Source organism: Streptomyces sp. NPDC088762 (genome assembly GCF_044750905.1).
GTDB lineage: Bacteria > Actinomycetota > Actinomycetes > Streptomycetales > Streptomycetaceae > Streptomyces.
On the sequence record NZ_JBIVKT010000017.1, the window covers coordinates 1 to 114494 of the forward strand.

The window sequence follows — 114494 nt, forward strand, 5'->3', positions numbered from 1 at the left end:
TTCTGGCGTTGATTTTTGGCACGCTGTTGAGTTCTCAAGGAACGGACGCTTCCTTCGTACTCACCCTCTCGGGCTTTCCTCCGGGCTTTCGTTCTTGCGTTTCCGACTCTATCAGAGTCTTTCCCGCTTGCTTTCCAGGTTCTTCGCTTTCGCGGTTTCCCTTTCCGGCGTTTCCGACTCTATCAGACTCTCATCCGCCCGTTTCCGGTTTGGATTTGAATTCCGATGGCCTTCGGGGGGCCTTTCCCTTTCGGGTGGATCAGACTTTATCAGGTCTCCCTGAGTGCTGATTCCCACCCGCCCGCGTGACAGGTACGGGCACACGTGTGTGCCCGTGAGTCGTGCGGGGTGGGAGACGTAAACGTACTGGAGCGGGGCCCCCGGATGCAAATCCGGTTGCCCCGCTCCGGTGAGGCGGCTACCGCGAGGGTCAGACCTCGACGACGACCGGGAGGATCATCGGGCGGCGGCGGTAGCTGTCCGAGACCCACTTGCCCATCGTGCGGCGGATGAGCTGCTGGATCTGGTGCGGCTCCGCCACGCCGTCGGAGGCCGCGCGCGCGATGGCCTCCTCGATCTTCGCGACCACCGGACCGAAGGCGGAGTCCTCGATGCCGGAGCCCCGGGCCTGGATGTTCGGGCCGCTGACGACCTTGCCCGTGGTGCTGTCCACCACGACGTAGACCGAGATGATGCCCTCGTCGCCGAGGATCCGGCGGTCCTTGAGCGAGGCCTCCGTGACGTCGCCGACCGAGAGGCCGTCCACGTACACGTAGCCGGCCTGGACCTTGCCGGAGATCCGGGCCTTGCCGTCGATCAGGTCGACGACGACGCCGTCCTCGGCGATGACGATGCGGTCCTTCGGGACGCCCGTCATGGCACCGAGCTCGGCGTTGGCCCGCAGGTGGCGCCATTCGCCGTGGACCGGCATCAGGTTCCGCGGCTTGCAGATGTTGTAGAAGTACAGCAGCTCGCCGGCGGAGGCGTGGCCGGAAACGTGCACCTTGGCGTTGCCCTTGTGCACGACGTTGGCGCCCCAGCGGGTCAGGCCGTTGATCACGCGGTAGACCGCGTTCTCGTTGCCCGGGATCAGGGACGACGCGAGGATCACGGTGTCGCCCGGGACGATCCGGATCTGGTGGTCGCGGTTGGCCATGCGCGACAGGGCCGCCATCGGCTCGCCCTGGGAACCCGTGCAGACGAGGACGACCTCGTGGGCCGGCAGGTCGTCGAGGGTCTTGACGTCCACGACGAGGCCCGGCGGGACCCTCAGGTAGCCGAGGTCGCGGGCGATGCCCATGTTGCGGACCATCGAGCGGCCGACGAAGGCGACCCGGCGGCCGTACTCGTGGGCGGCGTCGAGGATCTGCTGGATGCGGTGCACGTGGCTGGCGAAGCTGGCCACGATGATCCGGTGGTGGGCGTTCGCGAAGACGTTCCGGAGCACGTTGGAGATCTCGCGCTCCGGCGGGACGAAGCCCGGGACCTCGGCGTTCGTCGAGTCCGAGAGGAGGAGGTCGATGCCCTCCTCGCTCAGACGCGCGAAGGCGTGCAGGTCGGTGAGGCGCTTGTCCAGCGGAAGCTGGTCCATCTTGAAGTCGCCGGTGGCGACGACCATGCCCGCGCCCGTACGGATCGCGACCGCGAGGGCGTCCGGGATGGAGTGGTTGACCGCGATGAACTCGCAGTCGAAGGGGCCGAGGTTCTCGCGCTCGCCTTCCTTCACCTCGAGGGTGTAGGGGCGGATGCGGTGCTCCTGCAGCTTCGCCTCGATGAGGGCCAGCGTCAGCTTGGAGCCGATCAGCGGGATGTCCGGCTTCTCGCGCAGGAGGTAGGGGACGGCGCCGATGTGGTCTTCGTGGCCGTGCGTGAGGACGATGCCCTCGATGTCGTCGAGCCGGTCCCGGATGGACGTGAAGTCCGGGAGGATCAGGTCGATGCCCGGCTGCTCCTCCTCCGGGAAGAGGACGCCGCAGTCGACGATCAGCAGGCGGCCGTCGAACTCGAAGACGGTCATGTTGCGGCCGATCTCGCCGAGGCCACCCAGGGGGGTGACGCGCAGGCCACCCTTGGGCAGCTTGGGCGGCGGACCGAGTTCCGGATGCGGATGGCTCAAAAGTCTCTCCTATCCACGCACGCCACGTACCTCGTAAGGCACGTGGCGCGCATGTCATTCGTGCACTTGCTGTTGTTTGTGTCGGTTTTGCTTATTCATTTGTGAAGTCTGTTGTCAGAGCTGTACCCCGCCCGCGGCAAGATCGATCTTGAGCTGGGCCGTCTCTTCGGCGTTCAGCTCGATCAGCGGGAGCCGCAGCGGGCCGGCGGGCAGGCCCTGCAGGTTCAGGGCGGCCTTGGTGGTCATCACGCCCTGGGTGCGGAACATGCCGGTGAAGACGGGGAGCAGCTTGTGGTGGATCTCGGCGGCCTTCTGGACGTCCCCGCCCAGGTGCGCCTCCAGCATGGCGCGCAGGTCGGGGGTGACCACGTGGCCGACCACGGAGACGAAGCCGACCGCGCCGATCGACAGGAGCGGCAGGTTCAGCATGTCGTCGCCCGAGTACCAGGCCAGGCCGCTCCGGGCGATGGCCCAGCCGGCGCGGCCGAGGTCGCCCTTGGCGTCCTTGTTGGCCACGATACGGGGGTGCTCGGCCAGCCGGACGAGAGTTTCCGTCTCGATCGGGACACCGCTGCGGCCGGGGATGTCGTAGAGCATGACCGGCAGCCCGGTGGCATCGGCGATCGCCGTGAAGTGCCGGTAGAGGGCCTCCTGCGGCGGCTTGCTGTAGTACGGGGTCACGGCCAGCAGGCCGTGGGCGCCGGTGGCCTCGGCCTGGCGGGCCAGTTCGAGGGTGTGGCGGGTGTCGTTCGTGCCGATGCCGGCGACCACGTGGGCGCGGTCTCCGACGGCTTCGAGGACGGCTCGTACGAGGTCGTTTTTCTCCGCGTCGGTGGTGGTCGGGGACTCACCGGTGGTGCCGTTGATGATCAGGCCGTCGTTGCCTGCGTCCACCAAGTGGACGGCGAGCTGCTGCGCGCCGTCGAGGTCGAGAGTGCCATCCGCCGCAAAGGGCGTGATCATGGCGGTGAGGACCCGCCCGAAGGGGGTCTGCGGAGTCGAGATCGGAGCCATGGGTAACACGCTACTCGCTGCCATGCCCGCGGTGTCCCCTCGGGGGACGTCAACAGAGTGTTGGACGCCGGCACTGCCTGCTCGGGGGTTCAAGCAGTGCCGGGTCCGTTTGATCAGCCTAGATGAACTTTACGAAACGTCGCAATACGGACACTTCGGACTTGACTCAGCACATCTGTACGCTGCAGCCATTTCGGCCCTTACGGGGCAACGCGCCCGTTGGCGTTGTAGGCCGCGTACGTGAGCGGCATGAGCTTCGCCCAGTGCTGCTCCATCTTCTCGCCGACCATCTCGATCTCCCGCTGGGGGAAGGACGGCACGGCCGCCAGCTCGTGCTGCGTGCGCAGGCCGAGGAAGTGCATCAGCGAGCGCGCGTTGCAGGTGGCGTACATCGAGGAGAAAAGTCCGACGGGCAGGACCGAACGGGCAACCTCGCGGGCGACGCCCGCGGCGAGCATCTCCTGGTACGCCTCGTAGGACTGGCGGTACGAGTCCTCCATGACGCGGCCGGTCAGCTCCTGCTGGGCCCCGGTGCCCTCGACGAAGACGTACTTGCCCGGGCGGCCCTCCTGGACCAGCTTGCGCTCGGCGTCGGGGACGTAGAAGACGGGCTCGAGCTCCCTGTACCGGCCCGATTCCTCGTTGTAGGACCAGCCGACCCGGTGGCGCATGAACTCCCGGAACACGAAGATCGGGGCGCTGATGAAGAAGGTCATCGAGTTGTGCTCGAAAGGGCTGCCGTGGCGGTCGCGCATCAGGTAGTTGATCAGACCCTTCGAGCGCTCCGGGTCCTTCTGCAGCTCGTCCAGGGACTGTTCGCCGGCCGTGGAGACCCGCGCGGCCCACAGCACGTCGGAGTCGGCGGCGGAGTGCTTCACCAGCTCCACCGTCACATCGCTGCGGAAGCTGGGTTTCAGATCTGAAGCGGCGGTCTCGCTCACCGGGGGTCCTTCCAAACGTGCGTCCTGGGGCGCGCCCACTCTACGGCGCTCCCCACCGCTCCCGACGCAGGCTCCGGGGGCTGCCCGGCCCTGCGGACAGCTGACGCACAGCCATGAATTCTGGTGAATGTCCCGAAATCCGGCACGGATTGGGCGGCTCGAACGTCCTACTTGACGGCAACCACTGATCGTGAAGAGTGAGGAGCGTCCCTTCATGTTTCGCCGGCGCGAACCCGTCCCGTTCGCCTTCGTCGCCGAGGCCGACCGTTTCCGCAGCAACGTCACCCCGCCGCCGCGCGAGCGTCTGGGCAAGACGCAGATCGCCGCCCGTAGTCTGGTCGGGCTGACCGTGGTTGCGGGGCTCGCCGGCTCGCTGCTCTTCGGCATGCCCGCGCTGGAGCCCGGCAAGGCACCGTCGAAGTCGCAGCAGTCGGAGGCGTCCGAGGGGCGGTAGCCTCACGGTCACAGCCCAACCGAACGTGCATGTGAGTGAGGTCCAGCCGTGCCCCTGCCCTTCCTGACGGCCGACGGTGTGTCCGACGCGGGTGACGACGGCGAGGAGGCACTCGCCCACGCCGACCACGACCGCTGGCGGCGGCCCTACCGGCCGGGTCCCTGGCGGGTGGCGGGCGCCGCTCTGCTGCTCCTGCTGTCCGCCTTCATGCTGCTGGCCACGATGATCGTGGCCTTCGCGGGCGCCGCGGCCGGGGCCGCGGTCTGCCTGGTCGCCGCGCTCGCCGTCGTCGCGACGGCGGTGCAGTTGCTGCGAGCGGGTGTCTGGGTGAGCCGTACGGGGCTGCGCCGCGTGGGGTTCTTCCGGACCCGCTCGATCGCGTGGAGCGAGATCGCCGAGCTCCGTACGGTGCAGCAGCCGGTGCGCTGGCTCGGTCTGCCGCGGACCGTCCAGGGGCAGGCGCTGACCGTGGCCGGGCACGGGGGCGCGGAGCTGCCGGTGCTGCTGACCGACCACGATGCCGATTTCCTGTCGCGGGCCGAGGCCTTCGACCGGGCCGCCGACGAGGTCGGTGCCTGGGCCGACGAGTACCGGCCCGTGCCCGCCTGAGACGCACGGCGCGCACGGGAAGCCCGTACGGGTCTCAGACCTGTACGGGCTTCTCGTCGTGCAGCGCGATCGCGCGCTGCATGGCCTTGCGCGCCCGCGGGGTGTCGCGGGCGTCGTGGTAGGCGACCGCGAGCCGGAACCAGGCGCGCCAGTCTCCCGGCGCGTCCTCGGTCTCGGCCTTGCGGCGCGCGAAGGCCTCGTCGGCGGCGTCGCGGTCGATGCGGCCGCTCGCCGTCCGGACCTGCTCGTCCGCCGGCAGGCCGCCCTCCGCCTCCAGTTCACGGGCCAGCCGGTGGGCGGAGCGCGCGAAGCGCGTGTTCTGCCAGAGGAACCAGGCGCCGACGCACGGCAGCAGGAAGGCCACCGCGCCCATCCCCATGGGAGCCGGCTCGCCGGTCAGCAGGAGCAGCACCCCCTCCATCGCCACCACCCCGAAGACGAGGACCAGCACGGTGGCGAGGAAGAAGTACGTGATCTTTCCGCCCATGGCCGTCAGCCCAGGTCCAGGAAGTTTTCCAGGCCGAAGGTGAGGCCCGGGGTCTGCGTCACACGCCGTACGCCGAGCAGGATGCCCGGCATGAAGCTGCTGTGGTGCAGGGAGTCGTGACGGATGGTCAGGGTCTCGCCCTCGGCGCCGAGGAGCACTTCCTGATGGGCCAGCAGGCCGCGCAGCCGGACGGCGTGCACCGGGACGCCGTCGACGTTCGCGCCGCGCGCGCCGTCGAGGGCGGTGGCGGTCGCGTCGGGCTGCGGCGCGCAGCCGGCCTCGGCGCGGGCGGCCGCGATGAGCTGCGCCGTACGGGTCGCCGTGCCGGAGGGCGCGTCGACCTTGTTGGGGTGGTGCAGCTCGACGACCTCGACGGACTCGAAGTAGCGGGCGGCCTGCGCGGCGAACTTCATCGTCAGGACGGCGCCGATGGAGAAGTTCGGGGCGATGAGCACACCGGTCTCCGGGGATCCGGCGAGCCAGGTGTTCAGCCGGCCGAGGCGGTCCTCGGTCCAGCCGGTGGTGCCGACCACTCCGTGGATGCCGTGGCCGACGAGGAACTCCAGGTTCTCCATCACCGAGGCGGGGGTGGTCAGCTCGACCGCGACCTGGGCGCCGGCCTCGACCAGCGTCTCCAGCTTGTCGCCGCGGCCGAGGGCCGCCACCAGCTCCATGTCGTCGGCGGCTTCGACCGCCTTGACGGCCTCGGAGCCGATGCGGCCCTGGGCGCCGAGGACTGCCACGCGCAGCTTGCTCATGTTGCTTCCTTCATTCACGTACGGACTAGGCGACGACTTCGTCGAGGCGGGCGGCCTGCTTCTCCTTGAGCGGGCCGATCACCGCGAGCGAGGGCCGCTGGGCCAGTACATCCTGGGCGACCGAGCGGACGTCGTCCGGGGTGACGGAGGCGATCTTGGCCAGCATGTCGTCGACCGACATCTGGTCGCCCCAGCACAGCTCGCTCTTGCCGATGCGGTTCATGATCGCGCCGGTGTCCTCCAGTCCGAGGACGGTGGAGCCGGAGAGCTGGCCGACGGCCCGCCTGATCTCTTCGTCGCTCAGCCCCTCGGAGACGACCTTGTCGAGTTCGTCGCGGCAGATCCGCAGCACGTCGTGGACCTGGTTGGGGCGGCAGCCCGCGTAGACGCCGATGAGGCCGGTGTCGGCGAAGCCCGAGGTGTACGAGTACACGCTGTAGGCCAGGCCGCGCTTCTCGCGGACCTCCTGGAAGAGGCGGGAGGACATGCCGCCGCCCAGCGCCGTGTTCAGCACGCCCAGCGCCCAGCGGCGCTCGTCGGTGCGGGCGAGGCCCGGCATGCCGAGGACCACGTGGGCCTGCTCGGTCTTGCGGCCGACGAGGTCGACGCGGCCGGCGGTGCGGATGCGCTTGGTGCCGGAGCGCGGGCCGATCGGCTCGGCGTCGGTGCGGGTCAGCGCACCGGCCTTCTCGAAGGCGGCGCGGACCTGGCGTACGACCTTGTTGTGGTCGACGTTGCCGGCGGCGGCCACGACCAGGTGGGTGGGGTCGTAGTGCTTCTTGTAGAAGCGGCGGATCCGGTCGGCGGTGAGCGCGTTGATCGTGTCGACGGTGCCGAGGACGGGGCGGCCCAGGGGGGTGTCGCCGTACATGGTCTGCGCGAACAGGTCGTGGACCATGTCGCCCGGGTCGTCCTCGGTCATCGCGATCTCTTCGAGGATGACGCCGCGCTCTGCGTCGACGTCCTCCTGGCGGATCAGCGAGCCGGTGAGCATGTCGCAGACCACGTCTATGGCCAGCGGCAGGTCGGTGTCGAGCACCCGGGCGTAGTAGCAGGTGTACTCCTTCGCCGTGAAGGCGTTCATCTCGCCGCCGACCGCGTCTATGGCGGAGGAGATGTCGAGGGCGCTGCGCTTTTCGGTGCCCTTGAAGAGGAGGTGCTCGAGGTAGTGCGTGGCGCCGTTCAGCGTGGGCGTCTCGTCGCGGGAGCCGACGTGCGCCCAGATACCGAAGGTCGCGGAGCGGACCGAGGGCAGCGTCTCGGTGACCACGCGCAGGCCGCCGGGGAGGACGGTGCGCCGGACGGTGCCGATGCCGTTGCTGCCCTTGAGGAGGGTTTGGGTACGGGCGACGGCCCGCCCCTCCGAAGAGGGGCGGGCCGTCACACGGGAACTACGCGACATCACTTGTCGGAGTCGTCCTTGTCGGCCTCGTCGCCGGCGGCCTCGCCGTCGATCACGGGGATCAGGGAGAGCTTGCCGCGCTGGTCGATCTCGGCGATCTCGACCTGGACCTTGGTGCCGACCGCGAGCACGTCCTCGACGTTCTCCACGCGCTTGCCACCGGCGAGCTTGCGGATCTGCGAGATGTGCAGCAGGCCGTCCTTGCCGGGCATCAGGGAGACGAAGGCACCGAAGGTGGTGGTCTTGACGACCGTACCCAGGTAGCGCTCGCCGACCTCCGGCATGGTCGGGTTGGCGATCGAGTTGATCGTGGCGCGGGCGGCCTCGGCGGCCGGGCCGTCGGCGGCACCGATGTAGATGGTGCCGTCGTCCTCGATCGTGATCTCGGCGCCGGTGTCCTCCTGGATCTGGTTGATCATCTTGCCCTTGGGGCCGATGACCTCACCGATCTTGTCCACCGGGATCTTGACGGTGATGATCCGCGGGGCGAAGGGGGACATAGCGTCCGGCGTGTCGATCGCTTCCATCATCACGTCGAGGATGTGGAGGCGGGCGTCGCGGGCCTGCTTGAGGGCCGCGGCCAGGACGGAGGCCGGGATGCCGTCCAGCTTGGTGTCGAGCTGGAGGGCGGTGACGAACTCCTTGGTGCCGGCGACCTTGAAGTCCATGTCGCCGAAGGCGTCCTCCGCACCGAGGATGTCGGTGAGGGCGACGTAGTGCGTCTTGCCGTCGATCTCCTGGGAGATCAGGCCCATGGCGATGCCGGCGACGGGGGCCTTGAGGGGCACACCGGCGTTCAGCAGCGACATGGTGGAGGCGCAGACCGAGCCCATGGACGTCGAACCGTTGGAGCCGAGGGCCTCGGACACCTGGCGGATCGCGTACGGAAACTCCTCGCGGGTCGGGAGGACCGGCAGGATCGCGCGCTCGGCGAGCGCGCCGTGGCCGATCTCGCGGCGCTTCGGCGAACCGACGCGGCCGGTCTCGCCGACGGAGTACGGCGGGAAGTTGTAGTTGTGCATGTAGCGCTTGCGGGTCACCGGGGAGAGGGTGTCCAGCTGCTGCTCCATGCGGAGCATGTTGAGGGTGGTGACGCCCAGGATCTGGGTCTCGCCACGCTCGAACAGCGCCGAGCCGTGCACGCGCGGGATGGCCTCGACCTCGGCGGCGAGGGTGCGGATGTCCGTGATCCCGCGGCCGTCGATGCGGACCTTGTCCTTGATGACGCGCTCGCGCACCAGGGCCTTGGTCAGGCTGCGGTAGGCGGCGGAGATCTCCTTCTCGCGGCCTTCGAAGGCCGGGAGGAGCTTCTCGGCGGCGATCTCCTTGACGCGGTCCAGCTCGGCCTCGCGGTCCTGCTTGCCCGCGATGGTCAGCGCCTGGGCGAGGTCGCCCTTGACGGCGGCCGCGAGGGCCTCGTAGACGTCGTCCTGGTAGTCCAGGAAGACCGGGAACTCGCCCTCGGGCTTGGCGGCCTTGGCGGCCAGGTCGGCCTGGGCCTTGCACAGGACCTTGATGAACGGCTTCGCGGCGTCCAGACCGGCGGCGACGATCTCCTCGGTCGGCGCCTGGGCGCCGCCCTTGACGAGGGCGATGGTCTTCTCGGTGGCCTCGGCCTCGACCATCATGATCGCGACGTCGCCGTCCTCCAGGACGCGGCCCGCGACGACCATGTCGAAGACGGCGTCCTCGAGCTCGGTGTGCGTCGGGAAGGCGACCCACTGGCCCTTGATCAGCGCGACGCGGACGCCGCCGATCGGGCCGGAGAAGGGCAGGCCGGCCAGCTGGGTGGACGCGGACGCGGCGTTGATCGCGATGACGTCGTACAGGTGGTCCGGGTTGAGCGCCATGATCGTGGCGACGACCTGGATCTCGTTGCGCAGGCCCTTCTTGAAGGACGGGCGCAGCGGGCGGTCGATCAGGCGGCAGGTGAGGATCGCGTCCTCGGAGGGGCGGCCCTCGCGGCGGAAGAAGGAGCCGGGGATCTTGCCGGCCGCGTACTGGCGCTCCTCGACGTCCACCGTCAGGGGGAAGAAGTCGAGCTGGTCCTTGGGCTTCTTCGACGCGGTGGTCGCGGAAAGCACCATCGTGTCGTCGTCCAGGTAGGCAACGGCGGAGCCGGCGGCCTGGCGGGCCAGACGGCCCGTCTCGAAGCGGATGGTGCGGGTGCCGAAGGAACCGTTGTCAATGACGGCCTCGGCGTAGTGGGTCTCGTTCTCCACTAGCGTTTTCTCCATATTCGTCGTCTCCGTCCGCCGCCCGTGTGGCGGTGGACGGTTGCGGAGAAGCGCGCCTGGCCTGGGGCCGGTCTTCGATCGAAGCATCCGGTTCGTTGCCCGTCGGGGCATTCCGGGTGCCACTACCGAGGACCGGCGGCGTAGGGAGGGCGCTCCTCCTCTTCAGTTGTGCACGTCTTCGTACGTCCTGTGACGCCCCGCGTCTTCTCAGGCGTACACGTGCGTCCGTTCCAGATTACAAAGGGTCCGGTCCGTCCCGCACGTACGGCAAAGGGAGCGGCCCCCGGATGTGGGAACCGCTCCCTTCACGGCGTGTTACTTGGCGCCGGCCGCACCGCGGCGGATGCCCAGGCGCTCCACCAGCGTACGGAAGCGCTGGATGTCCTTCTTGGCCAGGTACTGCAGCAGGCGGCGACGCTGGCCGACCAGGATCAGCAGACCACGACGGGAGTGGTGGTCGTGCTTGTGGGTCTTGAGGTGCTCGGTCAGGTCAGAGATGCGCTTCGAGAGCATCGCGACCTGGACCTCGGGGGAGCCGGTGTCGCCCTCCTTGGCACCAAACTCTGCGATGATCTGCTTCTTCGTAGCGGCGTCGAGCGGCACGCGTACTCCTCGTATCAGGTCTTGACAGCCACCGAGTGCCCCAGGTCTGTGTCTCTGGGGAGCTTCCGTAACTCGGGAGGCGAGGTCCGCTGAGCGCAGCCCCCAGAGCGTTCCGGGGGCGCGTACACAAACGGCCGTCACCCAGGGTACCAGGCTGCCGCCGGCCCTTGTCTCAGCTGGTGAGAGCGCGGACCCGGGAGTACACGTCGAGCACGGCCAGGGTCAGCGGGACCAGGCTGAGCAGCACCGCGGCCTCGGTGAGGTCGAGCAGGCGCCCCCAGAAGGGTGACAGACCCTTGCGGGGAATGACCAGCGCAATTCCGGTGAGGAGGGCCGCGCCGGCGGCGACGGCGGCGGTCAGCCAGATCGTACGGAGGTCCAGGCCGCTGTGGTCGTGCTCCACGACCAGGGCTTCGAGCAGGTCGGTCGGCGGGTGCAGGGCCAGGCCGAGGATCAGCAGGGCGATGGCGGCGAGGCCGGCGGCGAGGGTGCAGACGACCTGGGAGGTGTAGCGGAAGAGCCGGGCGCGCAGCAGCATGGCGAGGCCGGTGGCGAGCGCCAGGAGGCGGCCCCAGGTGTTGTCGGAGAAGCCGAGGACGGCGGCGGATCCGACGGCGACCGCGGCGCAGCCGCCGACGAGGCCGAGGAGCATCTCGTGGCCGCGGCGGGCCTGGGCGGCGATCTGCTCGGCGTCGAGCGGGGAGCCCTGCTCGTACTGGTCGGAGCCGGACTGCTCGCCGTACGGCTCGGTCTCGTAGCGGTCCGGGGTCTCGTAGTCCTCGGTGGCGCTCTGCGGTGCGGCGTAGCCGATGGGCAGGCGGGCGAAGCGGGCGGAGAGGCCGGGGAGGAAGGCGACGAGGCCGATGGCGACGGGCGCGCAGACCGCGGCCGTGCCGGTGGCGGAGGCCTCGGTGGCGATGGCCGTGAAGGTGGCCAGGGTGCCGGTGGCGGCGACGAAGGTGGCCGCGACGAAGGGGGCGTCCCCGCTCGGGGTGAGGGCGACCAGGGCGACGGAGGCGACGAGGACGCAGACGCAGCCGAGGAGGAACTGGAGCCGGCCGGGCCCGTGGCCGGCGGCGGGGGCGATGATGCCGGAGCCGGCGATCAGCAGGTGCGGGAGGGCGCCGAGGCCCAGGGCCACGGCGGAGCCGCGGTCGCGGTAGACCCGGGCGCGCACTCCGGCGACGGCGGTGAGCAGGACGCCCGCGGCGCCGGCGATGATGCCGGGCAGTCCGTGCATGTCGTGGCGCAGCGGGTCGGCGTACCAGAGGACGAAGCCGAGCATGACGAGGAGCAGGGCGGCGCCGGCCAGGCCCGCGCCGCGCAGCATGTCGTCGCTCCAGCGGTGCCGGTCGCGGACGACGGCGGAGGCGACGGCGTCGGACACGTCGTCGAAGACGGCGGGCGGCAGGGACTCGGCGAAGGGCCGGAGGCTGAGCACCTCGCCGTCGAGGACCTGCTGGGCGGCGAGCGTGCGGGCGCCGTCGAGGACGGCGCCGGAGCGGCGTACGAGGTGGAAGCCGGTCGGGGCGCCGACGGGCTGGGTCTGGCCGGTGAGGCGCAGCAGCTCCGGGTAGACGTCGGCGACGGCGATGTCCTCGGGGAGGGCGACGTCGATCCGGCTGTCCGGGGCCACGACGGTGACCCTGCAGAAGCCCGTCGTTGCGGCCGTACTCACCTGTGTGACCCCCCTTGTTGGTGCCCGCGGCGGCGGACGATTCGCGGATGCGCATGCTGCGCGCGCCACCCTACCGGGCCAATGGCCGACTGTCGGCAAGTAGGATCACCGTCACGTGGAGGAGACCCCCCTCCGCACCCGGGACTTGGGGGCGCCGGTTGCGACGTCCCGTCCGTTTTCGAGGGATGGATGCTCCGGTGAGCCAGATCGTCGTCAAACGCCCGCCGCGGTCCCTGCCGCCCGAAGTGCCTTCGGACGAGCTGAGGCTGGAGGCTCCGCCGGAACTCCCGCGGGGGCAGCAGGAGGGCATGCTCATGCAGCTCCTGCCGATGCTCGGCATGGGCTCCTCCGTCGTCTTCTTCTTCATGACGCCGATGCCCATCATGCGCATCATGGGTGTGCTGATGCTGGCGTCCACGGTGGGGATGATCATCGCCCAGCTGGTCCGGCACCGCCGGGGTACGCAGGGGCAAATGGCCGATGTGCGCCGGGACTACCTCAAATACCTCGCGCAGACGCGTCGTCAGGTACGCCGGACCGCGCGGGCCCAGCGCGACGCGCAGCTGTATCTGCACCCGGCGCCGGAGCAGTTGTGGTCGGTGGTGGCCGAGGGTTCGCGGCTGTGGGAGCGGCGGGTCGGTGACGCGGACTTCGGCCAGGCGCGGCTCGGACTGGGCTCGCAGCGCCTGTCGACCGCCCTGGTGGCGCCGGACACCGCGCCGGTGGACGAGCTGGAGCCGCTCACGGCGGGCGCGATGCAGCGTTTCCTGAAGGTGCACTCCTCGCTGGACGGGCTGCCGGTGGCGGTGTCGATCAGGGCCTTCTACCACGTGACGGTGTCGGGCGAGCCGGAGTCGGCGCGCAGTACGGCGCGTGCGCTGGTGGCGCAGCTGGTGACGCTGCACTCCCCCGAGGACCTGATGGTGGCAGTGGTGGCCGCGCCGGGTGCGGTGCCCTCGTGGGACTGGACGAAGTGGCTGCCGCACACGCAGGTGCCGGGGCAGGTCGACGGGGCCGGTACGAAGCGGCTGTTCGGCGACGACCTCGCCGAACTGGAGGGGCTGCTGGGTTCCCGGCTGGAGGGGCGGCCGCGGTTCAGCCGCGAGGTGTCCCCGGTGCTGGACCAGCCGCACCTGGTGGTGGTGCTGGACGGCGGGAGGGTGCCGCCGGACTCGGTGTTCGCGGCGGCCGAGGGCCTGCAGGGCGTGACCATCGTCGAGGTGGTCGCGGGCGAGCTGGACGAGCCGCGCGGAGGGCTGGCGGTCGTGGTGCGTCCGGGCCGGCTGCGCCTGGAGTCGGGCGCGGGGATCGCGTACGAGGGCACCCCGGACACCCTGTCGCTGCCCGCGGCGGAGGCCCTCGCGCGGCAGCTGGCGCCGCTGCGCACGGGCGGCGGGGACGAGGACGAACCGCTGCTGGCGAACCTGGACTTCACGGACCTGCTGAACCTGGGCGACGCGGCCGCGGTGGACGTGGCGCGGACCTGGCGGCCGCGGTCGGCCGGTGAGCGGCTGCGCGTGCCCATCGGCGTCGGCGAGGACGGCTCGCCGGTGATGCTGGACCTGAAGGAGGCCGCGCAGGAGGGCATGGGCCCGCACGGCCTGTGCGTGGGCGCGACCGGTTCCGGCAAGTCGGAGCTGCTGCGCACGCTGGTGCTGGGCCTGGCCGTCACGCACACCTCGGAGACGCTGAACTTCGTACTCGCCGACTTCAAGGGCGGTGCGACCTTCACCGGCATGGGGCAGATGCCGCACGTGGCGGCCGTCATCACCAACCTGGCGGACGACCTCACGCTCGTGGACCGCATGGGCGACTCGATCCGCGGCGAGCTCCAGCGGCGGCAGGAGCTGCTGCGCTCGGCGGGCAACTACGCCAACATCCACGACTACGAGAAGGCGCGCGCGGCCGGTGCGCCGCTGGAGCCGCTGGCTTCGCTGGTGCTGGTCATCGACGAGTTCAGCGAGCTCCTCACCGCCAAGCCCGACTTCATCGACATGTTCATCCAGATCGGCCGCATCGGCCGTTCGCTGGGCGTGCACCTGCTGCTGGCCTCGCAGCGCCTGGAGGAGGGCAAGCTGCGCGGGCTGGACACCTACCTCTCGTACCGGATCGGTCTGCGGACCTTCTCGGCGGCGGAGTCGCGGACCGCGATCGGTGTGCCGGACGCCTACCACCTGCCGTCGGTGCCCGGTTCGGGCTACCTGAAGTTCGGTACGGACGAGATGACCCGCTTCAAGGCGGCGTACGTCTCCGGCACCTACCGCTCGGGCGGGCCGGACCTGTCGGTGGGGCTGTTCCCGGTGGAGCGGCGGCCCGCGCTGTTCACGGCGGCCCCGGTGCCGGTGGTGTACGCGGCCCCGGACCCGGCGTACCTGGCGGCGCAGTCCTCGCGGGAGGACGACGCGCTGGCCGACACGGTGCTGGACGTGATCGTCAGCCGGCTGGAGGGGCAGGGGGTGCCGGCGCACCAGGTGTGGCTGCCGCCGCTGGACCAGGCGCCGCCGCTGGACCAGTTGCTGCCGGCGCTGGCGCCGAGCGCGGAGCGCGGGCTGCACGCGGACGGGTACACGCGGCCCGGCGGGCTCGTCGTACCGCTCGGCCTCATCGACAAGCCGTTCGAGCAGCGGCGCGAGGTGCTCTACCGGGACTTCTCGGGGGCGGCGGGCCACATGATGGTGGTCGGCGGTCCGCAGTCGGGCAAGTCGACGCTGATGCGCACGCTGATCTCCTCGTTCGCGCTCACCCACACCCCGCGCGAGGTGCAGTTCTACGGGCTCGACTTCGGTGGCGGCAGCCTGTCGGCGGTGGCCGAGCTGCCGCACGTGGGCGGGATCGCCTCGCGGCTGGACCCGGAGCGGGTGCGGCGCACCGTCGCGGAGGTGGGGGGCATCCTCAACCGCCGCGAGGAGTTCTTCCGCGCGAACGGCATCGACTCCATCGGCACCTACCGGCGCCGGCGGGCCGCGGGCGACCTGCCCGGCGAGCCGTGGGGCGACGTGTTCCTGGTCATCGACGGCTGGGGGAACTTCCGCGGCGAGTACGAGGGCCTGGAGCAGGTCGTCACGGACATCGCGGCCCGCGGTCTGGGCTACGGCATCCACGTGGTGATCACCGCGGCGCGCTACATGGAGGTGCGCGCCGCGCTGAAGGACCAGATGCTGAACCGGCTGGAGCTGCGGCTCGGTGACGTCATGGACTCCGAGTTCGACCGGAAGGTCGCGGCGAACGTCCCTCCGGGGATGCCGGGCCGGGGTCAGGTGGCGGAGAAGCTGCACTTCCTGGGCGCGCTGCCGCGGATCGACGGCTCGCACGAGGCCGGGGACCTGTCGGAGGCCACGGCGGCCTTCGTGGAGGCCGTGAAGCAGAACTGGGCGGGGCCCGCGGCTCCGGGCGTACGGCTGCTGCCGCGGCTGCTGCACGCCGACCAGCTGCCCAAGGGCGGGGAGTACCCCGGCCGCGGGATCGCGATCGGCATCGACGAGACGGATCTGGAGCCGGTGTTCGTCGACTTCGAGTCCGACCCCTTCCTCCTCGTCTTCGGCGAGAGCGAGTCGGGCAAGACGAACCTGCTGCGGCTCATCGCCCAGCAGATCTCGGAGCGCTACTCCCCGGACCAGGCGCGCCTGGTCGTGGGCGACTACCGGCGGAGCCTGCTCGGGGCGCTGCCGGAGGCGCACCTGCTGGAGTACGCGCCGATGGCGAGCTCGCTGCAGATGCACATGGAGGCGCTGGGCGGGGTGTTCTCGCGCCGGCAGCCGCCGACCGACGTCACTCCGCAGCAGCTGCGCGACCGCAGCTGGTGGACGGGCCCGGACGTGTTCATCATCATCGACGACTTCGACCTGGTGGCCACGAGCCAGGGCAATCCGCTGGCGCCGCTGGTGGAGTTCCTGCCCTTCGCCCGGGACACCGGCGTGCGCTTCATCATCGCGCGGAACTCGGCCGGTGCCTCGCGCTCGATGTACGAGCCGTTCATGCAGCGGATCAAGGAGCTGGGCGCGCAGGGCATCGTCCTGTCCGGCGACCCGTCCGAGGGCGACCTGGTGGGCAACGTCCGGCCGCGCCCGATGCCCCCGGGCCGGGCGTACTTCGCCTCGCGCAGGCGGGGTACCTCGCTGGTACAGCTGGGGCGCATGCCAGGGATGTGAGGAAACCTGTTCCCCTCGGTGGCGCAGCACCGATAATCGCGGTGAAGACCGCGCCACCGAGGGAAGGGCCGCACATGGGCACCCAGCAGGAGAAGGACGAGCTGTACGCGCTCGACATCAGCGGCGTGGAGTGGGAAGGCCCGCCCGGGACCAGCCCGGACGAGGAGCGGGTCGAGATCGCCCGGCTGCCCGAGGGGGCGGTGGCGATGCGCTCCTCGCTGGACCGGGAGACCGTGCTGCGGTACACGGCGGCCGAGTGGGAGGCCTTCGTGCTGGGGGCGCGGGACGGCGAGTTCGATCTGGACCGCCACCGGCCCTGAGGCCCGTACGGCCTGTACAGCCCGTACCCGTCCCGTACCCGTACGACAGGACATGCACGATTACGCCGAAGGGGCGCGCCCGGTGCGGGCGCGCCCCTTCGGCGCGGAAAGACCTCCGCCCCCGTGAGCGTGCGACCACACGGACGGGACCGGGACCGGGCTCAGAAGGCCTCGGTGAACAGGCGCGAGGCCTTCTGGTCGGTGGCGCGGTAGTCGTCCTTGCCGCGCTCGATGAGCTGGGCGACCTGCTCGAGCGTGTTCTTCATGTGCTCGGCCTTGCCCTTGTACTTCGCCTGGAGCTGCACGTACGAGCCGTGCGCCTCACCGTCCCAGGTGTCCGTGACGACCTTCAGCGCCTGGTCCATGGAGGCCAGGTCGTCGACGATCTTCTTGGAGACGGCACGGATGCGGTTGGCCATCTGCTGGACGCTCTCGTACTGGACCTTGGTGTGGCCGTCAGTACCTGCCATGTTCTTCTCCTTCGCGCTGAGCGGGTTACCGGGAAACGGCGGGGGTCAGATGGAGTTGAGGCCGGAGCCGTTGCCGCCCGCGCTCGCCTGGACGGCCTTGAACGCCGAACGCACGTCGTCGTCCTGGGCGTTGCTCAGGTTCTTGGTCTGCGCCACCGCGTTGTGCAGGACTCCGAGGAGGCGGCGGATCTCGTCGTGGTCCTCGTTGACCACCGTCTGGGCGTTGATGAACCCCGAAGCACCCACACCGGTCCAGCCGGCGCTCACCGTGGCGAGGATGTCGGCCAGTTCGCGGGCCTGGGTGGTGACGGCATCGGCCGTTTCGGAGATCTTGTTCTTGGCCTGGACGATCGGATCGTCTGCAAGTCCGAAATTGTTGCTCATCCGAAGCTCCTCACTTCTCAATTCGCCGGCAGAACCGGCGGATTGCGTGGCGGAGCGGACATCCACCGGGCGCGGTTTTGAGCCACGCGCCCGGACATCCCCCTCCGCTTCACGCGAATCCCCCGATCACAGTCGTGAAGCCTGGTGTCACTCTAGCCAGTTCATCGTCACGGCCCAACACCGGTGCTCTGCTTCCGTTGATGAACTGTGACCGTTCACTGCAAACGGCGTCGTCTGTTCCGGGCGTCCCGGATGACGGTCGCGGCGCCCGCGATGACGGCGATGAGGACGGCTCCGATGCCGAGAGCGTACGTGCCGAAACGCTCCTCGCGCTCCTGGGCCGTCTCGGTGAGCTGCAGCGCGGCGGCTTCCGGGGCGACCGCCGGGGGCGGGCCGGGGTCCGGGACGGGGGCCTTCGGCGGCTCGTGGTCCTGGCTGAGCGCGCGCACCGGGTCCACGACGCCCCATCCGACGTAGTCGTCACGGCCCTTGACGGAGCGTTCGGCGGTGTTCTGGATCTGCCAGACGATCTGCTGGGGGGTCCAGTCCGGGTGTTTGGCGCGGAGCAGGGCGGCGACGCCGGCGACGTACGGCGCGGAGAAGCTGGTGCCGTTGTCGATGCACTGGCCGAAGCCGGGGACGGTGGAGACCATGTCGACGCCGGGCGCCGCCACCCCGATGAAGTCGCCGGGCTGGGAGAAGGCGGCCCGCTCGTTGTTGCGGTCCGAGGCGCCCACGGCGAGCACGCCCGGGAAGGCTGCGGGGTAGGTCTTGCGCTTCTCTCCGCTCATGCCGTCGTTGCCCGACGAGGCCACGACCACGATCTTGGCGTCGAGGGCCTTCTGGACTGACTTGCCGAGGTCGGAGTCGGCGGACAGCGGTACGTCCGTGTCCTGGGAGATGTTGATGACCTGGGCGCCCTTGGCCACGGCGTGGTCGATCGCCTCGCTCAGGGACTTGGCGTTGCCCTTGCCCTGGCCGTCGTTCTGCCGGATCGGGATGATCGTGGCCTCGGGGGCCAGCCCGACGAAGCCGGTGCCGGCCTGGGGCCGGGCCGCGACCAGTCCGGCGACCTTGGTGCCGTGGCCGACGGTGTCGTTGGTGCCGTCGCCGCCCTTGGGGTCGATGAAGTCCTTGCCGGCGCCGGTGTCGATGGCACCGCTGAGCTGCGGGTTCGCCCGGTCCACGCCGGTGTCGATGACCGCGACCCGGACGCTGTTGCCGGCCTTGTCCTTGCCCTTGGTGGTCGCCCAGAGCTCGTCGAGGAGGAGCCGCTGGAGCGCCCAGGGGCGGTCCTCGATCTGCTTCTTCATGGGGAAGGTGCACTCGCCGGCGCCGTCCAGGGGCAGGGTGTACGGGGCCTGCGGCGCGGCGCCGGCCGGCGCGGCCGGCAGCAGGACGGCGGGCGCGGCGAGGGTGAAGGCGGCGGCGAGCAGCGCGCGCCGCCGCTTCGGGAGCTGGGTCATCGGCGGTTTCCTCACGAACCCTGCGGCTGGCGGGCCGAGTTGGTGTCCAGGCGCGGCCCCTTGGAGAGGAAGTCCGACCACGCCTTGGGCACCATGGCCGGAGTGATCTTCCCGTAGCCGAGACGGATCTGGGCCTGGCTGGGCTCGGGAGCGCCGGGCGCGCCGCCCTTCGCCTGCTGGTCGGGGGCGCCGATCTTCGACTTCTCGGCGTCGCTGTCGCCGTTGGCCTGGACGGCGTACCGCAGGCCGGTGTCGGTGACCAGGAAGAGGGAGCCGCCGGCGGTGGTCTGCTTGCCCTGGACCTGGGTGTAGAGCAGGCCCGAGCCGGGGGTCACGTACGCGCTGGTGCCGCTGGCGGTGATGTCGACGGGGAAGCCGGTGCCGGCCCAGGTACTGAGGGTCTGGCCGCCCTGGGCGTCGACCGAGCGCAGGACGTTGCAGACGGTGTCGCGGTCGCCGGCTCCCCCGGCCTGGGTGCCGGCGGCCGGTGCGGTCTGGTTGATCCGGTCCGTCTTCCGCTGCGGCCACGTGCGGTCGCCGGAGAAGGGCGCGGGGTCGGGGTTGAGGGACTGGAGGTCGATCTCGCGGGCCTTGCCGTGCATGTTGAGGCCGTCGGTGGCGGGGGCGGAGATCAGCAGCCACGCGACGAAGTCGGAGACCGGCGCGACCTTTCCGGGCAGCACCACGTAGTGCTGGGTGCCGGAGCCGGTCTGGGCCTTGAGCACCATGCCGACCTTGTTGTCGGCGGTGACCAGCCCCTTGACGTTGGCGGGCTCACCGGCCTTGGCGGGCAGCTGCGGGAAGGCCAGGTCGTCCCCGGAGTTGAGGGTCGCCAGCCACTGCTCGGTGACCTGCTGCGGGGTGGCGCCGGTGCCGACGAGCGCGGTGGTCATCGTCCCGGCGGCCGGGGTGCCCTCGGGGAACTTGTACTTCGTGCCCGCCGCGTCGACGAGGTAGCGCTCCTTGCCCGGGCCGGTGCTCTGCACGTACAGCGACTGGGTGTCGGTGAGCCTGCGGGCGTCGTCCGTCAGGTGCGTGTCGCGGTCGGCGAGAACGAAGGTGGCGGTCTGCACGCCGCGGCCGTTGCCGCCGGGCTGCTGGCAGACGGCCCAGCGCTTGGCCTTGGCGGCGTCCTTGTCGGCGGGGAGCCGGTCGGGGGCGTACGGGATGCCGATGATGGGGCCGCGCGGCGGCTTGCCCTGGTCCAGGACCTTGTCCTCGACCTGGATCACCTTGAACTTCGAGGGATCGAGGAGGAGTCGGGCGGAGGCGAGGTTCAGCACCGGGTGCAACCGGGTCTGGTCCTTGCCGTCGACCTTGGTCGTCAGCACCACGTAACGGGTCGTGGAGTCCTTGCCCACGATGACCTGCGTGCCCGGCTCCGCCCAGCCCTTGGGGGCCGTCGGCTTGAACATGCCCCAGGCCCCGAAGGCCGCCATCACGACCGCCGCGACGATCAGACCCGGGAGGACCGCGCGCAACGGGCGCGGGGCGCCCTCCTCGGTCCCCGTCGCGGAGGGCTGAAGGAACGCGGCCACCGTGCGCCGCTTCGCAAAGGTGTACGCGTTGAGTTCATCACGTCGTGATGCCATGACCGCCTGCTTCTCCCCGCACGGCCCGGCCGGTGAGTACGGTCCCCGGGCCTCGATTGTCGGACCGGGCACCTACTATGCCTCTTGACGGACGGTATGCAGGGGCCGGGTAGGGTGAGGGTGCCGCTCAGCGCCTCCCGGAGCGCGGTATTCAGGGGCATCAGGGCTTGTTGGGGTGGATTGGGGAGATTCCGGAGCCATGCGGCGGGTGCCGCGCGGCGCCGGAACCCGCCGGGTCCGCCCCCTGAAAGGTGAGGTGTGCGAGTGATGGCCACCGCGACGCAGCCACAGACGGGCGCGGCCGCACCCGCACGGGGCGGGGTGACCCCGCATCCGGAGTCGAGCCCCGGCCGCTTCGGCCCGTTCCGACTGCAACAGCTCGTACTGCTCCAAGTCGCCGCGGCCGTGCTGCTGGTGGCCTGGGTGGTCGAACCGCTGCTGCTGGTTCCCGCCGGTGTCCTGGCGCTCGTCCTGGCGGTCCTCGCGGTCGTACGGCGGCACCAGCGCTCCCTGCCCGAGTGGATCGGCAGCGCGCTCGCCCTGCGCGCCCGGCGGCGCCGGGCCGCCTCGCTGGCCGTGCCCGCGGGCACCGAGCCGGGGCTGGCCCCTCTGGTCGAGGCCGATCCCGCGCTGCGCACCCTGACGTTCAGCGACCGGGACAGGCGGCCGGTCGGGATGATCGGCGACGGGACCTTTTTGACCGCGGTCGTCCAGGTGGACACGGACGCGACCGCGCTGCGCCCCGACCGGGGCGCACGGCCGCTGCCGCTCGGCGTCGTACGGGACATCCTCGAAGTGGACGGCATCCGGCTGGAGTCCGCGCAGCTGGTGCAGCACACCCAGCCGGCGCCGGCCCCGCACCTGCCGGCGCAGTCCATGGCCACCCGCAACTACGCGCCGCTCCAGGCCCGTACGGGTACGCCGGCGGTGCGGCTGACGTGGATCGCCCTCAAGCTCGACCCGGAGCTGTGCCCCGAGGCGGTCACCGCGCGCGGCGGCGGGCTCGCAGGTGCCCAGCGGTGCGTGGTGCGCGCGGCGGACCAGCTGGCGAGCCGGCTGACCGGGGCGGGGTTCAAGGCCACCGTGCTCACCGAGCAGGAGCTCACGGCGGCCCTGGCCACCTCCTCGTGCGCGAACCCGATGGCGATCACCCAGGCCGGGCGGTCGGCGAGCACGGGGCGGCGTACGGAGGAGACCCCGCGGACCTGGCGCTGCGACGACCGGCGGCACACCACGTACTGGATAGGCCGCTGGCCGCAGTTGGGCGGCGCGGGCGCGGCGCTGCCGCAGTTCGTGGCGCTGCTGACCTCGCTGCCCGCTCTCGCGACGAACTTCAGTCTGACGATGGCCCCGGCGGACCGGCAGGGCGTCACCCTGACCGGACACGTCCGGGTGACGGGGCGCAGCGACGAGGAACTGGTCGCGGCGCGGCGCGAGTTGGAGCGGACGGCGCGGGGCGTGAAGACCGGGCTGGTCCGGCTCGACCGTGAACAGGTGCCGGGGCTGCTGGCCTCGCTGCCGCTGGGAGGAGCGCGATGAGGGGCGGTTTCGGGCTGGTCGGCCCCCGCCGGGAGCGGCACGTGGTGGCCGCCGCGGACCTGGACGTCCTCGCGCTGCCCGTCGGGGACGACGGGGTCGTCATCGGCGTGGACGCCGAGGGGCGGCCGGCGGTGCTCGGCATCAACCGGCCGACGCCGTACGAGGTGACGCTGATCGGCGGTCTGTGGACGGCGCAGGTGCTGGCGCTGCGCGCGGCGGCCACGGGCGCGCGGGTGGCGGTGGAGACCGGGCGCGGGCACGTGTGGTCCGGGCTGGCCCAGGCCGCGGGCGGCGGGCAGCAGTGCGTGACCCTGCACGAGGTGGGCCGGGTGCCGCCGCAGGGTGCGTCGGCCGGCAGTCCCGTGCTGGTGATCCGCGACTGCGGGATGCGGCCGCCGCGCGGGCGCGTGGTGGCCGGGCCCTGGCAGTCGGTGCTCACGCTGCTGCCGTATCTGAGCCCGACGGCGCCGCGGCTGCTCCAGCAGTCCTCGCTGGTGGGTGTGCAGCGGGTGTCCCCGGACGAAGCGGAGCAGATCGGCCGTCTGATGAACCTGTCGCGGCGGGCGGTGGACTCCCTGCCGACGCTGGGCGACGGGGTGACGATGTGGTGCACCCCGCGGGACCGGCAGTTCGTGATGACCCAGGGGACGGAAGCGGAAGTGGGCCTGCTGGGACCGGCACGGCGCATCGACTGACCCGCCCGCCTCCGTGGCACGGGCCCGGCGTAGCACGGGGCAGTATGGAGGTGGCTCCCCACCGCGCGGCACCGGTCGCGCGGGAGTGTGGGCCGACGGGGGCGGACACTGGTGCCGGGGCGCGATTAGGCTGAGCGTGGCCGCGGCGTCGAGGTGGGCGCCGGACCAGTGTTCGACAGACCAGGAGGACCAGTGAGCGGCGATCGGAACGAGAGGCGCGGCGGGACGTGGGACGTCCCGACGGACGATCAGTCCGACGCGGAGCCCGAGCTGACGGGCGAGTTCACCATCGACTACACCCCGCCGGCCTGGTACACGCAGGGCGCCGCACCGGCCGCCCAGGTGCCGGGGCTGCCCGAGGGCAGCGGCTTCGAGCCCCACCGCCCGTCGGACGTGGCCTCGCCCCCGACGATGCGGATCGCTCCCCCGGCCCCGCGGACTCCGTCGGACGGCGCGGGCCTGCCCACCCCTCTTGCGTCGACGCCGGCCCCTTCGCACCAGGCTCCGGCCCCGGCCGAAGCGCCCGCGCCCTACGGGAACTCGGCCCCGGCACCTGCCTACCCGAGCCCCGCCCCGGCGGAGGCGCCCGCGCCGTTCGAGAACCCGGCGCCCTCCTACCAGGCCCCGGCCCCGGCACCGTACGGAGACCCCGCCCCGGCACCCGCCCCGGCCGAGGCGCCCGCGCCGTTCGAGGCACCGGCTCCGTCGTACCAGGCTCCGGCCCCGGCCGAAGCCCCCGCGCCCTACGGGAACTCGGCCCCGGCACCCGCCTACCCGAGCCCCGCCCCGGCCGAGACGCCCACGCCCTCCGACGCACCGGCGCCCTCCCACCAGGCTCCGACCCCGGCCGAGGCGTCCGCGCCGTTCGAGAGCCCGGCGCCCGCGGCCGTCGAGGGTCCGGGTTCCGACGAGGCCCCGGCGCCGGTGGACGCCCCGGCGTCCACGCCGTTCGCTGCTCCGGCCGCCGTCGAGGCACCGTCGGCCGCGGCCGGCGGACCGGCTCCCGCCGATGCGCCCCGGAGCTTCGAGGTGGCTCCGCCCGCCCCGGCCGACGCCGCCCCGTCGGCCACGCCTCCGGCACTGGAGGGGACGCCGGCTCGGGCCGAGCTGCCCGCGTCCGTCGAGGACGCCGGTCCGGCACTGGTGCCGGTCCCCGTTCCGGCGCCCGGGCCGGTGACCGGGCCGCACGACACCCCCGCCGAGGGCACGCCCCTGCTGCCGCCCGCCGTCGAGGACGCGGCACCGCCGGTCAACCCCACGGAGGTACCGCCCGCCGCCGCGGAGACCCCGTTCGGGGGACCCGGTGGCGAACTGCCGTCGCTCCCGCCCCCGTTCGCGTCCCAGGACCCGTACGCGTTCCAGCCGCCGGCTCCCGCTCCGCAGCAACCGCAGGCCCCGCAGCACGATCCCCGCTCCAGCGGGCAGTGGCCCGTAGGCGCTCAGCAGCCCCAGCCGCAGCCCCAGCCGCAGCTCCCGTACCAGCAGCCCCAACACCCGCACCCCCAGCCGCAGCCGCCCCAGCCTCACGACCCCCGCTACTCCGCCGGCCAGACCGCCGGCGGGGCCCCGCTCGGCTACACCGCCGCCGTCGAGCTGTCCTCGGACCGCCTGCTGCGCAACAAGCAGAAGCCGAAGAACAACAACAACCAGGGCGGCCGCTTCCGCTTCGGCGGCAAGGCGGCCGAGGCGGAGCGCCAGCGCAAGCTGGAGCTGATCCGCACCCCGGTCATGTCCTGCTACCGCATCGCCGTCATCTCCCTCAAGGGCGGCGTCGGCAAGACCACGACCACCACCGCCCTCGGCGCCACCCTCGCCACGGAGCGCCAGGACAAGATCCTGGCGATCGACGCGAACCCCGACGCCGGTACCCTCGGCCGCCGCGTCCGCCGCGAGACCGGTGCCACGATCCGGGACCTGGTCCAGGCGATCCCGTACCTGCACTCGTACATGGACATCCGGCGGTTCACCTCCCAGGCGCCCTCCGGCCTGGAGATCATCGCCAACGACGTGGACCCGGCCGTCTCGACGACCTTCAACGACGAGGACTACCGCCGCGTCATCGACACGCTGGGCCGCCAGTACCCGATCATCCTCACCGACTCGGGCACCGGACTGCTCTACTCCGCCATGCGCGGCGTCCTGGACCTGGCCGATCAGCTGATCATCATCTCGACCCCGTCCGTGGACGGCGCCAGCAGTGCGAGCACCACCCTCGACTGGCTCTCCGCCCACGGGTACGCGGACCTCGTCTCGCGCTCCCTCACCGTCATCTCGGGGGTCCGCGAGACCAGCAAGATGATCAAGATCGAGGACATCGTGCAGCACTTCGAGACCCGCTGCCGCGGTGTCGTCGTGGTGCCCTTCGACGAACACCTGGCGGCCGGCGCCGAGGTCGACCTCGACATGATGCGCCCCAAGACCCGCGAGGCGTACTTCAACCTCTCCGCCCTGGTGGCCGAGGACTTCGTACGGGCCCAGCAGCAGGCTCCGCAGGGCCACTGGGGAGCACCCCAGCAGCCCCAGCAGCCCCAGCCGTACGGGCAGGGACCGGGCCAGCCCCAGCCCCCGTACCAGCAACCGCAGCCGCAGCCGCAGCCGCAGCCGCAGGCACCGCAGCAGCCCTACGGCCAGCCCTACCCGCAGCCCGGCCAGCCCTGGCAGCAGCCTCAGGCACCGCAGCACCCGCAGCAGCCCCCGCGCGACCCGCGCCTCGGCTGAGCCCGGAGCCCGGAGACACTGAGCAAAAGACGAAGGGCCCGTACCACCTCGGGAGCGATCCCGGGGGGGTACGGGCCCTCGCCCGTGGTGCGTCAGCGTTCCATGTCGTACGCGTCCGTCAGGATCCGCGCCCGCTTCACGTCGTCCGCGATCGCCTCCAGCAGCCCGTCCAGCGACTCGAACTTCGCCATTCCGCGGACGTAGGCGAGGAAGTCGACCGCCACGTGCATCCCGTACAGGTCCAGCCCGATCCGGTCGATCGCGTACGCCTCCACGGTCCGCTCGGTCGCGTCGAACTGCACGTTCGTCCCCACCGAGATCGCCGCGGGCATCCGCTCGCCGCCCGCCGTCAGCCAGCCCGCGTACACCCCGTCCGCCGGGATCGCGGTGTGCGGCTGCGTCTCGACGTTCGCCGTCGGGTAGCCGAGCTCGCGCCCGCGCTGCGCACCGCGCACCACCACGCCCTCGACCCGGTGCGGGCGCCCGAGGATCTCGGCCGCGCCCTCCATGTCGCCCTCGGCGACCAGCTTGCGGGCCAGCGTCGAGGAGAACGGCACGCCGCCGCCCGCCGTGCCCCGCTCGACCAGGTCCACGACCTCGACCTCGTAGTCGTAGGTGGAACCCAGCTCGCGCAGGAAGTCGACGTTCCCGGCGGCCCGGTGGCCGAAGCGGAAGTTCGGGCCCTCGATGACGGCCTTCGCGTGCAGCTTGTCGACGAGCACCTTCACGATGAAGTCGGCCGGCGACAGCTGCGAGAACTCCGCCGTGAACGGCAGGATCAGCAGCGCGTCCACGCCCAGCCCGGACATCAGGTCGGCGCGGCGGTCGTATGGGGCGAGGATCGGCGGGTGGCTGCCGGGGCGGACGACCTCGCTCGGGTGCGGGTCGAAGGTGACGACGACGGACGGCACGCCGAGCGCGCGCGCCGTGGCCACGGCCCGTCCGATGATCAGCTGGTGACCCCGGTGCACACCGTCGTACGAGCCGATGGTGACGACGCTGCGTCCCCAGTCCTGGGGGATGTCCTCCAAGCCACGCCAGCGCTGCACTGTGACCGCTCCTCGCCCGAACCCGTGTAGGCCTTGTACTGATTGCCGATTACAGGTCTAAGACTGCCATGCCGTGGCCCGCGGCCCCGCATCGGCATCGACGTCACGTCACATCCGGGGCGGCCCTCCCGAGGGTCTCCACCGTGCGCCGCGCGCTCGGACCCAGCAGGGCCGCCGCTTCCGCGCCGGCGTCCGCCAGCCAGCGGGCCGCGAGCGCACCGAAGGCCGGTTGGGACCGGGCCAGCTCCACCGTCCGCAGCTCGAACACCGGGGGCCCGCCCGGGGCCTCCAGCAGACGCCGCCCGGTGCGGCGCAGCAGGTCCCTCGTACGGTCCTCCGGGCGGCCGCCCGCGCCGGCGGCGACGGCGCCGAGGAACGCGCCCAGCACCAGCGGGTCCGTCTCCTCGCACAGCAGTACGTCGGCCAGCTCGGTCCGCAGCGCGTACGAGGGCTCTCCCCCGGGCGCGCCCAGTACGGCGGCCAGCGCGGCCCGCACCTCCGCCGGCGCGGACCGGAGCAGGTCCAGCACGAGCGGGCGCAGCACGGGCGCGGCGGCGGGGCCCTGCTCCAGGCGCCGGTCGACGAACGCGGCGGCGTGCGGGGCGTCCTCGGGGCGGCGGGCGAGGTGCTCCCGTACGAGGTCGGCCGCGCGGCGGGCCAGTGCGGGGGTGGTCAGCGCGGCCAGGGCCCGTACGACCTCCCCGTCGGCCCGGTCGCGCAGCGCGGCGAAGACCGCGTCGGGATCGGGCAGCACGGGCAGGGCGGCGACCAGCGCCGAGGCGGGCAGCCGGGAGCCGTGCCGGGGGTCGCGGAAGCAGGCGAGGGCGTCGGGCAGGTAGCGGGCGCGCACTTGCGGGTCGCGGAGCAGCATCGCGAGGGCGCTGCCGTGCAGGGTGCTGTCGGCGGGCCGGGCGAGCATCGTCTGGGCGGCGTAGCGCAGCAGCTCGCGGTCGGCGGGGGTGCGCACGTGCGGGGCGGTGGCGGGGCCGTAGGCGGCGGCCGCGACGCGCCGCCCCGGGCGTTCGTCGTGCGCCCAGCGGTCCACGGCCCGGCACAGCGCGGAGGGCTCCTCCTCGGCGAGGACGGCGAGCAGTTCGTCGGCGCGCGGGTGCGCGGCGCTGACGAGGGCCTCGGTGAGGTCGTCGAGGGCGAGGTGGCGGTGGGTGTGCAGCAGGGCCTGCGCGGCGGTGGCGACGGTGGCCCCGGGGCGCCCGCGCAGCCGCCGCCCGTCGGTGAACCAGGCGCACAGCAGGGGCTGCGCGCCGCGCGGGTCCCGGGTGAGCCGGCGGGCGGCGGCGTCGAGGTAGCGGTCGCCGGGGGCCGCTTCGGCGGGGTCGGCGGGCAGCAGGCGGCGCAGGAGGTCGAGGCGGTCGGGCTCGGGGAGGCGCAGCCGGTTCCAGAACCAGCCGCCGAACTCGCCCGGGCCGGCGCGGGCCACGTGCTCGGCGAGAGCGTGCAGGACGGGGAGGTGGGGGTGGGCGTCGGGTGCGCCGAGCAGGGTCTCGCGCAGCAGCCGGGTGGCCCACCAGACCCGGTCGGGCTCCACCGGTTCCTCGGCGAAGGCGTTGAGGCGGTGGACGAGGTCCGTCAGCTCGCACTGCAGCCGGTCGGGGGGCAGCGCGCGCAGAGCGTGGAGGACGGGCCCGATCCGGTGCCGGGGCACGGGCAGGCCGGGTAGGGCGGGGTGGTGGACGAGGGAGGCGAGGGCGGTCGGGACGTCGAGGTGGCCGGCCTGGAGCCAGTCGGACAGCTCCTCGTGCGCGAAGCGGTAGCCGGGTCCGGCGGGCACCAGCAGCCGCTCGGTGAGCACGGCGGAGGCCCAGCCGGTGCGCCAGGGGAACAGCTCCTCGAAGGAGGCGCGGTCCAGCCCGCCCTGGCCGGGGCCCAGGCAGCGGCGCGCGGCCTCGTGGACGCTGCCTGCCACGCGCGCCGCGAGCCGTGCGACGCCGGGGCCGTGCACCCCGGCGGGTCCCCGCACCCCGGCGGGTCCCCGCACCTCGGCGGGGGCGGCTCCGCCGGCGGCGATCCGGACGGCGGCGCGCAGGCAGAGCAGGTCGAGGTGGGCGGCGAAGACCTCGTCGCGGCCGGGGCGGCCGGCGGTGACCTCGGCGGCGCGGATCCCTGCGAGCAGGGTCAGGGTGAGGGGGTGGCGGGCGTCTTCCTCGCGGACGGCGCCGGCGGGGATTCCGAGGCGGGCGCGGGCGGCCTCGGCCTCGGCGGGGGTGAGGTCGCCGATCGGGAGGGCGGGCGGCAGCCGGCGGGCAGGGCGGGTGGGGGTGTGCAGTACGTCGGGCGGGTAGAGGGCGCCGGCCCGCTCCCAGTGCTCGGGGCGGGCGGCGACGACCAGCCGGGTGCCGGTCGCGCGCAGCCAGTCGGCGGTGGCCTCGGTCCAGGGCCCGAGGCGGTGGGCGAGCTCGGGGGGCATCTCCTCGGGGGCGTCGAGCACCACGAGGAGCGGCCGCCCGGCGTGGGCGGCCGCCAGGGCCACCCGTGCGGCGATCCCGTCGGGGGCGGGGGGCGGCGGCGCGGGAGCCGGGGGCGCTGACCGCGCCGGTGGGGTCGGTGCCTCCGGCCGGGCCGGGGGGTCGGTCGGCGTCGACTGGGCCGGAGGGACGGGCGGCACCGACCCAGCCGGGGGGACCGGCGGCACCGACCCGGCCGGGGGGACCGGCGGCACCGACCCAGCCGGGGGGACCGGCGGCACCGACCCGGCCGGGGGGATGCGGTGGGTTTCGACGGGGCCGGGCGCGCGCCGGGGCACCTCCTCGGGCGCCGAACGTGGCCAGGGGTCGGAGTCGGAAAGCGGCACTGCGTTCGGCGCCCTGCGGGGGCGCCCCGGCACACACCCGGCCCCGTCGAAACCGGCCGGCCCGGCCCCGTCCACACTCCCGGCTCCGGCCCCGACACCGGCCGAACCGATGGGCGGGGTGGCCTGGGCCAGGATGCGGGTCGCCGATGTGAGGGCGCGGGTGGCGGCGTCGGCCAGAGAGGTGTCCACGCCGTGGAGGTCGGCGCCGCGGAGCCACAGGGTCGGGGTCGGGCTGGGTCCGCGGGACCGGCGGGCGGCCAGGGCGGCGAGGGCCGTGGTGCGGCCGGTGCCCGGGGCTCCTGCGAGGCCGAGGACGAGGCGGTCCCCCGCGGTGAAGGCCTCCAGTTCGGCCTCGACGCCCGGCCGTTCGACCGGCGCGGGCCCGCTCTCGTCCGGGGGGAAGGCCGCGCCGACCGTGATCCCGGTGAGTTCGAGGGCGCCCGCGAGGTTCAGGTCCGCGCCGTAGGCCGGCACGGTCGCGCCGTTGCGTTCCAGCAGGGCGGAGAGGGGACCGCCCGGGTCGGCCGCGGCCGCCGCCCGCAAGGCCACGGCGAAGGCTCCGGAGCGGTGCTCCGCCCGGAGAGCGGTGCCCAGGACCGCGAGCACCGCTCCGGTCTCGGCGTCGAGGACCGGGCCCCCGCAGGTCTCCCCGCCCAGCAGCAGCGCGTCGCGCCCGTCCGTGCCGATCGCCAGCTCCAGCGCCGTGCCCCCGGGCAGCGCGTGGACGCGGTCCGCCGTCGCGTAGCAGGCCTCTGTCCGGCCGAGCACCCGCGCCTGGCGCCATCCCCGCGCGGGCAGCCGTACGTACATCCCCGCCGCGATCACCTCGGGCGCCGCGACCGGCAGCGGCCGCGCCCCGAGCCCGTCGGTCCGTACGAGCGCCAGCGCCAGCTCCGGGAGCACCGTGATGTCCCGGGCCCCCGCCGACCAGGTCCGCCCGCCCGTCTCCTGCGGCCCGTGCAGCACCACCCGGCTCAGCCCCTCCACCGCCTCGCAGCCGGTGACGACCGTGCCGCGGTCGTCCGCGACGAAACCGGTGCCGCGCGGCCGCCCGGCGCGATCGCAGATCCTGACCAGCTCCGACATGGCCGCACCACTCCCCCGCAACGCCCCGTGCACACACGACGGTAGGCAGGTGAAGATCAGCACGAAAAGCACGCGTGGCGAACGCGCCCCCTTACGCTCCCTCCATTCACTCCGAGCGCCTGCTCGGACGGGTGAATACCGGGCTCCGGGTGGATAAAGACCTACCCGAGGGGGGTCGTGGAGCGGTGAGCGGCCATCGATGTGCGCTCACCGCTCCACGTCAACGACTTCAGACGAAGACCGCGAGGGACTTGGCCTTGCCGTTCTTGCTCTCCACCAGCCCGAGCAGCGCTCCGTCCGGCCCGTAGACCGCCACGGTCTGCCCGGCGGCGTAGGCGTCCGGCATCTCGATCCGGACCCCGTTGGCGAGCAGCGAGGCGCGCCGGGCGTCCAGGTCCCAGCGGGGGAAGGCCGCGGCCGCCGCCTCGCCGATCGGCATGACGGTCAGCTCCTCCTGGAGCTGGTCCAGCGTCCGGGCCCGGTCGATCTTGTACGGGCCCACGCGCGTGCGTCGCAGAGCGGTGAGGTGCCCGCCGACGCCGAGATCGGCGCCCAGGTCGCGGGCCAGCGCGCGGATGTACGTACCGCTGGAGCAGACGACGGAGACGACGAGGTCGACGACCTTGGTGCCGTCCTCGGCCTCGGCGTCGCGCATGTCGTACACCTGGAAGGAGGAGATCGTGACCGGCCGGGCCGGGATCTCGAAGTCCTCGCCGTCCCGCGCGCGCTTGTAGGAGCGCACGCCCTTGATCTTGATGGCGCTGACCTTGGACGGGACCTGCATGATCTCGCCGGTCAGCTTCGCGATGCCCGCGTCCACGGCGTCGCGGGTGACCCCGGCGGCGTCCGTGCAGGAGGTGATCTCGCCTTCGGCGTCGTCCGTCAGGGTGTTCTGGCCCAGGCGGATCGTGCCGAGGTACTCCTTCTCCGTGAGCGCGAGGTGGCCGAGCAGCTTGGTGGCCTTCTCCACGCCCAGGACCAGCACGCCCGTCGCCATCGGGTCGAGCGTGCCGGCGTGGCCGACGCGGCGGGTCCTGGCGATCCCGCGCATCTTGGCGACCACGTCGTGCGAAGTGAAACCGGACGGCTTGTCGACGATGACCAGGCCGTCCGGGGTCTTCCCTGCGTTGGTGCTCATTCCGCGGCTGCGTCCTCGTCGGAGTCGTCGGCGTCCTCGCCCGGCTTCTTGTACGGGTCGGCGTCGCCGGCGTACTGGGCGCCGGAGGAGACCTCGCGCACCTGGGCGTCGGAGGTGCGCGCCCTTTCGAGGAGGTCCTCGATGGTCTTGGCGTTCTCCGGGAGGGCGTCCGCGACGAAGGTCAGGGTGGGCGTGAACTTGGTGCCCGCCGCCCGGCCGACCGCGGAGCGCAGGACGCCCTTGGCGCTCTCCAGGCCCGCCGCCGCGCTCGCCCGGTCCTCGTCGTCGCCGTAGACCGTGTAGAAGACCGTGGCCTCCCGCAGATCGCCGGTGACCCGGGTGTCCGTGATGGTCACGTGCGTACCGAGGCGGGGGTCCTTGACACCACGCTGCAGCTTCTCGGCCACCACCTCCCGGATGAGGTCCGCCAGCTTCTTCGCCCGCGCATTGTCGGCCACTGGTCCGTCTCCTTCTTATGTCTTGCTATCAGTCTTCATCACCGTGGAGGCGCCGTCGTACGGACAGCAGCTCCACTTCCGGACGCGCCGCGACCAGCCGCTCGCAGCGGTCCAGTACATCCGAGAGGAACCCCGCGTCCCCACTCACCAGGGCGACCCCTATACGGGCCCTGCGGTGCAGGTCCTGGTCGCCCACTTCGGCCGCGCTCACGGAGAACTTGCGTTGGAGCTCGGCGACGATGGGCCGGACGACGGAGCGTTTCTCCTTCAGCGAGTGGACGTCGCCGAGGAGCAGGTCGAAGGACAGAGTCCCCACGTACATGCAGTTCCGGATATCCCGCCGGTGCGGGTTCGGTGGCCTGCCGGGCCGTCACCCGGCAGGATCACCCGGCCGCCGTACGGCCGGGTCACCAGAACCGTACACGCAACGGCCGGGGCCGATCGACGGATATTCCGCCGACCGGCCCCGGCCCCCGCAGCGTCGCCGCCGAGTTACGACACGGTGCGAACCGCCTCGCGCTTACGCGCGGGGCTTCTCGCGCATCTCGTACGTCGCGATGACGTCGTCGATCTTGATGTCGTTGAAGGAACCGAGGTTGATACCACCCTCGAAGCCCTCGCGGATCTCGGTGACGTCGTCCTTGAAGCGGCGCAGACCGGAGATGGTGAGGTTCTCCGCGATGACCTTGCCATCGCGCAGCAGGCGCGCCTTGGTGTTGCGCTTGACCTCGCCGGAGCGGATGAGGACACCCGCGATGTTGCCCAGCTTGGACGAGCGGAAGATCTCGCGGACCTCCGCCGTACCGAGCTCGACCTCTTCGTACTCCGGCTTGAGGAGACCCTTCAGGGCCGCCTCGATCTCCTCGATGGCCTGGTAGATCACCGAGTAGTAGCGGACGTCGACGCCCTCGCGGTCCGCCATCTGCGCGGCACGGCCGGCCGCACGGACGTTGTAACCGATGACGATGGCGTCGGAGCCCATCGCCAGGGCGATGTCGGACTCGGTGACCGCACCCACACCGCGGTGCAGGACCCGGATGTCGACCTCTTCACCGACGTCGAGCTGGAGCAGCGAGGACTCGAGGGCCTCGACCGCACCGGACGCGTCGCCCTTGATGATGAGGTTGAGTTCCTGGACCAGACCGGCCTTGAGCACGGAGTCGAGGTCCTCGAGGGACACGCGACGGACGCGCTTGGCGAAGTTGGCGTTGCGCTCACGCGCAGCACGCTTCTCGGCGATCTGACGGGCCGTACGGTCCTCGTCGACGACGAGGAAGTTGTCGCCGGCGCCGGGGACGTTGGTGAGACCCAGGACCAGGACGGGGGTCGACGGACCCGCTTCCTCGACGTTGTTGCCCTTGTCGTCGAGCATGGCGCGCACGCGGCCGTAGGCGTCGCCCACGACCATCGTGTCGCCGACGCGGAGGGTACCGCGCTGGACGAGGACGGTGGCGACGGCACCGCGGCCGCGGTCGAGGTGGGACTCGATCGCAATACCCTGAGCGTCCTGCTCCGGGTTGGCGCGCAGGTCGAGCGAGGCGTCGGCGGTGAGGACGACGGCCTCGAGCAGGGAGTCGATGTGCAGACCCTGCTTGGCGGAGATGTCGACGAACATCGTGTCGCCGCCGTACTCCTCGGCGACCAGACCGAACTCGGTGAGCTGACCGCGCACCTTGGTCGGGTCCGCACCCTCGACGTCGATCTTGTTGACCGCGACGACGATCGGGACGCCGGCGGCCTTGGCGTGGTTGAGCGCCTCGATCGTCTGCGGCATGACGCCGTCGTTGGCCGCGACCACGAGGATCGCGATGTCGGTCGACTTGGCACCACGGGCACGCATGGCGGTGAACGCCTCGTGACCGGGGGTGTCGATGAAGGTGATGCGACGCTCTTCGTCGTTGACCTCGGTGGAGACCTGGTACGCACCGATGTGCTGCGTGATGCCGCCGGCCTCGCCCGCGACGACGTTCGTCTTGCGGATGGCGTCGAGCAGTCGGGTCTTACCGTGGTCGACGTGACCCATGACGGTCACGACCGGCGGACGCGGCAGCAGGTACTCCTCGCCGCCCTCGTCCTCGCCGAACTCGATGTCGAAGGTCTCGAGGAGCTCGCGGTCCTCCTCCTCCGGGCTGACGATCTGAACCTGGTAGTTCATCTCGCCCGCGAGGAGCTGGAGGGTCTCGTCGGAGACGGACTGCGTGGCAGTGACCATCTCGCCGAGGTTCATCATGACCGCGACCAGCGACGCCGGGTTGGCGTTGATCTTCTCCGCGAAGTCGGTGAGGGACGCACCGCGCGACAGGCGAACGGTCTCGCCGTTGCCGCGGGGCAGCATCACGCCGCCGACGGACGGGGCCTGCATGGCCTCGTACTCCTGGCGCCTCTGCCGCTTGGACTTGCGACCACGACGGGCCGGACCGCCCGGACGGCCGAAGGCACCCTGCGTGCCACCACGGGCACCGGGACCACCGGGACGCCCGCCGAAGCCGGGACGACCGCCGCCACCGGCACCGGCCGGACCGCCGCCGAAGCCGCCGCCACCGGGACGCGGACCGCCGAAGCCGCCACCGCCGCCGGGACGCGAGCCCGGACCGGCCGGACGGCCGGCGAAGCCGCCGCCCGCGGGACGACCGGCGCCACCGGGACGCGGACCGCCCGCACCGGGACCACGGCCACCGGGGCCGCCACCGGGACGGGGACCGGGACCACCGGCAGCGGGCCGCTGCGGCATCATGCCCGGGTTGGGACGGTTACCACCGGGAGCACCGCCCGGACGCGGGGCGCCGCCCTGCGGACGGGGCATGCCGCCCGGGGTGGGACGACCCGCACCGGGACCCTGCGGACGCGGAGCGCCACCGGGACCGCCCTGCGGACGGGGAGCACCCTGGCCGCCGCCGGCGCCGGGGGCACCGGGACGGGGAGCGCCGGCCGGACGGGGCGCCTGCGGGCGCGCCATGCCGGTGGAGCCACCAGAGGTGAAGGGGTTGTTGCCCGGACGGGGACCCGCCGGACGGGCGCCCTGCGGACGCGGCGCGGCGGCACCGGGACGCGGGGCGGAGGCACCGGGAGCGGTGCCGGCCGGGCGCGGGGCGCCGGGACGGGCACCGGCCTGCGGCTGACCACCCTGGGCGGCCGGACGCTGCTGCGTCGGACGCGGACCGGGGGCCGCGGCGGGACGCTCGGTGCGCGCCGGGGCGGCCGGGGCCGCCGGAGGCGCGGAGAACTCGGTCGCCACGGGCGCCGCCGGAGCGGGCTTCGGGGCGGCCGGAGCCTTCGGACCGGGACGCGGGCCGGGGGCGGCCGGGGTCACCGGGGTGCCGGCGGACGGAGCCTCGGCAGCGGCCGGCTTGGGGGCCGGTGCGCCGGGCTTCGGGGCGGCGGGACGTGCCGCGGCGGCCGGAGAGGGCGCCGCGGGCTTGGCGGGCGCGGCCTTGCGGGGCGCGCCGGGCTTTGCAGCGGTCTTGCCGGCGTTGCCGCCGGGCCCCTGCAGTGCGTCAGTCAACTTGCGTACAACCGGCGCCTCGATCGTCGAGGACGCCGAACGGACGAACTCACCGAGTTCCTGGAGCTTGGCCATGACGACCTTGCTCTCAACTCCGAACTCCTTGGCGAGTTCGTATACCCGGACCTTAGCCACTTCGCTCCTTTTAGGTCCGGGTTACGCCGGACCGTTGCTACTTCATGGGCGTACTCATCGCGTACTCATCGAGTGCTCATCGCAATCTCGACCTACTTCCAACTCGCGAGGTACCTGACCGCACGGGGTATCCGTGCCGTTCTACGTCTTACGGTGTCGCCCCGGCCTGACCGGCCAGGGCTTTGCGCAGTTCCGTCGTGTCGAGCGCTCCGGCGGACCGGAGGGCCCGGGGGAACGCCCGGCGGCGGACCGCCTGGTCGAGGCAGACCACGGCAGGGTGCACGTACGCACCCCGGCCGGGCAGCGTACCGCGAGGATCGGGGACGCACTGGTCCTCGATCGCCACGATGCGCAGCAGATCGCTCTTGGCCGCTCGCTCCCGACACCCCACACAGGTTCGTTCGGGGCATGCGCGGGCTTGCGTCCGGCCAGACACGCCTAAGTCTACCTCCCCGTACCGACCTCACCCCTTCAGGTGACAAATCGAACGGATGTTGTTTGCCCGCGGACCCCGCTGCCGGGGTCCGCGCTGGTCCCTGTCTACCGCCGGGGTAGCCCCCGCGGTAGCGGTTTTATTCCCCGCCCTGCTCCGACGGCTGCTCGGTGTCGGGGCGGATGTCGATGCGCCAGCCCGTGAGCCGCGCGGCGAGGCGGGCGTTCTGGCCCTCCTTGCCGATGGCCAGGGACAGCTGGTAGTCGGGCACGGTCACCCGGGCGGAGCGGGTGTCCCAGTCGACGACCTCGACCTTGCTCACCCGGGCGGGTGACAGCGCGTTCGCGACCATCTCCGCCGGGTCGTCCGACCAGTCGACGATGTCGATCTTCTCGCCGTGCAGCTCGGCCATCACGTTGCGCACACGGCTGCCCATCGGGCCGATGCAGGCGCCCTTCGGGTTGAGGCCGGAGCGGGTGGACCGAACGGCGATCTTGGTGCGGTGACCGGCTTCGCGGGCGATCGCCGAGATCTCGACGCTGCCGTCGGCGATCTCCGGGACCTCCAGCGAGAAGAGCTTCTTCACCAGGTTGGGGTGGGTGCGGGACAGGGTCACGGACGGACCGCGGACGCCCTTCGCCACGCGCACGACGTACGCCTTCAGGCGCAGCCCGTGGGTGTACTCCTCGCCGGGGACCTGCTCCTGCACGGGCAGGATGGCCTCCAGCTTGCCGATGTCGACGAGGACGTTCTTGGGGTCCTTGCCCTGCTGCACGACGCCGGTGATGACGTCGCCCTCGCGGCCGGCGAACTCGCCGAAGGTCAGGTCGTCCTCGGCGTCGCGCAGACGCTGGAGGATCACCTGCTTGGCGGTCGTCGCGGCGATCCGGCCGAAGTCCGACGGGGTGTCGTCGAACTCCTTGGGCTCCTGGCCCTCCTCGAGGTCCCTCGGGTCCTCCGTCGCCCACACGACCACGTGACCGTTGGTGCGGTCCAGCTCGACGCGTGCGCGGCGGAAGCTCCCCTCGGTCCGGTGGTACGCGATGAGGAGGGCCGACTCGATCGCCTCGACGAGCAGGTCGAAGGAGATCTCCTTCTCCCGGACCAGACCCCGCAGGGCACTCATGTCGATGTCCACGGCTACGCCTCCTCTTCCTTCTTGTCCTTGCGGCTGAACTCGATCTCGACACGCGCCTTGGCGATGTCGGTGAAAGCAATGCGGCGGGCGGTCGCCTTGCGGCCCTTCACGCCCGGAACTTCGAGGTCCAGTCCCTCGTCGTCGACGCCGAGAACGCGGGCGATGAGTTCCCCGTCCTCCGCCAGCTGGAACTTCACGAGACGGCCGATCGCCCGTACGTAGTGACGGTGCTCGGTCAGCGGGCGGTCGGCGCCCGGCGAGCTCACCTCGAGGACGTACTCGTCCTCGCCCATCACATCGGTTTCATCGAGCCGGTCGGAGACCTCGCGACTCAGCTCGGCACACGCGTCCAGCTCCACGCCCTCGTCGGAGTCCACGATGATGCGCAGCATCCGGCGCTTGCCCGCCCGGGACATCTCGATCTCTTCGAGGTCCAGGCCCTTGGCGGCGACGAGCGGCTCCAGCAATCCGCGCAGCCTGTCGCTCTGGGTGGTGCTCATCCGGGTGACTCCTCGGCCGCGTGTGCTGTTGTGGTTTCGTCGTGCGTCAGGTCAAAGGGTATCCGGTCGCGGAGGGTGTTGCCGTCCGCCCTGTGGACAACGCCCCGGGTACCGTGATCACACCCTGCCCCGCCATCACCCCCGAGGACGTCCCCGTGCCCTGGACCCCGCCACCCCGGCCCTCGCGAAGGAGCCTGCTCGCCGGTGCCGCCGGCGCGGCCGGTGCCGCACTGCTCACCGGGTGCTCCGACGGCCCCTCGCCCGATGGTGACACCGGGATTCCACTCGAACGGCGGATGCGGGAGGCCGCCGTTCGTGACAGCGGGCGGCTGCTGGAACGTTACGACGCCACGGCCGCGGCCCATCCGGCCCTGTCGGAGCGGCTCGCCCCGCTGCGCGCCGCCGTCGCCGCCCACGCGGACGCGCTGTCCCCCGCGCCCGCGGGCTCGCCGTCCGCGTCCCGTTCCGGGGCCCCGTCCCCCTCCCCTTCCGGCGGTACGGGCGCGGCCGGGTCCGCGGCGAGCCCTGAGCCGGTGCCGCCCGTGGCCGAGGAGGCCCTGAGCGCCCTCGCCGACGCCGAGCGCAGCCTGGCGGAGGCCCGCACCATCGACCTGGCCGGCGCCCCGGGGGAACTGGCCCGGCTGCTCGCCTCGGTGGCCGCCTGCGGTGCCGTACACGCCCACCTGCTGACCTCGACCCCGGGAGCCAAGCCGTGACCCCCGTACCCACCCCCGCCGGCCGCCCGCTCGAGGCCGCGCAGGCCGCCCTGGCCGCCGAACACGCGGCCGCGTACGGCTACGGGGTGATCGGCGCCCGGACCGCCGGCGGCCGCGCGACCGAGGCCCGGGAGGCGTACGCGGGCCACCTCGCGCGGCGTGACGCGCTCGCCCGGACCGTGCGGGAGCTGGGCGGCGCGCCCCGGCCCGCGGAGGCGGCGTACGCCCTGCCGTTCCAGGTGCGCACCGCCGCCGACGCCGAGCGGCTGGCCGCCGAGATCGAGGACCGGGTCGCGGGCGCGTACTCCGATCTGGTGCGGGCGTCGGAGGGCCCGCTGCGCCGCATGGCGGCCGACGCGCTGAGCGCCTCGGCCGTGCGCGCGGCACGCTGGCGCGGTGTCGGCGTAGCCTTCCCTGGGCTCACGGAACGGCGCGCGACCTAGCGCGACAGCCCCGGACCAGCTGAAAGGGACCACGCACGCATGGTGTTCGAACCGCCGCAGCGGCTCGTACGGGCGCTCGGCGAGATGCCGGAATCGGCCCAGGACGCGGACTGGCTGCGGCAGTTGCCGAAGCTCGCCGAGGCCGCGCTGGCCCGGCGCGGGGTGCAGGCCCAGCGGGTGCAGGCCCCCGGCGGCCGCAGCAGCCTGGTCGTCCTCGTCCGGTACGCCGACGGCACCCCGGCCGCCCTGAAACTGGCGCCCCCGCAGGCACGGCCCGACCGGGAGCTGGCCGCGCTGGCGCACTGGGGCGGGTTCGGAGCCGTACGGGTCCTCGACACCCGGCACCACGAGGACGACGGCGCGCTGCTGCTGGAGCGGCTGCACCCGGAGGTCTCGCTGCGGTCGCTGCCGGAGGCGAAGGCGCTGCTGGAGGCCAGCGGCACGCTGCGCAGGCTGTGGGTGGAACCGCCGGCCGGGCACGACTGGGAGACGGTGGCGGAGCGCACCGAGCGGCAGTCGGCGGCCCTGCGGCACGCCCCGGCGGAGGTGCGGGCGCTGGCCGACACGGCGCTGGCGATGCGCGAGGAGCTGGTCGCGGCGCCGCCGGAGGAGCTCCTGCTGCACGGGAACTTCCGGCAGGGCAAGGTGCTGGCCGGCGAGCGCGCGCCGTGGCTCACGGTGGGTCCGGAGCCGCTGACCGGCGAGCGGGCGTACGACCTGGCGCGGCTGGTCCGGGACCGGCTGGAGGACCAGGTGGCCTCCTCGGCGGGGGCTTCGGGCGCCCGGCGCCGGGTGAACAAGCTGGCCGACGCCCTGGAGGTGGACCGGGAGCGGCTGCGGGGCTGGACGGTGTTCCGGGCGGTGGAGTCGGGGAACCGGGCGCTGGCGGCCGGGCGGCACCGGGACGCGGAGCAGCTGCTGGAGTTCGCGGCCTGGTTGTAGGGCATACCGTAGAAAAGGAACGTATGTCCGGCAGGGGGCCGTCATGGTCGAAGAACTGCTGACCGCGGGAATCGCCGCGGGCGTGGGGGTCCTGGCCTACGTGGGCGCCGCCGCACGGGTGGTGAAGCAGTACGAGCGGGGCCTGGTCTTCCGCTTCGGTCGGCTGCGCGACGAGATCCGCGGGCCCGGCTTCACGGTGATCGTCCCGGGCGTGGACCGCCTGCGGAAGGTGAACATGCAGATCGTGACGCTGCCGGTGCCGGCCCAGGAGGGCATCACCCGGGACAACGTCACGGTGCGGGTGGACGCGGTCGTGTACTTCAAGGTCGTCGACCCGGCCAACGCGGTCGTGGCGGTGGAGGACTACCGCTTCGCCGTCTCGCAGATGGCGCAGACCTCGCTGCGGTCGATCATCGGCAAGTCGGACCTGGACGACCTGCTGTCCAACCGGGAGATGCTCAACCAGGGGCTGGAGCTGATGATCGACAGCCCGGCGGTGGGGTGGGGCGTGCAGATCGACCGGGTGGAGATCAAGGACGTCTCGCTGCCGGAGACGATGAAGCGGTCGATGGCGCGGCAGGCGGAGGCCGACCGGGAGCGGCGCGCGCGGGTGATCAACGCGGATGCGGAGCTGCAGGCCTCGCACAAGCTGGCGGACGCGGCGGCGGTGATGTCGGACCAGCCGGCGGCGCTGCAGTTGCGTCTGCTGCAGACGGTGGTGGCGGTGGCCGCCGAGAAGAACTCGACGCTGGTCCTGCCGTTCCCGGTGGAACTCCTCCGCTTCCTGGAGCGCGCCGCTCCGCCTGCGCCGGGCTCCCCCGACCAGTCGCCGTCCGCGGCCGAGCCGGCCCCTCCTACGGGGGACACGGACGCTCCCCCTGCCCTGACGGATCCCGCGGCGGAGGCCTTGCCTCCCGGGGGCTCGGGCCCGGCCCCGGGTGCGGCGCGGGACGGTTCACCGCCGTCGGACGAGCGGCCCGGGTAGCCGCTGCGCGGGGCCGTCCCCTACCCGCCCTTCCACCTCCCCCAGACTCCGTCCGGGGGGACCCCCACCCGGGCTCCGCCCGGACCCGCGCCTCAAACGCCGACGGGGCTCAAGAGCTGGGGCTGCGCCCCAGACCCCGTACGTGCACTCCGCGCCCGTGCCCTCAAACGCCGGGCGGGCTGAAATCAGCCCCGCCGGCGTTTGAGGCGCACCCACCCAGCCCCGCCGGCGTTTGAGGCGCGGGGGTCCGGGGGCGGAGCCCCCGGGAGCGGCGGCCGGGGTCGCAAGCCCCGGTTTCGGGAAGGGGCGGGGTGGGGCAGCCCCGCAGGGACTGGGGCCGGAGGGCCGGGGGCCGCAGGGTTACGTCAGGCGGGACAGGGCCTCCGGCAGGGGGAGTTCTTCTCGGGTGCCCGTGGGGCGGTGCTGGAGTTCCACCACGCCGTCGGCGGAGCGGCGGCCCGCGACCAGGATCCACGGGACTCCGATCAGCTCCGCGTCCGTGAGCTTCACGCCCGGCGACAGCCCCGCGCGATCGTCCAGCAGGACGCGGAGGCCCGAGGACGCCAGTGCGGCCGCCGCCTGCTCGGCCAGCGCGAGCGGCACGGCCTTGCCCGCCGCCACCACGTGGACATCGGCCGGGGCCACCTCCGCCGGCCAGCACAGCCCGTGCTCGTCCGCCGTCTGCTCGGCCAGCGCGGCCACGGCCCGCGAGACGCCGATCCCATACGAGCCCATCGTGACCCGGACCGGCTTGCCCTCGCGGCCCAGCACGTCCAGCCCGAACGCGTCCGCGTACTTGCGGCCCAGCTGGAAGATGTGGCCGATCTCGATCGCCCGGGCCGACTTCAGGCCGCTGCCGCAGCGCGGGCAGGGGTCGCCCGGCTCCACCACGACCACGTCCAGGTACCGGTCCACCTCGAAGTCGCGTCCGCAGACCACGTTGCGGGCGTGGGTGTCGGCCTTGTTGGCGCCCGTCACCCAGGCCGTGCCCGGCGCGACCCGCGGGTCGGCCAGGTAGCGGACCTTGTCCAGGCCCTGCGGGCCCACGTAGCCCCGTACGAGGTCGGGCCGGTCCGCGAAGTCCTCGGCCGTCACCAGTTCCACCACCGCCGGGGCGAGGTGCTCGCCCAGCTTGCCGAGGTCCACCTCCCGGTCCCCCGGTACGCCGACGGCCACGATCTCGCCGTCCACCTTCACCAGCAGGTTCTTCAGGGTCGCGGACGCGGGGACGCCCAGGTGCGCGGCCAGGGTCTCGATCGTCGGGGTGTCCGGGGTGTCCACCTCCTCCAGCGGCGGGTGTTCCCCGGCCACCGGGGCCAGGGCGAAGGTCACGGCCTCGGTGTTCGCCGCGTACGCGCAGGACGGGCAGTCCACGAAGGTGTCCTCGCCCGCCTCGGCCGGGGCCAGGAACTCCTCCGACGCCGAGCCGCCCATCGCGCCGGACACCGCCGACACGATCCGGTGGTCCAGGCCGAGGCGCTCGAAGATGCGGATGTAGGCCTCGCGGTGGAGCCGGTAGGACTCCGCGAGACCCTCGTCGGACACGTCGAAGGAGTACGAGTCCTTCATCTGGAACTCGCGCCCGCGCAGCACCCCGGAGCGGGGCCGCGCCTCGTCGCGGTACTTGGTCTGGATCTGGTAGAGCATGACCGGCAGGTCCTTGTACGAGGTGCACTGGTCCTTCACCACCAGGGTGAAGATCTCCTCGTGGGTGGGCCCGAGCAGGTAGTCCGCGCCCTTGCGGTCCTTGAGCCGGAACAGCAGGTCCCCGTACTCCGACCAGCGCCCGCTGACCTCGTACGGCTCCTTCGGCAGCAGCGCCGGCAGCAGCACCTCCTGGGCGCCGATGGCGTCCATCTCCTCGCGGACGATGCGCGAGACGTTGTCCAGGACCTTCTTGCCGAGCGGCAGCCACGTCCACACCCCGGCCGAGCTGCGCCGGACGTAGCCGGCGCGGACCAGGAGCCGGTGGCTGAGGGTCTCGGCGTCGGCCGGGTCCTCGCGGAGGGTCTTGGCCATGAGGCGGGACATGCGCTGCACGGGTTGCGTAGACATGCGGGGAGGCTACCTGTGGCCGTACGGGGGCCGGAAACGGATTCAGGGCCGCCGCAGCGGCAGCGGGGCGCCCATGACGGCGTACGGGAGGCTCGCGCTCGGGAAGTGGACCTGGCGGGCGAGGTCGCTGTAGCCGAGGGCCCGGTAGAGGCCGCGGGCGGGGCTCTCGGAGTCGATGGCGGAGAGGATGGAGCGCGGCTCGGCGGCGCTGTCGGTGAGCTCGGTGATCAGCGCGCGGCCGACGCCGTGGCCCTGGAAGCCGGGGTGGACGTGCAGCTCGGTGATGACGAAGGAGCCGTCGAGCCAGTCCTCGTGCGCGGTGGCGCGCAGGTAGGGCTCGACGATGGTGGACCACCAGTGGGTGCGGTCGTTGGGCATGCCGTAGACGAAGCCGGTGAGGGCACCGTCCTCGGTGAAGGCGCCGAGGGCGCGGGCGCCGCGGCAGGTCATGTGGCGCTGGACGATGTAGCGCCGGATGCCGACCTCCTCCTCGCTGAGGCCGAAGGCGACGGCCTGCACGCGCAGGGCCTCGTCCACGCGGGCGGCGAGGTCGAGGGGTCCGATGCGGAGTCCGGTAGGCAGCATGCGGCGACCTTACTGCGGGGTAGGGGTCTGCCGGTATGGCATCGGCCAAGGTTCAGAAGAGCACGCTCATGAAGGCGCCGACCTCGCGGAAGCCGACCCGCCGGTAGGCGGCGCGGGCGGCGGTGTTGAAGTCGTTCACGTAGAGGCTGACCACGGGCGCCACGTCCCGCAGGGCGTAGGCGACGACGGCGGCCATGCCGGTCTCGGAATGTCCGCGGCCGCGGAACTCGGGGGCCACCCACACGCCCTGGATCTGGCAGGCGCGGGCGGTGGCGGCGCCGATCTCCGCCTTGAAGACGACCTTGCCGTCCTCGACGCGGGCGAAGGAGCGGCCGCTGCCGACGAGTTCGGCGACGCGGGCCTGGTAGAGGAGTCCGCCGTCGCCGGCCATCGGCGAGATGCCGACCTCCTCGGTGAACATGGCCACGCAGGCGGGCATGATCAGGTCCATCTCGTCCTTGCGGATCCGGCGGACCAGGGGGTCGGGCTCGACCGTGACGGAGGGGCTCTCCATGACCATGAGCGGCTGGTGGGAGCGGACGTCGCGGGCCGGGCCCCAGCTGGGCTCCAGGAGCTGCCACAGCCGCCGGGTGGCTTCGGCGGGGCCGACGATGGAGGAGCAGCGGCGGCCGGTGCGGCGGGCGCGGTCGGCGAAGGCGCGTACGGCGTCGGGTCCGGCGCAGACGGGGACGAGGTTGGCACCGGCGTAGCACAGGGAGCGGAGCTCGCCGTCGGCGTACCAGCCCCACATCTCGCCGCCCAGGCGCCAGGGGTCGAGTCCGGCGACCTGGACCCGGGAGGTGACGAAGGCGTTCTCGACCGGCTCGCGTCCGAGGACTTCGAGCGCGGCGTCGAGATCACTGGGCTCAAGGACCCGGGTGGTGGTCTGCGTCAACACTGGGGCCTCACCGTGCAAGTCTGCTGATCTCCGCACTGTACCCGTCGCGGGTCGAGGATGCCGCGTCCCAGGGGTCACGAAAGAGCCCCGGCCCCGCCCCCGAGCTGGGGGAACGGTGCCGGGGCAGGCCCTGGTGCCGGGGGTGGTCAGACGCCGATGGCGACGGTGGGCTCGCCGGAGGCGATGCCGTCGGCCTCCATCTGCGCGGCGATCTTCATGGCCTCTTCGATGAGGGTCTCCACGATCTTCGACTCGGGGACGGTCTTGATGACCTCGCCCTTCACGAAGATCTGGCCCTTGCCGTTGCCGGAGGCCACGCCGAGGTCGGCCTCGCGGGCCTCGCCGGGGCCGTTGACGACGCAGCCCATGACCGCGACGCGCAGCGGGACCTCCATGCCCTCCAGGCCCGCCGTGACCTCCTCGGCCAGCTTGTACACGTCCACCTGGGCGCGGCCGCAGGACGGGCAGGAGACGATCTCCAGGCGGCGCGGCTTGAGGTTCAGCGACTCCAGGATCTGGTTGCCGACCTTGACCTCCTCGACCGGCGGGGCCGAGAGGGAGACGCGGATGGTGTCGCCGATGCCCTCGGACAGCAGCGCGCCGAAGGCCACGGCGGACTTGATGGTGCCCTGGAAGGCGGGGCCGGCCTCGGTGACGCCCAGGTGCAGCGGGTAGTCGCAGGCGGCGGCGAGCTGGCGGTAGGCGTTGACCATCACGACCGGGTCGTTGTGCTTGACCGAGATCTTGATGTCGCTGAAGCCGTGCTCCTCGAAGAGGGAGGCCTCCCAGAGCGCGGATTCGACGAGCGCCTCGGGGGTGGCCTTGCCGTACTTCTTCAGCAGGCGGGCGTCGAGGGAGCCGGCGTTGACGCCGATGCGGATCGGGGTGCCCGCGTCCTTGGCGGCCCGCGCGATCTCCTTGACCTTGTCGTCGAACTGCTTGATGTTGCCCGGGTTCACGCGGACGGCGGCGCAGCCTGCGTCGATCGCGGCGAAGACGTACTTGGGCTGGAAGTGGATGTCGGCGATGACCGGGATCTGCGACTTCTTCGCGATGACGGCGAGGGCGTCGGCGTCGTCCTGCGTCGGGCAGGCCACGCGGACGATGTTGCAGCCGGAGGCGGTCAGCTCGGCGATCTGCTGGAGCGTGGCGCCGATGTCGGAGGTACGGGTGGTGGTCATCGACTGAACCGAGATGGGCGCGTCGCCACCGACGGCCACGGAACCGACCTGGATCTTGCGGCTGACCCTGCGGTCGGCAAGCTTCGTCGGCACGGCCGGCATTCCGAGAGAGATGGCAGTCATCTGCTGTGCAACCCCAAGGTGTGGATCGAGGTCCCGATATCGGCGGGCTCCAGCCTTCGAGATTACGCCAATCACCGCGTGCACCCCGCATCCGAGGGGGTACGCCACCCGAACGTAGGGAGCCGGGCACGTTGCGTGCCCGGCTCCCGTGGTCGTGGGGCGCTAGGTGATCTTGATGGGGTTCACCACGTCGGCCACCATCACGAGCAGGGTGAAGCAGATGAAGATCCCGGCGACGACGTAGGCGACGGGCATCAGCTTCGCGACGTCGAAGGGGCCCGGGTCGGGGCGCCGGAAGACCTTCGCCACGGTGCGCCGGACCGACTCCCACAGGGCGCCGGCGATGTGCCCGCCGTCCAGCGGGAGCAGCGGCAGCATGTTGAAGAGGAACAGCGAGAGGTTGAAGCCGGCCAGCAGGTTGAGGAAGAAGACGAGCTGGTACTGGGCGGGGATGTCGAGGTTGAAGATCTGGCTGCTCACCCGCGCCGCGCCGACGACGCCCATCGGGCTGTCCTGCTTGCGCTCGGCCCCGTTGAAGGCGGCGTTCCACAGGTCCGGGACCTTGGACGGCAGGTCGACGAGCGACTGCACGCCGGCCGTCATCATCTCGCCCATCCGGTCGACGGACTGCCCGAAGGACTGCGGGACGTAGCCGGAGGCTGGGGCGAAGCCGAGGAAGCCGGCGGTGACGTACTCGTCCTTGACGTACCTGCCGTTGCCGTCGGTCTTTGCGACCTTGTTCTCGATCAGGCTGGCGTGCAGGTCGAGCCGCTGTCCGGCCCGCTCGACGGTGATCGTGGCGGGGCCGACGGTGGACCGGATGTCCTTCTGGAGCGCGGACCAGTCCTTCACGGGGCGCCCGTTGAAGGCGACGATCTTGTCCTTCTGCTCCAGGCCGGCCGCCTTGGCGGGGGCGGCCGGGTCGCCGGGGGCGCACTTGTCGCGCTTCTCGCTCTGCTGGATGACGCAGTCCGAGACCGAGCCGACGACGGTGGTCTGGGTGTTCAGTCCGAAGGTCATCAGGGTGGTGAGGAAGATCGCCACGGCCAGGACCAGGTTCATGAACGGGCCGGCGAACATCACGATCACGCGCTTCCACGGCTTGCGCGTGTAGAAGAGCCGGTTCTCGTCGCCGGGCTGGAGCTCCTCGTACGCGGCCGAGCGGGCGTCCTCGATCATCGACCGGAACGGGGAGGTCGAGCGGGCGGTGACCTTGCCGTCGTCGCCGGGCGGGAACATCCCGATCATGCGGATGTAGCCGCCCATCGGGATGGCCTTGATGCCGTACTCGGTCTCGCCCTTGCTCCGCGACCAGATGGTCGGGCCGAAGCCGACCATGTACTGCGGCACACGGATCCCGAAGAGCTTGGCCGTGGACAGGTGTCCCAGCTCGTGCCAGGCGATGGAGACCAGCAGGCCGACCGCGAAGAGCACGACCCCGAGCACCGTCATCAGAACTGTCATGCGCCCGCCTCCACGGCGGCCTTCGCCGCCATCTCCCGCGCCCGGGCCCTGGCCCAGGTCTCCGCTTCGAGGACGTCCCGGACCGTCAGGGAAGTTCCCCGCTCCGGCGTCCCGTGCTCATCGACCACGGCAGAGACGGTATCCATGATTGCGGTGAACGGCAGCCGACCGGCCAGGAACGCCTCCACGCACTCCTCGTTGGCCGCGTTGAACACGGCGGGGGCGGTGCCGCCGAGGGTGCCCACGTGCCGGGCCAGGCCCACCGAGGGGAAGGCCTCGGTGTCCAGCGGGAAGAACTCCCACGTGGACGCCTTGGTCCAGTCGAAGGCGGGGGCGGCGTCCGGGATGCGCTGGGGCCAGCCGAGGCCGATCGCGATGGGGCCGCGCATGTCCGGCGGGGTGGCCTGGGCGAGCGTGGAGCCGTCCGTGAACTCCACCATCGAGTGCACGTAGGACTGCGGGTGGACGACGACCTCGATCTGCTCGAAGGGGATGTCGTAGAGCAGGTGCGCCTCGATGACCTCCAGCCCCTTGTTGACCAGGGTGGCGCTGTTCACCGTGATCACCGGGCCCATGGCCCAGGTGGGGTGGGCGAGGGCGTCCTCGACCGTGACCCCGGCCAGCTCCTCGCGGGTGCGGCCGCGGAAGGGACCGCCGGACGCGGTGACCACGAGCCTGCGCACGTCGGCGCGGGTGCCGGCGGCGAGCGCCTGGAAGAGCGCCGCGTGCTCGGAGTCCACCGGGATGATCTGCCCGGGCTGGGCAAGGGCCTTCACGAGGGGGCCGCCGACGATCAGCGACTCCTTGTTGGCGAGGGCCAGGGTCCGGCCCGCCCGCAGCGCGGCGAGGGTGGGCGCGAGGCCGATGGAACCGGTGATGCCGTTGAGAACGGTGTGGCACGGGGAGGCGGCGAGCTCGGCGGCCGCGTCGGGCCCGGCCAGGATCTCGGGCAGCGGCTCGCCGGGGCCGTACCGGTCGCTCAGCGCCTCTTTCAGGGCCGGTACGACGTCCTCGCGGGCGACGGCCACGCTCTCGACCCGCAGCAGCCGGGCCTGTTCGGCCAGCAGGCCGACCCGCCCGCCGGCGGCGGACAGCGCGGTCACCCGGAACCGGTCGGGGTTGCGCAGGGCCAGGTCGATGGCCTGGGTGCCGATGGACCCGGTGGACCCGAGGATGACGATGTCCCGGGGGCCGTCCGCGGCGTCGAAGAGGAGGTGCGGATCGGCGAGGGGGGCTGGGCGGTCGCTCATGCCCCCCATTGTTGCCGGAAGTCAGGAGCGGCCGGACACGGAGCCCCCTTCCGTGACGCGCAGGAGGAGGTGCGGGAGCGTGCCGGCGAAGTCCGGGAGCGTGACGGCCACGCTCCACCAGGCGTCCGGATCGGAGCCGACGGCCAGGGCGAACAGCCGGTCGGCCTCGGCGCGCGCGGCGAGCACCGGGGCGGCCCAGTCGTGCCGGTCGGGGTGGTTCACGTCCCCCAGCCAGTGGTCCTCGTCCAGGGCCCAGCAGGCGGGCGCCTTGTGCCGGATCACGTCCTCGCCGGTGAGCAGCCCGCGGGCCAGGCAGTCCCGCACCCACCGGATGTCCTCCTCGACGGACTCCATCGGCACCGCGAGGCTGGCCAGGGCCAGTTCGCGCTCCACGCCCCCGACGGGCTCGGCCGCCTTCGGGGCCAGCGAGCGCACCGCCGTGACGAGCCCGGGGACGGGCGGCTCCCCGGCGGGCTCGGGCAGGGTGCCCCGCACGATCCGGGCCACCAGCACCGGCAGGGTGCCGGGGAAGGCCGGGGCGTGCCGGAGCAGTTCGTCCCAGAGCCGGGGGTCGTCGCGCAGCGGGCGCAGCGCCCGGGCGACGGCCGTGCGCATGCCCGTCCATTCGGGCAGGGACCAGCGCAGGCCGCGCGACTCGGGGAGGTGGGCGAGCAGCAGGGTGCGCCGGGCGGGGGCGACGTCGGCGACGAGCTCGTCACAGGTGAGCAGGCCCATGCGGACGGCCCTGACGGCGGGCCGGTACCAGCGGTGCCCGTCCGTGTCCTGCGCACCGGCGTCGAGCAGCGCCCGGCAGACCTCCCGGGGCAGTCGGCCGGCCAGCAGCAGGGCCTCGACGGCGGTGGGCGGCAGCGGGTCACGGGCGTGCTCCTGCAGCAGCACCTCGGGGTCGAGGGGGTCGTGCGGCATCCGCAGCAGCGTGAGCGGGATCCGGGGCCGGCGCGTGTGCCGGCGCAGCAGGGCGATCAGCTCGGCGGTGGTGAACGGGCCGGGGCCGACCGCCCGCAGCAGCTCGGGGGACGGCCCCGGGCGGGCCGCGTAGCGCGCCGGTCCGGGCAGCCCGGGCAGGGGCCGCCCGACGACGTGGGGGTTGCGGGCGACGTACTGCCGGTCCTCCCCGCTGCCGTGGCGCAGCAGCAGGGTGACGGTGGAGGCCGACAGCCACTCGTCGCGGCACAGGTACTTGCGGGTCGGCGCGTCGAGCCGGCCGATCAGGTCGGCGACGACGTGGTCCGGTGCGTGGCGCAGCAGGTGTGCCACGCACCAGGCCATCCGTCGGCTGGCGCGGTCTTCCTCGGCCGTCGGCATCGTTCTCTCCGCCTTGCCCGTGCTCGTACGCGTACGGAGTCCGTACGCCTACTCATCCTCGTACGCCTGTCCGACGTCCGGCGATGATCGCAGGTCAGCGGATGGGGCGGTGCACGTTTTTGCGGGTCGACGGGCCGGGGGAGGCGTCCGCGATCCACGGGCCCTCGCCGGAGGGGTCGAGGACGCCCTCCTCCAGCCAGGCGTAGGTGCCGGTCATCACCCCTTCGACGACCTTGCGGTCGAGCTCGTCGGTGTTGGTCCAGAGCCGTCCGAAGAGCTCCTCGACGCGGATCCGGGACTGCCGGCAGAAGGCGTCGGCCAGCTGGTAGGCCTCACGGCCGTGTTCGCCGGTGGCGCGCAGGTGCTCGGCGCGGACGCAGGCCGCGCTCATGGCGAAGAGCTCCGCGCCGATGTCGACGATCCGGCCCAGGAAGCCCTGCTTGGTCTCCATGCGGCCCTGCCAGCGCGCCATGGCCATGAACGTCGTACGGGCGAGTTTGCGGGAGCAGCGTTCGACGTAGCGCAGGTGGGTGGCCAGGTCGGGGTGGCCGCTCGGGTGGAAGGCCCGGTAGGTGCCCGGAATCTGGCCGGCGCCGGTGGCCAGCTGGGGCAGCCAGCGGGCGTAGAACCCGGCCGCGCGGGCGCCCGCCCTGGCCTTGTCGCCGAGCGCCTTCTCCGGGTCGACGAGGTCGCCCGCGACCGACAGGTGGGCGTCGACGGCCTCGCGGGCGATCAGCAGGTGCATGATCTCCGTCGAGCCCTCGAAGATCCGGTTGATGCGCAGGTCGCGGAGCATCTGCTCGGCGGGGACGGCGCGCTCGCCGCGGGCGGCGAGGGATTCGGCGGTCTCGAAGCCGCGCCCGCCGCGGATCTGGACCAGCTCGTCGGCCATCAGGCAGGCCATCTCGGAGCCGTAGAGCTTGGCGAGGGCCGCCTCGATGCGGATGTCGTTGCGGTCCTCGTCGGCCATCTGGGAGGCGAGGTCCACGACCGCTTCGAGGGCGAAGGTGGTGGCGGCGATGAAGGAGATCTTGGCGCCGACGGCCTCGTGGTGCGCGACCGGGCGGCCCCACTGCTCGCGGGCGCCGGACCACTCGCGGGCGATCTTCAGGCACCACTTGCCGGCGCCGACGCACATGGCGGGCAGCGACAGCCGGCCGGTGTTGAGCGTGGTCAGGGCGATCTTGAGGCCGGCTCCCTCGGCGCCGATGCGCTGGGCCGCGGGGACCCGTACCCGGTGGAAGCGGGTGACGCCGTTCTCCAGGCCGCGCAGGCCCATGAAGGCGTTGCGGTTCTCGACGGTGATGCCGGGAGAGTCGGCCTCCACCACGAAGGCGGTGATCCCGCCCCGGTGGTTCTCGCTCTTCGGCACGCGCGCCATCACGACCAGCAGGTCGGCGACCACCCCGTTGGTGGTCCACAGCTTCACGCCGTCCAGGACGTAGTCGTCGGCCCCGTCCGGGACCGCCGTGGTCGCCAGGCGCGCCGGGTCGGAGCCCACGTCGGGCTCGGTGAGGAGGAAGGCGCTGATGGCCGTGGTGGCGCAGCGCGGCAGGTAGGTGTCCCTCTGCTCCTGGGTGCCGAAGATCTTCAGCGGCTGGGGCACGCCGATCGACTGGTGGGCGGAGAGCAGGGCGCCGATGGCGGGGCTGACCGTACCGACGAGGGCCAGCGCCTTGTTGTAGTACACCTGGGTGAGCCCCAGTCCCCCGTACTTGGGGTCGATCTTCATCCCGAGGGCGCCGAGCTCCTTGAGCCCGCGCACGGTCTCGTCGGGGATCTTCGCCTCGCGCTCGATCCGGGCCGGGGTGCCCTTCGCGAGCTCCTCCTCGCAGAACGTCCGCATCCGGGCCAGGAAGGCCTCGCCCCGCCGCACGTCCTCGTCCGGGGGAAGCGGGTGGGGATGGATCAGGTCGAGCCGCAGCCGCCCGAGGAAGAGCTCCTTGGCGAAGCTGGGCTTGCGCCAGTCCTGCTCCCTGGCCGCTTCCGCGACCTGCCGGGCCTCGCGCTCGGTCACCTTGGGCTGTACGGGCTTTACGGGCTGTGTTGCGGACATGAGGGGACTCACCTCGCCGCCGAGTCGGGTGGTTCACCGGATCACCAGCCGGTGCTACCTGTGAGTCGTACCCAATGTGCGCGGAATGGAAAAGGGGGACGGCCGGAGCCCCCGCACAGTAGGCTCCGGCCGTCGGCTTTTTGGCCGTACGAGATCAGATGTCGAGGCCGGTCAGGACCAGGACTCGCTCGTACGTGTAGTCGTCCATCGCATAGCGCACACCCTCGCGGCCCACGCCGGACTGCTTGACGCCGCCGTACGGCATCTGGTCGGCGCGGTAGGACGGCGCGTCGCCGATGATCACACCGCCGACCTCGAGCTCGCGGTGGGCGCGGAACGCCGTCTGGATGTCGCGGGTGAAGACGCCGGTCTGCAGGCCGAACTTCGAGTCGTTGACCGCGGCGAAGGCCTCGTCGGTGCCGTCGACCTTCTGCAGCGTCAGCACCGGCCCGAAGACCTCCTCGGTGGCGAGCTTGACGCCCGCCGGGACCTCCGCGAGCACGGTCGGCTCGAAGGAGGCGCCCTCGCGCTTGCCGCCGGTGAGCAGCTTGGCGCCGGCGGACACGGCCTCGTCGACCCAGGCCTCGACACGCTTGGCGGCGTCCTCGGAGACGAGGGGACCGACGTCGGTGGCGGAGTCGGACGGGTCGCCGGTGACCTGGGCCTGGACCTTCGCGACGACCTTCTCGACGAGGGTGTCGTAGACGGAGGCGTCGGCGATCACGCGCTGCACCGAGATGCAGGACTGGCCGGCCTGGTAGTTCGAGAAGGTCGCGATACGGGTCGCGGCCCAGTCGAGGTCGGCCTCCGAGGCCCAGTCGGCGAGGACGACGGCCGCGGCGTTGCCGCCGAGCTCCAGGGTGCAGTGCTTGTGCGGCACCGACTGCTGGATGGCGTAGCCGACGGTGTCGGAACCGGTGAAGGAGATGACGGGGAGGCGCTCGTCCTTGACCAGGGCGGGCATCTTCTCGTTCGCGACCGGCAGGACCGACCAGGAACCGGCCGGGAGGTCGGTCTCGGCGAGCAGCTCACCCAGGATCAGGCCGGACAGCGGGGTGGCCGGGGCCGGCTTCAGGATGATCGGCGCGCCGACGGCGATGGCGGGGGCCACCTTGTGGGCGCACAGGTTCAGGGGGAAGTTGAACGGCGCGATGCCGAGGACCGGGCCCTTGACGAAGCGGCGGGTCAGCGCGAGGCGGCCGACGCCGCCGGCGTCGGTGTCGAGGCGCTGGGCGTCGCCGCCGTTGAAGCGGCGGGCCTCTTCCGCGGCGAAGCGGAACACGGACACCGCACGGCCGACCTCACCGCGGGCCCACTTGATGGGCTTGCCGTTCTCGGCGGAGATCAGCTGGGCGATCTCCTCCGTGCGCTCGACGAGCCGCTTGGACACGTGGTCCAAGGCGGCGGCCCGCACGTGCGCCGGGGTCGCGGAGAACTCCGCCGTCACGGCGTACGCCGCGGCCACGGCCTCTTCGACCTGGGCGTCGGTGGGCACGCTGACGGTGCCGACCAGACGGCCGTCCCACGGGGAGTGGACGTCGAAGCTGTCCTCGCCGGTGGCCTGGCGGCCGGCGAGCCAGAAGGCGTGGGTGGAAGTCATGCGAATCCCGGCCCTTCGGATGTGTGCGGTGGGTCGTTGACTCCTCCACGGTAGGACTCCACCGGGGATTCGGTGTTTATCCGGCGTGTAGTACCTGCCGCGGGGGCTGCGCCGCTTTGTCAGTGTCGGGCGGGGCCCACCCCATGCCGGGCCCCTGCGGGGGGGGGCCGACCGTGCGGTGCCCTGCGGGCTGCGGCGCCGCTGCCGGGGCTCCGCCCCGGACCCCGCGCCTCAAACGCCGGCGAGGCTTGATGTGCCCACGAGGCCGACGGGGACGGGGGCTCTTCAAGGTCGGCGGGCGGGCGACCCGGCCCACCACGCCGCACGTGCGAGCGCAGGGCAGCCAAATCCAGCCCCGCCGGCGATTGAGGCGCGGGGCCGGGTGGCGCCCGGGAGGCACCGCGCAGTGGACGGCCCGGTGCGCTACGACGGGGACGGGCTGGCCTTCAGGGCGAGCCACAGCTCCATGCGGACGTCCGGGTCGTCCAGGGAGCGGCCGAGGATCTCCTCGACCCGCTTCATGCGGTAGCGGAGGGTGTGCCGGTGTACGCCGAGGTCGGCGGCCGCCGCGTCCCACTGGCCGTGGCGGGAGAGCCACGCCTGCAGGGAGGCGACCAGGTCGCCCCGCCCCGTCGCGTCGTGCTCCCGGAGCGCGCGGAGGGTGCCGTCCGCGAAGGCCCGTACCGCGTCGTCGGCGAGCAGCGGCAGCACCGAGCCGGCGGCCATGTCCTCGTGCTCCACCAGCGAGCGCCCCCGCCGCCGGGCCACGGCCAGTGCCTGGTCGGCCTGCTTCAGGGCCGCCGCCACCGTGCCCGGTCCCGCCGGGGCGGACAGGCCGACCACCAGTTCGTCCGGTTCCGGTCCGGCGGCGTCCCGGCCGCGCCGCGCCTCGATCGCCTCCGCGTGGTCCACGCACGCCTGTACGGCCGCCCCCGCATCGGCGGCCAGCACCACGAGCCGCCCCGGCTCCGGGACGACCAGCAGCGTCTCGCCCGTACGGGCCGCCGCCGACTCCACCGCGTCGGCCAGCAGCGCGAGCCCCTCCGGCTGCGCCGTCCCCGGCAGCGCCGGCTCGGCCGTGATCAGCCGGAACGGCGCCTCCAGCAGGGCCCCGTACAGGTCCCCGGCCACCTCCCGCGCATGCTCGGCCTCCCCCGCCAGCAGCATCCGCAGTACCGCCGCCCCCAGCCGGGACTCGGCGTCGTGCAGCGAGCGCGACCGCTCGGTGGTGAGGGTGAGGAGCGCGACCGCGGAGTGGACGGCGTACCGCTCGGCCGTGCCCAGCGGAGCCCCGGTGCCCACCGCCAGCGCGCCCCGCGCCCGCCGCCCGGTGCCGAGCGACTGGAGCTCGACCCGGTCCTCCGCGCCGCCGACCACGGCGCTCGCGGGCGCGGGCCGCTCCCGCAGCCGCTCCACGTCGGGGGTGAGCCGGGCGGCCCGCCGCGCGGCCCAGTCGGGAGCCGCGGCGACGACCGCGCCCGACGTGTCGTACAGCGCGGCCCAGCCGTGCACGTGCGCGGCCAGCTTCGCCAGCAGCTCGGCGGGCCCGTCGGCGGAGAGCGCGGCGCGGGTCAGCTCCCGCTGCGCCTCGAACCCGGCGGTCACGGCCCGGTACTGGTCGGCCGCGAGGGCGGCGGAGACGGCCTTGCTGATCGCGAGGAACGGGGTCCTGCGCGGGACCTCCAGCAGCGGCATGTCCTCGGCCCGCGCGGCCTCCACCAGCGCTTCGGGGATCGCGTCGTAGTTGACGCCGATCGCGAAGCCGATGCCGACGACTCCGGCCGCCGCGAGCCGGCGTACGTAGCGGCTCATCTCCTCGGGGTCCTGCGCGTCCAGCTTCATCGCGGTGATCAGGAGCAGCTCCCCGCCCTCCATGTAGGGGACGGGGTCGGCGAGCTCGCTGACGTGGGCCCAGCGCACGGGGGTGTCGAGGCGGTTCTCCCCCGCCCGGACGCTGAGCTTGAGCGCCGAGTGCTGGACGAGCGAGGCGAGGGTGAGCGGCATCGGTTACCAGGGGCCTTAGCGGGAGGGGGTGAGGGGAGCAAGGGGCGGTGCGCCGGACGGCGCCACGGGAGAAGAGCATCAGAGGAGCCGCCGACGCTTTTCGCCGTGTCGTATGAACGGCTCCCCTCGATTCTGCCACCCCGTACGGGTCCGCTCAGCCCGGATCAGTCGGTCGCCGCTCCCGCCAGCCGGACCAGCAGCGGGGCCGCTCGCTCCCCGCGGACCGAGGTCAGCGACAGCACCGCGTGCCCCGGCGGTACGGCGTGCGCGAGGTCCGATGCGGACCAGCGTTCGCGCTCCACTTGGCGCACGGTGACCGCGTCCGTGGTGACGGCCTTGCCGGTGACGAGCTTGCGGAAGGCGTGGATGAGCCGGGTCAGCGGCTGGTCGGCGAAGACGGTGCGGTGGGTGACGTCGCGGGTCTCCACCCATTCGGTGCCCCAGGTCTCGGCGAACCGCTTGCCGTCCCAGGTGGTGACCCCGGAGAAGGCCATGCGGCAGCCGACCGCACCCAGCAGCGGGGTGCGCAGCGCCTCCGGTACGTCGTCCAGGGTGCGCAGCGTGAGCAGGACGCCGGCGTTGGCCGAGCGCAGCCGCTGGACGCCCCGCACGGTCTCGGGGGTCAGGGTGTGGGAGGCGTCGTCGAAGGCGAGGAAGGCGAAGAGGGAGCGGTCGGTGCGGTCGGCGGCGGCGGCGTTGAACTGGGCGAGCAGCAGCCGGGCGAGCATCCGCGAGGCATCGGCGTGGCCCCGCTCGGGGAGGTCGACGCGCACGCGGATCGGGTGTTCGAGGGTGCGCAGCGAGAAGGGCCTGCCCTGGCCGGTGGTGTCGAAGAAACCGGCGAAGGCGGGGCGGTCGAGGAGGGCCACGCGGTCGGCGAGGGCGGGGCCGGGGTCGGCGGGGGCGCCGTGCTGCCGTTGCCGGGCGTCCAGCTCGCGCAGCATGGCGTCCTGTCCGGCGCCGGCCAGGACCCGGCGCAGTCGGTCGAGCACGTCGGGCACCTGGTCGAGCAGTTCGCGGAGCTCGGGCACGGCGGGGAAGCGGTCGTAGGCCGCCCGGAACGGGCCGAGGAGCTGGGCCAGCGCGGTCGCGGCCCGGCGCGCGTCGATCCCGGGCACGTCGCCGACGAAGGCCTGGGCGAGGAGGGTGGCGGCCTCGTCGGGGTCGGTGGTGCCGCCGTACAGGTCGAGGTCGTAGACGGAGGCGGGGTCGCCGACGCGGACCACGACGTCGTAGGCGGTGTCGGGCCCGAGCCGGGCGCCGGCCGCGCCGACGGCGACGACGGCGGCCTGGCCGGCGAGCGCCTGCAGTGCGAGGGACTCGACGACGGGCCGCACGAGCCGGCCGGTCTTCCCGCTGCCGGAGGGACCGACGGCGAGCAGCGAGGTCCCGAGGACCTCGGGGTCGAGCGCGAGCGAGGTGCCGCGGCGGGCGTACGGGTTGCGCGGGCCGTCCTCGACGGTGCCGAGGAGCACCTGACGGGCGAACAGGTCGTGCCGGGCGACGCGCACGGGCAGGTCGCGGGCCCCGGAGGGGTGCACGCAGGCCCCGGCGCCCTTGTCCCGCACGGCCTCGTCGAAGGCCCGCAGCCGGGAGGGGTCCACCGTCACCGACTCCCAGGCCCGCCGGATCCGCGCGTAGTCCACGTCGTTCATCCGCCCGGCCCCGGCCTCCTTCTCCAGCCGGTCGGCCGCTTCCTCCAGGCCGGCGCGGCGCACCTGCGGCCACCGCACGGGGTCGTCCGGGCCGCCCTGCTCGGGCCGGGCGGCCGGGACCACGGCCTGTACGGCCCGTGCGGCGCGGCTGCCGAGGAGCCGGCGGGCCAGCTCGGGCCAGCGGCCGAGGCGTCCGAAGCCGACGGCCAGGGTGAGGGCGACCACCCCGTACCAGACGTAGGCGGCGACGACGGAGGGGAGCGTTCCGGCCCAGGAGTCGGGCGTGAACATGTAGAGCGGCCAGAGCCAGAAGCCGCCGAGGTAGCCGTTCCACAGCAGGGACCACAGCAACAGCCCGGCCAGCAGGGCGATCAGGGCCCCGCTGATCAGCTGGCGGACCGGGGTCACCTCGGGCTCTTCCTCGGCCCGCGGCACGTGCCCGTACGACCAGACGCCCGGCCCGTCCGGGGTGCGCGGGACGCGCAGCCAGTCGCCGAGGGTGGGTCCCTGCGCCGGCGCGTGGGCCGGCTTGGGCGGGAGGGCCGGAGGCGGTGGGGAGGCCGGCCGGGGGACCTGCCCGGTCCGGGGAGGGCGCGTCTCGTGCGTGCCGTCGGTGTCCATGAAACCCCTGCCCCCTGCCCGTTCCTGCGCTGCGCCGCTCAATCTAGTTGCACGATGGCGGCCGTGGGCCCGTACCGGTGCACCGTTTCGCCGTGCCGCCGGCAGGACGCGCCCGCGTCCTTCCTATGGCCGTCACGGACAAGGACACGCGGCCACCACTCCCGAACGGAGCATGCAGTACCCCCTCCCCCGGGCCTAGCCTGCGGACAAAGACACAAGTGCGTCCGAAAACACCCCCCAGGAGCCCTCTATGACCGCTGTCCCGCAGGAGCGCCGCATCGTCACCGCGATCCCCGGCCCCAAGTCGCAGGAGCTGCAGGCCCGCCGCCTCGAGACGGTGGCCGGCGGCGTGGGCTCCGTGCTCCCCGTCTTCACGGCCCGCGCGGGCGGCGGCATCATCGAGGACGTCGACGGCAACTGCCTGATCGACTTCGGCTCCGGCATCGCCGTGACCTCCGTCGGCGCCTCCGCCGAGGCCGTCGTGCGCCGCGCCTCCGCGCAGCTCGCCGACTTCACCCACACCTGTTTCATGGTCACCCCCTACGAGGGCTACGTCGAGGTCTGCGAGGCCCTCGCCGAGCTGACGCCGGGCAACCACGCCAAGAAGTCGGCCCTGTTCAACTCCGGCGCCGAGGCCGTCGAGAACGCCGTCAAGATCGCCCGTGCGTACACCAAGCGTCAGGCCGTCGTCGTCTTCGACCACGGCTACCACGGCCGTACGAACCTGACGATGGCGCTGACCTCGAAGAACATGCCGTACAAGCAGGGCTTCGGCCCGTTCGCCCCCGAGGTCTACCGCGTCCCGGTCGCCTACGGCTACCGCTGGCCCACCGGCGCCGAGAACTGCGGCCCCGAGGCCGCCGCGCAGGCGATCGACAACATCACCAAGCAGATCGGCGCCGAGAACGTCGCCGCGATCATCATCGAGCCGGTCCTCGGCGAGGGCGGCTTCATCGAGCCGGCCAAGGGCTTCCTCCCGGCGATCGTGAAGTTCGCCAACGACAACGGCATCGTCTTCGTCGCCGACGAGATCCAGTCCGGCTTCTGCCGCACCGGCCAGTGGTTCGCGTGCGAGGACGAGGGCATCGTCCCGGACCTGATCACCACCGCCAAGGGCATCGCGGGCGGTCTGCCGCTCGCTGCCGTGACCGGCCGCGCCGAGATCATGGACTCCGCCCACGCGGGCGGCCTGGGCGGCACCTACGGCGGCAACCCGGTGGCGTGCGCCGGTGCGCTCGGCTCCATCGAGACCATGAAGAAGCTCGACCTCAACGCCAAGGCGAAGAAGATCGAGTCCATCATGAAGACCCGTCTCTCCGCGATGCAGGAGAAGTACGACATCATCGGCGACATCCGCGGCCGCGGCGCCATGATCGCGATCGAGCTCGTCAAGGACCCGGTCTCCAAGACCCCGTTCCCGGAGGCGGCCGGCGCGCTCGCCAAGGCCTGCCACGCCGAGGGCCTGCTCGTCCTCACCTGCGGTACGTACGGCAACGTGCTCCGCTTCCTCCCGCCGATCGTCATCGGCGAGAACCTGCTGAACGAGGGCCTGGACCTCATCGAGGCCGCCTTCGCGGCCATCGGCACGGAGATCTGATCGACGCCTAGAACGCCCGATCGCACAGCGCCCGGCCGGTACCGCCGGTAACGGGCGGGCGCTGTGAAGAAGGTGTGGGGGGCCGATGGCGGGAGCGCGTTCCCGCTGTCGGTCCCCTTTTCTCTGCCGTACGGTTTCTGCAGATGAGTGAGACACCCCGCTCCCGGGAAATCGGGGGCGACACCGGTACCGGGCTTCCCCAGCGCCGTACTGGGCATGCGTTCGCGCACACTCCTCACCGATCGGACGGCCGTCCGCCCCAAACCCCCCGGGGCGTGCGGCAACCCGATCCGGGCGGCCGTCCCGGAACCATCCCCCCTGTTCCGGGACGGCCGGCCATCATCCGGCCCGCCGTCTGGCTGACGCTCTCCTGCCTGACGGCCTTCGCCCTGATCACCTGGCAGGTCCTGGTCTCGGGCCCCCTGCTGTCCCCGGACGAACGCCTCAGTCGCGCCGTCGTGCGCTCCGTCCCGGACGCCGTCACCGAGCGCCTGTCGGACCTCGGCAACGTCCCCGTGGCGCTCCCGGTCCTGGTCCTCGCGCTCGCGTACGCCGTCCGGCGCGGCCACCGCCTCGCCGCGGCGGCCGCGGCCCTGGCGATGGCCCTGGTGCCGGCCCTGGTGGTCCCGCTGAAGGAGTGGACCGCCCGCCCGGGCCCGCTGGAACCCTGGGCCGCCGGCTACTACCCCTCGGGCCACACCGCCACCTCGGCCGTCGCCTACGTCGCCGCGGCCCTGCTGATCCGCCCGTACACGCGCAGCGGCTGGCCGATGGCCGTCGCGGGCCTCCTGACGGCCGCCACGGCCGCCGGCCTGGTCCTGCGCGGCTGGCACTGGCCGCTGGACGTCCTGGCCAGCCTCCTGCTGTGCACGCCCCTGCTGCTGATCGTCCGGTGGGCCGTACGGCGCGGAACCGGCCGGCCGGAGCGGCCTGCCTAGGGCCTGTCCGGTGGTCAAGGCTTCCGGTGCCCCCGCTCCCCCCGGGCCGCCACCACCGTCGCCGCGGCCTCGTGCATCGCGAGCTCCAGTACCGCCGGATCGGTGAGGGTCCCCTGTCCGTCCGGGAGCACCAGCCAGCGCACCCCGCCCGTGCCCCGGCCCGGGTACGGGACGACGATCCAGGCCCCGCGCCCGGCTCCCCGTACGCCGGTGCCGACCCAGCGGGACGCCGTCCCCGCGGGCACGAAGAAGCCCAGCCGCGCGTCGCCGAAATCGGCGAGCACCGGGCCGGGCCGGTCGAGGAGCAGCTTCAGCACGTCGAGGGTGGCCCGCCCCAGCTCACCGGGCAGGACCAGTACGTCCCAGCGCCGGCCGGCGGGAAGGAGGGTCACCCCCAGGGGGTTGCGCTCCCACTCCCACCGGCAGGCGTCCGGATCCGGCGCCACCGAAACCAGCCATTCCACTGCCGTCTTGTCGGGGGTCGCCATCGCCCCGCCTCCCGTTCCCTGCCCGGATGAAGGTGTCTCACCGGGAGAGAGCGGGCCGGGGGGCGGCTATGACGCGGCTTTCACCACCCCGTGGGGGTGAACCGGGTCACACGGTGACCGATGGTGTGCGCCGGGGCCGGCACGTCAGCTGTCGAAGCCGAGCCCGAAGCGGTCCAGCGTCTTCAGCCACAGGTTCCGGTGGCCGCCGCGCGCGTCGGCGCGGGCCAGCGACCACTTGGTGAGCGCGATCCCGGTCCACGCGAAGGGCTCGGGCGGGAACGGCATCGGCTTCGAGCGCACCATCCGCAGCCGCGTGCGTTCGGTGGGAGTGCCGTCCAGCAGGTCCAGCATCACGTCCGCACCGAAGCGCGTGGCGCCCACGCCGAGCCCGGTGTAGCCGGCCGCGTAGGCGACCTTCCCCGAGTGCGCGGTGCCGAAGAAGGCGGAGAAGCGCGAGCAGGTGTCGATCGCGCCGCCCCAGGCGTGGCTGAACTTCAGGCCCTCCAGCTGCGGGAAACAGGTGAAGAAGTGCTCGGCGAGCTTGAGGTAGGTCTCGGGGCGGTGGTCGTACTCCGAATCGAGCCTGCCGCGGTAGGGGTAGATGGCGTCGTAGCCGCCCCACAGGATCCGGTGGTCGCGGGTGATCCGGAAGTAGTGGAACTGGTTGGCGCTGTCGCCCAGCCCCTGCCGGTTCTTCCAGCCGATGGCCGCCAGCTGCTCCTCGGTCAGCGGCTCGGTCATCAGCGCGTAGTCGTAGACCGGGACGGTGAACGGGCGGATCCGCCGGACCAGGGAGGGGAAGATGTTCGTGCCCAGGGCCACCCTGCGCGCGAGGATCGTGCCGTACGGGGTCTGCACGGTCATCCCGCGTCCCGCCGGGGCCATCTTCAGCCCGCGGGTGTTCTCGTAGATCCGCACGCCCAGGTCCAGGCAGGCCTGCTTGAGCCCCCAGGCGAGCTTCGCCGGGTGGAGCATCGCGACCCCGTCGCGGTCCCACAGGCCGGCGAGGAAGGTCGGGGAGTCCACCTCGGCGCGCACCGCGTCGGCGTCGAGGAACTCCGAGCCGCCGGCCAGGCCGAGCTTGCGCGCCTCCTCGTACAGTTCGCGCAGCTCCTCGACCTGGTGCGGTTCGGTGGCCACGTCGATCTCGCCGGTGCGCTCGAAGTCGCAGTCGATGCCGTAGCGGGCGACGGCCTCCTCGATGGCGTCGAGGTTGCGGGCGCCCAGCTCCTCCAGCTTGGCGAGCTCACCGGGCCAGCGGGCCAGGCCGTTGGAGAGGCCGTGGGTGAGGGAGGCGGCGCAGAACCCGCCGTTGCGGCCGGAGGCGGCCCAGCCCGCCTCCTTGCTCTCGATCAGTACGACGTCCCGCTCGGGGTCGCGCTCCTTGGCGAGCAGCGCGGTCCACAGCCCGCTGTAGCCGGCGCCGATGACCAGCAGGTCACAGCGCTCGTCGGAGGTGAGCGCCGGCTGCGCGGCGGGCTTGCCGGGGTCGTCCAGCCAGTAGGAGACCGGCTTCGCTTCGGAAAGGGATTTCGCAACACTACGCATGGCGACTGGGGCCATGGCTTCCAACTCCCTACAGGGGTCTACTTCGGTTGTGCCTTCTTGCGGCGGTTGCCGGCCATCTGGCCGGCGAGGACCACCAGCACCGCGATGACGAACATCGCCGTGCCGATGACGTTGATCTGCACGGGCGTACCGCGCTGGGCCGATCCCCACACGAACATGGGGAAGGTGACGGTGTTGCCCGAGTTGAAGTTGGTGATGATGAAGTCGTCGAACGAGAGCGCGAAGGAGAGCAGCGCGCCCGCCGCGATACCGGGGGCCGCGATCGGCAGGGTGACCCGTACGAAGGTCTGCACCGGGCCCGCGTAGAGGTCGCGGGCGGCCTCCTCCAGCCTCGGGTCCATGGACAGGACCCGGGCCTTGACGGCGGCGACGACGAAGCTGAGGCAGAACATGATGTGGGCGATCAGGATCGTCCAGAAGCCCAGCTGGATGCCCATGTTGAGGAAGAGCGCGAGCAGCGAGGCCGCCATCACGATCTCGGGCATGGCCATGGGCAGGAAGATCAGCGAGTTCACGGCTCCGCGCGCCCGGAAGCGGTAGCGGACCAGCGCGAAGGCGATCGCGGTTCCCAGGGCGGTGGCGGCGAGGGTGGCCCACAGGGCGATCTGCAGCGAGAGCGAGAGGGAGCCGCACAGGTCGGCGACCCCGCAGGGGTCCTTCCACGCGTCGAGCGAGAACTCCTGCCAGGCGTAGTTGAACCGCCCGGTGGGGTTGTTGAAGGAGAAGACGGTCACGACCACGTTCGGCAGGATCATGTACGCGAGCGTGCCGAGGCCGAAGACGACGACGAGATTGCGCCGCAGCCAGGTGCTGAGGGTGCGCATCAGACCAGGTCCTCCGTCCCCGCTCGGCGGATGTAGATGGTGACCATGATCAGCACGATGGCCATGAGGATGAACGACAGCGCGGCCGCCGTCGGGTAGTCGAGGATGCGCAGGTACTGCGACTGGATGACGTTGCCGATCATCCGGGTGTCCGTGGAGCCCAGCAGCTCGGCGTTGACGTAGTCGCCGCTCGCCGGGATGAAGGTCAGCAGGGTCCCGGAGACCACGCCCGGCATGGAGAGCGGGAAGGTCACCTTCCGGAAGACCGTGGCGGGCTTCGCGTAGAGGTCCCCGGCCGCCTCGTGGAGGCGGGTGTCGATGCGCTCCAGCGAGGAGTACAGCGGAAGGATCATGAACGGGAGGAAGTTGTACGTCAGACCGCAGACGACCGCGAGCGGCGTGGCCAGCACCCGCTCCCCCTCGGTCATGCCGAGCCAGCTGGTGACGTCCAGGACGTGGAGGGTGTTGAGGACGTCCACCACCGGGCCGCCGTCGGCCAGGATCGTCTTCCAGGCCAGCGTGCGGATGAGGAAGCTGGTGAAGAACGGGGCGATCACCAGGACGAGCAGCAGGTTGCGCCAGCGGCCGGCCCGGAAGGCGATCAGGTAGGCCAGCGGGTACCCCAGCAGCAGGCAGAGCACGGTGGCGGTGCCCGCGTAGAGCAGGGAGCGCAGGAACTGCGGCAGGTACTCGGTGAAGGCGTCCCAGTAGGTCTGGAAGTGCCAGGTGACCTCGAAGCCCTCTTCGAGGGAGCCGGTCTGCACCGAGGTCGAGGCCTGGTAGACCATCGGCAGCACGAAGAAGACCAGCAGCCACAGGATGCCGGGGAGCAGCAGCCAGTACGGGATCAGCCGCTTGCGCCGTGACGGCCTGTGCGCCGGGGGTTCGGCGGGCGCGGGCGCCTCGGGCGGCGCGGCGGTGGCGGTCATGCGCTCTCCTCCACCGTCTCGACGCCCGCGTCGATGGCCTGCGCGGCGTCGAGGCCGAAGGTGTGCTCCGGGTTCCAGTGCAGGACCACCTCGGCGCCCGGCACGAGGCGGCCGTCCCGCTCGATGTTCTGGGCGTACACCTCCAGGTCGGGGCAGACCGGGCTGTCGATGACGTACTGGGTGGAGACGCCGATGAAGGAGGAGTCGGCGATGCGGCCCGGGACCTTGTTGCGGCCGGCGGGGACGGTGTGCTCCTCGTCGGCGTGGACCAGGGAGATCTTCTCCGGGCGCACACCGACCAGCAGCTTCCCGCCGGCGCGGGGCGTGGTCGAGCACCGGGCGGCGGGCAGGTGGAGCGTGGTGCCGGAGGCGGACACCACGACCTCGGAGCCGGCCGACTCCACGGACGCCTCGATGAGGTTGGAGGTGCCGAGGAAGTTGGCGACGAAGGTGGTGCCCGGGTTCTCGTACAGCTCGGCGGGGGCGCCCAGCTGCTCGACGCGGCCGCCGTTCATCACGGCGACCGTGTCGGCCATGGTCATGGCCTCCTCCTGGTCGTGCGTGACGTGCACGAAGGTGATGCCGACCTCGGTCTGGATCCGCTTGAGCTCCAGCTGCATCTGCCGGCGCAGCTTGAGGTCCAGGGCGCCGAGCGGCTCGTCGAGGAGGAGCACCTGGGGGTGGTTGATCAGGGCGCGGGCCACCGCGACGCGCTGTTGCTGGCCGCCGGAGAGCTGGTGCGGCTTCTTGCCGGCCTGCTCGCCGAGCTGCACCAGCTCCAGCATGTCGTCGACCTGCTTCTTGACCGACTTGATGCCGCGGCGGCGCAGGCCGAAGGCGATGTTCTCGAAGATGTTCAGGTGCGGGAAGAGCGCGTAGCTCTGGAAGACCGTGTTCACCGGCCGCTTGTACGGCGGCAGGTGGGTCACCTCGCGGTCGCCGAGGTGGACCGTGCCGGTGGAGGGCTCCTCCAGGCCGGCGATCATGCGCAGGGTGGTGGTCTTCCCGCAGCCGGAGGCCCCGAGCAGGGCGAAGAAGGAGCCCTGGGGGATGGTGAGGTCCAACGGGTGCACGGCGGTGAAGGTGCCGTAGTGCTTGCTGATCCCGGCGAGGCGGACGTCGCCGCCTGCGGTCTTGTCAGTCATGGGTGGGTCCCGGGGTTGGGTGGGGCGAAGCGGTCAAGGGGCGGGGCTCGCGGCGGCGGGAGGGTGCGGCTACGCGCCGATCAGCTTGGCGAACTTCTCTTCGTACGCCGTCTCTTCCTCGCCGGTGAGCGAGCGGAAGGCGTGTGCCTTGGCGGCCATCGCCTTGTCCGGGACGATCAGGGGGTTGTCCGCGAGCGCGGGATCGATCTTGGCCAGTTCGTCCTTGACGCCCTCGACCGGGCAGACGTAGCTGATGAAGGCGGCCAGCTGGGCGGCGACCGGGGGCTCGTAGTAGTAGTCGATGAGCTTCTCGGCGTTGGCCTTGTGCCGGGCGTGGGCGGGCACCAGCAGGTTGTCGCTGGAGGTGATGTATCCGGGCGCCGGGATCGCGTACTGGATGTCCGGGTTGCCGGCCTGGAGCTGGATGACGTCGCCGGCCCAGGCGAGGCAGGCGGCCAGGTCCCCCTTGTCGAGGTCGGCGGTGTAGTCGTTGCCGGTGAAGCGGCGGATCTGCTTGGTGTCCACGCCCTTCTGGAGCCGGCCGATCGCCGCGTCGAAGTCCGCGGTGGTGAAGTTGGCGGGATCCTTGCCCTGGTCGAGCAGGGTCATTCCGACGCTGTCGCGCATCTCGGTGAGGAAGCCGACCCGGCCCTTGAGGGTGGGGTCGTCGAGCAGCTGGGTGACGGAGTCGACCTTCTTCCCGTCGGTGGCCTTGGTGTTGTACGCGATGACGGTGTCGATGCCGGTCCAGGGGTAGCTGTACGCGCGGCCGGGGTCCCAGTCGGGGGTGCGGAACTGCGGGATCAGGTTGGCGTAGGCGTGCGGCAGGTGTGAGGGGTCCAGCTTCTGCGCCCAGCCGAGGCGGATGATGCGGGCGGCGAGCCAGTCGGTGACGACGATCAGGTCGCGACCGGTGTCCTGGCCGGCGGCGAGCTGCGGACGGATCTTCCCGAAGAACTCGACGTTGTCGTTGATGTCCTCGGTGTACTTGACCTTGATCCCGGTCCGCTTGGTGAACTCCTCCAGCGTGGGACGGGTCTTCTCGTCGTCGCTGGTGTCCATGTACTCGGTCCAGTTGGAGAAGTTGATCTCCTTCTCGCGGTCCGAGTGGTCGTCGGAGGCCACTGCCGTGTCGCCCGCGCGTTTGGCGGGCGGGATGCCGCACCCGGCGAGGGTGGACAGGCCGCCGAGGGTGAGCGCCCCGACGCCGGAGGCGCGCAGCAGCGAGCGGCGGGTGAGGGCCCCGCGGCCGCTGGTGAGGCTGCGCCGCATCGCGGCGAGTTGCACCGCCGAGAGGCGGTCGGGCTCGAACTGCTCCATGCGCGTTGCCCTTTCGGAAGGTGTGCCGCTGGTCAGGCGGGTCGTCCCACGCGGCGGTAGCCGCAAATGGTTACGGTCGGTCCCCGAAGATCGTGCGGTGCCAGTCCTTGGCCGCCACCGCGGTGTTGTCGTACATCACGTGCTTGACCTGCGTGTACTCCTCGAAGGAGTAGGCGGACATGTCCTTGCCGAAGCCGCTGGCCTTGTAGCCGCCGTGGGGCATCTCGCTGATGATCGGAATGTGGTCGTTGACCCAGACGCAGCCCGCCTTGATCTCGCGGGTCGCGCGGCCCGCGCGGTAGACGTCGCGGCTCCAGGCGGAGGCGGCGAGTCCGTAGGGGGTGTCGTTGGCGAGGGCGATGCCCTCGTCGTCGGTGTCGAAGGGCAGCACGACGAGCACCGGTCCGAAGATCTCGGACTGGACGACCTCGCTGTCCTGGGCGGCGCCGGAGATGAGGGTGGGCCGGTAGTACGCGCCTTCGGCCAGCTCCCCGCCGGGGACCTCCCCACCGGTGACGACGGTGGCGTAGGCACGGGCCCGCTCGACGAAACCGGCGACGCGGTCGCGCTGGGCGTGCGAGACGAGCGGGCCGAGGTCGGTGGCGGGAGCGAAGGGGTCGCCGAGGCGGACGGTCTCCATCAGCGCGGCCACCCGCGCGACGAAGGCGTCGTGGAGGGGGCGCTGGACGTAGGCGCGGGTGGCGGCGGTGCAGTCCTGGCCGGTGTTGATGAGGGAGGCGGCGACGGCGCCGTGCGCGGCGGCCTCCAGGTCGGCGTCGTCGAAGACGAGGAAGGGGGCCTTGCCGCCGAGTTCCAGGTGGAGCCGCTTGACGGTGGCGGTGGCGATCTCGGCGACGCGCTTGCCGACGGCGGTGGAGCCGGTGAAGGAGGTCATGACCACGTCGGGGTGGCCGACGAGGTGCTCGCCGGCGTCGCGGCCGGCCCCGGTGACGATGTTGATCACGCCGTCGGGGATGCCCGCCTCCTTGGCCGCCTGGGCGAACATCAGCGAGGTCAGCGGGGTGAGTTCGGCCGGCTTCAGCACGATGGTGTTGCCCGCGGCGATGGCCGGGAGGATCTTCCACGCGGCCATCTGGAGGGGGTAGTTCCAGGGCGCGATGGAGCCGACGACCCCGAGGGGCTCACGGCGCACATAGGACGTGTGGTCGCCGGAGTACTCGGCGGCGGCCTGCCCCTGGAGGTGGCGCGCGGCGCCCGCGAAGAAGGCGGTGTTGTCGATCGTCCCCGGTACGTCGAACTCCGTCGACAGCTTGATCGGCTTGCCGCACTGGAGGGACTCGGCGTACGCGAAGTCCTCGGCCTGCTCGGTCAGTACGGCGGCCAGCCGGTGCAGGGCGTCCGACCGCTCGCCGGGGGTGGCGGCGGACCAGCCCGCGAAGGCCCTCTTGGCGGCGGCGACCGCTTCGTCGACGTCCGCGGTGCCCGCCAGTTCGTAGGTGAGGACCTCCTCGCCGGTGGCCGGGTCGACCACCGTGTGTGACCGTCCGGAGGTGCCCGGCCTCAGCTGCCCGTCGATGTACTGCGCGCCGTCTGCGAAGCGGTCTTTGACCTGGAAGCGGTTGCCCATCACGCTCTCACGCTCTCCGTAGCTACAGTTCGAGCTACAGCTCGAATTGAGTGCCGATCCTGACAGAGGCCATGCCCCCGGCCAAGGGATTCCGTTGTTGCCTTTTGATTACGCGACGGATTCGGTCGACCATGTGTCGAAGCACGCCCGAAATCCCGTACGAACTGTCCGTGGCGACTGTCAGACTCGCGTGCATGGAGATGATCGACAACCTGATCAAGCAGGTCAGCCGCGGTGAGCGGGTGAAGTTCCTGCCGTTCTGGGGACACCGGCCGAGGCCCGACGGGACGCTCGGACCGAGCTGCCTCAGCCAGTGGTGGCCCTCCCCTTTCACTGTGGGTGACGTCCGCTACTCCACGGCCGAGCACTGGATGATGGCCGGCAAGGCACGGCTGTTCGGGGACGCGGAGGCGGAGCGCGCGGCCCTCTCGGCCCGTACGCCGGCCGAAGCCAAGAAGGCCGGGCGGCTGGTGCGCGGCTTCGACGACGCGATATGGCAGCGCGAGCGGTACGGGATCGTGGTGGAGGGCAGCGTGCACAAATTCGCCTCCGACCCGGCGCTGCGCTCGTACCTGCTGACCACGGGCGACCGGGTACTGGTCGAGGCGAGCCCGGTGGACCGCATCTGGGGCATCGGCCTGGCCCCCGACGACGAGCGCGCCCTGGACCCGGCGAGCTGGCGCGGCCTGAACCTGCTGGGCTTCGCCCTGATGGAAGCCCGGGAGCGGCTGCGCGGGGGCACCGCGTGACGGAGCGGCGCCGGGTCGCCGCGGTGATCATCCGGGACGGCTGCGTGCTCATGGTGCGCGAGCGCGGGCGGGGGCCCACCGGCCGGCACGACGGGCCGGAGTACTGGACCCTGCCCGGTGGTGGGCTCGAAGCCGGTGAGGAGGCCGAGGAGGCGGTCCGGCGGGAGGTGGCCGAGGAGGTGGGGCTGCGTGCCGTGGGCGTGCGGTACGCGTACGACGCGCCGTACCCGTCGGGCCGGACCTCCTGCTTCCGCGTGGACGTCGAGCCCGGCGAGCCGGTCCTCGGCGTCGATCCGGACCTGGAGTGCGACTGCCCCCGGATGGTCGGGCTCATCTGGGTTCCGCTGTCGCGCGGGGACGGTGACGGGCAGGTCATGGTGCCGACGCTGCTGTCGGCGGTCCAGGTCTGAGGTCTGCGGTCTGCGGTCTGCGGTCTGCGGTCTGCGGTCTGCGGTAAATGCGTGGCGGTCCCCCGCCCGGCCCGCCTAACGTGATGCTCGTCCAGGTGCGAAGGCGAGACCTACTTCCACTGTTAATGGGGAGGTCGCGGGTTCGAGTCCCGTCACCGGCTCCGGGCCGGTGTAGCTCAGTCGGCAGAGCACCACGTGGTTTCGCCGCATCGATCTCTGGACACCCACGTCACGCACCTCCCGGTGCGCGGGCTGCGGCTCCTTCTTTTGCAAAGACACCAGGCCGCCGCCACCTTGATCTCGGGAGGCCGTGCGTGGGGGATGCCCGGTGCGCAGGCAGCGGTTACTTCCCGGACCCGGAGGTCGTGGGTTCGAATCCCACCCGGCACTCGCCCGCAAGGGCGCCGGCCGGTGGAGCAGTCAGGCAGCTCGCCGGGCTACAGTCCGCCGCCGACTCCTGATCTCGGGCATCCCTCACGTCACGCCTCCCCCGCTTCCTTTGAATTCGGGGGGATTCACCATGGCTCGTTTCAACCTGCGCGCGCTCACGTCCAAGCCCGCCGCGCCCACCTCGCCCGTACGCTCGACCCGCCGCTCCCGTAGCCACGCGGGCGGCCCGGGTCACGAACGCGATGCGCGCTCCGAGCTGTTCCTGCTCGCCGTCGCCAACTTCGTGACGCAGCAGACCTTCTACGAGAGCGGTGAAGCCCGCGACGACCGCTTCCGCGCCCTCGTGCGCCGGCTCGCGGTGGAGGATCCCGCGTGGACCGCCGGCCTGCTGGGGTGGCTGCGCGGTGACGCGAACATGCGGACCGCTTCGCTCGTCGGCGCGGCCGAGTACGTCAAGGCGCGGCTCGACGCGGGAGCCACCGACGGGCCGTCGAACCGCCAGGTCGTGGACTCCGTACTGCGCCGGGCGGACGAGCCCGGTGAGCTGCTGGCCTATTGGACGGCCACCTACGGGCGGAACGTCCCCAAGCCGGTCAAGCGCGGCATCGCCGACGCCGTACGCCGCCTCTACTCCGGCACCTCGCTGCTGAAGTACGACACCGACTCCAAGGCATACCGCTTCGGCGATGTCCTCAACCTCGTGCACGCCTCCCCCGACCCGGCCAAGCCCTGGCAGGGGGAGCTGTTCCGCTACGCGCTGGACCGCCGGCACAGCCCGGAGACCGCACAGGTCCCGGACGGCAATCGGACCCTGGCCGCCCACCGGGCGCTGATGGAGCTGCCGGTCTCCGAGCGGCGCCGGACCGTCACCGCGCCGGACGGCGCGGAGCGCCTCGCGGAGGCGGGCATGACCTGGGAGGCGCTGGCCGGGTGGCTGCAGGGGCCGATGGACGCGGCCGCCTGGGAGGCGGTCATCCCGTCCATGGGCGCGATGGCACTGCTGCGCAACCTGCGCAACTTCGACCACGCCGGGGTCTCCGACGAGGTGGCCGCGCGGGTCGCGGCGAAGATCTCCGACCCGGAGGTCGTGGCCCGGTCGCGGCAGTTCCCCTTCCGCTACCTGGCCGCCTACCGGCACGCGCCCTCGCTGCGCTGGGCGTACCCCCTGGAGGTGGCGCTCGGACACTCGCTGGCCAACGTACCGGCGCTGCCGGGCCGGACGCTGATCCTCGTCGACCGTTCCGGGTCGATGTGGTCCCCGCTGTCGGAGCGCTCGCAGCTCAACCGGGCCGACGCGGCCGCCGTCTTCGGGGCGGCGCTGGCCCTGCGCGCCGAGCACGGCGACCTGGTGCAGTTCGGCTCGACCAGCCATGCCGTCCCGTACGCCCGGGGCGAGTCCGTGCTGAAGGTGCTGGAGCGCTTCGGGGACCTCGGCGGCACTTACACGGCCAAGGCCGTGCGGGAGCACTACCGGGGCCATGACCGGGTGCTGATCGTCACCGACGAGCAGGCGGCCGTGTCGTACGGCCACGGCGGGGACCCGACGGCGGAGATCCCGGACACGGTCCCGGTGTACACCTGGAACCTGGCCGGCTACCGGGTGGGCCACGCTCCGTCCGGTTCCGCGAACCGGCACGCCTTCGGCGGGCTCACCGACGCGGCCTTCCGCATGGTGTCCCTGATCGAGGGCGGCCAGGACGCCGACTGGCCGTGGGCGGTCTGAGCCCGGCTCAGACCTTCTCGTGGACCCGGGAGTTCGAATACGGGCTGTCGTAGTCCGAATCGCCCTCCGAGTCGCCGAGCAGGACTCCGCCGATCACGAGCGCGAGCATCAGGACGCTGATCACGATGCCGACGACGCCCAGGATGATGCCGGCCAGCGCCATCGGGCCGTTGTCGGCCTCGCCGCGCCGGGCCTTGCCGCGGCCGAGGACACCGAAGATGACCGCCGGGACGCCGAACAGGAGGCCCAGGTAGCAGGTGATCACGCCGATGATGCCGAGGACGAGGGCGGTGATGGCGAAGCCGTTGCTCGGCAGGGCCCCGTACGGCGGGTATGCGGCGTACCCCGGGTATCCCGGATAGCCGGGCTGACCCGGATAACCCGTCTGCGCGGGGTGCCCTGGATAGCCCGCGTCACCCGGGTACCCGTATCCCGGCACGGCCTGGGGCGCCGGCTGGCCGGGGTACCCGTAGGCGGCAGGGGCGGGTCCGGTGACCGGCGGCACGTCCGGCGCCGGGGACACGGGTGAGGCGAACGGGGCCGGTGTGGCGTCGCCCGGTATGCCCGCGAGCGTCGGCTGGTCGTGCACGGACGGCGGACCGGACACCCCCGGCGCCCCCGGGGTGCCCTGCTGCTTGCCCAGATCGACCACCGGCCGCTCCGGCGGCGCCCACGGGTCTCGCTGCTCGGGACTGTTCTCGCTCATACGGCACCCCCCTCTCGTACAGCCATGCTAAGCGCTGCCACCGACAGCCCCCGGCCTGCCTACGATGAAGCCCGACCTGCCCGCACGCGCGTCTCCCGGAGGCACCCTCATGACCGACCTGCACCCCTTCATCGCGGGGCTGCCCAAGGCGGAACTCCACGTCCACCACGTCGGCTCGGCGTCACCGCGCATCGTGGCCGAACTCGCCTCCCGGCACCCCGACTCGAAGGTGCCCACCGATCCCGAGGCGCTCGCCGACTACTTCACCTTCACCGACTTCGCGCACTTCATCGAGGTCTACCTGTCGGTCGTCGACCTGGTCCGCACCCCCGACGACGTGCGCACGCTGACCTTCGAGGTCGCCCGCGACATGGCCCGGCAGAACATCCGCTACGCCGAGCTGACCATCACCCCGTACTCCTCCACCCGCCGCGGCATCGACGAGAAGGCCTTCATGGAGGCCATCGAGGACGCCCGCAAGGACGCCGAGTCCGAACTCGGCGTCATCCTGCGCTGGTGCTTCGACATCCCCGGCGAGGCCGGCCTGGAGGCCGCGGCCGAGACCGCCCGCCTCGCCGTCGACCTGCGCCCCGAGGGCCTGGTCTCCTTCGGCCTCGGCGGCCCCGAGATCGGGGTGCCGCGCCCGCAGTTCAAGCCGTATTTCGACCGCGCCCGGGCCGCCGGCCTGCACAGCGTGCCGCACGCCGGCGAGACCACCGGCCCGGAGACGATCTGGGACTCCATCCGCGAACTCGGCGCCGAGCGCATCGGCCACGGCACCAGCGCCACCCAGGACCCGGAGCTCCTCGCCTACCTGGCGGAGCACCGGATCGCGCTGGAGGTGTGCCCGACGTCCAACATCGCGACCCGCGCCGTGACGGACCTGGACCGGCACCCCGTCAAGGAGATGGTGGCCGCGGGCGTGCTCGTCACCATCAACAGCGACGACCCGCCGATGTTCGGCTCCGACCTCAACAACGAGTACGCGGTGGCCGCCCGCCTGCTGGACCTCGACGAGCGGGGGCTGGCGCAGCTCGCGAAGAACGCGGTCGAGGCCTCCTTCCTCGACCCGGCCGGCAAGGCGAAGCTCGGCGCGGAGATCGACGCGTACACCGCGCAGTGGCTCGCGCGCTGACGTTCCCTTGATCCGCCCACCCCTGAGAATGGGGTCATGCGCACCCTGACTGCCGTCGGCCACCGCGGCGATCCCTACCGTGTCCGCGAGAACACCCTCCCCTCGATCCGCTCCGCCTTCGCGCGCGGGGCGGACGCGGTGGAGATCGACGTACGGCTGACCCGTGACGGGGTGCCGGTCCTCCTCCACGACGAGACGCTCGAGCGGCTGTGGGGGCATGACGTGCGGCTCGACGCCGTCACGGCCCCGCAGCTCGCGGAGTTGACGGAGGGTGGGATCCCGACGCTGCGCGACGCCCTGATGGCGGCCGGGGCGGGCCGGGTGATGATCGACCTGCCGGGTGCGAGCACCGAGTCGGTGAGGACGGTCGTGGACCAGGTCCGCGAGTGCGGAGCGCGCGAGCGCACGTACTACTGCGCCGGCCCCAACACCATGCTGTCGGTGCGCGCCGCCGATCCGGGTGCGGAGATCGCCCTGACCTGGACCACGCTGTCGCCGCCGCGCCGGGTGCTGATCGACGCGGTGGCGCCGCGCTGGCTCAACTACCGCTTCGGGCTGGTGAGCCGCGAGCTGACGGACGCCCTGCACCGGGACGGGCTGCTGGTGTCGGCGTGGACGGCGGACACGAAGCGGAGCATGCGCGGGCTCCTCAGGGCCGGGGTCGACTCGATCACCACGAACCGGATGGACGCCCTGGCGGCGGTACGGGCCGAGCTCGGCCGGTGATACGCGCCTTCCGGGAGGGGATCCGCGGCGCCGACCCGCGGTGGCAGGACCTCGGCCTGACCCTGCTGGTGGAACTGGCCGTCACGATGCCGTTCGTCGTGCCCCGGTCGCCCGAAGCCCCGCCCGCCACCTGGCCCTCGTACGCGATGACCAGCCTCGCCGTGCTGCCCCTGATCTGGCGGCGCCGGGCACCGGTGGCCGTACTCGCGGCGATCCTGGTCATCGGGGGGATCTACGAAGTCGTGTTCGACGGGCCGGGCCAGCCGCTGCCGTACGCGGGCCTCATCGCCTTCTACACGGTCGCCCTGCAGTGCGCGCCACGGGTCCGGGCGGCCGTGGCGCTGGCCACCGTGGGGGTGGTCTGCCTGTCGGTGGGCTGGGAGACGGGGACGGCACGGGAGCTGCTGTTCACCCTCTTCGTCTCGGCGGCGGCCTACGCCCTGGGACGGCTCCAGCACACGCGGCAGGCCTATACGGAGGCCGTCGAAGCCCGCGCCGCCGAGCTGGAGCGGGCCAACCGGATCGAGGCGGAGCAGGCTGCCGCCCGCGAACGGGCCAGGATCGCGCGGGAGATGCACGACATCCTCTCGCACGCGGTCAGCATCATGATCGTGCAGGCGGAGGCCGGACCGGTGGCCGTCCGCAGGGCTCCGGAGCGGGCCGAGGCGGCCTTCGAGGCGATCGCGGACACGGGGCGCGACGCGATGGCACAGCTGCGGGCGATGCTGGGTGTGCTGCGAACCGACGGCGGCTCCCCCAGGAGCCCTCAGCCGGGGATCGCCGGCCTGCGGGAGCTGGTGGACCGGGTACGGGCCAGTGGTCTGCGGGTGTCGTACGAGCGGACGGGCGCGGTGCGCGAGCTGCCCGCCGCGCTGGAGGCGACGGTGCACCGGGTGGTGCAGGAGGCGCTGACCAACGTGGTGAAGCACGCCGGGGCTTCGGCGGTGGAGGTGAGGCTCGCGTACGGGCCGCAGGCGCTGACGGTGACGGTGACGGACGACGGCCGGGGGCCGGGCGCCGCCTCGGGCGGGCACGGGCTCATCGGCATCCGCGAGCGGGCGGCGGCGCACGGCGGGACGGCCGAGTCCGGTCCGGGGCCGGGCGGGGCCGGGTACGCGGTGCGGGTGGCCCTTGTAATCTCCCCGGTGGAGGTGGGGAAGTGACGATCCGTGTCGTGGTGGCCGACGACCAGGAGTTGGTCCGCAGCGGGTTCGCGATGATCCTCGGCGTCCAGGACGACATCGAGGTCGTGGCGGAGGTGGGGGACGGCGCGGCGGCGGTGGATGCGGTGGCCCGGCTCGCACCGGACGTGGCGCTGCTGGACATCCGGATGCCGGGGCTGGACGGGATCGAGGCGTGCCGCGCGATCTGCGCCGGGAGCGCGTGCCGCACGGTGATGCTGACGACCTTCGACTCGGACGAGTACCTGTACGAGGCGCTGCACGCGGGGGCGAGCGGCTTCCTGCTGAAGGACGTGCGGCGGGACGATCTGGTGCACGCGGTACGGGTGGTGGCGGCGGGCGAATCCCTGCTGGCGCCTTCGGTGGCGCGGCGGCTGATCGAGGAGTACACGGCGGTGACGGGCGCGGTGCGGGCTCCGCTCCCGGCGGACCGGCTGGAGGTGCTGACGGCCCGGGAGCGGGAGACGCTGCTGCACCTGGGGCGGGGGCTGTCGAACGCGGAGATCGCGGCGGCGCTGGTGGTGAGCGAGCACACGGTGAAGTCCCATGTGGGGAACGTGCTGGCGAAGCTGGGCCTGCGGGACCGGATCCAGGCGGTGATCTGCGCGTACGAGACGGGCCTGATCGCGGCGGGCAGTCCCTCTGCGGAGTGAGGGCTCGGCGTGTCGCCTCCCTCTCGCCGGTGAGTTGTCGTACCGGTGAAGACCCCTCTGGGGGGTGATCCGCACCTACCCCTGTGACCTGCAGCATTGAGTCATCGGAGCCGCAGTGGCCCGGTGGACTCACAGGGGGATTCCGTCATGAAGGCTCGCACGCGCACGCTGATCGCCGCCGCCCTGGTCCTGGGCATCGCCTCGGGCCCCGTCGTGGCACACGCCGCTCCGGCTCCCGCCCCGGCAGGGGCCGCCGCGCCCCTCGTCTCCACCCCGCCGAACGCCGCGGCCCTGGAGCGGGCGATCGCCGGCCTCGGGGCGCAGAACAAGGACGCGACCGCGGCGCTGGTCCGCGTCGGCGGTACGAGCGGCGGCTGGCGGGGCAGTTCCGGGGTGGCGGACATCGTCACCGGGCGGGCGGCCGTGGAACAGGGGCGGTTCAGGGCCGGCTCGGTGACCAAGACCTTCACCTCGGCGGTGGTGCTCCAGCTGGCGGCCGAGGGCCGGGTGGATCTGGACCGGCCGGTCCGGTGGTACCTGCCCGGGACCGTCCCCGATGCCTACGGCACGGTCACCGTCCGGCACCTGCTCGACTACACGAGTGGCATACCGGCGGCGGACGGCCCGGGCGACTCGTTCGAGGCGCAGTGGGAGCACCGCTTCGACGTGACCGACCCGCACGACCAGCTGGCCAACGCCTTCGCGAAGAAGCCGGAGTTCGCACCGGGCACGGCCCAGCACTACCTGAACATCGGCTACACGGTGCTGGGTGTGCTCATCGAGACGGTGACGGGCAGCTCGTACGAGGATGCGGTCGCCCGCCGGATCCTGAAGCCGTTGGGTCTGCACCAGACCTCGTTCCCGGCGCGGACACAGACGAAGATCCACGGTCCGCACAACCGGGGCTACCAGGCGATGGCGCGGGCGGACGGCTCCGGGGAGCTGCGGGATGTGACGGAGTGGAACTCCTCGGACCGGTGGGCGGCGGGGGACATCATCTCGACGACGGCCGACCTGGAGCGGTTCACGGTGGCCCTGTTCAGCGGCCGGGTCGTACCGAAGGACCGGCTGGAGGAGATGTTCACAGTGCCCGCGGTGAAGGACTTCGTCAGCGGGAAGGACGCCGTGCTTTCGGCGGGGCTGTCCAGGATCGTCCTGCCGGACGGCACGGTGGCGTGGGGCAAGTCGGGTGGCCGGCACGGCTACAACACCGCGATAGGCGCGACCCGCGATCTCTCCCGCACCCTGGTCTATTCGGTCAACTCCACGAACGCGAAGGGCGAGGACACGAACCCGGTGGCGCTCGGCATCGTGATGGCCGCCTTCGCCCGGTAGGCGCCCGCCTACGCGGGCATCGCCTCGAGCCGCTTGATCGTGCGGCGGAGCACCAGCAGCGGGATCACCCCGAAGACGCCGAACGACATGTCGATCACGCTCCACCAGAAGGGGATCCCGCGGATCGGGCCGCAGACGAGGGCCAGCGGGATGATGCCGGCGCAGGCGATCACGCCGGCTTCGACGATCCAGATGTTGCGGACCGGGTCGCGGTGGACGCCGTAGAAGAAGACGGCGATGACGAGGTGGGCGAAGGCGAGCCAGTCGGTGCCGTAGAGGAGGAAGGGGTACTCCGCATCGGCCCGCTCCAGCCCGTCGCCCACCCGCCGGAGCCACTCGTTGTCCATCAGGGCGTTGGCCCAGCGGAGTTCACTGACCAGGGGGAAGGCCGTGAGACCACTGAGTACCAGGCAGATGATGAACAGGGTCAGCCAGGCACGGATCCGCCGCTGAAGGGCGCTTCTCTCGCTCATGGAAGGAAGCCTACCCCCAGAATTGAACGCGTTCAGCCAAATTCCTGAACATGTTCAACCAGCGTCCCGGGGGTGGGATCAGAGCCCGACGATCGCGTTCCAGCGCTTGGCGAGGGAGCGGCGCTCCGCCGGGGAGATGTCACGGGCCACGACCAGCCGGCGGCGCATCCCGTCGTCGGGGAAGATCAGCGGATTCTCCGCGAGTTCGGCGCTCTCCCTGTCACCGGAGCCGGCGAGGACCTCGCGGGCGGCCGGGACCGGGCAGACGTAGTTGACGGAGGCGGCGAGCGAGGCCGCCACCTCCGGGTCGTAGTAGTGGTCGATCAGGGCCTCGGCATTGGCCTTGTGGCGGGCGAGGTTGGGGACGAGCAGGCTCTCCGCCCAGAGTTCGGCCCCCTCCTCCGGCACCACGAACTCGATGTCCGGGTTGTCGGCCCGGAGCTGGATGGCGTCGCCGGAGTAGGCCTGGCAGGCCAGGACATCGCCCTTGCTCAGATCGGAGGTGTAGTCGTTGCCGGTGAAGCGGCGGATGTGCTTCCTGCGCACCAGGTCCTCGACCTGGTCGCACATCCGGTGGAAGTCGGATTCGGTCCAGCGGGTGGTGTCCACGCCGTTGCCCTGCATCAGCAGGGCGAAGGACTCGTCGAGGCCGGAGAAGAGAGTGACCTTGCCCGCGAGCTCCGGTCGCCACAGGTCGGCGACCGATGTGATCTCCCGGCCAAGGGCCTTGCGGTTGTAGGCGATGCCGGTGATCCCCGACTGCCACGGGACGGTGTACAGCCGGCCCTCGTCGAAGGCGGGGGAACGCAGTTGGGGGTCCAGATGGGCGGCCACGTTGGACTGCGCCGAGCGGTCCATCTTCTGCGCCCAGCCCAGGTGGACGAAGCGGGCGGCCATCCAGTCGCTGACGACGACCAGGTCGTGGCCCGTCTCCCGGTGGCTCATCAGGGCCGGGCTGATCTTGCCGAAGAACTCGTCGTTGTCGTTGATCTCCTCGGTGTACCGGACTTCGATGCCGGTCCGCTCCGAGAAGGCCTCCAGGGTCGGACGGCGCTCCTCGTCCTCCTCGTCGGTGTCGATGTACAGCGGCCAGTTGGAGAAGGCCACGCTCCGGTCCGGCGCGGAACGGTCCGTACCCCCGCGCCGTTCCTCCGGGACATAGGCGGCGGGCACACCGCAGCCGGCGAGGGCGGTGAGCAGGCCCGCGCCACCGAGGCCGCGCAGCGCGTCGCGGCGGGAGAAGTCGAGTCGAGGCATGGCCAAAGCCTCGGCGAACGCGAAAGGGCGGGCAATAGACATGGTGTCTACTGCCCGCCCCTTCAGCGCTGTGCTGTGATCACTGCGGCGGATGCGGCCGATCAGCCGTCGAGCGAGGTCATCACGTGCTTGATGCGCGTGTAGTCCTCGAAGCCGTAGGCGGAGAGGTCCTTGCCGTAGCCGGACTTCTTGAAGCCGCCGTGCGGCATCTCGGCGACGAGCGGGATGTGGGTGTTGATCCACACGCAGCCGAAGTCGAGGTTCTTGGACATCCGCATCGCGCGGCCGTGGTCCTTGGTCCACACGGAGGAGGCGAGGGCGAACTCGACGCCGTTCGCGTACTCCACGGCCTGCTGCTCGTCCGTGAAGGACTGGACGGTGATGACGGGGCCGAAGACCTCGTTCTGGATGATCTCGTCGTCCTGCTTCAGGCCGGAGACCACGGTCGGGGCGTAGAAGTAGCCCTTCTCGCCGACCTGGTGGCCGCCCGCCTCGACCTTGGCGTGCGCGGGGAGGCGCTCGATGAAGCCCGCGACCTGCTTGAGCTGGTTCGGGTTGTTCAGCGGGCCGTACAGCACGTCCTCGTCGTCCGGCTGGCCGGTCTTCGTGTCGGCGGCGGCCTTGGCGAGCGCGGACACGAACTCGTCGTGGATCGACTCGTGCACGAGCACGCGGGTGGCGGCGGTGCAGTCCTGGCCGGCGTTGAAGTAGCCCGCGACCGCGATGTCCTCGACGGCCTTGGCGATGTCGGCGTCCTCGAAGACCACGACCGGGGCCTTGCCGCCGAGCTCCAGGTGGACGCGCTTGACGTCCTTCGAGGCGCTCTCGGCGACCTGCATGCCCGCGCGCACCGAGCCGGTGATGGAGGCCATCGCCGGGGTCGAGTGCTCGACCATCGCCTTGCCGGTCTCGCGGTCGCCGCAGATGACGTTGAAGACGCCCTTGGGCAGGATCGAGTCGATGATCTCGGCCATCAGGACGGTGGAGGCAGGGGTGGTGTCCGAGGGCTTGAGCACCACGGTGTTGCCCGCGGCGATCGCCGGGGCGAACTTCCACACCGCCATCATCATCGGATAGTTCCAGGGCGCGACCTGCGCACACACACCGACCGGCTCACGGCGGATGATCGAGGTCATCCCCTCCATGTACTCGCCGGCCGAGCGGCCTTCGAGCAGCCGGGCGGCGCCGGCGAAGAAGCGGATCTGGTCCACCATCGGCGGCAGTTCCTCGCTGGCCGTCAGGCCCAGCGGCTTGCCGGTGTTCTCCGACTCGGCGGCGACGAGCTCGTCCGCGCGCGCCTCGAAGGCGTCCGCGATCTTCAGCAGCGCCTTCTGCCGGTCCGAGGGCGTGGTGTCGCGCCAGCCCGGGAACGCGGCCGCGGCAGCGGCCATGGCGGCGTCGACATCGGCCTGGCCCGAGAGCGGGGCAGTGGCGTAGGCCTCGCCGGTGGCCGGGTTGACCACCTCGGTGGTCCGCCCGTCAGCGGCGTCCTTGAACTCCCCGCCGATGTAGTTGCGCAGACGACGCAGTTCCGTGGTCACTCCAGCCACACTCCTGATCACATGTCCATCGATTGAGACTGCCCCCCAAGAGTAGCCCCTCGGCGGACGCTTTCGACAGAGCCGGACATCACCAACTACGAAATCAGTGAGATCCACGTCGCCAAACAACGGATTTCATCGATTCCATCTTGCGGAACAGACGACTCCTCGTGCACAGTGAGGTCGTGGTCAGTCGAAGCGCAGATTCCAGGAACAGACAACCGTCCCCTTCGGTCGATGCTGTGTCCCTGGCGATCATCGAGCAACTGCAGGAGGACGGTCGCCGTCCCTACGCAGCGATCGGCAAGGCCGTCGGCCTGTCGGAGGCGGCCGTACGCCAGCGCGTACAGAAGCTGCTCGACCAGGGCGTCATGCAGATCGTCGCCGTCACCGACCCGCTCACCGTGGGCCTGCGACGCCAGGCCATGGTCGGCATCAACGTCGAGGGAGACCTCGACCCCGTCGCCGACGCGCTCACCGCCATGGCGGAGTGCGAATACGTCGTGATGACCGCTGGATCGTTCGACCTGATGGTGGAGATCGTCTGCGAGGACGACGACCACCTGCTCGAGACGATCAACAAGAAGATCCGCACGCTCCCCGGCGTGCGATCAACCGAAAGCTTCGTTTACCTGAAGCTGAAGAAGCAGACCTACATGTGGGGAACTCGATAGCCCGTGAGCCAGGACCTCTCCAAAACCGCGTACGACCACCTGTGGATGCACTTCACCCGCATGTCGTCATACGAGAACGCAGCCGTCCCCACCATCGTGCGTGGTGAGGGCACCTACATCTTCGACGACAAGGGCAAGCGCTACCTCGACGGTCTCGCCGGACTGTTCGTGGTCAACGCCGGTCACGGCCGCAAGGAACTGGCCGAGGTCGCCTACAAGCAGGCCCAGGAACTGGCCTTCTTCCCCATCTGGTCGTACGCGCACCCCAAGGCCGTGGAGCTCGCCGAGCGCCTCGCCGACTACGCCCCGGGCGACCTGAACAAGGTCTTCTTCACCACCGGTGGCGGCGAGGCCGTCGAGACGGCCTGGAAGCTCGCCAAGCAGTACTTCAAGCTGCAGGGCAAGCACACCAAGTACAAGGTCATCTCGCGTGCGGTCGCCTACCACGGCACCCCGCAGGGCGCCCTGTCCATCACCGGCCTGCCGGCCCTGAAGGCCCCCTTCGAGCCGCTGGTCCCCGGCGCGCACAAGGTGCCGAACACCAACATCTACCGCGCCCCGATCTACGGCGACGACCCCGAGGCCTTCGGCCGCTGGTGCGCCGACCAGATCGAGCAGGAGATCCTGTTCGAGGGCGCCGACACCGTCGCCGCCGTCTTCCTGGAGCCGGTGCAGAACGCCGGTGGCTGCTTCCCGCCGCCGCCCGGGTACTTCCAGCGGGTCCGCGAGATCTGCGACGAGTACGACGTCCTGCTCGTCTCCGACGAGACGATCTGCGCCTTCGGCCGCCTCGGCACGATGTTCGCCTGTGACAAGTTCGGCTACGTCCCGGACATGATCACCTGCGCCAAGGGCATGACCTCGGGCTACTCCCCGATCGGTGCCTGCATCGTCTCGGACCGCATCGCCGAGCCGTTCTACAAGGGCGACAACACCTTCCTGCACGGCTACACCTTCGGCGGCCACCCGGTCTCCTCGGCGGTGGCGCTGGCCAACCTCGACATCTTCGACAAGGAAGGCCTCAACCAGCACGTGCTGGACAACGAGGGCGCCTTCTTCTCGACGCTGCAGAAGCTGCACGACCTGCCGATCGTCGGCGACGTCCGCGGCAACGGCTACTTCTACGGCATCGAGCTCGTCAAGGACAAGGTGACCAAGGAGTCCTTCACGGACGAGGAGACGGAGCGCGTGCTCTACGGCTTCCTCTCCAAGGCGCTCTTCGACAACGGCCTGTACTGCCGGGCCGACGACCGAGGCGACCCGGTCATCCAGCTGGCCCCGCCGCTGATCGCCGACCAGGGCACCTTCGACGAGATCGAAGGCATCCTGCGCTCGGTGCTCACCGAGGCGTGGACCAAGCTCTAAATAGTCCGATCACACGGCCCGGATCCTTCGTTCGAGTGAGAACGCGGGGGTCCGGGCCGCGTGCTGTCACCATCCAAGACGTTCATCTCTTTACATCTCAGTGCGGGCCAGTGACTTCAGCGGGCTCCGTTTCGTTCCCCCGGACGGAGGTGTACGCCATGGTGGCTCCACCGGACCAGGCCCCGCCAGCAGACGATGTGCTCTGGGCACGGTCCCTTCATTACTCCCACAGCGGCTCGCCCGGCCTGATCGGAGTCTCCGTCGGAGTCCGCCAGGGCGAGATCCTGGCCCTGACCGGCCCGCGCGGCAGCGGCAAGACCACCTTGCTGCACTGCCTGTCCGGACGGCTGCGGCCCGACCAGGGCGAGGTCTGGTTCAACAGCGCCCCCGTGCACACCATGGGACTCCTATCCCGGGAACGGCTGCGCCGCGACCGGTTCGGCTGGATCGGCCCCGAGCCGCAGCTGCTGCCGGAGCTCAAGGTCTGGGAGAACGCGGCCCTGCCGCTGCTGATCGCCGGCGCCTCCCACCGCAGCGCCAAGCGCGCCGCCTGCGAATGGCTGGACCGCCTCGACATCGGCGGTTTCGCCCGCAAGCGCCCCACCGCACTCAACCGCGCCGAGTCGCAGCGCGTGGCCCTGGCCCGGGCCCTGGTCAACCAGCCCGCGGTGATCTTCGCCGACGAGCCCACGGCCCCGCTGCACCGGACCGAGCGCGCCCTGCTGCTCCGCACGCTGACCACCGCTGCCCGCTCCCACGGGATCACCGTGCTGCTGGCCACCCTCGACGAGGAGACCGCGGACGCCGCCGACCGCCGGCTGGCCCTGCTCGACGGCCGGACCGCGGCCGCCGCCGGAGCCCTGGCGTCCCCTGCCGACGACACCACGGAGGGCCAGGCCGCGTGCTCGCTCTCCGCCTAGCCCGCGGCGCCCGGCCGCTGGTCCAGCTGCGCCGGCTGCTCGTCGCCGCCGCCTCGGCCGGTACCGGGTTCCTCCTCCTCTACGTGCTCGTGGAGGCGGTGGCGCGGCCCGCCGGATCGTTCCCCCGCCTGCTGTGGGCCCTGGTCCCGCTCGCCTTCACCGTGCACTTCGCCGTCGCCGTGGCCCGGACCGACCCCGCGACCCGGCCCCGGGAAGGGCTGGACGCCGCAGGGCTGGGGCCCGTACGGCTCGGCCTGGTCGCGGCGGTCTCCACCGCCGTCGCCTGCACCCTGGGCGGTGCCGTGGCCCTGGCCGCCTTCCTCCACCTGCGCGGCGAGCTGAGCGGACTGCCGTTCGACGGCGCCGGGGCCCGGCTGCTCCACGCCGACCGGCCGCTGCCCGTCGCGGCCGCCCTCACCCTGCTGGCCCTGATCCCGCTGACGGCCTCGGCCGCCGCCGCCTGCGCCGCCCGCCGGCGCACATCGCCGGCCCCGCAGACCGGGCTGCCCTGGGGCATCGCGCTGACCGCCTGCGGGCTCGCGGTGGAGGCCTACGCGGGACACGGCGGCCCCGGCATGCTCGCCGGCTGGTCGCTCACCGCCGTCGGCCTCGCCCTCGCCGGGCCGGGCCTGGCGTACGCCTGCGGGGCGCTGGTCCAGGCGGTACGCCCGGGCGCCCTGCGCCTGCTGGCCGGGCGGGCCCTCCAGGAGGAGGCTCCCCGGCTCGGCCCGCCCCTCGGGGTGCTGTGCGCGGTCGGCGCCGGGGCCCTGACGGCGCTGGCCCTGCGCGAGCGCGGCGGGCTGCCGGTCCCGCTCGGGCCGCTGACCGGCCCGGCCGCGGCCCTGGTGGCGGTATGCGCGGCCGCGACCCTTCTCACATCCGCGGTGGAGGTCCGGCAGAGCCGCGCCGCCGCCCGCGAGACGCTGCTCGGCATGGGCGCTCCGGCCAAGGTCCTGCGCGGGGCGGTGAGTTTGCGGGCCACCGCGCTGGCGGCCATGTGCGTACCGCTCAGCTGGGGTGTGGCGCAGCTGACGTACGTGGCACTGACCCGCTGAATCGGCAGCCCTTAGGGTGGGCCGAATGGTCAACGGATACATCGACACCGAGATCGAGACGCTCGCCGAATTCGACAAGGTCGTGGCCCGCGGCTCGCTGAGCGGCTACCGGATCCAGTCGGTCAACCTCCTGGACCGGACCTTCGCGCTGCTGTCTGCCGACACCTCGGCGGCGGTGTTCCTGGGCTGCGCGATGGAGCCCGACGCCGCGGCGAAGGTCCGCGCCGACGGCGCGCTGGTCTTCCCGCCGGTCCCCGACCTGCCGTTCGACCCGTACCGCGGTCTGCTCTACACGCCCGAGGAGCTGTTCGCCGGGCTGCCCGGCGGCTACGAGGCCACCCCGGACGCCCAGGCTTACGCCTGGTTCCAGGAGACCAAGGCCGACGGCGACGTCTTCTCCTCGATGCTGCGCTCGATCCACGACGACGCCATCTCCGACGCCCTCGACGAGCACCTCGCCGGCGCCCGGGTGGTGGGCGTGATGGGCGGCCACGCCATGGCGCGCGGCAGTGCCGACTACCGCGGCGCGGCGGAGCTGGGCCGGGCGCTGACCCGGTCCGGACTGGTGGTGGCCACCGGCGGCGGTCCCGGCGCGATGGAGGCCGCCAACCTGGGCGCCTATCTGGCGCCGGCCCCGGACGAGGCCCTCCCGGAGGCCATGGAGCTGCTGGCCAAGGCCCCGTCCTTCGCCCCGTCGGTGTCCGACTGGGCGCGGGCGGCCTTCGCCGTACGGGAGCGCTGGCCCGGGGGCGGCGACTCGGTGGGCATTCCGACCTGGTTCTACGGGCACGAGCCGCCGAACGCCTTCGCGGGGCACATCGGCAAGTACTTCGCGAACGCCACCCGGGAGGACGGGCTGCTGGCCCGGTCCACGGCGGGCGTGGTGTTCCTGCCCGGTGCGGCGGGAACGGTCCAGGAGGTCTTCGACAGCGCGACGCCGAACTACTACGCGTCGCGGGGCGAGCCGGCGCCGATGGTCCTGGTCGACCGGGCCCACTGGACCGAGCACCTCCCGGCGTGGCCGCTGCTCAGGGCGCTGGCGCGCGGCCGGGCGATGGAGTCCAAGATCGCCCTGGTCGACTCCGTGGACGAGGTCCCGGACGCCCTCGCCGCAATGTCCTGACCCGCGGAGGCAACTTCCCGGCCCGTTCACACGTCTGGCAGAGGTACCGCAAAACCTGCCAGACGTGAACGGAGCCCTTGGTGCTCATAGGCCTGCTGACCGCTGTTGCGGCGTCCATCTGCTACGGCACGGGCTCCGTGCTGCAAGCCGTCGGATCGCGCCGCGCCGCCCGGACGTCCCCGCCCTCGGCCGGGGTGACGGCGCACGGCGGACCGAATCTGTCGTCCACGGCGAAAGCCGCGATGACCTGGGAGTTCATCGTCGGGACGATCCTGGACTTCGTGGGCTTCGGCCTCGGTGCGCTGGCGGCCCGGCTCCTCCCCCTGTTCCTGTCCCAGACGGTGATCAGTGCCAACCTGGTGATCACGGCCGTGCTGAGCGTGAAGATGCTGGGCATCCGGCTGAGCCGCAAGGAGTGGGCTTCGATCGGGGTCGTCTGCAGTGCGCTGGTGCTGCTGGCGACGGCGGCGGGCCACGAGGGCGGCCACCACGCGCCGATGTCCACGCACTGGTGGCTGCTGGGGATCACGCTGCTGCTGATGGTGGGCGGCACCGTGGCCGTACGTCTCCTCGGCGCCGGCGCGGCGATCCTGGCCGGTCTGCTGTCGGGCCTGGGCTTCGGCGCGCTCGGCGTCGGCGTGCGCATCCTGGACGGCGTCGACCCCTTCGACCTCGGGACGCTGCTCGGCGACCCGGCCCTCTACGCCATCCTGGCGGCCGGCGTCGGCGGCATGTACCTGCACACGGTCGCCCTCCAGATCGGCTCGGTGAACGGGGCGACGGCGGCCCTGGTCGTCGGCGAGACGGTCCTTCCCGGCGCGATCGGCGTCCTGTGGCTCGGCGACGCCTCCCGCCCGGGTCTGGCCTGGCTGGCGGCCCTCGGCTTCGTGCTGGCGGTCACCGGCGCGGTGGCGGTCGCCTGGTACGGCAAGCACGACGGTGCCGAGGCCGAGACTCCGGAGCCGGTCCCGGTCCCCTGACCCGGCGCGCCGGTTCACTCCCCCGGGTCCGCGGGGTGGCGGGTGACCGGCGGCTGCCGCCTGCTGGAGGCATGGAGTCCACCACCGCGCGGATGCGGACGCCGCAGGCCGCAGGGATGGCCGGGGTCGTCTTCTCGGTGCTGCTGGCAGCCGCGATCGTACTGATGCGGATCGCCGTCCCGTCCGGCAGCCCGGCCGACGCCCCCGTCGCCGAGGCGGACCGCTGGGCGGTCCGCACGGCCCTGGAGATCGTCCCGTTCGCCGGGATCTTCTTCCTGTGGTTCATCGGAGCCCTGCGCGCCCACAGCGGCGGGGCGGAGGACCGGTTCGTCGCCACGGTCTTCCTGGGCAGCGGGTTCGTCTTCGTCGCCACCCTGTTCGTCGCCGCCGCGGCGGCCGGGACCGTGCTGGAGGAGGCGACGCCGCCCTCCGGATTCGGCCGTCCCTTCGCGTACAGCGTCCTCGCGACCTACGCGATGCGGATGGCGGCCGTGTTCGTCTTCACGACCTCCACAATCGGGAGCCGCCTCGGGGTCTTCCCGCGCCCGCTCGCCGCCCTGGGGCTGATCACCGGGCTGGTGCTCCTCGTCGTCGCTCCGGGCGTGCCCTGGTCCGAGCTGGTCTTCCCGTTCTGGGCGCTGGTCGTGAGCCTCCACATCCTGCGGACGAGCCTGCGCCGGGCCACCTGAGACATGACGGACGCGGCCCGGCGGGCGGCGGGCGGCCTCCGCGTGCATGCTGGAAGGGGAGAGTCAGGGGCGGGGTTCGGGGGTCTCGGGGCCGGTGGGTGCCGGGGGGTGATCAGGTCACGGAAGGGCTGACCCCTCATGAGACTTGTCGTGGACCTCAATCGCTGCCAGGGATACGCCCAGTGCGCCTTCCTCGCTCCGGACGTCTTCGCCATGCACGGCGACGAGTCACTGCTGTACGACCCGCAGACCGACGAGGAGCACCGCGAGAACGTGGTCCGCGCCGTGCACGCCTGCCCCGTCCGGGCCATCCTGCTGGACGCCGTGAACGGGTCCCTGTCGACGGCGGAGGCGCGCGGTGAGCGGTGACACAGCCCTGGAGCAGCTCAAGCGCGAAGGCCGCATCGTGGTCGTGGGCGCTTCCCTCGCCGGCCTGCGGGCCGCCGAGACCATGCGCGAGAAGGGGTTCGCCGGTTCGCTGACCATGATCGGCGACGAGCCCCACGAGCCGTACGACCGCCCCCCGCTGTCCAAGCAGGTCCTGCTGGGCAAGGCGACCGCGGACCGTACGCTCCTGCCCCGCCGCCTGGACATCGACGCGAAATGGCGGCTCGGCGTCCCCGCCACGGGTCTGGACATGGCGGCCCGGCGCGTGAAGCTCGCCGACGGCGACGAGGTGGAGTACGACCGGCTGCTGATCGCCACGGGTGTGCGGGCCCGGCCGTGGCCGAACGCGGAGGAGGCGGCCCTCGAAGGCGTCTTCACCCTGCGCACCCGGGACGACGGCGCCGCCCTGGAGCGGCGGCTCTCGGCGGGACCGCGGCGGGTGCTCGTCATCGGCGCCGGATTCACCGGCTCCGAGATCGCTTCGGCCTGCCGGGAGCGCGACCTCGCGGTCACGGTCGCCGAGCGGGGAGCCGGGCCCCTGGTGGGGGCCCTGGGCGGGGTGATCGGCGAGGTCGCGGCGGAGATGCACCGTGAGAACGGGGTGGATCTGCGGACCGGGGTCATGGTCACCGCGCTGGAGGGGGACTCCGCCGGCCAGGTGCGCGCCGCCCACCTGTCGGACGGCACGGTCCTGGAGGCGGACGTGGTGATCGTGTCGCTCGGCGCCCAGCGCAACACCGAGTGGCTGACCGGCTCGGGACTGGGCGCCGGCCCCCGGGGCATCGCCTGCGACGCGGGCTGCCGGGCCTTCAACATCTGGGGCATCGTCACCGACGACATCTATGTGGCGGGTGACGTGGCACGCTCCCCGCACGCGCTCTTCGGGTACCAGTTCCTGTCCCTGGAGCACTGGGGCAACGCCGTCGCGCAGGCCGAGACGGCGGCGCACAACATGCTCAGCGAGGGCGTGGACCGCCGCCCCCACGTGTGGGTTCCGGCCTTCTGGTCCTCCCAGTTCGGGGTGAACATCAAGTCGGTCGGGGTGCCCTCGATGGGATCCGAGATCATGATCACCCAGGGCTCGCGCGCCGAACGCAGGTTCGCCGCCGTCTACGGCTACCAGGGACGCGTCATCGGTGCCGTCACCTTCGACCAGTCCCGCTGGCTGGACTTCTACGAGCAGCAGATCGAGCAGACCGCTCCGTTCCCGCCGCCCTTCGCGACGGTGGACCGCAGGAGCGAGGGAAGCAAGCCGCTGGACGCGGACTTCCCCGACCCGTCGGTCCCCACGCACGGCCCGACCATCACCCTGAGCGGCTACTCACCGGCCGACCGGCGGATGACGTTCACCCCGGCGCACAACTGAGCACGAGGACCTCTCATGACTGAAGGCATCCTGCGGCAGATCCTCGACTACTCCAGCCGGGCCAACCCGTATCCGCTGTACGAGGAGCTCCGGAAGACCCCGGTGTTCCACGACGGGGACGGGCCGTACGTCGTCAGCACCTATCACGAGATCAAAAGCCTGCTCCACGATCCGCGGATCAGCTCCGACTCCCGCAACCTCGCGTCGCCGGCCGGGGACCCGCTGAACGAGGGAGACGGCGAGGACGCGGCGGAGGAGGCGGTCCTGCCTCCGTCCTTCCTGAAGTTGGACCCGCCCGACCACGACCGGCTGCGCCGGATGACGAACCGCCCCTTCGGGCCGCCGCACTCCCCGCATCGCGTCCACGACATGCGGGCTGAGCTGGGCGGCATCGTCACCGGTCTGATCGACGCGATCTCCGGGCAGGGCGACCCGGGACGGATCGATCTGGTCGAGGAGTTCTCGTACCCCTTCCCGGTCACGGTGATCTGCCGGCTGCTGGGCGTGCCGAGCGAGGACGAGGCCCGCTTCCACGTCTGGGCCGACACGCTCGCCGCCGGTCTGGACCCCGATCCGGACGCCGATCCGGCCGAACGCGTCAAGAAGACGCAGGGCGCCCGGATGGAACTCGGCATGTACCTGGCCGGGCTGATCGAGGAGCGGCGCAAGAACCCCACCGGGGACATGCTCTCGGAGCTGGCGGGCGGGCAGGGGCCGGACGGCGCGATGAGCACGATGGAAGTGCTCAGCACGTCGGCGCTGCTGCTGATCGCCGGGCACGAGACCACCGTCAACCTGATCACGAACGGCATGCTCACCCTCCTGCGCCATCCGGAGGTCCTGGACCGGCTGCGCGCCGATCCGTCGCTGTCCGTCCCGATCGTGGAGGAGCTGCTGCGTTACGAGCCCCCGGTGCAGCTGCTGCCGCAGCGCACCCCCCTGGCCGACATCGAGATGCCGTCGGGGGTGACCATCCCCAAGGGGGCCTCGCTCTGGCTGATCCTGGCCTCCGGCAACCGCGACCCCCGGCGGTTCAAGGACCCGGACCGCTTCGACCCGGACCGCCCGGACGTCCAGCACCTGGGACTCGGCAGCGGCATCCACAGCTGCTTCGGGGCGCCGCTGGCCCGGCTGGAGGCCGCGCTGGCGCTCGGCGAGCTGGCCCGCAGGCTGCAGAACCCCCGATTGCTGGAGGATCCGCCCCCGTACCGTCAGAACGCGGTCCTGCGGGGCCCGCGCCACCTCCCCATCGCCTGCGACGGGATCCTGCCCGCCTAGTCCGTCAGGACGACCACCTCGGCCGGGCTGAAGGTGACCGCGATCCGGTCGCCCACCGCCGGCGCCCCGGCCAGATCGCACTCCGACTCCAGCACCGGGCCCGCCTCCGGCCGCAGCAGCAAGGACACGTGCGTGCCCCGGAAGGTACGGGAGAGCACCTCGCAGGCCAGGCCGGCCTGGCAGAGCACGACGCCCGCCGGGCGGATCAGCAGCCGGTGCTCCCCGTCCGGGGAGCCGGCCGGCACCGGCACCTTGCCCCAGGCGGTCGCGGCGGCGCCGCCCGAGACGGTGGCGGGGACCACGTTCTCGAAGCCCAGGAAGCGTGCCACGAACTCCGAGGCCGGCCGCTGCCACACCTCCAGCGGGGTACCGGCCTGCGCGATCCGCCCGTCCCGCATCACCACCACCCGGTCGGCCAGGGCGAAGGCCTCCCCCTGGTCGTGCGTGACGGCCAGCACCGTCGTGCCCAGCCGGGAGAACAGCCCCTGGAGTTCGACCACCAGCCGCTCGCGCAGACCGCGGTCCAGCTGCCCGAGCGGTTCGTCCAGCATCAGCAGCCGCGGCGACGGCGCCAGCGCCCGGGCCAGCGCCACCCGCTGCTGCTCGCCGCCCGACAGGGAGGCCACCGCCCGGCCCTGGGCTCCGGGGAGCCCGACCAGCTCCAGCAGCTCCGCGACCTGGGCCTCGTACGAACTACGCGAAAGGCCCCGCATCCGGAGCCCGAAGGCGACGTTCCCGCCGACGTCCCGGTGCGGGAAGAGCTGGTGGTCCTGGAACATCAGGCCCACGCCCCGCCGGTGCACGGGCACGCCCGCCTGGTCGGCGCCGCCGAGCAACACCCGCCCGCCGGACACCTGCTGGAGTCCGGCGACGACCCGCAGCAGGGTGGACTTGCCGCTCCCGCTCGGCCCCAGCACGCACACGGTCTCGTGCTCGGCGACCGCCAGGTCCACGGAGTCCACGACCGCGCGCTCACCGAAGCGGACCGACACCCCTTCCAGCTGAAGCAGCGTCATCAGAATTCTCCGGAGGTCTTGTCGGGTCGCAGTCGCTCCAGCGCCAGCAGGGAGACCGCGCACACCAGCATGAGGATCGTGCTCAGGGCCATCGCCTGCCCGTAGTTCAGTTCACCGGCCCGCCCCAGCAGCCGCGCCACGGCCACCGGCAGCGTCGGCTGGTCCGGCCGTGCGATGAAGACGGTGGCGCCGAACTCCCCCAGCGACACCGCGAAGGCGAACCCGGCCGCGATCAGCAGCGCCCGGCGCACCAGCGGCAGGTCCACCTCCCGCCAGGCACGCAGCGGGGAAGCACCGAGCACGGCGGCGGCCTCCCGCAGCCGTACGTCCACGGCCCGCAGCACCGGCAGCATGGTCCGTACGACGAACGGCACACCCACCAGCGCCTGCGCGAGCGGCACCAGGATCCACGAGGTCCGCAGGTCGAGTGGCGGCTCGTCCAGGGTGATCAGGAAGCCGAAGCCCACCGTCACGGCGGAGACGCCGAGCGGGAGCATCAGCAGCGCGTCGAAGCCCCGTACGAAGCGGCCGCCGCGCCGGGTCAGCGCCGCGGCCGCGAGGCCGCCGATGGCCAGGGCGATCGCGGTGGCGGCGAGCGCGTACCGCAGGGAGTTCCAGATCGCCTCCAGCGGCGGCACCAGGAACGTTCCACCTCCCGCGGCCGCGTCCTGCAGGGCCCGGTAGAAGCCGAGGCCGTACCCTCCCGGGGCGTCGAAGGACCGCTCCACCAGCACACCCAGCGGCAGCACGACGAGGAGCGCCACCGTCACGAGCACGGCGGCGAGCAGCAGCCGCTGCGCGGCCCCGCGCGGCCGGTGCGCGGTCCGTCCCGGATCCACCAGCCGCAGCGCGGTCTCCCGTTTGCGTACGGTCCAGGCGTGCACGCCGAGGATCAGTCCGATCGCCGCGAACTGCACCATCGTCAGGACGGCGGCCGTCGGCAGGTCCAGGAGCTGCGCGGTCTGCCGGTAGACCTCCACCTCCAGGGTGGAGTACGAGGGACCGCCGAGGATCACCACGACGCCGAAGGAGCTGAACGTGAAGAGGAAGACCATCAGCGAGGCGGCGGCCACCGCCGGGGCCAGCGCGGGCAGCGTCACGCGCCGCCAGGCGGCGAACCTGCCCGCGCCCAGGACGCGGGCGGCCTCCTCCTGGCGCGGGTCCAGCTGCGCCCAGAGCCCGCCCACCGTCCGTACGACGACGGCGTAGTTGAAGAAGACGTGCGCGAGGAGGATCGCCCACACGGTGGTGTCGAGCCGGACGCCCCACATCTCGTCCAGCAGCCCTCCGCGGCCGACGAGCGCGAGGAAGGCGGTGCCGACCACCACGGTCGGCAGCACGAAGGGCACGGTCACCACGGCCCGCAGCAGCTGCTTGCCGGGGAACTCGAAGCGCGCGAACACGTACGCGCCGGGAAGCGCGATCAGCAGCGTGAGCGCGGTGGAGGCCACCGCCTGCCAGGTGGTGAACCACAGCACGCCGGCGATGTCGGGGCGGGCGACGACCTCGCCGATCCGGCCGAACTGCCAGCCGTCGCCGGTCTTGAGCCCGCGCCCGACGATCGCGGCGACGGGATAGGCGAAGAACAGCCCGAAGAAGGCCAGCGGCACGGCCATCAGCGCGAGCCGCACGGCGGTCGCCCGGCCGCCTTCACCGAGAACGGGACGCGAACCAGGGCCCGGGCCCGGGCCGGAGCCCGGCGCGGCGCCCCCCGGCGCCGCGCCCGGCTCCTTCGTACCGCCTACTTCACGACGATCGAGGTCCATGCCTTGACCCACTGCTCACGGTTCTTGGCGATGGTCTCCGGTGCGACGCTCTCCGGCTTCTCGACCACCACTCCGTGCTTCGTGAACAGCTCCGGCAGGGCGGCGTCCTTCGTCACGGGGTTCACGAACATCTGGAGCGGCATGTCTTCCTGGAACTTCTTGCCGATCAGGAAGTCCACGAGGGCCTTGCCGCCCTCCTCGTTCTTCGCGCCCTTCAGCAGACCGGCGAACTCGATCTGGCGGAAGCAGGTGCCGGTGGCGACGCCCGTGGGGGCCTCGGCCGGCTGGGGGTCGGCGTAGAGCACCTCGACCGGCGGGCTGGAGGCGTAGGAGACGACCAGCGGGCGGTCGCCCTTGGCCTTCTTGCCGCCCGCGGAGCCGGAGAAGCGCTCGTTGTAGGCCTGCTCCCAGCCGTCGACGACCTCGACGCCGTTGGCCTTGAGCTTGCTCCAGTAGTCCTTCCAGCCCTCTTCGCCGTACTTGCCGACGGAGGCGAGCAGGAAGCCGAGGCCGGGCGAGGAGGTCGCGGCGTTCTCGGTGACCAGCAGGTTCTTGTACTCCGGCTTGACCAGGTCGTCCAGCGTCTGCGGCGGGGCGATCTTCTTGTCGGCGAAGTACGCCTTGTCGTAGTTGACGCAGATGTCACCGGAGTCGATCGGGGTGACCCGGTGCTCCTTGTCGAGCACGTACTCGGGCTTCACGCCGGCCAGGCCCTTGGCCTCGTACGGCGTGAAGATGCCGTTGTCGAGGGCGCGCGAGAGGAGGGTGTTGTCGACGCCGAAGAAGACGTCCCCGCGGGGGGAGCCCTTGGTGAGGATCTCCTGGTTCAGGGCGGCGCCCGCGTCCCCGGACTTCAGGACCTTGACGGTGTAGCCGCTCTGCTGCTCGAACTCCTTGAGGACCGCCTCGGTCACGTTGAAGGAGTCGTGGGAGACGAGCGTGACGGTCTTGGACTTCGGGGCGTCGGACGCGCCCGAGGGCTTGTCCTTGGCGTCGCCGCCGCAGGCGCTGAGCGTGGTGACGCCGAGCGCGGCCGCGAGCGCGACGACCGTGATCTTCCTGGTGGTGCTCACTGGTGAATTCCTCCTGGGATGTCCAGGAGAAGACGCGGCCCTGCCCGGCGCTCTGTGGGAGCGGACGCCGGGCAGGGCGCAACAGCTTGAGTGATGACCGAACTTCCTACCCCGAATGACCGGGGCGAGGTTCAGAGGGTCTGCGGATGACGGTTACCGCACTCTCAGCGCTGTGGCGCTCCCCTGTCGGAATATGAAATTGGTTCGGCCACAGGGTACCCCGTGGCCGAATGTGGACGGTCAGGCCCGGAACCTACCGTTCCGATGCGGCCAGCTGCCCGCACGCGCCGTCGATCTCCTGGCCGCGCGTGTCCCGTACGGTCACGGGCACGCCGTGCCGGGCGATGGCCTCCACGAAGGCCCTCTCGTCCTCGGGGCGCGAGGCGGTCCACTTGGAGCCCGGCGTCGGGTTCAGCGGGATCAGGTTGACGTGGACACGCTTGCCCTTGAGCAGGCGGCCCAGGAGGTCCCCGCGCCAGGCCTGGTCGTTGATGTCGCGGATCAGGGCGTACTCGATGGAGATACGGCGGCCGGACTTCTCCGCGTACTCCCAGGCCGCGTCGAGCACCTCGCGGACGTTCCAGCGGGTGTTCACGGGGACGAGGGTGTCGCGCAGCTCGTCGTCGGGGGCGTGCAGCGAGACCGCGAGGCGGCACTTGAAGCCCTCGTCGGCGAAGCGCAGCATGGCCGGGACCAGGCCGACGGTGGAGACGGTGATGCCGCGCTGCGACAGGCCCAGGCCGTCGGGCTCGGGGTCCGTGAGGCGGCGGATGGCGCCGACCACGCGGTTGTAGTTGGCCAGGGGCTCGCCCATGCCCATGAAGACGATGTTCGACAGGCGGGCCGGGCCGCCGGGGACCTCGCCGTCGCGCAGGGCGCGCATGCCGTCGACGATCTGGTGCACGATCTCGGCGGTGGACAGGTTGCGGTCGAGGCCCGCCTGGCCGGTGGCGCAGAACGGGCAGTTCATGCCGCAGCCTGCCTGCGAGGAGATGCACATGGTGACCCGGTCGGGGTAGCGCATCAGCACGGACTCGACGAGCGTGCCGTCGTGCAGCTTCCACAGGGTCTTGCGGGTGGTGTCGTCGTCGCACGAGATGTGCCGGACGACGTTCATCAGCTCCGGCAGCAGCTCCTGCTGGAGCTTCTCCCGGGAGCCCGCCGGGATGTCGGTCCACTCGGCCGGGTCGTGCGCGTACCGCGCGAAGTAGTGCTGCGAGAGCTGCTTGGCCCGGAACGGCTTCTCGCCGATCGCGGCGACCGCCTCACGGCGCTCGGCCGGGGTCATGTCGGCGAGGTGCCGGGGCGGCTTCTTCGCTCCGCGGGGCGCGACGAAGGTGAGCTCACCCGGAACGGGACGGGGGGCCATGCGGTACTCCTCAGTGCGACGAGGTGGGGGACACCCCGCGCGTGCAGGGCCGGGTCCGCGGCGTGGCCGCAAGACGGAAAGGGCGCGTCACGCAATCGCGACGCGCCCTCCAGGATAACCCGGCCCAAACGGGTCAGCCGGTGCCGACGAAGGCCGCCAGCAGCAGCCAGACCACCGGGGCGGTCGGCAGCAGCGAGTCGAGCCGGTCCATGATGCCCCCGTGTCCGGGGAGCAGGGTGCCCATGTCCTTGATGCCCAGGTCACGCTTGATCATCGACTCACCCAGGTCGCCCAGGGTGGCGCTGACCGCGACCGCCAGCCCCAGCAGCAGGCCCTGCCACCACGAGCCGTCGTCGATCAGGAACTCCATGCACAGCGCGCCGGCACCCATCGCGAAGGCGACCGCTCCGAACAGCCCCTCGCGGGTCTTCCCGGGGCTGATGCGGGGCGCGAGCTTGGTCTTGCCGAACCGCCAGCCGACCGCGTACGCCCCGGTGTCGCTGACCACGGTCAGGACGAGGAAGGTGACCACGCGCTGGGGCCCGTCCCCGGCGGTGAGCAGCATCGCGACGAAGGTGGCCAGGAAGGGCACGTAGAACGCCGCGAAGACACCGGCCGTGACGTCCTTGAGGTAGTCCTCGGGCGGTTCGGTCATCCGCCAGACCAGGACCGCCAGGGCGGTCAGGGCCATGGCGACCCAGGCGCCCTCGGCGCCCCGGACGTAGCCGGCGATGACCATGGCCGCGCCGCCGACCGCGAGCGGGACGAGCGGGGCCTTGATGCCCTTCTTCTCCTGGAGCCGGGACGTGAGCTCCCACAGGCCCACGACGACCGCGACGACGATGACGCCGACGAAGACCGCCTTGACGAAGAACAGCGAAGCGAAGATCACCGCGCCGAGGCCGACGCCGACCCCTATGGCGGCCCGCAGGTCACGCCCGGCGCGCTTCTTCGGCGGGGGCGAGGCGTCCTGCGGAACCTGCGAAGGCGAGGGCGGGGGGCTGGGCATGGGCTCCTGCGGCGGCGTCTCGGCGCGGAAGAGGGGACCGCCGTCCGCGGCGGCCCCCCGATCGCGTGCTTCCCGGTCGTCGAAGTCACGGCCGGCGGCATCGGGCACGATGGGCATGGGCCGAGTGTGCGGGCCCACCTGCGCATCGTATGCGGGACCCGCCGGAACCGGCTCCGGCTGCCAGGAAGAGTCGTTCATCAGACTTCGAGGAGCTCGGCTTCCTTGTGCTTGAGCAGCTCGTCCACCTGCGCGACGTACTTCGCGGTGGTGTCGTCGAGCTCCTTCTCGGCGCGGCGCACCTCGTCCTCGCCGGCTTCCTTGTCCTTGACGAGCTTGTCGAGGGCGTCCTTGGCCTTGCGGCGGACGGCGCGGATCGAGACCTTGGAGTCCTCGGCCTTGGTGCGCGCGACCTTGATGTACTCCTTGCGGCGGTCCTGCGTCAGCTCGGGGAAGGTCACCCGGATGATGCTGCCGTCGTTGCTGGGGTTGACGCCCAGGTCGGAGTCGCGGATGGCCTGCTCGATGTTGCGCAGGGCGCTCTTGTCGAACGGGGTCACGATCGCCATGCGCGGCTCGGGAACCGAGAAGGAGGCGAGCTGGTTGATGGGCGTGATGGCGCCGTAGTAGTCCGCCACGATCTTGTTGAACATCGCCGGGTGCGCACGGCCGGTGCGAATCGCGGCGAAGTCTTCCTTGGCGACGACGACGGCCTTTTCCATCTTCTCCTCGGCCTCGAGGAGGATCTCTTCGGTCACCACGTGCTCCTGCATGTCTTGAATGGATGGTTCAGGCGGGCGGGACGTGCGGGGCCGGGCAGGGCTCGGCCCGGCAGCGGACTGCTCAGGCCCGGGTTCCCTGGTCGCTGACGAGCGTGCCGATCTTCTCACCCTTGACGGCGCGGGCGATATTGCCCTCGGCGAGCAGCTCGAAGACGAGGATCGGCAGCTTGTTGTCGCGGCACAGCGTGATGGCGGTGGCGTCGGCGACCTTGAGGTCCCGCGAGAGCACCTCGCCGTACTCCAGCGCGTCGAACTTCACCGCGTCCGGGTTCTTCTTGGGGTCGGAGTCGTAGACCCCGTCGACGCCGTTCTTGCCCATGAGCAGGGCCTCGGCGTCGATCTCCAGGGCGCGCTGGGCGGCCGTGGTGTCGGTGGAGAAGTAGGGCATGCCCATGCCGGCGCCGAAGATGACGACGCGGCCCTTCTCCAGGTGGCGCACGGCGCGCAGCGGGATGTACGGCTCCGCGACCTGGCCCATCGTGATGGCGGTCTGGACGCGGGAGTCGATGCCCTCCTTCTCCAGGAAGTCCTGGAGGGCGAGGCAGTTCATGACCGTGCCGAGCATGCCCATGTAGTCGGAGCGAGCCCGGTCCATGCCGCGCTGCTGGAGTTCGGCGCCGCGGAAGAAGTTTCCGCCGCCGATCACGACGGCGATCTCCGCGCCGTCACGGACCACCGCGGCGATCTCGCGCGCGATGGCGTGGACGACGTCGGGGTCGACGCCCAGTCCTCTGCCACCCGAGAAGGCCTCGCCCGACAGCTTCAGCATGAAGCGGCGGCCCTTCTTGTCCTGGTCGCTCTTGTCGTCGGATGCGGTGTGGGTGTCCACGCCCTGATTCATGGAGATCTCCTCGTGCACATACGAAGAAGGCCATTGCCGGTGGGTCCTTGCGGTTCCCTCTACGGCAATGGCCTCCTCGTCAGATCTGCGGTCGCCTCGCGCGGGCGCGGACGACTGCCTCAGACCCTACCGGGGTCCGGTGTCCGTCGCGTACGGACGGACTCAGATGCCGACCTTGATGCGCGAGAAGCGCTTCAGGGTGACACCGGCCTCGTCCAGAACCTTCTGGACGGACTTCTTGTTGTCCAGCGCGTACGGCTGGCCGAGGAGGGTGGCCTCCTTGAAGAAGCCGTTGACGCGACCCTCGACGATCTTCGCGATGGCAGCCTCGGGCTTGCCCTCCGCGCGGGTGACCTCTTCGGCGATGCGACGCTCGGACTCGACCTTCTCGGCCGGAACGTCCTCGGCGGACAGCCACTGCGGGGCGAACGCGGCGATGTGCTGCGCGACGCCGCGGGCGACCTCGGCGTTCTCCTTGTCGAGCTCGACCAGGACACCGATCTGGAACGGCAGGTCGGGCATCGTGCGGTGCATGTACGAGGTCACGTAACCGCCGGTGAACTGCGCGAAGCGGTCCAGGACGATCTTCTCGCCGAGGTTGGCGTTGGCCTCGTCGACGAAAGCGGTGACGGTCTTGCCGGGCTCGATCTCGGACGCGAGCAGCGCCTCGATGTCGGCCGGGGAGGTGGCGGCGACGTGCGCGGCCAGCTGGTTGGCGACGGCCAGGAACTTCTCGCCCTTGGCGACGAAGTCGGTCTCGCACTTCAGCTCGACGAGCACACCGGAGGTGTTGTCGTCGGCGATGAGGGAGACGACCGCGCCGTTCTCGGCAGAACGGCCCTCGCGCTTGGCGACGCCCTTCTGACCCTTGATGCGGAGGGCTTCCTGGGCCTTCTCGACGTCACCGTCGGCGTCCACGAGCGCGTTCTTGCAGTCCAGCATGCCGGCGCCGGTGAGCTCGCGGAGCTTCTTGACGTCAGCGGCGGTGTAGTTCGCCATGAGTCTGTGATTCTCTCTCGAAGTCGTAGATCTACGGGTGAACGGCGGAGGCGCCGCGCTTTTGGCGCGGCTCCCCCGCCGTCATCGTCCGCGCTGTGAGTGCCCGGCGCGTGAACGCCGGGCCCCCTCAGTGGGTCAGGCCTGCTCGGCGTCGGCGGCCGGGGCCTCGGCGGCCGGGGCCTCGACGGTCTCGGCGGCGGCCTCGGCCGGAGCGGCCTCAGCGGCGTCGTCGGCCTTCTTGTCGCCCTCGAGCAGGTCGCGCTCCCACTCGGCGAGCGGCTCGGCAGCGGCCTTCTCGCCCGGCTTCGAGTCGCCGGTCGCGGCGCCGGAACGGGCGATGAGGCCCTCGGCGACGGCGTCGGCGATCACGCGGGTGAGCAGGGTGACGGAGCGGATCGCGTCGTCGTTGCCCGGGATCTTGTAGTCGACCTCGTCGGGGTCACAGTTGGTGTCGAGGATCGCGACGACCGGGATGTGGAGCTTGCGCGCCTCACCGACGGCGATGTGCTCCTTCTTGGTGTCGACGATCCAGACGGCGCTGGGGACCTTCGACATCTCGCGGATACCACCGAGGGTCTTCTCCAGCTTGGCCTTCTCGCGGGAGAGGACCAGGAGCTCCTTCTTGGTGAGACCCGAGGCGGCGACGTCCTCGAAGTCGATCGCCTCAAGCTCCTTCAGACGCTGGAGGCGCTTGTAGACGGTGGAGAAGTTGGTGAGCATGCCACCCAGCCAGCGCTGGTTGACGTACGGCATGCCGACGCGCGTCGCCTGCTCGGCGATGGCCTCCTGCGCCTGCTTCTTGGTACCGACGAACATGATGGAACCGCCGTGGGCGACGGTCTCCTTCACGAACTCGTAGGCGCGGTCGATGTACGACAGCGACTGGAGCAGGTCGATGATGTAGATGCCGTTGCGCTCGGTGAAGATGAAGCGCTTCATCTTCGGGTTCCAGCGACGGGTCTGGTGACCGAAGTGGACGCCGCTTTCCAGCAGCTCCCGCATCGTGACGACGGCCATGGCCATCTCCTTGGTTTCTCGGTTTGGTTCCTGACGCCCCGCCGCGTCCTGCCCCCATGAGGGACCGAGAGACGCTGTCACCTGGCCCTTTCGGGCTGGTGCCGGGGCGTGCGAAGTCGACCCGGTGACCCGGATCGCCACAAGAAGTGTACGGGACCCGGCGGTATGCCGGGTGACGCCGTTGTCCACACCGGCCGGTCCGTCCACAGGCCCGCTCGCCGTCCGCGTCCGCGGAGGACGCTGTGGGACATGACGACACTGCTGCTCAGCCTGCTCCTGGCCCTGGCCCAGGCGGCCGGCGTGCCTTGGACGGGTCTGCGGCCCCTGCCCGCGCCGCTGACGGTGGCCCGCTGGTGGGATCCGCCCCCGACCCCGTACGCGGCCGGCCACCGCGGTGTGGACCTTTCCGCGCCGGTGGGCGCGGAGCTCCGCGCGGTCGGCCCGGGGCGTGTGCACTACGCCGGGCAGGTCGCGGGCCGCGGCGTCCTGTCCCTCACCCTCCCGAACGGCCTGCGCACGACCTACGAACCGGTCCGCCCCCTGGTGGCGGAGGGCGAGCAGGTCACGGCGGGCCAGGTGGTGGCGACCCTCACGGCGGGCTCCCACTGCCCGGCCCCGTGCCTGCACTGGGGCCTCCTGAGGGGCGAGGAATACCTGAACCCCCTCACCCTCCTGCCCCGCCCGACTCCCCGCCTCCTGCCGACATCCACCCCGGCCGCGCCAACTCCCGCCCCACCGCCGCTTGAGGATCCCTGAGCCGCACCGGCCCACCCCTCAGGAGCCGAAGCCAGCCCCGCCGGCGTTTTTGAGGCGCGGGGTCTGGGGCGGAGCCCCAGGGGCCTCAGCCCCCGACGCCCCGCAGCGCCATGGCCACGGCCGCCTCCGTCACCACGGCCGGGTCCTCGGCGGCCCCGAGCTCGATCCGCCGGACGGCAGCGTCCACCACACCCTGGAGCAGCATCGCGGAAAGCTTCGGTTCCGGCTGCCCCAGGGCGGCCAAGGCCTCGACGATCATCGCCACCAGCCCCCCGTGCGCAGCGCGGATCTTCTCCCGCGCCCCCGCATCCAGCTCGCTCGCCGAGATGGCCACCACCGCCCGGTGCCGCCGGTCCCCCACCAGCCCCAACTGGCTCCGCACATAGGCCTCGATCTTGGCCTCCGGCGACTGCGCCTCCTGCATGGCCGCCTCGATCTCGGCGGCCCACACGGGGAAGTCCACGGCGCACAGCTCTTCGACGACGGCCGCGCGGGACCTGAAGTACTCGTACACGGAGGACCGGGCGAGACCGGTCCGCTCGGCGAGGGCGGGGAAGGTCAGCGCCTCCGTCCCGCCTTCGGACAACAACGAGCGCGCGGCGTCCAAGAGGGCGCCGCGCTGCATCGACCGGTGCTCGGCCACGGAGGCCGCTCGAATCCTGGGCACGTGTCCACTTTACGGAGGTGCCGCAAGCTCACCGCCCCACATCTGCCAGCTTCGCCCGGAGTTGCAGCACGGACTTGGTGTGGATCTGGCTGACCCGGCTCTCGGTGACGCCCAGCACGTTGCCGATCTCGGCCAGCGTGAGTCCCTCGTAGTAGTAGAGGGTCACCACCGTCTTCTCCCGCTCGGGCAGCGTGTTGATGGCCCGCGCCAGCAGCCGCCGCAGCTCCCGGTCCTCGGCGACCTCCACCGGGTTGTCGGCGGCGGTGTCCTCCAGGGTGTCCATCAGCGAGAGCCGGTCGCCGCCCTCCCCGCCGACGTGCAGCAGTTCCTCCAGGGCGACCACGTTCGCGAGGGACAACTGGCTGAAGACCGCGTGGAGGTCCTCGACTCCGATCCCCATCTCCCCGGCGACCTCGCTCTCGGTCGGGGTGCGCCGCAGCTGCGCCTCCAGCGTGGCGTAGGCCCGCTCCACGGCCCGCGCCTTCTGCCGCACGGAGCGCGGGATCCAGTCCAGTGCCCGCAGTTCGTCGATCATCGCGCCGCGGATGCGGGTGATGGCGTAGGTCTCGAACTTGATCGACCGGTCGATGTCGAACTTCTCGATGGCGTCGATGAGTCCGAAGACGCCGGAGGATACGAAGTCGGCCTGCTCCACGTTGGGCGGCAGTCCCACGCTGACCCGGCCGGCGACGTACTTGACCAGGGGTGAGTAGTGCAGGATCAGCTGCTCCCGGAGCCGTTCGTCACCGGAGTCCTTGTACGAGCGCCAGAGCGCCTCCAGGGACGAGGGCGCGGTGGACCGCACGCTGCCGCGGGCAGCGGGGGGCACCGCAGCGCGGTCAGACCCTGAGGTGTGCTGGGGCATGCTTCGCCTTTGCCGGAGCGGGATTCCTTGGGAGCGTAGCGTGACGGAAGTGTCGCGGTGCGCGAAGAGTACGGGATCGCGCGGGGGCACAGGGGCGGCCCGACTCGCGCGGGCGACCCGGGACCGGCGCCTGGCGCACGGTCCCGGCGACTGCCATCGGGAAGACCGCGTCTCTCATCGGTTTCACTCTTTCACCGGAACGCCCCAGGTCAACGACCGCCTCGCCGGGTGTCCCCGGTTTGTGTGCCTCCTCCAGGTGTTTGTCGGGTCAACTGCCAACCGTCGCCCTGCCGTTCGACGAACCCCAGAGAGTGAAGTTCGTACAGTCTGCCGATGACTTCATCGGCGCCGGTGCCGGAGGCAAGTGCCACCTGGTCCACGTCCGCCGGTCTGCCGGCGGGGAGCGCTTCGAGCACCCGGGCGGTCTCCCGGTCCAGCAGGTCCCGCGCGACGACGGGGCCGCGCCGCTCGGGAGCCAGCTCGCCGATCGAGCCGACCAGCTCGACCACCTCGGCCGCGTCGGTCACGAGGGCCGCCTCGCCGCGGAGCAGTTCGTGCACTCCGGCCGAGAGCCCGCTGGTGGCGGGCCCGGGAACCCCCATGGTGATCCGTCCGAGCTCCCGGGCCCGCCGGGCGGTGACGAGGGATCCGCTGCGGTGGGCCGCCTCCACCACGACCGTCCCCCGGGTGAGGGCGGCGATGACCCGGTTGCGCAGGACGAAGCGGCTGGGGGTGGGGTGGCTTCCGGGCGGCAGCTCCCCCAGGACGAGGCCCTGGCCGGCGATCCGGCCGAGGAGCCCGGCGTGCCCCCGGGGGTAGGCGACGTCAGCCCCGCAGGCCAGGACCGCCGCGGTGGCGCCGCCCGAGGCCAGCGCCCCGCGATGGGCGGCGCCGTCGATCCCGTAAGCGGCCCCGGAGACCACCACCCAGCCCAGCTCGGCGAGCCCGGCGGCCAGGGTCTGGGCCATGTGCGCCCCGTAGGGGGTGCAGGCGCGGGCCCCGACCACGGCGACCGAGCGCAGCGCCCAGGTACGCAGGTTCGGTCTGCCCCGGAGCCACAGTCCGACGGGCCGGGCGTCGCCGAGGTCGTCGAGCTGGGTCGGCCACTCCGCCGATTTGGGGCACACGAACCGGCCCCCCGACCCGGCGGCCAGCTCCAGGTCCCGCTGCGGGTCGGCCAGCGCCGCCCGTCTGCGGTAGCCGGCGAGCCGCTCCTCCCCCACTCCGCCCGGAACGCCCGGTTCCGCCTGCGGCGCCGTCAGGAGCTCCATCAGCCCGACGGCTCCGTACTCCCGCAGCCAGCGCCCGCCGTGCTCGTCCCCGGGCTCGAGCACCCGCGTCAGCGCGGCCCGCGCCAGCTCCTCCGGGGTCATGGGCCGGCTCCCGCCGCGAGGGTCGCCCCACGGGCGATGCCGGTCCGCAGCTCCAGCGCGACGGCCACGTCCAGGGCGTCGGGCCGGTCACGCCCCCGCAGGTCGGCGACGGTCCAGGCCACGCGCAGCACCCGGTCCAGCCCCCGCGCGGTGAGCAGCCCGCGCTCCATGTCCCGCTCGGCTTGCGCCATGGCTCCCGGAGCGGGCTGCCGGCGGGTGCGCAGTTCCTGTCCGGGCACCTCGGAGTTGAGCCGCCAGGGGGTGTCGGCGAGCCGGACGGCGGCCCGGTCCCTGGCCTCCCGCACCCGCTCCGCGACCACCGCGGTGGATTCGCCGCGGCCGCCCTGTCCCAGCAGGTCGGAACGGGTCACGGGCTCGGCCTCCACCCTCAGGTCCACCCGGTCGAGCAGGGGCCCGGACAGCCTCGCCTGATAGCGCCGGATCACGGCGGGCGGGCACTCGCAGCCGGCTCCGTGCAGGGTGTGGCGCCCGCACGGGCACGGGTTCGCGGCGAGCACCATCAGGAATCTGGCGGGCAGCCTGACCACCCCCGCGGCGCGGGCGATGACCACGTGGCCGGATTCCAGGGGCTGGCGCAGGGCGTCCAGCGCCCGGCCGTGGAATTCGGCGGCCTCGTCCAGGAACAGCACGCCCCGGTGGGCGAGGGAGACGGCTCCCGGCCTGGGCACCCCGTTGCCGCCACCCACCAGGGACTGCATGGTCGCCGAGTGGTGCGGTGCGCAATAGGGCGGTCTGGTGACGAGCGGCTCGCCGGGCGGGAGGATGCCCGCCACCGAGTGGACGGCGGTGACCTCCACGGAGTCCTGGCGGGTGAGCGGAGGCAGGATCCAGGGCAGCCGCTCGGCCAGCATGGTCTTGCCCGCCCCGGGAGGCCCGCTGAGGAAGAGGTGGTGGCCCCCGGCGGCCGCCACCTCCAGGGCCCGCCGCGCGGTGTGCTGCCCGGCCACATCTGCGAGGTCGGGAAAGTCCGCCTCCCCGTGCCCGGAGCGGCCGGCGGCCAGTCCGGTGCCGAGGGCCGCCCCCGGGACGAGCAGCCCGGCCAGCATCGGGTCCGGGCGGCCCGGCGGCTCGCCGGGCTCCTCCTCGGGCACCACCCCGTCGGTCAGGACCGCGATCAGCTGGCGCAGGCTGCGCACGCCGAGCACGGCGACCTCCGGCACGAGCGCCGCCTCGGCGGCGCACTGGTGCGGGACGACCACCTGCCGGTATCCGGCCTCCGCGGCGGCGAGGACCGCCGGCAGGATCCCCCGGACCGGACGCACCCGGCCGTCCAGCCCCAGCTCCCCGATCAGCACGAGATCGGCGATCGCGCCCGGGTCGACCAGCTCGGCGGCGCCGAGGACGGCGGCCGCCACGGCCAGATCGAAACCGGCGCCGGATTTCGGCACGGAGGCCGGGCTGAGGCCGACCGTGAGCTTCTTCTGCGGCCAGGCCGCGCCCGAATTGACCACGGCGGCCCGCACCCGGTCCCGGCTCTCGACGAGGGTCTTGTCGGGCAGGCCCACCAGCGTGAAGGCCGCGACCCCGGGCTCCAGGTCGGCCTGGACCTCCACCACCACCCCGTCGACGCCCACCAGGGCCACCGAACACGCTCGCGCGAATCCCATCAGGCCACCCCCCTGACGTGCTCCACGACGGGGGCGCCGCGCCGTGGCAGCAGGACTCCGACCAGGTCGATGCGGACCCCGCCCGGGGGCGGTCCGCCGTGGTCGGCGAGCCAGCGCCCCGCCAGTCTGCGCAAGCGCTCGGCCTTGCCGTACCGCACGGCGGCCATGGGATGTTCGAACTGCCCCGCACGCCGGGTCTTGACCTCGCAGACGACGAGGGCGTCACCGTCCCGGGCGACGATGTCGATCTCGCCGCCGCGACACCGCCAGTTCCGCGCGATCACGGTCATCCCGGCCTCGGTCAGCCGCCGCGCCGCGAGCTCCTCGCCGTACCGCCCCAATGCCTGCCGTGCCACGTCCTTCGCGTTCATTCGGCACCACCTCCGGCACCGACACTCCCGCGCCCCCGCCCACCCTGTGGATCTTGGTGGACAACCCCGCCGTTGTGGACAACCCGGCCACCCACACGGGGGAACCGGTCACCCCCACAGGGGAAACTCAGCTGCCGGGCAGCTCGAGATCGCTCTTGTTGAGCTCCTCGATGTTCACGTCCTTGAAGGTCAGCACCCGCACCTGCTTCACGAACCGGGCCGGCCTGTACATGTCCCAGACCCACGCGTCGGCCATCGAGACCTCGAAGAAGACCTCGCCCTGGACCGAGTGCACCTGCATCTCGTAGTCGTTGGTGAGGTAGAAACGGCGTTCGGTCTCGATCACATACTTGAACAGCCCGACGACGTCGCGGTACTCCCGATAGAGCTTCAGCTCCATCTCGGTCTCGTACTTTTCGAGGTCCTCGGCACTCATGGCATGTTCCCCTTCAGCCGTGCGTCCCCCTATTGTGCGCCAGGCCCCTGCGCCCCTAGACGATTTCCGGGGCCAGGACCACCGGGGCACCCGGAGGACCGTCGTCGAGCAGCGTACGGAGCAGCTCGGCGAGTCTGGTCGGGTACACCGTCTCACGGGCCGAGAGAAGTTCCTCGGAGGTCCACCACCTGGCTCCGGTGACGCTGCGCCGCTCCAGCTCCGTGAACCCGGTGATCCGGGTCTCCGTCTGGGCGGTACGTGCCAGGAAGTACCACTCGTCCTGCTCCCAGCGCCGCCCGTCGAAGGGGAAAGAGCAGTACCGGTGCCACAGGACGGGTCCCAGCTCCACCTCTGTGATCCCCGTCTCCTCCGCCAGCTCCCGCAGCGCGGCCTGCTCCCGGCTCTCGTCGCCCTCGACACCGCCGCCCGGCGTGAACCACCAGTCGTCCTCGGGATCGGCCGGTTCGAAACCGTGCAGCAGCAGGATCCGGTCCGCCGGGTCCAGCAGGATCACCCGCGACACCTTCCGGGGACCACCGCCGGCGGCCGCCTCAGCGGACACCGGCCCGCTCCCGCCGCCGCCCGCGCCCCAGGACCCGTACGAGGGGCCCGTACGCGGCCCCCAGCAGCACCAGCGCGGCTCCGGCCACCACCGCCGCCACCTGGAGGCGCAGGGGCCCCGGCCGCGAGATCCCGCCCGGCAGGCCCGCGTACGTCCGCGGCCGCTCCAGCATCGCCATGGAGGGCCAGGCCAGGGCGTCGACGCGGGCGCTGACCGCCGAGCGGGCGACGGTGCCCTGCCCGGCCTCCTGGAGATGGGCCCGGGAGTCCAGGGAGGCCGCCCGCCGGTCCCCCAGCAGGAAGAGGTTGCCCTCGGGGACCGTCACCTCGAAGGGGGTCCCGGGGGCCGGCGGCTGCCCGGCGGGCATGGGCAGGCCCGGGTCGGGCGGGGTGGCGTCGATGTAGGGCTCGTCCAGAGCCGTGCCGTTCACGGTCAGCCGGCCGCCGGCGCCGCAGCACTTCACGGTGTCGCCGCCGATGCCGACGACCCGCTTGACCATGGGCGAATCGCTCCACATGGAATCGGTGAAGATGACCACGTCGCCGCGGCGCACCTCACCGCCGTCGATGCGCTGTGCGAGCACCCGGTCCCCGGGGCGCACCGTCGGCATCATCGAGTCGGTCGGCACCGTGTAGGGCTGGTAGACCACCGCTCCCCACACGAAACCGCCGAGGAAGAGCGCAAAACCGATGGCCACGGCGATACCCGACAGCACATTGCCGAGTCCGCCGCGGCCGTCCCTGCCACCGCGTATTGCTTGGTTTCCGCCCATTGCAGCGCCCCACACTCGGAGATCGTCGACCTGGGCGGCACCCTACCCGGCGGTACGGCTCCGGGTCAGCCTCCGCCGGCGCCACATGACGAGCGGCACGGCCCCCGTGAGGCCCAGCGCGGCCGGGCCGAGCCCGACCGGAGCCGCCTCGGTCGCCCCGAGGCCGAGCGCGGCGGTCTTGGTCTGGTTGCCGATGCCCGGCTGGTCGAAGGTGTCCGGGATCGGCAGGGTGGCCCAGCGGGTGATCGGCCACGCGACCACGACGGCCCGCCCGACGACGTCGTCGACCGGGACGAAGCCCTGGGTGGAGTCCTGCATGTGGTAGCGGGAGTCCTGGGAGTTCTGCCGGTGGTCACCCATCACCCAGATCTTGCCCTTGGGGACCGTGATCGGGCCGAAGGGGGCGTCGTCGCACGGGGTGTTGCCGGGGAAGATGTACGGCTCGTCGAGCGCCTTGCCGTTGACGACGACCGGTCCCCCCTTCTTGCACTCGACCGTGTCCCCGCCGATGGCGATGGTCCGCTTGATCAGGTCCTTCTCCGCGGCATCCGGCATCAGACCGATCTTGCTGAGGACCGTCTGCATGAAGTTCGGCTCCGGGGTGGGCTCTCCGGCGAGCCAGTTCGCGGGGTCGTGGAAGACCACGACCTCGCCGCGCTCGGGCTCGGAGCCGAACCACGGGGTCAGCTTGTCCACCAGGACCCGGTCCCCGCGCTGCAGGGTGTCCTGCATCGAGTCGGACGGGATCGAGAACGCCTGCACCAGGAAGGTCTTGATCAGCAGGGCCAGCAGCAGGGCGATGCCGATGAGGAGCGGAAGCTCCTTCCAGAAGGAGCGGTGCGGGCGCGCCTTGGTGCCGTCGTCCTCCTCGGCCTCGCGCTTGACGGCATCGTCCGGCCGCTCATCGCCTTCGTCGCGTCCGGATCGTGCGCCTACCGCCACATCCCCCACATCCACTCCTCACTCGGAAATCGCCGCCCGCACCGGATCGGACACGGGCCCTCCCCTCCCCTAACGAGCGGGAGTTCCCTAGGGCTCGGGAGACCCAGGACACACTATGCGAACGGCGCGCCCCGACGGCGTCGCCTGCGGGCGCGTCCCTCGCGCCGCGCCTGATCGGGCACCATGCGGAAGGTCGCGGGCTGCTCCAGCCGGCGCCAGTGGTCGTAGGGCCAGGCGATCACCACGGCCTCGCCCACGACCCCCTTTTCGTCGATGGTCCCGTCGAAGGCCTCGTCGAGGTGGTAGCGGGAATCGGCCGAATTCGCCCGGTGGTCGCCCATCACGAAGAGCCGGCCCGCCGGCACCTTCACCTCGAAGCGGATCTCCGACGGAGCGTTGCCCGCGTTCACGTACGGCTCGTCGAGCGGCGAGCCGTTGACGGAGACCCGGCCCCTGGCGTCACAGCACTTGACGGTGTCCCCGCCGATCCCGATGACCCGCTTGATCAGGTCCTGCTCGTCGGCCGAGGGCAGCAGGCCGATGAAGGTCAGGGCCTGTTTGACCTGCTTCACGCCGACCGGGTCGGGCGCGGGCCGGGCCGCCTCGCCCTTGAGCCAGCCCCCGGGGTCCTTGAAGACGACGATGTCGCCACGCTCGATCTCGGAGCCGAACCACGGGGTCAGCTTGTCCACCAGGACCCGGTCGCCGATCCGGATGGTCTGTTCCATGGAGCCCGACGGGATGAAGAAGGCCTGCACGAGGAAGGTCTTGAGGAGCAGGGCGATGCACAGGGCCACCGCGACCAGCAGGGGCAGTTCCCCCGCGCGGCGCGTGCGGCGGCGCCGGCGCACCTTGCGGGCCAGCCGGCGCCGCTCGGCCCGGCCGCCCTCGGGCACGGGGCCGGGTTCCGGCTCCGGCTCGGGCTCCCGCCGCGGTCGCGGCCGCCCGCGGCTACCCACGACCGCCGCCGACGGCACCCCAGCGCGAGGCCGGCCAGCCGATCCAGTCGGCCCGCCCGATCACCTTCTCCACCGGCACCATCCCCCCGCCCGGTTCCCCCAGGTGGTCGCGCGAGTCCCGGGACTGGGCACGATGATCACCCATCACCCACAGGGTCCCCAGGGGTACGACGATCCGGAAGGGCACCGTCGAGGGAGCGTCGCCGGGGTGGAGGTAGGGCTCCTCCAGCGGTACCCCGTTGACCTCCACGCGGCCGCCGGCGTCGCAGCACACCACGTCGTCACCGCCGACGCCCACGACCCGCTTCACGAAGTCGGTGTCGGAGGGCTCCGCGAGGCCGAGCGCCGACCCCACCCCGTGCAGGGCCGTACCGATCGGATCGCCCCCGGGCCGTTCCCGTACGAAGGATCCCGTGCCGTCGAAGACCACCACGTCCCCGCGGCGCGGCTGGTCGCCGAAACGGTACGCCAGCTTGTTCACCAGCAGCCGGTCCCCCACCTGGAGCGTCGGCTCCATCGAACGGCTCGGGATCAGGAAGGGCTGGACGACGAAATTGCCGAGCAGCAGCAGGAAGACGGTGAGGAGCACGCCGAGCAGTCCGGCCCGCCGCAGGGTCAGCGGCCGCCGACCGGCGCCTGAAAAGACGGAACGCGACCGCTCCTCCCCCTCGCGGGGGGAAGAGTGGCCGCGTTCCGTGTGAGGTGCTTCGGTGTCCATCGGGAGCGAGCCTATCCGGCCACCCCGGGACCCCGAAGAGGACCTCAGTTGTCGCGCTTCTCCTTGATCTTCGCGGCCTTGCCGCGGAGCTCACGGAGGTAGTACAGCTTGGCGCGGCGCACGTCACCGCGGGTGACGAGCTCGATCTTCTCGAAGATCGGGGAGTGGACCGGGAAGGTACGCTCCACGCCGACGCTGAAGGAGACCTTGCGAACGGTGAAGGTCTCGGAGACGCCAGAGCCCTGGCGACGGATGACAACACCCTTGAACTGCTGGATACGGGAGCGGTTGCCCTCGATCACGCGGACGTGCACGTTGATCGTGTCACCCGGGCGGAAGGCCGGGACGTCCGAGCGGAGCGCGGCGGCGTTGACGCCATCGAGCAGGTGAGACATGTTCTTCGTCTGCTTTCTTCGCATGACGCCACAGGTCGCCAGTGCGGGTTTCCGTAGAGAATTCGGGAGCCGTGCCACCCTGCGGACGACGGTCCCCCTGTGGCAGGGGCGTCCACGAGCACACAGCAGCCGCCTATTCTTCCACGGCCGGCGGCCTGCGCCAAAATCGGCCGTCGGGCGTCGGCTGCCAGCCCAGGATGGAGAGGATCTCCCGGTCCTTCTTGTCGAAGGCGGCGGCCTCGCAGCGCTCGATCAGGTCCGGGCGGTTCTGCGCGGTCCGCCGGAAGGCCTCGTCGCGGCGCCAGCGTGCGATCTTGCCGTGGTGCCCGCTGAGCAGCACCTCGGGGATGTCCCGGCCGCGCCAGACGGGGGGCTTGGTGTAGACGGGCCCCTCGAGAAGGTTCGCCATCTCGCCGGGCGCGAAGGAGTCGTCCCGGTGGGATTCGGCGTTGCCGAGCACTCCGGGCAGCAGCCGGGCCACGGCCTCGGTGACGACCAGGACGGCGGCCTCGCCGCCCGCCAGGACGTAGTCGCCGATGGAGACCTCGTACACCGGCATGCGCGTGGCGTACTCGTCCATGACCCGGCGGTCGATGCCCTCGTAGCGGGCCGGCGTGAAGATCAGCCAGGGCCGTTCGGAGAGTTCGACGGCCAGCTCCTGCGTGAAGGGCCGGCCGCTGGGCGTGGGGACGACCATGACGGGCCCGTGCGCGCCCGACTCGTACCCGTCGGCCAGCGCCTCGTCGAGGGCCTCGCCCCACGGCTCGGTCTTCATGACCATGCCGGGGCCGCCGCCGTACGGGGTGTCGTCGACCGTGTTGTGCCGGTCGTACGTCCAGTCCCGCAGGTCGTGGACGTGTACGTCGAGCTGGCCGCGGGCCCGGGCCTTGCCGACCAGGGAGACGTTCAGCGGCTCCAGGTACTCGGGGAAGATCGTGACGACGTCGAGCCGCATCAGGCGTCGCCCTCGGCGTCGCGGGTCGAGTCGATGACCGCCTCACGCTCGTCGATCAGCCCGGGCGGCGGGGTGATGACGCAGCGCTGCTCCTCCAGGTCGATCTCGGCGACGATCTCCTCCACGAAGGGGATCATCACCTCGGTGCCGTCCGGCCGCTCGACGATGAAGAGGTCCTGCGACGGCAGGTGGGAGATCTCGGTGATCCGGCCGATCTCCGTGCCGTCCTCCAGCACCACGTCCAGGTCCATCAGCTGGTGGTCGTAGTACTCGTCCTCGTCCTCCGGCAGCTCCGCCGGGTCCACGTCGGCGATCAGGAGCGTGTTGCGCAGCGCCTCGGCGCCGGTGCGGTCCTTGACGCCGGCGAAGCGGAGCAGGAGGCGTCCGCTGTGCACACGGCCCGCCTCGATGGTCAGCGGCCCCGCCGACGCGGGCTCGGTCCGCAGGACGGCGCCGGGCGAGAGCCGCAGCTCCGGCTCGTCCGTGCGCACCTCTACGGTGACCTCACCCTTGATCCCGTGGGCGCGGCCGACCCGCGCGACTACCAGCTCCACTTGTACCTCTCCTGTTCAGACGACGACGGGCCGGGGCGGGCGCAATGCCCTCCCCGGCCCGTGCCGGTGTTTCAACTTTTCAGCGGACCTGGTCCACGTCGACGAGGTCGACGCGGATCCCGCGGCCGCCGATGGCGCCCACGACGGTACGCAGAGCACGCGCGGTGCGGCCGTTGCGGCCGATCACCTTGCCGAGGTCGTCGGGGTGGACCCTGACCTCGAGCACCTGCCCGCGGCGCAGGTTGCGCGAGGCGACCTGCACATCGTCGGGGTTGTCCACAATGCCCTTTACGAGGTGCTCAAGAGCCTCCTCGAGCATGCTCAGGCCTCGGTCGACTCGGCGGCGGCCTCAGCCTCGTCCGCCTTCTTGTCGGCCTTCTTCGCCTTCTGGGTGATGGCCTCGCCCTTGGCGTCGCCACCCTCGAGGGTCTTGGCGAACTCGTCGAAGGAACGACGCTTGTCTTCCTTCGTCGCCGGCTGCAGCAGCGGCGCGGGGGCGGGAAGGCCCTTGTGGGCCTGCCAGTCACCGGTCAGCTTCAGGATGGCGAGCACAGCCTCGGTGGGCTGGGCGCCGACGGACAGCCAGTACTGCGCACGCTCGGCGTTGACCTCGATGCGCGACGGGTTGTAGGTCGGGTGGTAGATACCGATCTCCTCGATCGCGCGACCATCCCGGCGGGTGCGGGCGTCGGCGACGACGATGCGGTAGTGCGGCTGGCGAATCTTGCCGAGGCGCTTGAGCTTGATCTTGACTGCCACTGGAGTGGTGTCTCCTGAACTTGACGTGGTTGGGCACATGAGATGCCACGTGGGGTTGCGGTACTCGGGTGCCCGATGGACGCGTCAGCCGGAGGAGAGAGGGGTCCTATGCGACTGTCGAGTACAGCTGTTCATTGTGCCATACGCCTGCGGTCCGCTCAGCCGTACGGGTGTCCGGCCTCCCGGCCCGCCACTGCCCCGGTCAGGAGGCTGCGGCCGCGACCGCCACTTCCGGGATGCGGAACGGCTTCATGCAGCCGCCGCACACGATCGGCGCCTGGGCGAGCACGGAGGGGACCACCCGTACGTTGCGCCCGCAGTCGCAGACCGCCTTGACCCGCACGCCGCCGCCGGAGGACCCGTGCCGGGCGGCCGGTCCGCGGAAGCTGCGCTTGGTGTCGGCGGCCGTGGCGGCCGTGTGCGCCTTCAGGGCCCGCTGGAGCCGCTCCATGGTGGGGCGGTAGCGCCGCCTCGCCTCGGGGTTGAGCGTGACGAGCGAGAAACCGCTGCTCGCGTGCGGCTCTTCGGAGTGGTCCAGCCCCATCTCCTCGGCGATCGCGAGGAATCTGCGGTTGTGGTAGCGGCCGGCGCGCGAGGTGTCTCGGACCCCGCGGGCGGCGGCGATGCCGTGGACTGCCTCGTGCAGCAGTCGCTCGAAGGAGAGCTCGGCGCCACAGGCGGACGACGACTCTCCGATCAGGGACTCGGGCGCGGCAAGGTCAGGCAGCTCGGGGTGGTACCGCTGAATGTCGGCCCACGCCTGCGCCAGCTCTGCGGCGAGAACAGGTGGTGTCGTGCTCACGTCGTGACAACGAGCCGAGGTGCCCCGGTGTTCCGATTCCGGGCCATTCCAAATTTTTTGCACGTACCAGTCAGTTCAGTCTCATGCGTCCTGACGAGGACGGGTGCGTCCATGTCAGGAGGAGTCGGTACGTAACGAGTACGAACGACGCACTCGGCCCCGGCGGCGCGGCACGGCCGCACCGCCGGGGCCCGGGGCGCACTAGTACGAACGCGCGACGATCGCGAGGGTGCCCGGGGCGTCGTCCGCCTCCGGAACCGACCCGTCGGCGGCTACCAGGCAGCGCACGGAGACGGCCTGCTCGGCCAGCTTGGCCTCGCCCTCCGGGCCGAGGTCGGCCCACGGGATCCGCGCCCAGCCGCCGGCGATGGCGGCCTCGGCGGCCTCCTCGATGGTGGCCACGTCGGACGTACGGGCCTCACGGCGCTCGCGGGACTCGCGCAGCAGCTGCGCCTGGTCCTCGTCCAGCACCTTGGGCAGCAGGTCGGCGAGCGCGTCGATCTGCACCGGGGTCTTCCCGCCCGGGATGCGGCGGGCCAGCATCGCGGTTCCGGCCTCCAGGTCGCGGGGGCCGATCTCGATGCGCACCGGTACGCCCTTGAGCTCCCAGTCCACGGCGCGGCGGCCGAAGGGGGTGTCCACGCGGTCGTCGACCTGGACGCGGATGCCGGCGGCCTTCAGCTGCGCACCGAGCTCGCGGACCTTGGCGACGGCCTCGTCACCCTTGATCGCCATGACGACGACCTGGACGTGGGCCAGGCGCGGCGGGACGCGCAGGCCGTTGTCGTCGCCGTGGGACATGATCAGGCCGCCG

General features: G+C 72.0%; 103 protein-coding genes and 1 riboswitch (1 of these 104 running past the window's edge). Of the genes, 32 read left to right on the forward strand and 71 right to left on the reverse strand.

The window, feature by feature from the left end; translation table 11 throughout:
• Window positions 1–430: 430 nt before the first annotated feature.
• The 3 genes from ACIP5M_RS29325 to thyX all read right to left on the reverse strand — a co-directional run bounded on the left by ACIP5M_RS29325 (window position 431) and on the right by thyX (window position 4071).
• Entirely contained in the window at window positions 431–2116 is a 1686-nt protein-coding gene (locus tag ACIP5M_RS29325) for a ribonuclease J (protein WP_401202296.1), read from the reverse strand.
• Window positions 2117–2230: 114 nt separating this feature from the next.
• The gene (gene dapA / locus ACIP5M_RS29330; RefSeq protein WP_401202298.1) at window positions 2231–3130 is read right to left on the reverse strand and encodes a 4-hydroxy-tetrahydrodipicolinate synthase; all 900 of its coding nucleotides are present in this window, start codon (window positions 3128–3130) and stop codon (window positions 2231–2233) included.
• A 200-nt stretch (window positions 3131–3330) separates the two neighbouring features.
• Window positions 3331–4071 (reverse strand): FAD-dependent thymidylate synthase, encoded by a 741-nt coding sequence (thyX, locus tag ACIP5M_RS29335; RefSeq protein WP_401202299.1) that lies wholly within the window; start codon window positions 4069–4071, stop codon window positions 3331–3333.
• A gap of 214 nt (window positions 4072–4285) precedes the next feature.
• Between thyX and ACIP5M_RS29340 the strand changes: the two genes are divergently transcribed.
• Together ACIP5M_RS29340 and ACIP5M_RS29345 are read left to right on the forward strand one after the other, a co-directional pair.
• On the forward strand, window positions 4286–4525 hold the full coding sequence (locus tag ACIP5M_RS29340; protein ID WP_401202301.1) for a hypothetical protein: 240 nt from the start codon (window positions 4286–4288) through the stop codon (window positions 4523–4525).
• Between the two features lie 48 nt (window positions 4526–4573).
• Window positions 4574–5134, forward strand: a complete 561-nt coding sequence (locus tag ACIP5M_RS29345; protein ID WP_401202303.1) for a PH domain-containing protein — start codon at window positions 4574–4576, stop codon at window positions 5132–5134.
• A 34-nt stretch (window positions 5135–5168) separates the two neighbouring features.
• Here ACIP5M_RS29345 and ACIP5M_RS29350 read toward each other — a convergent pair whose 3' ends face one another.
• The 6 genes from ACIP5M_RS29350 to eccD form a co-directional block, all read right to left on the reverse strand.
• Window positions 5169–5621, reverse strand: a complete 453-nt coding sequence (locus ACIP5M_RS29350; protein WP_401202304.1) for a hypothetical protein — start codon at window positions 5619–5621, stop codon at window positions 5169–5171.
• A gap of 5 nt (window positions 5622–5626) precedes the next feature.
• Window positions 5627–6379 carry a 4-hydroxy-tetrahydrodipicolinate reductase gene (gene dapB / locus ACIP5M_RS29355; protein ID WP_401202305.1) on the reverse strand — a complete coding sequence of 251 codons (753 nt, stop codon included), beginning with the start codon at window positions 6377–6379 and terminating at the stop codon, window positions 5627–5629.
• A gap of 25 nt (window positions 6380–6404) precedes the next feature.
• Window positions 6405–7784 carry a M16 family metallopeptidase gene (locus ACIP5M_RS29360; RefSeq protein ID WP_401202306.1) on the reverse strand — a complete coding sequence of 460 codons (1380 nt, stop codon included), beginning with the start codon at window positions 7782–7784 and terminating at the stop codon, window positions 6405–6407.
• The gene (locus tag ACIP5M_RS29365) at window positions 7781–10003 is read right to left on the reverse strand and encodes a polyribonucleotide nucleotidyltransferase (RefSeq protein ID WP_401202515.1); all 2223 of its coding nucleotides are present in this window, start codon (window positions 10001–10003) and stop codon (window positions 7781–7783) included. The genes ACIP5M_RS29360 and ACIP5M_RS29365 overlap by 4 nt, the downstream gene beginning before the upstream one ends.
• Before the next feature lie 330 nt (window positions 10004–10333).
• Window positions 10334–10621: a 30S ribosomal protein S15 gene (gene rpsO, locus ACIP5M_RS29370; RefSeq protein WP_136213493.1), complete on the reverse strand. Its 288-nt coding sequence runs from the start codon at window positions 10619–10621 to the stop codon at window positions 10334–10336.
• 172 nt (window positions 10622–10793) lie between these two features.
• Window positions 10794–12299: a type VII secretion integral membrane protein EccD gene (gene eccD, locus ACIP5M_RS29375; RefSeq protein WP_401202308.1), complete on the reverse strand. Its 1506-nt coding sequence runs from the start codon at window positions 12297–12299 to the stop codon at window positions 10794–10796.
• Between the two features lie 197 nt (window positions 12300–12496).
• Between eccD and eccCa the strand changes: the two genes are divergently transcribed.
• The gene (gene eccCa, locus ACIP5M_RS29380) at window positions 12497–16447 is read left to right on the forward strand and encodes a type VII secretion protein EccCa (RefSeq protein ID WP_401202310.1); all 3951 of its coding nucleotides are present in this window, start codon (window positions 12497–12499) and stop codon (window positions 16445–16447) included.
• Window positions 16448–16521: 74 nt separating this feature from the next.
• Window positions 16522–16767: a DUF397 domain-containing protein gene (locus ACIP5M_RS29385; RefSeq protein WP_351288755.1), complete on the forward strand. Its 246-nt coding sequence runs from the start codon at window positions 16522–16524 to the stop codon at window positions 16765–16767.
• Between the two features lie 161 nt (window positions 16768–16928).
• Here the strand turns inward: ACIP5M_RS29385 and ACIP5M_RS29390 are convergent, their stop codons facing one another.
• The 4 genes from ACIP5M_RS29390 to eccB all read right to left on the reverse strand — a co-directional run bounded on the left by ACIP5M_RS29390 (window position 16929) and on the right by eccB (window position 20679).
• The gene (locus ACIP5M_RS29390) at window positions 16929–17237 is read right to left on the reverse strand and encodes a WXG100 family type VII secretion target (protein WP_401202311.1); all 309 of its coding nucleotides are present in this window, start codon (window positions 17235–17237) and stop codon (window positions 16929–16931) included.
• A gap of 45 nt (window positions 17238–17282) precedes the next feature.
• On the reverse strand, window positions 17283–17621 hold the full coding sequence (locus ACIP5M_RS29395) for a hypothetical protein (RefSeq protein ID WP_401202313.1): 339 nt from the start codon (window positions 17619–17621) through the stop codon (window positions 17283–17285).
• A gap of 215 nt (window positions 17622–17836) precedes the next feature.
• On the reverse strand, window positions 17837–19087 hold the full coding sequence (mycP, locus tag ACIP5M_RS29400; protein ID WP_401202315.1) for a type VII secretion-associated serine protease mycosin: 1251 nt from the start codon (window positions 19085–19087) through the stop codon (window positions 17837–17839).
• An 11-nt stretch (window positions 19088–19098) separates the two neighbouring features.
• Window positions 19099–20679: a type VII secretion protein EccB gene (gene eccB / locus ACIP5M_RS29405; RefSeq protein ID WP_401202317.1), complete on the reverse strand. Its 1581-nt coding sequence runs from the start codon at window positions 20677–20679 to the stop codon at window positions 19099–19101.
• Window positions 20680–20946: 267 nt separating this feature from the next.
• Between eccB and eccE the strand changes: the two genes are divergently transcribed.
• The 3 genes from eccE (at window position 20947) to ACIP5M_RS29420 (ending at window position 25631) form a co-directional block, all read left to right on the forward strand.
• A complete protein-coding gene (gene eccE / locus ACIP5M_RS29410) occupies window positions 20947–22218 on the forward strand; it encodes a type VII secretion protein EccE (RefSeq protein ID WP_401202319.1) in 1272 nt (423 codons plus the stop codon).
• Complete coding sequence (locus ACIP5M_RS29415; protein WP_401202320.1) at window positions 22215–22913, forward strand: hypothetical protein; 699 nt, start codon at window positions 22215–22217, stop codon at window positions 22911–22913. The genes eccE and ACIP5M_RS29415 overlap by 4 nt, the downstream gene beginning before the upstream one ends.
• Window positions 22914–23105: 192 nt before the next feature.
• Window positions 23106–25631 carry an SCO5717 family growth-regulating ATPase gene (locus tag ACIP5M_RS29420; protein ID WP_401202322.1) on the forward strand — a complete coding sequence of 842 codons (2526 nt, stop codon included), beginning with the start codon at window positions 23106–23108 and terminating at the stop codon, window positions 25629–25631.
• Window positions 25632–25723: 92 nt separating this feature from the next.
• On the opposite strand, the gene ACIP5M_RS29425 is transcribed toward ACIP5M_RS29420, so the two are convergent.
• The 9 genes from ACIP5M_RS29425 to rimP all read right to left on the reverse strand — a co-directional run bounded on the left by ACIP5M_RS29425 (window position 25724) and on the right by rimP (window position 37879).
• The gene (locus ACIP5M_RS29425; protein ID WP_401202323.1) at window positions 25724–26680 is read right to left on the reverse strand and encodes a bifunctional riboflavin kinase/FAD synthetase; all 957 of its coding nucleotides are present in this window, start codon (window positions 26678–26680) and stop codon (window positions 25724–25726) included.
• A gap of 103 nt (window positions 26681–26783) precedes the next feature.
• A complete protein-coding gene (locus tag ACIP5M_RS29430) occupies window positions 26784–30575 on the reverse strand; it encodes a serine protease (protein WP_401202324.1) in 3792 nt (1263 codons plus the stop codon).
• Window positions 30576–30804: 229 nt separating this feature from the next.
• Window positions 30805–31713, reverse strand: a complete 909-nt coding sequence (truB, locus tag ACIP5M_RS29435; RefSeq protein WP_401202325.1) for a tRNA pseudouridine(55) synthase TruB — start codon at window positions 31711–31713, stop codon at window positions 30805–30807.
• Window positions 31710–32171 (reverse strand): 30S ribosome-binding factor RbfA, encoded by a 462-nt coding sequence (gene rbfA, locus ACIP5M_RS29440; protein WP_384838458.1) that lies wholly within the window; start codon window positions 32169–32171, stop codon window positions 31710–31712. Before rbfA ends, truB begins: the two co-directional genes overlap by 4 nt.
• 28 nt (window positions 32172–32199) lie before the next feature.
• Entirely contained in the window at window positions 32200–32493 is a 294-nt protein-coding gene (locus tag ACIP5M_RS29445) for a DUF503 domain-containing protein (protein ID WP_030651158.1), read from the reverse strand.
• A gap of 198 nt (window positions 32494–32691) precedes the next feature.
• Complete coding sequence (gene infB / locus ACIP5M_RS29450) at window positions 32692–35808, reverse strand: translation initiation factor IF-2 (protein WP_401202328.1); 3117 nt, start codon at window positions 35806–35808, stop codon at window positions 32692–32694.
• A gap of 148 nt (window positions 35809–35956) precedes the next feature.
• Entirely contained in the window at window positions 35957–36244 is a 288-nt protein-coding gene (locus tag ACIP5M_RS29455; RefSeq protein ID WP_401202330.1) for a YlxR family protein, read from the reverse strand.
• Between the two features lie 136 nt (window positions 36245–36380).
• On the reverse strand, window positions 36381–37379 hold the full coding sequence (gene nusA, locus ACIP5M_RS29460) for a transcription termination factor NusA (protein WP_401202331.1): 999 nt from the start codon (window positions 37377–37379) through the stop codon (window positions 36381–36383).
• A 2-nt stretch (window positions 37380–37381) separates the two neighbouring features.
• Window positions 37382–37879 carry a ribosome maturation factor RimP gene (gene rimP / locus ACIP5M_RS29465; protein ID WP_401202333.1) on the reverse strand — a complete coding sequence of 166 codons (498 nt, stop codon included), beginning with the start codon at window positions 37877–37879 and terminating at the stop codon, window positions 37382–37384.
• A gap of 113 nt (window positions 37880–37992) precedes the next feature.
• Between rimP and ACIP5M_RS29470 the strand changes: the two genes are divergently transcribed.
• From ACIP5M_RS29470 to ACIP5M_RS29485, 4 genes are read left to right on the forward strand one after another with little or no spacing between them, the layout of a single operon-like run.
• On the forward strand, window positions 37993–38595 hold the full coding sequence (locus ACIP5M_RS29470; RefSeq protein WP_401202334.1) for a hypothetical protein: 603 nt from the start codon (window positions 37993–37995) through the stop codon (window positions 38593–38595).
• Window positions 38592–39038 carry a ferritin-like domain-containing protein gene (locus ACIP5M_RS29475; RefSeq protein ID WP_401202336.1) on the forward strand — a complete coding sequence of 149 codons (447 nt, stop codon included), beginning with the start codon at window positions 38592–38594 and terminating at the stop codon, window positions 39036–39038. Before ACIP5M_RS29470 ends, ACIP5M_RS29475 begins: the two co-directional genes overlap by 4 nt.
• 39 nt (window positions 39039–39077) lie before the next feature.
• The gene (locus tag ACIP5M_RS29480) at window positions 39078–39980 is read left to right on the forward strand and encodes an aminoglycoside phosphotransferase family protein (RefSeq protein ID WP_401202338.1); all 903 of its coding nucleotides are present in this window, start codon (window positions 39078–39080) and stop codon (window positions 39978–39980) included.
• 43 nt (window positions 39981–40023) lie between these two features.
• On the forward strand, window positions 40024–40965 hold the full coding sequence (locus tag ACIP5M_RS29485; protein WP_401202340.1) for an SPFH domain-containing protein: 942 nt from the start codon (window positions 40024–40026) through the stop codon (window positions 40963–40965).
• A 360-nt stretch (window positions 40966–41325) separates the two neighbouring features.
• On the opposite strand, the gene ACIP5M_RS29490 is transcribed toward ACIP5M_RS29485, so the two are convergent.
• The 11 genes from ACIP5M_RS29490 to ACIP5M_RS29540 form a co-directional block, all read right to left on the reverse strand.
• Window positions 41326–43020, reverse strand: coding sequence for a proline--tRNA ligase (locus ACIP5M_RS29490; RefSeq protein WP_401202342.1), 1695 nt, complete (start codon window positions 43018–43020; stop codon window positions 41326–41328).
• A 42-nt stretch (window positions 43021–43062) separates the two neighbouring features.
• Entirely contained in the window at window positions 43063–43605 is a 543-nt protein-coding gene (locus ACIP5M_RS29495) for a GNAT family N-acetyltransferase (protein WP_401202344.1), read from the reverse strand.
• A 52-nt stretch (window positions 43606–43657) separates the two neighbouring features.
• Window positions 43658–44503 carry a GNAT family N-acetyltransferase gene (locus ACIP5M_RS29500; RefSeq protein WP_401202346.1) on the reverse strand — a complete coding sequence of 282 codons (846 nt, stop codon included), beginning with the start codon at window positions 44501–44503 and terminating at the stop codon, window positions 43658–43660.
• 146 nt (window positions 44504–44649) lie between these two features.
• Complete coding sequence (gene ispG, locus ACIP5M_RS29505; protein ID WP_401202348.1) at window positions 44650–45807, reverse strand: flavodoxin-dependent (E)-4-hydroxy-3-methylbut-2-enyl-diphosphate synthase; 1158 nt, start codon at window positions 45805–45807, stop codon at window positions 44650–44652.
• A gap of 162 nt (window positions 45808–45969) precedes the next feature.
• Window positions 45970–47271 carry a M50 family metallopeptidase gene (locus ACIP5M_RS29510; RefSeq protein WP_401202350.1) on the reverse strand — a complete coding sequence of 434 codons (1302 nt, stop codon included), beginning with the start codon at window positions 47269–47271 and terminating at the stop codon, window positions 45970–45972.
• Complete coding sequence (gene dxr / locus ACIP5M_RS29515; RefSeq protein ID WP_401202352.1) at window positions 47268–48521, reverse strand: 1-deoxy-D-xylulose-5-phosphate reductoisomerase; 1254 nt, start codon at window positions 48519–48521, stop codon at window positions 47268–47270. The genes ACIP5M_RS29510 and dxr overlap by 4 nt, the downstream gene beginning before the upstream one ends.
• Before the next feature lie 21 nt (window positions 48522–48542).
• Window positions 48543–49847, reverse strand: a complete 1305-nt coding sequence (locus ACIP5M_RS29520; protein WP_401202354.1) for a hypothetical protein — start codon at window positions 49845–49847, stop codon at window positions 48543–48545.
• 94 nt (window positions 49848–49941) lie between these two features.
• Complete coding sequence (locus tag ACIP5M_RS29525) at window positions 49942–51903, reverse strand: acyl-CoA dehydrogenase family protein (protein WP_401202356.1); 1962 nt, start codon at window positions 51901–51903, stop codon at window positions 49942–49944.
• Window positions 51904–52057: 154 nt separating this feature from the next.
• Window positions 52058–53503 carry an aldehyde dehydrogenase family protein gene (locus ACIP5M_RS29530; protein WP_401202358.1) on the reverse strand — a complete coding sequence of 482 codons (1446 nt, stop codon included), beginning with the start codon at window positions 53501–53503 and terminating at the stop codon, window positions 52058–52060.
• Window positions 53504–53926: 423 nt separating this feature from the next.
• Window positions 53927–55507 carry a PucR family transcriptional regulator gene (locus tag ACIP5M_RS29535; RefSeq protein ID WP_401202360.1) on the reverse strand — a complete coding sequence of 527 codons (1581 nt, stop codon included), beginning with the start codon at window positions 55505–55507 and terminating at the stop codon, window positions 53927–53929.
• A 164-nt stretch (window positions 55508–55671) separates the two neighbouring features.
• Window positions 55672–57783: an ATP-binding protein gene (locus ACIP5M_RS29540; RefSeq protein WP_401202362.1), complete on the reverse strand. Its 2112-nt coding sequence runs from the start codon at window positions 57781–57783 to the stop codon at window positions 55672–55674.
• 250 nt (window positions 57784–58033) lie between these two features.
• Here ACIP5M_RS29540 and gabT point away from each other — a divergent pair, with 250 nt between their 5' ends.
• Both gabT and ACIP5M_RS29550 read left to right on the forward strand, forming a co-directional pair.
• Window positions 58034–59380, forward strand: coding sequence for a 4-aminobutyrate--2-oxoglutarate transaminase (gene gabT, locus ACIP5M_RS29545; protein WP_401202364.1), 1347 nt, complete (start codon window positions 58034–58036; stop codon window positions 59378–59380).
• 143 nt (window positions 59381–59523) lie between these two features.
• The gene (locus ACIP5M_RS29550; protein WP_401202366.1) at window positions 59524–60318 is read left to right on the forward strand and encodes a phosphatase PAP2 family protein; all 795 of its coding nucleotides are present in this window, start codon (window positions 59524–59526) and stop codon (window positions 60316–60318) included.
• A 14-nt stretch (window positions 60319–60332) separates the two neighbouring features.
• Here the strand turns inward: ACIP5M_RS29550 and ACIP5M_RS29555 are convergent, their stop codons facing one another.
• From ACIP5M_RS29555 to ACIP5M_RS29585, 7 genes are all read right to left on the reverse strand, one after another.
• Window positions 60333–60806 carry a hypothetical protein gene (locus ACIP5M_RS29555; protein WP_401202368.1) on the reverse strand — a complete coding sequence of 158 codons (474 nt, stop codon included), beginning with the start codon at window positions 60804–60806 and terminating at the stop codon, window positions 60333–60335.
• A 144-nt stretch (window positions 60807–60950) separates the two neighbouring features.
• The gene (locus ACIP5M_RS29560) at window positions 60951–62369 is read right to left on the reverse strand and encodes an NAD(P)/FAD-dependent oxidoreductase (protein WP_401202370.1); all 1419 of its coding nucleotides are present in this window, start codon (window positions 62367–62369) and stop codon (window positions 60951–60953) included.
• A 23-nt stretch (window positions 62370–62392) separates the two neighbouring features.
• The gene (locus ACIP5M_RS29565) at window positions 62393–63199 is read right to left on the reverse strand and encodes an ABC transporter permease (RefSeq protein WP_401202372.1); all 807 of its coding nucleotides are present in this window, start codon (window positions 63197–63199) and stop codon (window positions 62393–62395) included.
• Window positions 63199–64128 (reverse strand): ABC transporter permease, encoded by a 930-nt coding sequence (locus ACIP5M_RS29570; protein ID WP_401202374.1) that lies wholly within the window; start codon window positions 64126–64128, stop codon window positions 63199–63201. Before ACIP5M_RS29570 ends, ACIP5M_RS29565 begins: the two co-directional genes overlap by 1 nt.
• Complete coding sequence (locus ACIP5M_RS29575; RefSeq protein WP_401202376.1) at window positions 64125–65273, reverse strand: ABC transporter ATP-binding protein; 1149 nt, start codon at window positions 65271–65273, stop codon at window positions 64125–64127. The genes ACIP5M_RS29570 and ACIP5M_RS29575 overlap by 4 nt, the downstream gene beginning before the upstream one ends.
• Before the next feature lie 69 nt (window positions 65274–65342).
• Window positions 65343–66593, reverse strand: coding sequence for a spermidine/putrescine ABC transporter substrate-binding protein (locus tag ACIP5M_RS29580; RefSeq protein ID WP_401202378.1), 1251 nt, complete (start codon window positions 66591–66593; stop codon window positions 65343–65345).
• A 70-nt stretch (window positions 66594–66663) separates the two neighbouring features.
• Window positions 66664–68181, reverse strand: coding sequence for a gamma-aminobutyraldehyde dehydrogenase (locus tag ACIP5M_RS29585; protein ID WP_401202516.1), 1518 nt, complete (start codon window positions 68179–68181; stop codon window positions 66664–66666).
• A gap of 194 nt (window positions 68182–68375) precedes the next feature.
• Here ACIP5M_RS29585 and ACIP5M_RS29590 point away from each other — a divergent pair, with 194 nt between their 5' ends.
• The 3 genes from ACIP5M_RS29590 (at window position 68376) to ACIP5M_RS29600 (ending at window position 71453) form a co-directional block, all read left to right on the forward strand.
• A complete protein-coding gene (locus ACIP5M_RS29590) occupies window positions 68376–68930 on the forward strand; it encodes an NADAR family protein (protein WP_401202380.1) in 555 nt (184 codons plus the stop codon).
• Window positions 68927–69340 (forward strand): NUDIX domain-containing protein, encoded by a 414-nt coding sequence (locus tag ACIP5M_RS29595; protein ID WP_401202382.1) that lies wholly within the window; start codon window positions 68927–68929, stop codon window positions 69338–69340. The genes ACIP5M_RS29590 and ACIP5M_RS29595 overlap by 4 nt, the downstream gene beginning before the upstream one ends.
• Before the next feature lie 520 nt (window positions 69341–69860).
• A complete protein-coding gene (locus ACIP5M_RS29600) occupies window positions 69861–71453 on the forward strand; it encodes a TROVE domain-containing protein (RefSeq protein ID WP_401202384.1) in 1593 nt (530 codons plus the stop codon).
• Between the two features lie 7 nt (window positions 71454–71460).
• Here ACIP5M_RS29600 and ACIP5M_RS29605 read toward each other — a convergent pair whose 3' ends face one another.
• Complete coding sequence (locus ACIP5M_RS29605; protein ID WP_401202386.1) at window positions 71461–72159, reverse strand: DUF4190 domain-containing protein; 699 nt, start codon at window positions 72157–72159, stop codon at window positions 71461–71463.
• Window positions 72160–72268: 109 nt separating this feature from the next.
• Between ACIP5M_RS29605 and ACIP5M_RS29610 the strand changes: the two genes are divergently transcribed.
• From ACIP5M_RS29610 to ACIP5M_RS29630, 5 genes are all read left to right on the forward strand, one after another.
• A complete protein-coding gene (locus ACIP5M_RS29610; protein WP_401202388.1) occupies window positions 72269–73294 on the forward strand; it encodes an adenosine deaminase in 1026 nt (341 codons plus the stop codon).
• A 36-nt stretch (window positions 73295–73330) separates the two neighbouring features.
• Complete coding sequence (locus ACIP5M_RS29615; RefSeq protein WP_401202390.1) at window positions 73331–74020, forward strand: glycerophosphodiester phosphodiesterase; 690 nt, start codon at window positions 73331–73333, stop codon at window positions 74018–74020.
• Window positions 74021–74106: 86 nt separating this feature from the next.
• Window positions 74107–75183 (forward strand): sensor histidine kinase, encoded by a 1077-nt coding sequence (locus ACIP5M_RS29620; RefSeq protein WP_401202517.1) that lies wholly within the window; start codon window positions 74107–74109, stop codon window positions 75181–75183.
• Window positions 75180–75854: a response regulator gene (locus ACIP5M_RS29625; RefSeq protein WP_401202392.1), complete on the forward strand. Its 675-nt coding sequence runs from the start codon at window positions 75180–75182 to the stop codon at window positions 75852–75854. Before ACIP5M_RS29620 ends, ACIP5M_RS29625 begins: the two co-directional genes overlap by 4 nt.
• Before the next feature lie 147 nt (window positions 75855–76001).
• Window positions 76002–77189 (forward strand): serine hydrolase domain-containing protein, encoded by a 1188-nt coding sequence (locus ACIP5M_RS29630; protein ID WP_401202394.1) that lies wholly within the window; start codon window positions 76002–76004, stop codon window positions 77187–77189.
• Between the two features lie 8 nt (window positions 77190–77197).
• Here the strand turns inward: ACIP5M_RS29630 and ACIP5M_RS29635 are convergent, their stop codons facing one another.
• The 3 genes from ACIP5M_RS29635 to ACIP5M_RS29645 form a co-directional block, all read right to left on the reverse strand.
• Window positions 77198–77662, reverse strand: coding sequence for a hypothetical protein (locus ACIP5M_RS29635; RefSeq protein WP_401202396.1), 465 nt, complete (start codon window positions 77660–77662; stop codon window positions 77198–77200).
• A gap of 78 nt (window positions 77663–77740) precedes the next feature.
• Window positions 77741–78919, reverse strand: a complete 1179-nt coding sequence (locus ACIP5M_RS29640; RefSeq protein ID WP_401202398.1) for a spermidine/putrescine ABC transporter substrate-binding protein — start codon at window positions 78917–78919, stop codon at window positions 77741–77743.
• A 101-nt stretch (window positions 78920–79020) separates the two neighbouring features.
• Window positions 79021–80460, reverse strand: a complete 1440-nt coding sequence (locus ACIP5M_RS29645; RefSeq protein ID WP_401202400.1) for a gamma-aminobutyraldehyde dehydrogenase — start codon at window positions 80458–80460, stop codon at window positions 79021–79023.
• Between the two features lie 170 nt (window positions 80461–80630).
• On the opposite strand from ACIP5M_RS29645, the gene ACIP5M_RS29650 reads away from it, so the two are divergent.
• From ACIP5M_RS29650 to ACIP5M_RS29695, 10 genes are all read left to right on the forward strand, one after another.
• Complete coding sequence (locus ACIP5M_RS29650) at window positions 80631–81134, forward strand: Lrp/AsnC family transcriptional regulator (protein ID WP_031144106.1); 504 nt, start codon at window positions 80631–80633, stop codon at window positions 81132–81134.
• Window positions 81135–81137: 3 nt separating this feature from the next.
• The gene (locus ACIP5M_RS29655; RefSeq protein ID WP_401202402.1) at window positions 81138–82499 is read left to right on the forward strand and encodes an aspartate aminotransferase family protein; all 1362 of its coding nucleotides are present in this window, start codon (window positions 81138–81140) and stop codon (window positions 82497–82499) included.
• Window positions 82500–82657: 158 nt separating this feature from the next.
• Window positions 82658–83419, forward strand: a complete 762-nt coding sequence (locus ACIP5M_RS29660; RefSeq protein WP_401202404.1) for an ABC transporter ATP-binding protein — start codon at window positions 82658–82660, stop codon at window positions 83417–83419.
• Complete coding sequence (locus ACIP5M_RS29665) at window positions 83401–84474, forward strand: hypothetical protein (protein WP_401202406.1); 1074 nt, start codon at window positions 83401–83403, stop codon at window positions 84472–84474. Before ACIP5M_RS29660 ends, ACIP5M_RS29665 begins: the two co-directional genes overlap by 19 nt.
• Window positions 84475–84499: 25 nt before the next feature.
• On the forward strand, window positions 84500–85597 hold the full coding sequence (locus ACIP5M_RS29670) for an LOG family protein (protein WP_401202407.1): 1098 nt from the start codon (window positions 84500–84502) through the stop codon (window positions 85595–85597).
• A gap of 80 nt (window positions 85598–85677) precedes the next feature.
• A complete protein-coding gene (locus ACIP5M_RS29675; protein WP_401202409.1) occupies window positions 85678–86577 on the forward strand; it encodes a hypothetical protein in 900 nt (299 codons plus the stop codon).
• A gap of 71 nt (window positions 86578–86648) precedes the next feature.
• Window positions 86649–87266, forward strand: a complete 618-nt coding sequence (locus ACIP5M_RS29680) for a hypothetical protein (protein ID WP_401202411.1) — start codon at window positions 86649–86651, stop codon at window positions 87264–87266.
• A 138-nt stretch (window positions 87267–87404) separates the two neighbouring features.
• The gene (locus tag ACIP5M_RS29685; protein WP_401202413.1) at window positions 87405–87635 is read left to right on the forward strand and encodes a ferredoxin; all 231 of its coding nucleotides are present in this window, start codon (window positions 87405–87407) and stop codon (window positions 87633–87635) included.
• Window positions 87625–89019 carry an NAD(P)/FAD-dependent oxidoreductase gene (locus ACIP5M_RS29690; protein ID WP_401202415.1) on the forward strand — a complete coding sequence of 465 codons (1395 nt, stop codon included), beginning with the start codon at window positions 87625–87627 and terminating at the stop codon, window positions 89017–89019. The genes ACIP5M_RS29685 and ACIP5M_RS29690 overlap by 11 nt, the downstream gene beginning before the upstream one ends.
• A 15-nt stretch (window positions 89020–89034) precedes the next feature.
• Window positions 89035–90297, forward strand: a complete 1263-nt coding sequence (locus tag ACIP5M_RS29695) for a cytochrome P450 (protein ID WP_401202416.1) — start codon at window positions 89035–89037, stop codon at window positions 90295–90297.
• Here ACIP5M_RS29695 and ACIP5M_RS29700 read toward each other — a convergent pair.
• The 9 genes from ACIP5M_RS29700 to rpsB form a co-directional block, all read right to left on the reverse strand.
• Window positions 90294–91313 (reverse strand): ABC transporter ATP-binding protein, encoded by a 1020-nt coding sequence (locus ACIP5M_RS29700; protein ID WP_401202418.1) that lies wholly within the window; start codon window positions 91311–91313, stop codon window positions 90294–90296. The genes ACIP5M_RS29695 and ACIP5M_RS29700 overlap by 4 nt on opposite strands.
• Window positions 91313–92929 carry an ABC transporter permease gene (locus ACIP5M_RS29705; protein WP_401202519.1) on the reverse strand — a complete coding sequence of 539 codons (1617 nt, stop codon included), beginning with the start codon at window positions 92927–92929 and terminating at the stop codon, window positions 91313–91315. Before ACIP5M_RS29705 ends, ACIP5M_RS29700 begins: the two co-directional genes overlap by 1 nt.
• Window positions 92930–93054: 125 nt before the next feature.
• On the reverse strand, window positions 93055–94152 hold the full coding sequence (locus ACIP5M_RS29710; protein ID WP_401202419.1) for a thiamine ABC transporter substrate binding subunit: 1098 nt from the start codon (window positions 94150–94152) through the stop codon (window positions 93055–93057).
• A gap of 85 nt (window positions 94153–94237) precedes the next feature.
• Window positions 94238–94347, reverse strand: a riboswitch (TPP riboswitch).
• Window positions 94348–94405: 58 nt separating this feature from the next.
• Window positions 94406–95521 carry a 23S rRNA (adenine(2503)-C(2))-methyltransferase RlmN gene (gene rlmN, locus ACIP5M_RS29715; RefSeq protein ID WP_401202420.1) on the reverse strand — a complete coding sequence of 372 codons (1116 nt, stop codon included), beginning with the start codon at window positions 95519–95521 and terminating at the stop codon, window positions 94406–94408.
• 133 nt (window positions 95522–95654) lie between these two features.
• Complete coding sequence (locus tag ACIP5M_RS29720; protein WP_401202421.1) at window positions 95655–96728, reverse strand: phosphatidate cytidylyltransferase; 1074 nt, start codon at window positions 96726–96728, stop codon at window positions 95655–95657.
• Complete coding sequence (gene frr, locus ACIP5M_RS29725; protein ID WP_031144133.1) at window positions 96728–97285, reverse strand: ribosome recycling factor; 558 nt, start codon at window positions 97283–97285, stop codon at window positions 96728–96730. The genes ACIP5M_RS29720 and frr overlap by 1 nt, the downstream gene beginning before the upstream one ends.
• Window positions 97286–97370: 85 nt before the next feature.
• Window positions 97371–98150, reverse strand: a complete 780-nt coding sequence (gene pyrH, locus ACIP5M_RS29730) for a UMP kinase (protein ID WP_215145246.1) — start codon at window positions 98148–98150, stop codon at window positions 97371–97373.
• A gap of 162 nt (window positions 98151–98312) precedes the next feature.
• Window positions 98313–99149, reverse strand: a complete 837-nt coding sequence (gene tsf / locus ACIP5M_RS29735; RefSeq protein WP_401202423.1) for a translation elongation factor Ts — start codon at window positions 99147–99149, stop codon at window positions 98313–98315.
• Window positions 99150–99284: 135 nt separating this feature from the next.
• Window positions 99285–100166, reverse strand: a complete 882-nt coding sequence (gene rpsB, locus ACIP5M_RS29740) for a 30S ribosomal protein S2 (RefSeq protein WP_401202424.1) — start codon at window positions 100164–100166, stop codon at window positions 99285–99287.
• Between the two features lie 249 nt (window positions 100167–100415).
• Here rpsB and ACIP5M_RS29745 point away from each other — a divergent pair, with 249 nt between their 5' ends.
• Window positions 100416–100922, forward strand: coding sequence for a M23 family metallopeptidase (locus ACIP5M_RS29745; RefSeq protein ID WP_401202425.1), 507 nt, complete (start codon window positions 100416–100418; stop codon window positions 100920–100922).
• A gap of 85 nt (window positions 100923–101007) precedes the next feature.
• On the opposite strand, the gene ACIP5M_RS29750 is transcribed toward ACIP5M_RS29745, so the two are convergent.
• The 18 genes from ACIP5M_RS29750 to proS all read right to left on the reverse strand — a co-directional run.
• A complete protein-coding gene (locus ACIP5M_RS29750; protein ID WP_401202521.1) occupies window positions 101008–101565 on the reverse strand; it encodes a TetR/AcrR family transcriptional regulator in 558 nt (185 codons plus the stop codon).
• Window positions 101566–101617: 52 nt separating this feature from the next.
• Window positions 101618–102454 carry an RNA polymerase sigma factor WhiG gene (whiG, locus tag ACIP5M_RS29755; protein ID WP_401202427.1) on the reverse strand — a complete coding sequence of 279 codons (837 nt, stop codon included), beginning with the start codon at window positions 102452–102454 and terminating at the stop codon, window positions 101618–101620.
• A 209-nt stretch (window positions 102455–102663) separates the two neighbouring features.
• Window positions 102664–103827, reverse strand: coding sequence for a DNA-processing protein DprA (gene dprA / locus ACIP5M_RS29760; RefSeq protein ID WP_401202429.1), 1164 nt, complete (start codon window positions 103825–103827; stop codon window positions 102664–102666).
• A complete protein-coding gene (locus ACIP5M_RS29765) occupies window positions 103824–105455 on the reverse strand; it encodes a YifB family Mg chelatase-like AAA ATPase (protein WP_401202431.1) in 1632 nt (543 codons plus the stop codon). The genes dprA and ACIP5M_RS29765 overlap by 4 nt, the downstream gene beginning before the upstream one ends.
• Window positions 105455–105826 carry a YraN family protein gene (locus ACIP5M_RS29770; RefSeq protein ID WP_401202432.1) on the reverse strand — a complete coding sequence of 124 codons (372 nt, stop codon included), beginning with the start codon at window positions 105824–105826 and terminating at the stop codon, window positions 105455–105457. The genes ACIP5M_RS29765 and ACIP5M_RS29770 overlap by 1 nt, the downstream gene beginning before the upstream one ends.
• A gap of 127 nt (window positions 105827–105953) precedes the next feature.
• Window positions 105954–106262 carry a DUF2469 domain-containing protein gene (locus ACIP5M_RS29775; protein WP_005311352.1) on the reverse strand — a complete coding sequence of 103 codons (309 nt, stop codon included), beginning with the start codon at window positions 106260–106262 and terminating at the stop codon, window positions 105954–105956.
• 55 nt (window positions 106263–106317) lie between these two features.
• On the reverse strand, window positions 106318–106824 hold the full coding sequence (locus tag ACIP5M_RS29780) for an NUDIX hydrolase (protein WP_401202434.1): 507 nt from the start codon (window positions 106822–106824) through the stop codon (window positions 106318–106320).
• The gene (gene lepB, locus ACIP5M_RS29785; RefSeq protein WP_401202435.1) at window positions 106814–107596 is read right to left on the reverse strand and encodes a signal peptidase I; all 783 of its coding nucleotides are present in this window, start codon (window positions 107594–107596) and stop codon (window positions 106814–106816) included. Before lepB (ACIP5M_RS29785) ends, ACIP5M_RS29780 begins: the two co-directional genes overlap by 11 nt.
• A gap of 42 nt (window positions 107597–107638) precedes the next feature.
• Window positions 107639–108538 carry a signal peptidase I gene (lepB, locus tag ACIP5M_RS29790; RefSeq protein ID WP_401202523.1) on the reverse strand — a complete coding sequence of 300 codons (900 nt, stop codon included), beginning with the start codon at window positions 108536–108538 and terminating at the stop codon, window positions 107639–107641.
• Window positions 108539–108651: 113 nt separating this feature from the next.
• Window positions 108652–109434: a signal peptidase I gene (lepB, locus tag ACIP5M_RS29795; protein ID WP_401202437.1), complete on the reverse strand. Its 783-nt coding sequence runs from the start codon at window positions 109432–109434 to the stop codon at window positions 108652–108654.
• Window positions 109435–109489: 55 nt separating this feature from the next.
• Window positions 109490–110215 (reverse strand): signal peptidase I, encoded by a 726-nt coding sequence (gene lepB / locus ACIP5M_RS29800; RefSeq protein WP_401202438.1) that lies wholly within the window; start codon window positions 110213–110215, stop codon window positions 109490–109492.
• Window positions 110216–110259: 44 nt separating this feature from the next.
• On the reverse strand, window positions 110260–110610 hold the full coding sequence (gene rplS, locus ACIP5M_RS29805) for a 50S ribosomal protein L19 (protein ID WP_365917480.1): 351 nt from the start codon (window positions 110608–110610) through the stop codon (window positions 110260–110262).
• Window positions 110611–110743: 133 nt separating this feature from the next.
• Window positions 110744–111565: a tRNA (guanosine(37)-N1)-methyltransferase TrmD gene (gene trmD / locus ACIP5M_RS29810; RefSeq protein WP_401202440.1), complete on the reverse strand. Its 822-nt coding sequence runs from the start codon at window positions 111563–111565 to the stop codon at window positions 110744–110746.
• On the reverse strand, window positions 111565–112119 hold the full coding sequence (rimM, locus tag ACIP5M_RS29815) for a ribosome maturation factor RimM (RefSeq protein ID WP_401202441.1): 555 nt from the start codon (window positions 112117–112119) through the stop codon (window positions 111565–111567). Before rimM ends, trmD begins: the two co-directional genes overlap by 1 nt.
• Before the next feature lie 79 nt (window positions 112120–112198).
• Window positions 112199–112438, reverse strand: coding sequence for an RNA-binding protein (locus ACIP5M_RS29820; protein WP_007266827.1), 240 nt, complete (start codon window positions 112436–112438; stop codon window positions 112199–112201).
• 2 nt (window positions 112439–112440) lie between these two features.
• A complete protein-coding gene (gene rpsP / locus ACIP5M_RS29825; RefSeq protein WP_385398712.1) occupies window positions 112441–112878 on the reverse strand; it encodes a 30S ribosomal protein S16 in 438 nt (145 codons plus the stop codon).
• 202 nt (window positions 112879–113080) lie between these two features.
• Complete coding sequence (locus ACIP5M_RS29830; protein ID WP_401202443.1) at window positions 113081–113680, reverse strand: hypothetical protein; 600 nt, start codon at window positions 113678–113680, stop codon at window positions 113081–113083.
• Window positions 113681–113881: 201 nt separating this feature from the next.
• Window positions 113882–114494, reverse strand: the 3' portion of a protein-coding gene (gene proS, locus ACIP5M_RS29835) for a proline--tRNA ligase (protein ID WP_401202444.1). 800 nt of this gene lie beyond the right edge of the window; only the last 613 of its 1413 coding nucleotides appear in the window; the start codon falls outside the window, past its right edge; its stop codon occupies window positions 113882–113884.

Coding starts and splice junctions, on each gene's coding strand:
- dapA (WP_401202298.1), bottom strand. CDS start 3,130: ATGGCTCCGATCTCGACTCCGCAGACCCCCTTCGGGCGGGTCCTCACC.
- ACIP5M_RS29340 (WP_401202301.1), top strand. CDS start 4,286: ATGTTTCGCCGGCGCGAACCCGTCCCGTTCGCCTTCGTCGCCGAGGCC.
- ACIP5M_RS29350 (WP_401202304.1), bottom strand. CDS start 5,621: ATGGGCGGAAAGATCACGTACTTCTTCCTCGCCACCGTGCTGGTCCTC.
- dapB (WP_401202305.1), bottom strand. CDS start 6,379: ATGAGCAAGCTGCGCGTGGCAGTCCTCGGCGCCCAGGGCCGCATCGGC.
- ACIP5M_RS29385 (WP_351288755.1), top strand. CDS start 16,522: ATGGGCACCCAGCAGGAGAAGGACGAGCTGTACGCGCTCGACATCAGC.
- ACIP5M_RS29390 (WP_401202311.1), bottom strand. CDS start 17,237: ATGGCAGGTACTGACGGCCACACCAAGGTCCAGTACGAGAGCGTCCAG.
- ACIP5M_RS29395 (WP_401202313.1), bottom strand. CDS start 17,621: ATGAGCAACAATTTCGGACTTGCAGACGATCCGATCGTCCAGGCCAAG.
- mycP (WP_401202315.1), bottom strand. CDS start 19,087: ATGACCCAGCTCCCGAAGCGGCGGCGCGCGCTGCTCGCCGCCGCCTTC.
- eccB (WP_401202317.1), bottom strand. CDS start 20,679: ATGGCATCACGACGTGATGAACTCAACGCGTACACCTTTGCGAAGCGG.
- eccE (WP_401202319.1), top strand. CDS start 20,947: ATGGCCACCGCGACGCAGCCACAGACGGGCGCGGCCGCACCCGCACGG.
- ACIP5M_RS29415 (WP_401202320.1), top strand. CDS start 22,215: ATGAGGGGCGGTTTCGGGCTGGTCGGCCCCCGCCGGGAGCGGCACGTG.
- ACIP5M_RS29430 (WP_401202324.1), bottom strand. CDS start 30,575: ATGTCGGAGCTGGTCAGGATCTGCGATCGCGCCGGGCGGCCGCGCGGC.
- truB (WP_401202325.1), bottom strand. CDS start 31,713: ATGAGCACCAACGCAGGGAAGACCCCGGACGGCCTGGTCATCGTCGAC.
- ACIP5M_RS29445 (WP_030651158.1), bottom strand. CDS start 32,493: ATGTACGTGGGGACTCTGTCCTTCGACCTGCTCCTCGGCGACGTCCAC.
- rimP (WP_401202333.1), bottom strand. CDS start 37,879: ATGAGCACCACCCAGAGCGACAGGCTGCGCGGATTGCTGGAGCCGCTC.
- ACIP5M_RS29480 (WP_401202338.1), top strand. CDS start 39,078: ATGGTGTTCGAACCGCCGCAGCGGCTCGTACGGGCGCTCGGCGAGATG.
- ACIP5M_RS29485 (WP_401202340.1), top strand. CDS start 40,024: ATGGTCGAAGAACTGCTGACCGCGGGAATCGCCGCGGGCGTGGGGGTC.
- ACIP5M_RS29490 (WP_401202342.1), bottom strand. CDS start 43,020: ATGTCTACGCAACCCGTGCAGCGCATGTCCCGCCTCATGGCCAAGACC.
- ACIP5M_RS29495 (WP_401202344.1), bottom strand. CDS start 43,605: ATGCTGCCTACCGGACTCCGCATCGGACCCCTCGACCTCGCCGCCCGC.
- ispG (WP_401202348.1), bottom strand. CDS start 45,807: ATGACTGCCATCTCTCTCGGAATGCCGGCCGTGCCGACGAAGCTTGCC.
- ACIP5M_RS29510 (WP_401202350.1), bottom strand. CDS start 47,271: ATGACAGTTCTGATGACGGTGCTCGGGGTCGTGCTCTTCGCGGTCGGC.
- dxr (WP_401202352.1), bottom strand. CDS start 48,521: ATGAGCGACCGCCCAGCCCCCCTCGCCGATCCGCACCTCCTCTTCGAC.
- ACIP5M_RS29520 (WP_401202354.1), bottom strand. CDS start 49,847: ATGCCGACGGCCGAGGAAGACCGCGCCAGCCGACGGATGGCCTGGTGC.
- ACIP5M_RS29525 (WP_401202356.1), bottom strand. CDS start 51,903: ATGTCCGCAACACAGCCCGTAAAGCCCGTACAGCCCAAGGTGACCGAG.
- ACIP5M_RS29530 (WP_401202358.1), bottom strand. CDS start 53,503: ATGACTTCCACCCACGCCTTCTGGCTCGCCGGCCGCCAGGCCACCGGC.
- ACIP5M_RS29535 (WP_401202360.1), bottom strand. CDS start 55,507: ATGCCGCTCACCCTCGCCTCGCTCGTCCAGCACTCGGCGCTCAAGCTC.
- ACIP5M_RS29540 (WP_401202362.1), bottom strand. CDS start 57,783: ATGGACACCGACGGCACGCACGAGACGCGCCCTCCCCGGACCGGGCAG.
- gabT (WP_401202364.1), top strand. CDS start 58,034: ATGACCGCTGTCCCGCAGGAGCGCCGCATCGTCACCGCGATCCCCGGC.
- ACIP5M_RS29550 (WP_401202366.1), top strand. CDS start 59,524: ATGAGTGAGACACCCCGCTCCCGGGAAATCGGGGGCGACACCGGTACC.
- ACIP5M_RS29555 (WP_401202368.1), bottom strand. CDS start 60,806: ATGGCGACCCCCGACAAGACGGCAGTGGAATGGCTGGTTTCGGTGGCG.
- ACIP5M_RS29560 (WP_401202370.1), bottom strand. CDS start 62,369: ATGGCCCCAGTCGCCATGCGTAGTGTTGCGAAATCCCTTTCCGAAGCG.
- ACIP5M_RS29565 (WP_401202372.1), bottom strand. CDS start 63,199: ATGCGCACCCTCAGCACCTGGCTGCGGCGCAATCTCGTCGTCGTCTTC.
- ACIP5M_RS29570 (WP_401202374.1), bottom strand. CDS start 64,128: ATGACCGCCACCGCCGCGCCGCCCGAGGCGCCCGCGCCCGCCGAACCC.
- ACIP5M_RS29575 (WP_401202376.1), bottom strand. CDS start 65,273: ATGACTGACAAGACCGCAGGCGGCGACGTCCGCCTCGCCGGGATCAGC.
- ACIP5M_RS29580 (WP_401202378.1), bottom strand. CDS start 66,593: ATGGAGCAGTTCGAGCCCGACCGCCTCTCGGCGGTGCAACTCGCCGCG.
- ACIP5M_RS29585 (WP_401202516.1), bottom strand. CDS start 68,181: ATGGGCAACCGCTTCCAGGTCAAAGACCGCTTCGCAGACGGCGCGCAG.
- ACIP5M_RS29590 (WP_401202380.1), top strand. CDS start 68,376: ATGGAGATGATCGACAACCTGATCAAGCAGGTCAGCCGCGGTGAGCGG.
- ACIP5M_RS29600 (WP_401202384.1), top strand. CDS start 69,861: ATGGCTCGTTTCAACCTGCGCGCGCTCACGTCCAAGCCCGCCGCGCCC.
- ACIP5M_RS29605 (WP_401202386.1), bottom strand. CDS start 72,159: ATGAGCGAGAACAGTCCCGAGCAGCGAGACCCGTGGGCGCCGCCGGAG.
- ACIP5M_RS29610 (WP_401202388.1), top strand. CDS start 72,269: ATGACCGACCTGCACCCCTTCATCGCGGGGCTGCCCAAGGCGGAACTC.
- ACIP5M_RS29615 (WP_401202390.1), top strand. CDS start 73,331: ATGCGCACCCTGACTGCCGTCGGCCACCGCGGCGATCCCTACCGTGTC.
- ACIP5M_RS29620 (WP_401202517.1), top strand. CDS start 74,107: ATGCCGTTCGTCGTGCCCCGGTCGCCCGAAGCCCCGCCCGCCACCTGG.
- ACIP5M_RS29630 (WP_401202394.1), top strand. CDS start 76,002: ATGAAGGCTCGCACGCGCACGCTGATCGCCGCCGCCCTGGTCCTGGGC.
- ACIP5M_RS29635 (WP_401202396.1), bottom strand. CDS start 77,662: ATGAGCGAGAGAAGCGCCCTTCAGCGGCGGATCCGTGCCTGGCTGACC.
- ACIP5M_RS29640 (WP_401202398.1), bottom strand. CDS start 78,919: ATGCCTCGACTCGACTTCTCCCGCCGCGACGCGCTGCGCGGCCTCGGT.
- ACIP5M_RS29660 (WP_401202404.1), top strand. CDS start 82,658: ATGGTGGCTCCACCGGACCAGGCCCCGCCAGCAGACGATGTGCTCTGG.
- ACIP5M_RS29670 (WP_401202407.1), top strand. CDS start 84,500: ATGGTCAACGGATACATCGACACCGAGATCGAGACGCTCGCCGAATTC.
- ACIP5M_RS29680 (WP_401202411.1), top strand. CDS start 86,649: ATGGAGTCCACCACCGCGCGGATGCGGACGCCGCAGGCCGCAGGGATG.
- ACIP5M_RS29685 (WP_401202413.1), top strand. CDS start 87,405: ATGAGACTTGTCGTGGACCTCAATCGCTGCCAGGGATACGCCCAGTGC.
- ACIP5M_RS29695 (WP_401202416.1), top strand. CDS start 89,035: ATGACTGAAGGCATCCTGCGGCAGATCCTCGACTACTCCAGCCGGGCC.
- ACIP5M_RS29700 (WP_401202418.1), bottom strand. CDS start 91,313: ATGACGCTGCTTCAGCTGGAAGGGGTGTCGGTCCGCTTCGGTGAGCGC.
- ACIP5M_RS29705 (WP_401202519.1), bottom strand. CDS start 92,929: ATGGCCGTGCCGCTGGCCTTCTTCGGGCTGTTCTTCGCCTATCCCGTC.
- rlmN (WP_401202420.1), bottom strand. CDS start 95,521: ATGGCCCCCCGTCCCGTTCCGGGTGAGCTCACCTTCGTCGCGCCCCGC.
- ACIP5M_RS29720 (WP_401202421.1), bottom strand. CDS start 96,728: ATGAACGACTCTTCCTGGCAGCCGGAGCCGGTTCCGGCGGGTCCCGCA.
- pyrH (WP_215145246.1), bottom strand. CDS start 98,150: ATGAATCAGGGCGTGGACACCCACACCGCATCCGACGACAAGAGCGAC.
- tsf (WP_401202423.1), bottom strand. CDS start 99,149: ATGGCGAACTACACCGCCGCTGACGTCAAGAAGCTCCGCGAGCTCACC.
- rpsB (WP_401202424.1), bottom strand. CDS start 100,166: ATGGCCGTCGTCACGATGCGGGAGCTGCTGGAAAGCGGCGTCCACTTC.
- ACIP5M_RS29745 (WP_401202425.1), top strand. CDS start 100,416: ATGACGACACTGCTGCTCAGCCTGCTCCTGGCCCTGGCCCAGGCGGCC.
- whiG (WP_401202427.1), bottom strand. CDS start 102,454: ATGCCCCAGCACACCTCAGGGTCTGACCGCGCTGCGGTGCCCCCCGCT.
- dprA (WP_401202429.1), bottom strand. CDS start 103,827: ATGACCCCGGAGGAGCTGGCGCGGGCCGCGCTGACGCGGGTGCTCGAG.
- ACIP5M_RS29765 (WP_401202431.1), bottom strand. CDS start 105,455: ATGGGATTCGCGCGAGCGTGTTCGGTGGCCCTGGTGGGCGTCGACGGG.
- ACIP5M_RS29770 (WP_401202432.1), bottom strand. CDS start 105,826: ATGAACGCGAAGGACGTGGCACGGCAGGCATTGGGGCGGTACGGCGAG.
- ACIP5M_RS29775 (WP_005311352.1), bottom strand. CDS start 106,262: ATGAGTGCCGAGGACCTCGAAAAGTACGAGACCGAGATGGAGCTGAAG.
- lepB (WP_401202435.1), bottom strand. CDS start 107,596: ATGGGCGGAAACCAAGCAATACGCGGTGGCAGGGACGGCCGCGGCGGA.
- lepB (WP_401202438.1), bottom strand. CDS start 110,215: ATGGACACCGAAGCACCTCACACGGAACGCGGCCACTCTTCCCCCCGC.
- rplS (WP_365917480.1), bottom strand. CDS start 110,610: ATGTCTCACCTGCTCGATGGCGTCAACGCCGCCGCGCTCCGCTCGGAC.
- trmD (WP_401202440.1), bottom strand. CDS start 111,565: ATGCGGCTCGACGTCGTCACGATCTTCCCCGAGTACCTGGAGCCGCTG.
- ACIP5M_RS29820 (WP_007266827.1), bottom strand. CDS start 112,438: ATGCTCGAGGAGGCTCTTGAGCACCTCGTAAAGGGCATTGTGGACAAC.